This window comes from Streptomyces sp. NPDC037126, assembly GCF_055605965.1.
On the sequence record NZ_JBVJTD010000002.1, the window covers coordinates 56,612 to 170,561 of the forward strand.

Genomic DNA, 113,950 nt, shown 5'->3' on the forward strand with positions numbered 1-113,950 from the left:
GATCGCCGCCCCGCGGGTGGGGCGCAGCACCAAGTGCATCCGGCGCAGGATCTCCGCGGGTCGCAGATGTCGGACACGGTGGAGCTCGTCCACTGCGGTGCTGGACGCCTGAGCGGCCTTGGCTCCGTGGCCGAGGCCGTCGGCGAGCAGCAGGGTCGTCCGTGCGCTGGAGCGTACGCAGCTCCAGATGTCTCCGGAGTGCTCGGCCCTGTCGAGTGGGACGTTGACCCCTCCGGCCCGGCAGGCCGGCGCGCCCCTGTCAGGGGCGGCATCCTGGGCGATGCGGGCCACCGCGACGGTGCCCCGAGGGGTGCTGTACAGATCGAACATGTTGGAGATGCGCCGGCACGTGCCCAGACCGGCACCGAGTGAGGTCTCGCTGGTGGTGTAGCCGTCCCGCATGGCCGTGGTGACATCACCGATGCCGGGACCGTGGTCAAGGGCGACGAGCTGCACCGCCGGACCGCGCGGGTCCGCTCCCGGACCGCCGACGAGGTCGATCACCAGGCGGCCGCCACCGGCGTGCTTGAGCAGGTTGGTGGACAGCTCGGTGGCCACCAGGGCGGCGACCGCGGTGCGGTGCGCGTCCAGGCGGGCATGGGCGCCGGCCTCCTCGGTCGCCACGCGCACGTCCCGCACTCGGGTCGAGTCGTGCACCGGGATGTCCCAGACGCGCGTCATCGCGATCCCGCAGGAACGCCGTGGGCACCGGTGACCCAGGCGGTGACGGTCACGACGGTGCCCCGGCCGGGCCCGGTGTCGATGGCGAACTCGTCCATCAGCCGCCTGGCTCCGCTCAGGCCCAGCCCAAGGCCGCCGGCGGTGGTGTAGCCGTCGGTCATCGCCAGCTCGACATCGCGAATGCCGGGGCCGGTGTCCATGAAGCTCAGCCGCAGCCCGCGCGTCAGGCCGTCGATCAGCGGGGTGAACTTCGCCTCTCCCCCACCGCCGTGGATCAGGGTGTTGCGGGCCAGCTCGCTGGCCGCGGTGACCAGCTTCGTCTGCTGCACGAGCCCGAACCCCAGTTCGGCCGCGAGCTGCCGCACCCGGTGGCGCACCCCTGCGAGATCGGCGTCCGAGCCGATCGGCAGGCTGGTCGTGGTGGCGGGGTCGGAGGTCTGTGTCACGTGCACCCCTCACGTCTGCCAGGGACGGCCGAGGGGCATCGGCGGAGCAGTTCGAGAGCGCGCTCCACATCGAGCGTGGTCACCAGGCCGGGCAGGGTCAGTCCCAGCTCGACCAGGGTGATCGCCACGGCCGGCCGCATCCCGCAGAGGACGGTACGGGCGGCCAGCAGGCGGGCGTTGGCAGCGATCTCGGCGATGACCCTTCCTAGGAACGAGTCGACGATCTCGACGCCTGAGACGTCGATGACCACGCCGGTCGCCCCACTGCGGGCGACGCAGTGGCTTATGTCCTGCTGGAGCTGATCGGCCATGCCGTCGTGCAGCTCCCCTTGGAGGCTGACCAGCAGGATGCCGTCCAGCGCCAGGATCGGCACCGAGACCGAGTTGCCCGGGCGTGGGACGGTCATCGCGGGCTCACATCGGCCACACGGTGCGAGACCTCTATGCCCTGCCGGTCGAGCGCGTAGGCCAAGGCGTCGGAGAGCGAGTTGCGCGTGAGTACCGAACTCAGGTCGATGCCCAGGTGGACGATGGTCTGTGCGATGGCCGGGCGGATGCCGGAGACTATGCACTCGGCGCCCATCAGCCGCGCCGCAGCAACCGTCTTCATCAGATGCTGTGCGACGAGCGAGTCGACCGTGGGGACGCCGGTGATGTCGAGGATCGCGTAGCGGGCGCGCTGGTCCACGATGGCCTGAAGCAGGGACTCCATGACCACCTGGCTGCGGGCGCTGTCCAGCGTGCCTATCAGGGGCACCGCGACGATGCCGTTCCAGAGTTTGATCACGGGGGTGGCCACTTCGAGCAGCTGCTGCCGCTGGCGCGCCATGAGTTCCTCGCCGGCGCTGACCGTCGTCTCCATGATCACAAGGCGCAGGGTTCCCATGAGCACGGTCAGAGCCAGCAGCACGTCCTGTGCCTCAGGATCGGCCGGGCCGGAGCTCTCGCAGCCCAGCACCCCGGCGGCCGCCACTCGCAGGCGCGCGGCCTCGTCCGCGATCTGGGCCGGGCTGAACCCGCCACGAGACCGGGAGGCGGCCATACGCCCCAGCTGCTCGCGCGCCGAGTCGAACCCTGGGGCCGCGACGTCCTCCAGCCGACCGCTCGACGCCACCTCGGAAAGGGCGTCCACCACGGTCTTGCACGCCTCGACGGCCTCGTCGCGGGAGACGGTGAAGACCGTACGGAACAGTGGCGTGTCCGCCCATCGCTGGGCGATCTGTTCGCGACGGCGCTCCAGGAACGCTCCCAGCTCCCGCGCCGCCGACCCGGCCGCTGCCTGCTCCGACACCTGCATCGTCTCCCTTGAGAACAGGCTGCTGCGTCGGGATCGACACAACGCAGCCAATTATTGCCACATGACAATCACTAACTCTGCATGCGCCGAGGAAACGACACAGCATCGACACATTCACGGCGTGCGGCCGACAGCTCAGCGTCCGCGCCAGTCCAGGCAGACCACCAGGGCGTCGTCCTTCGGGACGGACCGGCCACGATGCCCGGTCAGCTCCCGCAGGACGGCACGCGGCACCTCCGCGGCCGGCAGGAGCCGGGTGGAGAGGATGGCCCGGGCAAGGGCGGCGTTCTCGCACGCCTCCCCGTCGGGCGAGGCGACCGCGTACACCCCGTCGCTGACGAAGACGAGCCGATCGCCCGGCTCGACCTGGAAGTCCTGAGCCCTGTAGTCGGTCTCCTCGAACATCCCCAGCGGGAGCTGCGCCTCGAAGGTGACACGCTGGACGACACCGTCGCGCAGCCGAAGCAGCTGCGGGGAACCGGCGTCCACCAGCTTCGCCCTGCCCGTCACGAGGTCGAAGTCCAGCATCAGCACCGAGAGGTAACAGCGACCCTGGTAGTGGGCGTACACCGCCTGGTCGGCCAGAGCGGCCTGGTCGTCGATGGCGATACCGGCCCGCCGGGCGTTGCGCAGAGCGTTGACGGCGAGGTTGGTCAGCAGGGATGCTTCGATACCTTCCCCCATGCCATTGGTGACATAGAGCATCAGACGCTCCGCCGTGGCGGACCAGTCGAAGTTGTCGCCGTAGATCGCGTACGCCGGCTCCAGCTGGGCCCCCAGGTCGTACTCGGGCCGGGAGCAGGAACGGCCGGGCAGGAGCTGCCATTGCATCTCGGCGGCCAGGGTCAGCCGGTCCTTGCGCCTCGCCTGGAGGTAGACGTCCGTGTCGCGCTCGGCCACGACGACCTCGTGCGCCAGCACCTCGGCGATGTCCACGAGCTCGCCGAGAAGGTCACCGACCCCTTCCTCGTCCGGCAGGGTGACCGTCAGCACACCGAGCCGGTCCCCGCGCACCGTGACCGGCAGGTGGACGCGCACGGCATCGTCCTGCGGACTCTCCACGAACGGCTCCTGGGCGCCGAAGGCACGTCCGGCGGGGCTGTTGTGCACCGAAACCGACTCCGAGGTGAGCGGCAGCACCGACACCGGTTGCAGGACGGTGAGGCCGTAGTCGGCCAGGTAGAGCTCGACGGCCTGCGCCGCGTACTCCTCGACGAGCACACGGCGCACAGCGTCGAGCAACTCGTGCGGGGCCGCCGTGCGCAGAGCACGCTCAGCGGTCACAAATCTGGTCACGATGCCGAATACACCAATCCTTCGGGCACAAACGAACCTCGCTCGGACGGCGAGGCAGTCCGGGTCGCGCTACGCCAGTCCAGACGATGTCTCGCCGCTCTCGGCACCCAGTACGCTGGCGGCCGTCCCAGGTGCCTGCGAGAGTGTGACGGTGACTGTCTTCCGCCCCCGCCCCGAGCCGGTCGAGGTCGCGCGCGTGACCTTGACGGCCGTGGAGTTGCTGGAAGTCCTCTGGGGCCGGGCCTCCACTGCGCCGGCCTCTCCGTCCCAGATGCGCGTGCTGCTCGTGCTCGAACACCAGGACGGCATAAACCTGCGCTCCCTTGCCGATTCTCTCGCCTCCACACCTCCGTCCACCAGTCGACTCTGTGACCGACTCGTGGCCGCCGGCTTCGTCGAGCGTGCCGTGAGCCCCACGGACCGCCGCGAGGTGCGACTGCACCTCAGCGACCGCGGCCGCGCCTTCCTGGACGACCTGCGCGCACGCCGGGAGCAGGAGTTGCAGGCCGTACTGAAGCTGATGCCCGCCGCCAAGCGGACCCCGTTCCTTGCCGGGCTGGAGGCGTTCTGCGACGCTGCGGCACTGCAGATACACGACGGTCTCCCGCACACCGGGGGCCAGACGGCCTGAGCCCGGAGCCGGCCCGCCGACCGCCGCGACGCTTCGAGGCTTCGCCTGCCGGCACGCAGAGCTGTCTCCGCCCACCAGGACATCGCGCCTCCTTCCTCACACGGCGCCACGGCCGCTACTTTGTTGCCTCGCGGTAACAATTGTCAAACGACAACAGCTCACGCGTGGACGGAACCGGCGGCTCTCCACGCCGCTGCGGGGCCCTGCCCGACCGGCAGGACCCCGCGCACGCACTCATATGCAATTTCTCTCTGCTCTGCGAGGAGAGCGGGGCTTCCGCCCGGATGCCGGCACCCCGACCATCAGGTGGTGCTGAGCATGCCTTCGCGCAGGCGCGCCAGGAGGCGGGAGATCAGCCGTGAGACGTGCATCTGGGAGACGCCGAGACGTTCACCGATCTGGGCCTGGGTCAGTTCCTCGACGAAGCGCCAGTGGATGATCTTGCGGTCGCGGTCGTCGAGTTCGGCGATCATCGGGGCGAGGGCGTGGAAGTCCTCGATCAGGCCGAGTGCGGCGTCCTCGTCACCGATGAAGTCCGCCAGCGCCGACTCTCCGTCTTCACCGCTGTTGAGCGCTGCGTCGAGGGAAGCCGACTTGTAGCCGTTGGAGGCGAGCTGGGCCTCGACGACCTCGTCCTCCGGAAGGCTCATCAGTTCTGAGAGCTCTTTGGTCGTGGGCGCCCGGCCCAGTCGGCTGCGCAGCTCGTCGTTTGCGCGGGCCAGCTGGACCCGGGCCTCCTGCAGGCGACGCGGCACGTGCACGGCCCAGGTCGTGTCACGGAAGAACCGCTTGATCTCGCCGACGATGTAGGGCACGGCGAAGGAGGTGAACTCGACCTCACGGGACAGCTCGAAGCGGTCGATCGCCTTGATCAGGCCGATCATGCCGACCTGGACGATGTCCTCCATCTCCTCCGCCCCACGGCTGCGGAACCGGCCGGCCGCGAAACGGACCAGGGACATGTTCATCTCGATCAGCGTGTTGCGCGCGTAGCTGTAGGCGGCCGTGCCCTCCTCCAGCACCGCCAGCTGCTCGAAGAACAGCTTCGACAACTCCCGCGCGTCCTTCGGTGCGACTCTCGAGGGGTCGGCGATCTCCGGCACGCCCGCCTGCTCGGCAGTCTGCACGGTCGTTGTCGCCATGATGCGCCCCTCCCAGTCGCTCAGCCTCGTCCCCGCGGGTCCAGGCTCCGGTAAGCATCCGCGTACCCCGGGCGCCGACCAGCACTCCCGTGACTTGGTCGGCGCGGCCCCGAACCGGTAACAGCACGGGCACCGGGCCGACCTGCCCGGACTCGGCCCCAAGCCCGTGGGGCCGCTCGGCCCTCGGTGCTGCCCGGTCAGCCCCTGTGAGGCCCACTCGACCGGCCGGACGCTGAAGCCTCAGCGTCCCGAAGGAGATCTCGCGATGACCAGCATCCAGGAAGCGCCCGTCCACGCCCTGCTGACCGACGGCACGACCGCGCGGATACGGCGGGCCGGCCCGGCCGACCGCGACGAGGTTCTGCGGCTGTACGAGGAGATGTCACCGGAGAACCTTCGGCTTCGCTTCTTCTCCGCCGGCCCGACATCCGCTCGGTGGGCGGCCGACCGGGTCGCCGCAGGAGAACGACCCGGATACTGCGCGCTCGCTGCCGAGGTCGACGGGCATCTGGTGGGCCTGGCCGAGTACGAGGTACTGCCAGGCACGGACACCGCCGACGTCTCGCTGGCCGTAGCCGACGACTGGCACCACCAAGGCGTCGGCACACTGCTGCTGGAGCATGCGGCCGACGCCGCCCGCGGCGCCGGCGTCACGGCGTTCAGAGCCGATGCCCTCGCCGACAACCACGAAGTGCTCAGGGTGTTCCATGACCTGGGGCTGCGCGTGACCCGCGCCTTCGAAGGCCCGGAAGTCAGCTGCACGATCCAACTCACCGAAGACGAGACGTATTTGAGTGCTGTCGAAACTCGGGCGCTCGTCGCCGATGTCGTCAGTCTCCAGTCTCTGCTGCGCCCGCGTGCAATCGTGGTGATCGGTGCGGGCCGCACACCCGGGTCGGTCGGGCGCGCGATTCTGCGCAACATCGAGAACGGAGGCTACGACGGGCGCCTGTTCGCGGTGCATCCGGAGGCCGACGCGATCGCCACGGTACGGGCCCACCGGTCTGTCGCCGACCTCCCCCAGGTGCCGGACTTGGCGGTGATAGCCCTCCCTGCCGCCGCCGTCCCCGGCGTGGCGGAGGAATGCGGGAAGGCGGGCGTGCGGTCACTGCTCGTGGTCTCCGCAGGCTTGGACACCCACCAGTCCTCGGCCCTGATCGACGTGTGCAGACGCCACGGGATGCGGTTGGTCGGCCCCAACTGTCTGGGGCTGGCCAACACCGAGGCCGGCATCCGCCTCGACGCCACCTTCGCCGCGCACCACCCCGGGGCCGGCACCGCCGGGGTGGCCGTGCAGTCCGGCGGAGTGGGCATCGCGCTGCTGGACGGACTGGCCCGGCTCGGCATCGGCGTCTCCACGTTCGTCTCGCTCGGCGACAAGTACGACGTCAGCGGCAACGACATGCTGCAGTGGTGGGAGAGCGACGGGCACACCGATCTGGCGCTGCTGCACCTGGAGTCCTTCGGCAATCCCCGTGCCTTCTCCCGCACCGCGCGTCGTGTCACCCGCAGGATGCCCGTGCTCACCGTGGAGGCGGGCCGCTCGGCGGCCGGCCGGCGAGCCGCCGCCTCGCACAGCGCGGCCGCGGCCACCCCGGCCATGACCCGTCAGGCCCTGTTCACCCAGGCGGGCATCACCGCCACCCGTACGATCGGCGAACTCCTCGACACCGCGGCCCTGCTGCATTCCCAACCGCTGCCCGCCGGCACCAGGGTCGCCGTTGTCAGCAACGCGGGCGGGGTGGCGGTCCTGGCCGCCGACGCCTGCGCCGACGCCGGACTCGTCGTGCCGCCGCTCCCCGCGGACCTGGTGGACGAGCTCCTCGACCTGCTGCCAAGCGGCGCCACCGTCACCAACCCCGTCGACGCCACAGCCACCGTGGGGGAGGAACAGCTGCGCGCGTGCATCGGTCTGCTGGCCGGCCACGGTGCCGTCGACGCCGTCCTCGTGGCTCTGGTCCCGACCGCGGTCGCCACGGCGACGGGCGAGGAGCTGCAGCGCGCCCTGACCGTCGCGCCGCTGCCGTTGACACGGCCCGTGGTTGCGGTGCTCCCCGCGCAGTCGCCCCGGGTCGAGCTACTGCCGACCACCGACGAGGGCAGGGTGCCCGCGTACTCCGACGCCGAGGACGCCGCACGCGCTCTGGCCCATGCCGCAACCCGAGCCCGCTGGCTGGGCAGGCCTTCCAGCGTCGTACCGGAGTTGCCGGACGTGGAGACCGGACGGGCGCGCGAACTGGCGGCAACCTTCCTGGATGCCGCTCCGGAGGGTGGCTGGCTGGATCCGCAGACGACCGCCGCGCTCCTGGGCTGTTATCGCATTCCGCAGATCCCCTGGGTCTGGGCACGGGACGAGAACGAGGCGGTCGCCGCGGCCGACCGGCTCAGGGGACCCGACGGGCGCGTCGTCATGAAGGCGTACTGGCCGGGACTCGTGCACAAGAGCGAGCAGCATGCTGTCCATCTCGATCTGCGGAACGCCGGCCAGGTCAAGGCCGCCCACCGGGATCTCGTCAGCCGGTTCGGCGATCGGATGACCGGTGTGGTGGTCCAGCCACTCGCAGAACGCGGTACCGAGCTGTTCGCCGGTGTCGTTCAGGACGAGGTCTTCGGACCGCTCGTCGTCTTCGGTCTCGGCGGCACCGCGACCGAGCTGCTCGCCGACCACGCCGCCCGGCTCGCCCCGCTGACCGACCTCGACGTACACGACCTGCTCACCTCCCCGCGCTGCTCCCCCCTGTTGTCCGGCTACGCCGGCAGCCCCGCCACCGACCTCGACCGCCTGGGACAGCTCCTGCACCGCCTCTCCCGGATGGCCACGGACCTTCCCCAGCTGGCGGAGGCCGACCTCAACCCCGTCCTGGCCGGGCCGCACGGCGTCACCAGTCTCGACACACGGGTACGGCTCGTCCCACGCCGACCACACGACCCGTATCTCCGCCGCCTGCGCTGATCGAGCAGCCGACGGGCATGCGCCGCGTCCCCCCAGACCGCCGCTCGTCGCCGTATCAGGGACCATCGGCTCTGGTGAACCAACGACACCAGTGGTGTGCTGGTAGTGGCGGGAAGGACCCGTGGGAGACGCGGAGAAGCGGCCGGCAGCCGCGCACCGCGCAATCCGGATCCGCGAGAAGCGGGTGGCCCTTCCCGTCCAGTCGTGCAAGGACCCGGCCGCCGCCCTCACGGGGTCCTCCCACGGTGCCCCCGCCGTGCGGCGGCGGCCGATCCGGCGTATGGGCCGAAGAGCCCACACCCGGGTCCGGGCGGCCCGTGGCGATGCCGCCGGGGAGCGCGCATGCTGGCATGGACGATCCCATGAAGGGAGCGGGTGCCATGACCTCCGTCACCGCCGTGAAAGCCGCCCTCGAGCCCGTCCATCGCGAACGGCTGATGCGCCTGGGCCGTGAGGTCTCCTTCGACGCCGGTACCCGCCTGTTCGAGGAGGGACATCGGGCCGATCGCTTCTGGATCGTGCGTACCGGCACCGTAGCCCTCGACCTGCATGTCCCCGGCCGTCGTGCCGCGCTCATCGAGACGCTGGGAAGCGGTGAACTGGTCGGTTGGTCGTGGCACTTCCCGCCCTACATCTGGCACCTCGGTGCGGAGGCGACGAGCCCGGTGCGGGCCTGGGAGTTCGACGCCGAGGTCGTGCGCACGATGTGCGCGGAAGACGCCGAGTTCGGCCGGGCCGTAGCCACGTGGGTGGGACGGGTGGCCGCTCAGCGGCTGCACGCCTCCCGCGTCCGCCTGCTCGACCTGTACGCCCCGTACGGCGGCGGCACCCTGGCGTGAGCGCGGCAGTGCTCGGCACAGCCCGGGATTTCGAGGAGTGAAGATGCACAGCAGCCCGCACCGGGTGGGTGACGTCATGACGCGCGCCGCAGTGGCGGTCGGCCGCGAGGCCCTGTTCAAGGAGATCGTCGAGCGCATGGTGCAGTGGCAGGTCAGCGCACTTCCGGTGCTGGAGGGCGATGGGCGGGTGATCGGAGTGGTGTCCGAGGCCGACCTGCTGCCCAAGGAGGAGTTCCGTGACAGCGACCCGGACCGGTACACCCAGCTGCGCCGCCTGCCGGACCTCGCCAAGGCCGGAGCGGTCTCGGCCGAGGAGTTGATGAGCACGCCGGCGGTCACCGTGCACACCGACGCCACGCTGGCCGAGGCGGCACGCATCATGGCGCTGCGGCACGTCAAGCGACTGCCCGTGGTGAGCGCCGACGGCGTGCTCGAGCGCGTGGTCAGCCGCGGCGATCTGCTGAAGGTCTTTCTGCGCCCGGACAGCGAACTGGCCGACGAGATCCGCCGGGACATCGTCGACGTCCTCTTCCCGGCCCCGATCGAACCTGTGCACATCATGGTGACCGACGGGGTCGCGACCCTCACCGGTCGCGTCCCGGACGCCGCGCGGATCCCGCTCGCCACCCGTCTGGTGCGGGGGGTCGAGGGCGTCGTGGGTGTGGACTGCCGGCTCGTCGCCGTCGATGGCGAGCGTCACTGAACGCCGACCACGGAGCGGGACGGCGTCGTCAGTGACGGCCGTCAGCTCCGTCCCCCGCCGAGGCTGCCCCACTCCGGGCCGACCTGATTCCACTCCGCGTCCCAATCGGCGAGGCGGCGCCGCACGAGCCTCGCACGGATCAGCCGGCCTCCGGCCCAGACCGCCGCGGCCGCCGGCGGGGCAGCGAGGGCACCCGTCAGGACCATCTGCAACATCGCCTCCGTCCCGCTCAGGGGCGGGGAGGCGAGATGGCCGTGACCGTCCGCCCACACGGTCAGTCTGCTCCCCGCGGGCGCGCCGGGGAGGACGTCGGCAAGACCTGTGTGCACAGAGCCGTCCGCGTCCGTCCAGCGCACGGTCACCCACACGCGGCCGTCGTCATCGCCGCCGCCTACGCCGAGCGGGATTTTCGGTGCCTCGTCCATGAGCACGGCGGACACCGCGTGCACCTGAGCGCGCCGGGCCGCGAACGCCGAGTCGGTCGCCCGTGCCGCGACCGCGCCCCCGGCAACTCCGACGAGGAGGGCAAGGGCCCAGGTGAACAGCACGATCCAGGCCTCGACGACGTCACTGCGCCGCTTGAGCGGATTGCGCCGCCAGCGCCACAGCCACTCCCTGCTCATCTTGGTGGGCGGTATCGCCGTCATCGGTCCGCATCCTCGGGCGTGACGCCGGCCGTCGTCAGGCGGACGCCGACCGCTGGGGGTCCGGCGGAGACGGAACTGGATCCGCGTGACGGGGCAGGCCGGTCAGCGCGCAGTGCACGTCCACCACGCCGGGCACGGTCCGCGCCAGATGGGCGGCGAGCGGAATCAGTGGAGCCTCGTGTACCTGGCCGGAGAGTGTGACCACGCCGTCGCGCACGCCGATCCGAATCGCTTCCCCCTGTGTGCCGAACAACCGCGCGACGACGTCCCGCCGGACGTCCTCGGCGATGTCCGCGTCGCTCCGCAGGAAGACCTTCAGCAGGTCGGACCGACTGACGATGCCCGCCAGACGGCCGTCGGGGTCCACGACAGGCAGTCGCTTGACCCTTCTGCGTGCCATGGTGCGCGCGGCCTGGGCCAGAGGAGAACCGGGCGCCACGGTGACGGCCGGTGCGGTCATCAGCTCTCCCGCCGTCACCGCGTCGGCCTTGCGGACATCGGCGAGGTGACCTGTCCGCCCGTACCGGTCCACGACGCCTTCGCCGTACTCCTCCTTGCACAGCAGGTCCGCCTCGGACACCACACCGACCACACGCCCGCCGTCGTCCAGCACCGGGAGGGCACTCACCTGCCATTCCTGCATCGTCCGCAGGATCTCCTTGAACGCCGCCCCCGTGCGAAGGGCGACGACCGTGCGGGTCATCACGTCGTTCACGACGGTGGGGGTGCCGTTCATGGCGTCCTCCAGCGGACTGTGTGCCGTTCTGCGACACGTCCAGGCTGCGCCGACCGCCCGCCTCCCCGACATGGGCCAAGTGGCCCGTAACAGGGGCCTTTCGCTCGTCCGCAGGTGCCCTGAGTCCCGTGGCCCGAGGCAGCGCGGCTTCACTCATCCGGTGAAGAGAGGAACCCGCCAGCGCAACGCGGCGCCAGCCCCGCCGGACCCGGACACCTCCATGCGCCCGCCCAACTGCTCCGCTCGCTCGGCCATGTTGCGGAGCCCGCTGCGCCGGCCGCCGGACGGGATGCCGACACCGTTGTCCGAGACCGTCAAGAGCACCTCGTGGCCGTCGGTCGTCAGCACGACCTGCGCGCGGTCGGCGTGGGCATGGCGGGCGATGTTGGTGAGTGCTTCGGAGAGGACCGCCACGAGGTGGTCGGCGATCTCGCGTGGCACGTCGGTGTCGAGCAGGCCTTCCATTCGCACGCTCGGGGCGAAGCCCAGCACCGGGGTTTCCTCGCCGACCATTCGCACGACCCTCGCCCGCAACCCGTCGCCCGCGCCGCCGGTCCGAGAACGCAGTCCGAAGATCGCCGATCTGATGATCTTGATGGTCTCGTCGAGGTCGTCGACCGCTCTCAGCACGCGTTCGGCAGCCTCCGGGTGTTCGATGAGGCGGCCCGCGCTCTGCAGGGTCATGCCGGTGGCGAAGAGCCGCTGGATGGCCAGGTCGTGCAGGTCACGGGCGATCCGGTCGCGGTCCTGCAGCACGGCGATCTGTTCGGCGTCCCTGCGGCGCTCGGCCAGTTCCATCGCGATGGCGGCCTGGGCGGCGAAGCCCTGCAGCATCTCGGTCTCCTTGCCCGAGAAGACGGGCCGGTCCATCTCACGGGCCACCAGCACCACGCCTCGTACACCGCCTTGTCCGGTTCCGATGGGAACCGCCACGGCCGGTCCCAGCCCCTCGAACCGCGGCGGCTCCGGTGAGATGCGATCGTCCTCCCCCACATCGTCGCTCGCGACCGGGGCGGCTGCGGAGAAGGCGAGGCCTATCAGCGTTCCCGACAGGGGCAGAACCAGCCCACGGTGGGCCTCCGCGTCCAGGCCCACGGCGATCTCCACGGTGAGGGACTCGCTGCCGGACATCGGCATCGCCACCGCCGCCAAGGCCGCTCCCATCAGTTCACGGGCGCGCTCGGCGATGAGTCTGAGGGTTTCCGTGCGAGCACTGCCGGACATGAGGCTGTGGCTGATCTCGGCGTTCGCCAGGAGCCAGCGCTCACGCAACCGGGACTGCTCGTACAGCCGGGCGTTGTCGACGGCCACCCCCGCGGCGACGGCGAGCGTGCACAGTACCGACTCGTCGTCCTCGTCGAACTGCCTTCCACTGCGCTTCTCGGTCAGGTAGAGATTGCCGAAGACCCGGTCCCGCACCCGGATCGGCACCCCCAGGAAGCTGTTCATCGGCGGATGGTGGCGCGGGAAACCGCAGGAGGCCGGGTGCTGGGAGATCTTCTCCAGACGGAGCGGCTCGGGGTGCCGGATCACTTCACCGAGGATGCCGTGGCCCGCCGGATGGTGACCGATATCCGCGATCTGCTTCTCGCTCACGCCGACGGTGTGGAAAGCGGACAGGGAGCTGCCGTCGGGACCGATGACGCCCAGAGCGGCGTAGTCGGCGTCGACCAGCACGGCAGCCGCCTCCACGATCGAGCGCAAGACCTGTTCGAGATCGAGCTCCCGTCCCAGGGAGAGCACCGCCTTCAGCAGGTTGTGCACACGGTCCTGGGTGCCCCGGGCCGCACTGATCCGTGCCCGCAACTCCTCCAGCAGCTCATCGAGCCCGAGTTGCGGCAATCGAATGGTGGGCTCCTCCGGGTCTGCCACCCTGCGCCTCCAGGCCCCTTGCTTGCGATATCGCACGATCGGGCGCATTTGCCACATTAGTCTTTCGCGACGGCGGGGGCAGCGCGGCGATCAGGACGCCAAGGGGCTCGCCTCGACGCCGGCACGCGCCACACCCTCCGCAGGCAGGGCCGATCGGCCCCCGCGTGTGGGACCGTGGGCACCTCCCCCGGCGTCCCGTCACCGCTCCACGCTGGGAAGCAGACCGCACCGCGAGGGGCCAGGAGTGGCGTCATGAACCGCTATGTGTACGACTTCCGGGACGGCGGCCGTGGCCTGGCCGGACTGCTCGGCGGCAAGGGCGCCAACCTGGCCGAGATGGCCCGGCTGGGGCTACCGGTGCCTCCGGGGTTCATCATCACCACGGAGGCCTGCCGGGGTTTCCTGGCAACCGGAGACGAACCGGAAGGTCTGTCGGCGGAGATCTCCCGGCACCTGTCGGCCCTGGAGACGACCGTCGGGCGGCCGCTCGGGCAACCGGACGACCCACTGCTGGTGTCCGTCCGTTCGGGAGCCCGATTCTCCATGCCGGGCATGATGGAGACCGTCCTGGACATCGGCCTGAACGACGACTCGGTCCTCGGTCTGGCCAAGGTGTCCGGCAGCGAGCGCTTCGCCTGGGATTCGTACCGGCGGCTCCTCCAGATGTACGGCACCACGGTCCTGGGCGTGGACCAGGCCCTGTTCGACGAGGTCATGACCCTGTTGAAGGGCGCCCGCGAGGCTTCCGACGACCTGCACCTGGACGCGGGCGATCTGGCCTGGCTCGTGGAGACGTACAAGCAGCTGATCCGCAACGAGACGGGCCACGACTTCCCGCAGTCCCCCACCGAACAACTGCACCAGGCGGTGCTCGCCGTGTTCCGGTCCTGGAACGCCGAGCGCGCCCGCCTGTACCGGCGCCGCGAGCACATCCCCGACGACCTGGGTACCGCAGTCACCGTGCAGCACATGGTCTTCGGCAACCTCGGCCCGGACTCCGGCAGCGGGGTGGCCTTCACCCGCGACCCGGCCACCGGACGCCCCGGACTCTACGGCGACTACCTGCCGAACGCGCAGGGTGAGGACGTCGTGTCGGGCGTGCGGAACGCCGTATCGCTGGCCGAGCTGCAACGGCTCGATCCGGTCTCGTACCGAGGGCTGCGCGACCACGCTCAGACGTTGGAGCGGCATTACCGCGATCTGTGCGACATCGAGTTCACCATCGAGCGCGGGACGCTGTGGATACTCCAGACCCGCGTGGGGAAACGCACGGCCGAGGCCTCCTTCGCCATCGCCGCCGAGCTGGTGGAGGAGGGACTCATCAGCGCCGACGAAGGCCTGGCGCGGGTGAGCGGCGACGGACTCGCTCGACTGATGTTCCCCCGCTTCGACACCACCGCCACCGGTGAGCCGCTCGCGCACGGCGTACCGGCCTCACCGGGCGCTGCGGTGGGTGCCGCCGTGTTCGACTCGGTGGAGGCGCTGCGCCGTGCCGGTGCCGGCGAGAAGGTGGTCCTCGTCCGTGCGGAGACGACCCCGGACGACCTGCCCGGCATGGTTGCCGCGCAGGCGGTGCTGACCGGCCGTGGCGGCAAGACCAGCCACGCGGCTGTCGTCGCACGAGGGATGGGCAAGGTGTGCGTGTGCGGCGCGCAGGACGTCGCCGTCAACACCGACGCACGGCTCTTCACCGCCCGGGACGGCACGGTCGTGGAGGAGGGCACCGTCATCTCGGTCGACGGTTCCACGGGATACGTGTATCTCGGGGCCGTGCCCTTGGCCGCCTCGACGACCATGCGGTACCTGGAGTGCGGTGAGCAGGCCGACGCTGTCGTCTCCGCGGTGGTCCGAGCTCTGGAACACGCCGACTGCGTGCGGAGACTCGAGGTGCGGGCCAACGCCGACACTCCCGAGGACGCGGCGCGCGCCCGGCGGTTCGGGGCCCAGGGCATCGGGCTGTGCCGCACTGAGCACATGTTCCTCGGTGAACGGCGCAAGCTGGTCGAGGACATGATCCTGGCCCGTACGGAGGCGGATCGCGCCCGCGCGTTGGCGGCTCTTCTGCCGCTGCAACGCCAGGACTTCACGGGTCTTCTCCAGGCGATGGACGGCCTGCCGGTGACCATTCGGCTGCTCGACCCGCCGCTGCACGAGTTCCTGCCCGACCGCACCGATCTGGCCGTGCGGATCGCGGCCGTGAAGGCCCGGGGAGAGCAACCGGGCTCCCACGAGGTGGAGTTGCTCGACGCGGTGAACCGGATGCACGAGGAGAACCCGATGCTCGGCCTGCGAGGCGTGCGGCTCGGGCTGGTGGTTCCCGGCCTGGTGGCGATGCAGGTACGTGCGATCGGCGAGGCAGTCGTCGAACGCACCCGCGCGGGCGGCTCACCGTGCGCGGAGATCATGGTTCCGCTGGTCGGCTCGGTCGAGGAGCTCCGGCTGGCCCGCGAGGAGGTCGCACGGGTGCTCGCGGAGGTCGGTGAGGGGACCGGCGTGCCCGTCAGCTGCCCGGTCGGCACGATGATCGAGCTGCCCCGGGCCGCGCTGACTGCAGGCCGGATAGCCGAGGAGGCGGAGTTCTTCTCCTTCGGCACCAACGACCTCACCCAGACCACCTGGGGCTTCTCCCGCGACGACGTGGAAGCGGCGTTCTTCTCCGCCTACCTCGACAAGGGCGTCTTCGCCGCGTCACCGTTCGAGACACTCGACCGGGAAGGCGTGGGCCGGTTGGTCCGGATCGCCGTCGAGGAGGGGCGTGCGGTGCGTCCGGATCTGCAGGCCGGCGTCTGCGGCGAGCACGGCGGCGATCCGGAATCGATCCACTTCTTCCACGCCACCGGCCTGGACTACGTCTCGTGCTCGCCGTTCCGGGTGCCGGTGGCCCGCCTGGAGGCCGGCCGGGCGGCGCTGACCGGCGCGGAAGCCGGTGACAGCAGGTGAGAGGGAGCATGACCCGCACCCACGATCCGGCGCGCCGGCGGATCGATCTCGACCATGCCGAGGCGATGCGCATGCTGGGCAGCGTGTCGATGGGACGGATCGTGTTCACCCGGCAGGCTCTGCCCACCGTCCGCCCGGTCAACCACGTCCTGGACCGTGGTGACATCGTGATCCGCACCCCCGAAGGCTCGGCCCTGACGTCCCACGCGGGACAGACCGCCGACTCGGGCGTCGTCGTCGCCTACGAAGCCGACGCCATCGACCCCGATACCCGCCTCGGCTGGAGCGTGGTCGTCACCGGTTACGCCCATGTGGTGCACGACCCGACCGAACTGGCCCGCATCCAGACCCTGTTGGAGCCCTGGGCGCCCGTGGAGGGTACGGATCAGGCGGTGCGCATTCGTCCCGAACTGGTCACCGGGATCCTCCTCGTCGACTCACGTGACCAGCAGGCCGCGCAATCGCCCCGCTCCCCATAGCCCGCTGTGCGCCTTCTCGGCGTACCAGGGCTGCCCCGGGAGGCACCATCCGTCACGATGCCGCGCACGGCACATCGCCGGGTGGGCCCTCTGGTCCGTCCCGCGCTCGGATGGGGGACCGGGTGGCCTGTCGGCAGAGGCATGTCGGCCCCTGTGGGCGCGGCCGTCTCGGAGTCACCGTCTACGGAGACGACCTCGCGAGGAGGTGTTCCGTCATGGGCACCACGAAGCGGCTGTGGCGGTGGCGGAGCAATCCGCTGCGGCGGCACGAGGATGTCGTCGAGGCCTGGATCCTCCTGGCCGCATGCTTGGTCGTGGTGGCTGCCGGCGCCCTCGCCGCACTGGCCACGGTCCGCAGCGCCGAGCACGAGTTCGCACAGCAGCGCGCCCAACGGCATCAGGTGCCCGCCGCCCTGCTCGCCGACACACCGCGCAGCGTCACCGGGGACTGGTCGGCGAAGGGCCCGGTCCAAGGCCCGGTGCGCTGGACGGCTCCCGACGGCGGCTCTCGTACCGGGCACACCCTGGTGGGCCAAGGCCTGAAGGCCGGAGCCAGGGTGACGGTGTGGATGGACGACCAGGGCCGCCTCGTGCTCTCGCAGCCGACGGGCCGGACCGAGGGTGATGTCGAGGCCGCCCTCTTCGGAGTGGCTGCCGCCCTCGCCGGCGCGGCTCCGGCGGTCGGTGCCGCCGCCGTGGCACGAGCGCGGCTCGACCGGCGTCGCATGGCCCGCTGGGAGAAAGAGTGGGATCTGGTGGGGCCGCGGTGAGGCCCTCGGACGAGCTGAAGCGGGGACCTCCCGTGTGCCGGGGGCCGCTGAGCCCGCTCGGCGTGCGCTGTGGGGTAGAAGCCCCCTGTACCCGGCTCAGGCAGATTCCGGTACGACGGCCACGGGGCAGGCCGCGTGGTGAAGTACGCCGTGGGCGACTCGGCCGAGTTGCAGCCCGAAGTGGCCCTGCCGCCGACGAGCCCCTACGACGAGCAGGTCGGCCTCCCGCGACCTGGCCAGGAGAGCATCGCGTGCGAAACCCTCGACCGTGTGCCGCTGGGTCTGCAAGTCGGTCGGAGCGTTTCGCAACGCCTCCTCGACCAGTTCTGTCGCCTGCCGCTCGTGCAGGTGAGCCGGCTCTCCGACGATCAGCGGATGGCGGGGACTTTCGTGCAGGGGGCGGCGCCAGGCCCGTACGGCCTCCAACGGCACTCCGCGCAGCAGGGCCTCCTCGACCGCGAACCGTACGGCGGCCGACGTCGCGGGCCTCTCACCCACGCCCAGGACGATCCGGCCGCTTGCGCCTGCACGGGCCTGGTTGTCATGGCTGCCGCGCAGCACGATCACCGGGCAGTGCGCGTGGCCGGCCACCTCGATGCTGACGGAGCCCAGGAGCGCCTCGGTCATGTCGCTGCGGCCGCGGCAGCCCACGACCAGTGCGAGAGCGCTGCGACTCTCCCGTATCAGGCTGTACTCCGCTTCCTCGGGCAGTACGTCGGTGGTGACCTTGACGCCCGGCTGCCGAAGACGGGCGCGCCGCTCGGCGGTTTCGATGATGTCCTCGGCCATCATCTCCTCGGACGGCTCAGCGAGGTCGGGGGCCACGGACGCGCCCTCATAGCGTTCCCAGAGCGAGGCGTGCACCAGCCGCAGGGACGCGCTACGCACGGCCGCCTCGTCGGCGGCCCAGTCGACGGCCCTGAGGCTCGGCTCGCGGCCGTCGACACCGACGACGATCGGAAGGTCCAGGGGCGCACTGCGGACATGGGCGTCCGGTGCCGTCATGGTTTTCTCCTCGGTGGGTGGGTCAACTGTGTGCGACGACGGCGACGGGGGCCGAGACGTGGTGCAGGGCGGCGTGGGTGACGTGGCCGATATGGGCCCCGAAGAAGCCGGTGCGGATGCGCCGGCCGACGACCACCAGGGAGGCGTCGCGGGAATCGTTGACGAGGACCTGCGCGGCACTGCCGCACCGGCTCGCCTCGATCACCTCGACGTCCGGGAACTTCTGCTGCCAGGGACGAAGCGCCTTGTTCAGGAGGGTGGCCTGTCCGCGCTCCAGCGAGCCGTAGAGTTCGGCGTCGCCGGCGAAGCGGTAGAAGGAGGTCGGCGGCTCGGGCCACGCGTGAACGGCTCGCAGTGCGGTCTCGCGGCGCGCGGCGGCATCGAAGGCGAACTCCAGCAGCGTGTCGTTCGGCTGCTCGATGTCGAGACCGAGCACCACGGGCCGGAAGGGCGTGGCGGCGGAAGGCACTCCCGCCGGATCCATCCTGTGCTCGTCGGCGGCCTGCTCGCCCGCCCGGACCAGCACCACCGGCCGCTCGGCACGGGCCACGGCGGCCAGACTGACCGAGCCGATCATGAACCCCTCGAGTCCGCCGAGGCCTCGGGAGCCCAGCACCAGCATCTCCGCATAGCCGGCGGCCTCGCACAGCATGTCGGTCGGGGTCCCTGCCAGCTGCTCGGTGACCACCTCGAGACCCGGGTGACGCAGTCGGACGCCTTCGGCCGTGTCGCGTGTCAACTGCTCGGCCCAGTGCCGGTAGGTCTCGGGATCCCACAGTGGGCTCCGGCCCGCGAATCTGGGATGCGACTGCCAGACGTAAACGATCTTGAGGGGCAGGCTGCGCATCAGCGCCTCACGCGCCGCCCACTCGACCGCGGCAACGGTCTCGGGCGAGTCCTCAAGGCCTACGGTGACGGTTCGTGACATGGTCTCCGCCTTCCGAGTGAGGGGTCGCGGTATCAGGGTGGCGCCGCCCCTCCCGCGGGATCAGGGGCCACACGGCCCCTTCAGGGGCCGACCGACCCTCTGCGTCATGGAAGCCCGACGGGCCCGTACAAGGGCCCGTCGGCCCCTGGCCCGATCCCTGTTCCTCCGCCCACGCTGGGAGATGCCGGACATCCCGTCGAGGTCCTTGTGGAGACACCATGTACGGCACCCCGCACATCGTCAGCGACGTCATGACCCGGACGGTCGCCGCGGTCGGCCGCCGGGCACCCTTCAAGGAGGTCGTTGATCTGATGCAGGACTGGCAGGTCAGCGCCCTGCCAGTGATCGAGGGCGAGGGCAGGGTGGTCGGCGTGGTCTCCGAGGCCGACCTCCTCCCCAAGGAGGAACTCCGGGACGACGCGGACGCGGGGTATCTCCAGCTGAGGCAGCCTGTCGACGTCGCGAAGGCGGGCGCGCTCACGGCGGGAGACCTCATGACCGCTCCCGCCGTCACGGTCCGGGCCGACGCGACCCTCGCCGAGGCCGCGCGCATCATGGCGCACGAGGGAGTCAAGAGGCTCCCCGTGGTGGACGGCACCGGTCTGCTGGCGGGCGTCGTCAGCCGTGCCGACCTCCTCAAGGTCTTCCTGCGCGACGACGAGGACATCGCCGAGCAGGTACGGCGCGAAGTCACCTCGTACCTCTTCCCGTCGCCGGCGTCGGCCGTGCGGGTGGTCGTGAACGACGGTGTCGTGACGCTCACCGGCCGGATCCGTGACACCGCTCTCGTCCCGGTGGCGGCGCGCCTCGTCAGGGCCGTCGAAGGCGTGGTGGACGTGGAGTTCGACCTCGCTCACGACACCGTCCCGCGGTAGGCCTGTCAACGTCCACAGCACATGGGGTCGCCATGACCGAGACACGCACCTTCAGTGAGCGGGAGCCGATCCGTGTGTTCCTGCTCGACGACCACGAGGTCGTACGTCGCGGGCTGGCAGACCTCCTCGACGCGGAACCGGACATCTCCGTGGTGGGCGAGGCGGGCACCGCCGAGCATGCACTGATCCGGGCCCCCGCGCTGCGCCCGCATGTCGCCGTTCTCGACGTACGTCTGCCCGACGGGGACGGCATCTCGGTCTGCCGGGAACTGCGGGACCGGATGCCGGAAACGGCATGCCTGATGCTGACTTCGTTCGACGACGAGGACGCGCTGCTGGACGCCATCATGGCCGGTGCCTCCGGATACGTCCTCAAACAGATCAAGGGGTCGGACCTGGTGACGGCGGTCCGCACCGTGGCCTCGGGGCAGTCCCTGCTGGACCCCGCGACGACGGCCCGGCTCATGCGATCCCTGCGCACCGACCCCGCCCCGGCCCCGCCCCTGCCGCCAGAGATCGCCGGCCTGTCCCCCCGCGAGCGGGACATCCTGACGCTGATCGGAGACGGCCTCACCAATCGCGAGATCGGCAGGAAGCTGTATCTGTCGGAGAAGACCGTCAAGAACCACATCTCACGTCTGCTGGCCAAGCTGGGGGTGCAGCGCCGGGTCCAGGCCGCGGTCCTGGCGACCCACCTGGACCAGCACGAATCCGACTCGCATGCGCACGAGGCACATCAGTGAAGGGGCGGGCGCTCAGGCGGCGGTCAGCAGGTTCTTCACCTCGACGACGTCGTCGATCCCCTCGACCTCGGCCACCAGCCTAGCCATGGTCGCCGAGGGGATCCGCCCGCTCAGCTCCACCGTGCCGTCGTGCACGGTCACCTCCACACCCTCCCGGTCGGCCGGTGGACAGTAGGCGCCGATCATGGCCCGCACCTGCGCATGGATGGCCGCATCGTCCCTGATCAGCGCCTGAAGCAGGGCATCACGGCGCACGACGCCCACCAGCCGCCCCCGGCGATCGGTGACCGGCATGCGCTTCAGCCGGGACAGCGCGGCGAGCCAGGCTGCCTCGGCGACCGTCGTGTCTGGCAGTACAGTGATCGCGGGGCTCGTCATCAGGTCCGCGGCCGTCTCACCACGGCTCTTCCCATGCATCCGACGCTCGCGCAGCATGCCTATGCGTCCGGGACGGTGACCGGAGGCCTCGAAGGCGACCTTCGCCAGCAGATCGGACTCCGAGACGACGCCGACCACGTGGTCGTCGGCGTCCACCACCGGCAGCGCGCCCACCTGCTCACGTGCCAGGGAACGGGCGATCTCGCGATACGGCAGGTCTTCGTGAACGTGGACGGAAGGCACGTCCATCACGTCCCGGATCAGCAGCGGCCCGGGCTCGGTGGGAGATGAAGGACTCGGCGGTACCGCCGGCGGCCGCCCCTCGGCATCCGCCAGCTTCGCCGCGGCCTCCGACTGCTTGGCCGCGGCCGTGGCCAGGGCTCCCAGGTAGCGCAGCATCATGTCCTGTCGTGCGGCCTCATCGGGCCTCCAGGAGCGGGAGGGCACGTTCCGTCGGGCCTCGGCCTCTGCCCGGGAGTTCTCGTGCGCGTTCACGGCGGCCTCCTGACTCCGTCCCATCGGCTACCGTCCCAGTCTTGCGTCCTCCCTGGCCATGCCAAGAGCCGAACGGCCCTGCTGAAACGGCGTGACGGCCCTATGCGGTGCGGGGTGGACGAGGAACGGTGAGACTGGAGGAGCAGTCGACCGGCAGGAGGCCGCCGATGAGTCTGCGGGACTTCCTGGAACGGTTCCGTCCGGCGGGTACGCCGGGCGCGTCCGCCACCGGCGTGCCCGTCGACCGTACGGCAGAGCGCGAGGCGGAACTCGCCCCGGCACTGGCGCAGTTGACAGGTGCTCAGCAGCGAACGGCGGACGTGAGGGTTGCTGCGGAGAACGCGGCGCAGACGCTTCGGCAGAAGGCCGCTGGAGAAGCGGAGCGCCTTGTGGCGGCCGCGCGAGAGCAGGCTCCCGAGGTCCGCCGGCAAGCCGCGGAACCCATCGTCCAGCAGGCCCGGCGGGAGGCCGAGGCCTTGCGCACCGAAGGGAACCGCACGGCATCGGCGCTCCGTGAGCGGGCCATGGAACGCATGCCCCACCTGGTGGACATCGCGGTGGCGGATGCCCTGCGGCTGGCGGACGGGGCGCGAGGAGAGCCATGACCGCCGGGTGGGTTGCCGGAACCGTGCGGGCCAAGGCCCTGGCCGGCCGGCACCCGGGGGCCGCCGGTGCGCGGGAGATCGCGCGCGGCCCCACCCTGGACGACGCGCTGCAGCGCCTGGCCACGACGCCGTACGCACGACACGCGCGGACGGCCGTGGGGCTGCCCGAGGTGCAGCGGGCGGTGGCCGACACCCTGCTGTGGCATCTTCGGGTACTGGCCGGATGGCTGCCGCGAGGCGGGGCCCGCATGCTCGTTCCGCTCGCCGCCGGCTTCGAGATCTCCAACGTCATCTCCCGCCTGCCCGCACCGGACGGCCACCCGGCTGCTGTGACACCGGCGCCCTACCGCCTGGGCGCGTTGGAGACCGCTTGGCGCAGCCTGGAACGTGCGGGCACACCCGCGGAACTACGGGTGGCCCTCACCGCCTCGCCATGGGGCGATCCGGGCGCGGACACTCCGTGGGCCCTGGTCACGAGCATGCGGATGGCAGCCGCGCGGCGGACCGCCGCCGCCGTTCCGCCCGCTCGCCGGTGGGCGCGGGGACGCGCGGTACTGCTGGCGGCGCGCGAACTCTTCGTACACCGGCGCTCTCTTCCGGAGCCCGCGCGACGGGACGCGGCCCGGCTGCTGGGCGCGGGAGCTCCGGTCGCCGCCTCGTACCAGGAGTTCCGCGAGGGTCTGCCCTCGGCGGCCCGCTGGGTCCTGGCGGATGCCGACGAGCCGGCCGCGCTGTGGCGGGCCGAGGTCCGCTGGTGGCGGACGGTGCAAGCCGACGGCGCGGCGATGCTGCGGGAGGGCGGGTGCGGGCCCCGAGTGGTGGTCGGCGCGGTCGCGGTGCTGTCCGTGGACGCCTGGCGGGTTCGGGCGGCCCTGGAGTCGGCGGCGCGCGGAGGACGCCCTGGGGAGGTGTTCGATGCCCTGGTCTGAGGCGATGACACCGGTGCGGATGTGCCGTGTGGCGGTGGTCGTGCCGGAGGCGGCCCTGCGAGGCGCGTTGGTGCGGATCGCCGAGGAGGGCTGCGTCGAGCTGGACCGTGCCGAGGAGGCCGCGCCGGGTGCGGCGGCAGTGCGTCTGCAGCGCCTGCGTGGGACGACGGCGGCCGCGCCCCAGAACGCCTCGTCGGTCGCCCTGGCCGCCGGCGCCCCCGACCTCGACCGGCTCGAACGACGCGGCGATCTCGCCCTGCTGGCCGGGGAGGCTCAGCTGGAGGAGCGGGCGGAGAGCGCCGTTCGGCGTGGGGAGGTGGCCGCGCTGGCCGGGTGGTGCCCGGCCGCCGAGGTGCCCCGCGTCGCCGGCCGGCTGTCCGCGGCGGGCGGGGCGCTGCTGCCGCTGCCGTCCCCGCGGGGAACCGATCCTCCGACCTTCCTGCGGTCTGGCCGCGCCGCGTCCTTCACCCCTCTGGTGACGACGTACGGCACACCCGCCTACGCCGATCTCGACCCCTCGTGGCCGGCGGGCCTCACCTATGTCGCGATGTTCGGGATCATGTTCGGTGACGTCGGCCACGGGGCGCTGCTCGTGATGGGTGCGATCGCCTTGCGGTTCGGACAGCCGCGGCGATGGGCTCGACTCCGCCCGTTGTGGCCGTTCCTCGCGGGCGCCGGCGTCGCGTCCATGCTCGCGGGCGCCGCGTACGGCGAGTTCTTCGGGCCGACCGGACTGCTCCCCGTGCTGTGGCTGGACCCACTCGAAGACCCCGCGCGTCTGCTGGCCGCGGCCGTCGTCCTCGGAGCCGGTCTGCTGGCCCTCGCGCACGCCGCCGGCGCGCTGAACCGGGTGCGCGAGGGGGGCTGGGGCGCGGGGTTGTACGGGGCGTCCGGCTGCGCTGGGCTGCTGTTCTACCTGGGCCTGGCACTGACCGTTGCCGGCCTGCTCCTCCACATGCGGTCGGCGGCGCTCGTGGGAGCCGTGATGGGCCTGGCCGGGCTGGCGCTGGTAGCGCTCGGGCTGTTCCGTGCCACGGCGGGCGGGGGCGCGGGAGTCGCCGAGACGCTGGTGCGGCTGTTCGACGTCGTCGTGCGTACGGGCACCAACACCCTGTCTTTCGCCCGGCTGGCGGCGTTCGGTCTCACCCATGCCGCGCTCGCCGATCTGGTGTGGCGCGGCACCACGGCTCTGGCAGGACGTGGCATCGCTGGAGTCGCGGGCGCGGCCCTGCTGTTCGGCGTGGGCACGACCGTCTCCTTCGCCCTGGAGGCTCTGGTGGCCGGCGTGCAGGCCCTGCGGCTGGAGTTCTACGAACTCTTCTCCCGGCTCTTCGAAACGGAGGGCCGCCCGTTCCGTCCCTGGCACGTTCCCCCGGCGGAGCCTGCCGATCCCGCTGCGAAGGTGATCCCATGCTCGCCTGGCTGATCGTCCTGCCGGTCCTGGCCGCGGTACTCGGCGCCGTCCGGCTGCTGCGGCGTCGCCGGACCAGGCACGCCTTCCGCTGGCTCCTGGGCACGAATCTCGCCCTGCTGGTGGGGGCCGTGGTCGTCCTCGCCACGGCCCTGACGGGCTCCGCCCAGGCCTCGGCCCAGGCCGCTGCCCCCGGCGGCGTCAACGGATCCGCCTTGATCGGGGCGGCCATCGCGGTGGCCGGCGCGTCGATAGGCGCCGCGATAGCCGTCGCCTACACCGGCGCCGCCGCGCTGGCCGCGTTGAGTGAACGACCGGAGATGTTCGGCCGGGCCATGGTGATCGTCGGACTGGCGGAGGGCATCGCCGTGTACGGGCTGGTGGTCGCGATCCTGCTGATCGGAAAGGCTTGACGATGGGCACCGTCGCCGCCATCGGCGCCCGGATCGACGTGTGCGGGCTGGCACTCGCCGGCGTCGAGGTCCTCGTGGCGGAGGAGCCGGAGGCTGTACGCGCGGCCTGGCGGGCCTTGCCGGACACGGTCGGCCTGGTGATCCTCACGGCCGAGGCCGCCGAGGTGCTGGACAGCGCGGCGACGGCGCCGGACCCCACCTGGCCCCTGACGGTGGTGATGCCTCCATGACCGCACCCGTCGGGGCACTGGAACCCGTACGCGCCGAGTTGCTGCGCGCGGCGCAGGCCGCGGCCGACACCGTACTGGACCGTGCGCGTGCCGGGGCCGAGGAAACCCTGCGCACGGCGCGCGCCACGGCGGAGGCAGTGCTCGACCGGGCCAGGGAGCTCGGCGAGGCCGACGGTGCCGCCGAGGCCGACCGGGAGCGGGTGCGGGCGGCACAGGACGCGTGGACGACGGAACTCACGGCTCGCGCCGAGGTCTACGCAGCGCTCAGGGCCGCGATCCATGAGGGTGTGCGGCGCGCACTGGCGAAGGGCGCGGTTCCACCCTCGCGCCTCGCGGAGGCGGCACGGACCGAGTTGGGTCCGGATGCGCGGGTCACGGCCGCGCCCGGAGGCGGGGTGACGGCCGAGGTGCCCGGCCGCCGGCTCGACCTGTCGGCGGACGCCCTCGCCGACGGCGCACTGGAACGGCTGGGTGTCCGGGTCGAGTCGCTCTGGGGACCGCCGTGACCGCCGTCGATGGTCAGGCGTCGGATGCGCCCGAAGCACGGCCGGTCCCGCACGTCACCACCGGCGCCCCGGCACCCGGCCGGGCGGACAGGCCGCACGTTCTCCGCGTCGCCGGGCCCCTCGTGGAGATCACCTGCCCTCCCACGACGGCCATGCACGACCTGGTCGCGCTCGGCGCGGACCGGCTGCCGGGTGAGGTCGTCGCCATCCACGGCGACACGGCCACCGTCCAGGCCTACGAGTACACCGGGGGGCTCGCCCCCGGCCATCCCGCGGAGCCCCAGGGGCGACCGTTGTCGGTGCGGCTGGCCCCGGATCTCCTCGGCGGTGTGTACGACGGTCTGCTGCGGCCCCTGGCCGGCACCGGTGACCTCCTCACGACCAGCGGGTCGCCGAGCGTCGAACGGGATCTCGCCGAGCGGCCGTTCTCGCCGTCGGTGTCGAAAGGTGCGTCGGTCGAGCCCGGCGACGTCCTCGGAGAGATCGGCGCGAGTCTTCCGCTGCGGCTTCTGGTGCCGCCGGACCGGTCCGGCACGGTGACACGGATCGCGAGGGCGGGCGAGTACTCCGCGGCGGACGTGCTCGCCGTGGTGGGCGGACACGAGGTGCGCATGAGGCAGTCGTGGCCGGTGCGCAAGCCACGACCGGTGACAGGCCGGCTGCCGACGGACGTGCCCTTGAACACCGGACAGCGCGCCGTGGACCTGCTCTTCCCTGTGGCGCGCGGCAGCACGGTGGCAGTCCCTGGTGGTTTCGGCACCGGCAAGACCATGCTGCTCCAGCAGATCGCCAAGTGGTGTGACGCGGATGTGATCGTCTACGTCGGCTGCGGCGAGCGCGGCAACGAGATGGCGGACGTCATCGAGGAGTTGGAGGAACTGGTCGACCCGCGGACCGGGGGCCGGCTGGCGGAGCGGACGGTGACGATCGCGAACACCTCCAACATGCCGATGATGGCCCGCGAGGCCAGTGTGCACACGGGCGCGACGGTCGCGGAGTACTTCCGGGACATGGGTCTTGCCGTGGTACTCATCGCCGACTCGACGTCCCGCTGGGCGGAGGCACTGCGCGAGTTCGCCTCCCGTATGGGCGAACTACCCGCCGAGGAGGGCTATCCGGCGGGGCTTGCCTCCCAACTGGCCGCGTTCTACGAGCGGGCGGCTCCCGTGCGCACGCTCGGCGGCGCGTCCGGATCCGTCACCGTGATCGGCGCGGTGTCCCCGCCGGGCGGCGACCGCACCGAGCCCGTCACCGCGCACACCGAGCGGTTCGTGCGGTGCCTGTGGAGCCTGGACCGCGAACTCGCCTACGCTCGCCACTATCCGGCGGTTTCGTGGTCGGAGTCCTTCTCACGGGACGCCGCCGCACTGGCCGCCGCGCATGCGCGGTCCGGTGACCCCGAGTGGGCCGAGCGGCGCGGCCGCGTGGCGGCCCAGCTGGCGGAGGCCGACCGGCTGGCGGACCTCGTCGAGCTGGTCGGCATCACCGCTCTGCCACCCCGCGAGCGGATCAGCGTGCTCGCCGGCCGGCTGCTGCGTGAGGCCGTGATCCAGCAGAACGCGCTCTCCCCCGCGGACGCCTTCAGCACGCCCGAGAAGACGGCCTCACTGGTGGACGCCGTGCTGGCCGTCATCGACCGGTGTCTGGAGCTGGTGGATTCCGGTACCCAGGCGGACGCGGTCGAAGCGGTCGACTTCACCCCTCTCCTGCGGGCGCGGGAGGTGGCGGGTCCCGCGGAGACCCCTCCGGTGACGGCGGCGCGCGACCTCGTGCTGGCCCGGCTCGAGGAGGCGGCGTGAGCGGCACCGCCGGCATCGAGTACACGGGCGTGCGGGAACTGCGCGGCCCGCTGGTGGTCGTCGAAGGGGTCGGCGGGGTGGGCTGGGACGAGTTCGCCACGATCGTCCTGGACTCCGGTGAACGACGCCACGGCCTGGTTCTCGAGGTGGACCACGACGTCGCGGTGGTACAGGTGCTGGAGGACACGGCCGGCATGAACCGTTCCGGCACCCGTGTCGCCTTCTCGGGTGCGCCGTTGCGGATCCCGGTGGGTGGCGGGTGGCTGGGGCGGGTGTGCAACGGCCGGGGAGAGCCCGCGGACGGCGGACCGCCGGTGCTCGGTGGGACGTACGCGGCGGTCGGCGGCGCGCCGATCAACCCGGTACGCCGGGAACCACCCGATGAGCCGGTGCTCACCGGCGTGGGCGCCGTGGACGTGCTGACCACGCTGGTGCGGGGCCAGAAGCTGCCGGTGTTCTCGACGGCCGGACTGCCGCACCTGGAACTGGCCGTGCAGATCGCGGCCCAGGCGACCTGCGGAGGTGAGCCGTTCGCCGTCGTCTTCGCCGGGATGGGGCTCACCCACGCCGACACTGCGTTCGTCCGTGACGGGCTCGCCGCGCGTTCCGCCGCACGGGAACTGGTCCTGTTCCTCAACACCGCCGACGATCCGGTGATCGAACGGCTGCTCACCCCACGTCTGGCGCTGACCGTCGCCGAACAGCTGGCCTTCGCAGAGGGACGACACGTGCTGGTGGTGATGACGGACATGACCGCCTACGCCGAAGCGCTGCGCGAAGTGTCCGCGGCACGCGGAGAGATACCGGCCCGGCGCGCCTACCCCGGCTACCTCTACAGCGACCTCGCCTCCCTCTACGAACGCTGCGGCCGGATCCGGGGCCGACCGGGATCGGTCACCATCGTTCCGGTGCTCACCATGCCCGCGGGCGACATCACCCACCCCGTCCCCGACCTCACCGGGTACATCACGGAAGGCCAGATCGTGCTGTCGGCCGACGTCCAGGCCACCGGCGTCTATCCGCCCGTGGATCCGCTCTCCTCGCTCTCGCGTCTCATGCGCAAGGGAACAGGACCCGGACGGACCCGGCCCGACCATCCGGCCGTCGCCGCGCAGCTGATCGCCGCCCTGGCCCGGTCCCGGCAGGTGGCGGAACTCGCCGACCTCATAGGCCGTTCCGCGCTCAGCCCCACCGATCTGCGCCACCTGGAACTGGAGGACGCCTTCCGGCTCCGGTTCCTCGCGCAACGCCACGACGAGAACAGGCCGTTGAGGGAGTCTCTGGACCGTGCCTGGGAGGTGCTGCTCACCTTGCCACGCAGCCAGCTCGGTATGCTCCCGGCCGACCTGCTCGACGTCCATGCTCCGCCCCGGGGTGAGGAACCGCGATGAGCCCCCGGCGGCGCCGGACTCCGGCTGGAAGAGCCGGGCGCCTGCGGCTGCGCCGCAATCTCGCCACAGCGGTGCGCGGGGCCGACCTGCTGGAACGCAAACTCCGGCTCCTGCTCGACCGCGAGCAGACGGCACGGCGGGCGGCCGAGGACGCGGACCGGGTGTGGCGGGGAAGACTGGCCGAAGCGGACACCTGGCTGCTCCGAGGGGTGCTGCTGGGCGGCGGACACGCGCTGGTCGAAGCCGCGCCGGCGAACCGGGCGCGCGTCGACGTCCAGTGGGCCGCGCTCATGGGCGTACGCCATCCCGCAGCAGTGGAGTGGAAGGCCCCCGTACGCTCCCCCACGGAGCTCACACCACCCAACACGGCGCTCGCGCACGCCGAGACGGCATACCGTGCCGCGGTCGGGGCCGCGGCGGACCTCGCCGCCCACAGAACGGCCGCCGACCTGCTGGCCGCCGAAGCCGGACGGACGCGACAGCGGGTTCGCGCCCTGCGACGGCACTGGATCCCTCGCTTGGAGGACGAACTCGCGGCGCTTGAGCTGGCGTTGGAAGAGGTGGAACACGAAGAAGCAGTACGCCGCCGCTGGGCCGCCGACCGCGCCGACCAGTGACACGCTACGAACCGGACGCGGTACGGCGGGCCCGAGCGAGGCCCGCCGTACCGCGCCGGCCCCTTTCAGCTGCCACGCTGGATCTCCACGTGCTTCGCCTCCGCCTTCTCGGTGCCCAGGCCCACGCTGATGGTGAGAATGCCGTCGGTGTAGTCGGCCTTGACGTCGTCGTCATCGGCGCCGGGCGGCAGTGACACGCTGCGGCTCATCGCGCCGTACCGGATCTCACTGTGGTTCTTGGCGATCTCCTTCTCGGTGCGTTCGGCCTGGACCGTCAGCACACCGTCGGTGATGAAGACGTCGATGTCCTCGGGCGCCATACCTGGAAGCTCCGCCCGCATCACATAGCGGCCGTCCTGCGTGTAGTCCTCGATCCGGACCGTGTACAGGTCACCCATCGTGGGCATCGCGAACCGGGCCGGAAGGTTCTCGAACCAGTCCGGCATCTCCGGGAACGCGAACCTCTGCTTGCGTATCGGTGTGGTCATCGCCGTATCTCCTCGGCTGTCCGGGCCTCCTCGGCTGTCCGGACGCCTCCAGTCCAGCGCGCGGAAACACGGGCCGCTGAGGCCGAACAGCCCACACACCCGAGCCCTGTGGTCCATTTCGTGCCGTGCGGTCGCGGTCAGACTGAGTCCAGGGGACGCACGAGACTCGGCGGCGATCACCATGTCCGACGTCAGCACCACAGACCTCTACGAAGTGACCATGGCCATGTCCTACCTCCAGGAGGACATGTGGTCCCCGGCGACCTTCAGTCTCTTCGTCCGCGATCTTCCGCCCGGCCGGGGCTTCCTGGTCGCCGCGGGCCTGGAGTCCGCCCTGGACTTCCTGGCCGGGTTCCGCGTGGAGCGCGAAGACGTCGAAGTGTTCGCGGAGGCCCTGCACCGCCCTGCCGGAGATCTCGAACCACTCCTCGGGCTCGCCTTCGAGGGCGAGGTGCGCGCGGTTCCGGAGGGGCACGTGGTGTTCGCCGGTGAGCCGCTGCTGGAGGTCACCGCGCCGTTGCCGCAGGCACAGCTCGTGGAGACGTACCTGCTGAACCAGCTCTGTCATCAGACGGTGGTGGCGTCCAAGGCGGCGCGCTGTGTCCTGGCCGCCGCGGGCAGGCCGGTCGTCGACTTCTCGCTGCGCCGCACGCACGGCCCCTGGGCGGGGCTGCAGGCCGCCCGGCTGGGCGCAATGGTGGGCTACGCAGGCACCAGCAACGTCGCCGCGGCCACCTCCCTCGGTATTCCTGCCTCGGGCACCATGGCCCACTCCTACGTCGAGGCGTTCCCCGGTGAGGAGGAGGCGTTCCGCGCCTTCGCGCGCTGTCACCCCGGTCCCGTCACCTTCCTCGTCGACACCTACGACACCGAGGAGGGTGTGCGCATCGCCTCCCGCGTCCTGGACGACCTCCGTCGCGGTCCTGGTTGTGCGATCCGCCTGGACAGCGGCGACCTCGACGCACTCTCGCGGAGGGCACGCGCCCTACTGGACACCACGGGGTTGAGCGACGTGCAGATCGTGGCGAGCGGAGGACTCGACGAGTACGCCGTCGACCGGCTGGTGCGCGCCGATGCCCCGATCGACGTGTACGCCGTGGGCACGAAGGTGGGCGTCGCCGCGGACGCCCCGTACCTGGACGCCGCGTACAAACTCGTCGAGTACGACGACCGCCCCGTCATGAAGCTGTCCTCGGCGAAGGTCACGGCCCCGGGCCGCAAGCAGGTCTTCCGTCGCCCCGGACAGCCCGACCTCATCGCCCTGGCGGCCGAGACACCGCCGGACTCCGCGGAACCGTTGCTGCGCGGGGTCATGCGTGGTGGGCGCCGGACGTGGTCGCCGGACCACTGGCAGGACGCCCGTCGGCGATTCCGCGAGGACATCGCCGGTCTGCCCGGATCAGCACGCAGGATCGGGAACCCCGAGCCGGTCCGGCCCGAACGGTCCGAACGTCTCGAACGGCTGACGGCCTCGGTGCGGGCCGACATCGAAGCCCGCCTGTGCCCGAGCCGTCGAACGGAGAGGGCGGTCCCCCGCGCCGCGCCGCTCTCGGCCTCCCCACACCGACCAGCAGCCGTTGCGGCGGAGGGTCGGCAGGCCCCGCGCGGGGACCAATGGCCCCTGGCAGGCCCACGCCACCGGAGCCTTCCATGAAGTAGGCGACGGCACCCCTTCCGCGCCACCGCAGGGAGGAGGCGAGGGCCATGTCCACCCCCGCTCCAGCGAAGAAGGACGACCGGGCCGTGAGCATCGGCCCCGAGGCGACCGGCGCCTCCATGCGAGCACGCGTGGGCGACGAGATCGTCGTACGCGGGACCACGGCCGGCGTGGTCGCACGGGACGGCGAGATCGTCGGCCTCCATCATCCCGACGGCAGTCCGCCCTACGACGTGCGCTGGGCCGAGGACGGACGGTTGACCCTGTACTTCCCGGGTCCCGATGCCTACGTCCGGCACCTGGTGACAGGAGACGGCCATGCCCGGTGACCGCCGACCGGTCGTGGTGGGCGTGGATCCTGATCCGGCCCATCGAATGGCCCTGGCCTGGGCGGCGGACGAAGCCGCCCGCCGTCGGCTGCCGTTGCGTGCCGTGCACGTCGAGGGTGTACCCACCCGGGGCTACCGGGGGCAGCTCCCGCCGTCGTGGGAGGAATGGAACGAAACGCTGCACAAGGCCGGGCGGCAGGTGCTGGACGAGGCCACGGACTTCGTGGCGGCCCGGCACCCGCAGCTCGACATCGAGGCGCTGCTCGCGGAGGGCGACACGGTGTGGGTTCTGCGGGAGGAGAGTCGAGACGCAACCGCCGTCGTGCTGGGTTCGCGGCATCTGAGCCGGAAGCAGGAGGTTTTCGGCTCCGCGTCCGTCGCCCTGCCCCTCATGGCCCATACGCACTGTCCCCTGGTGGTCGTCCCCGAGCCGGAGCACGTCACCCAGGAACCCGCTTATTTCGTCGTCGGCGTCGACGGCAGCGAACACTCCGCAGCCGCGGTCGACGTGGCGTTCGAGGCGGCGGCCCTGCGCGGCGCCGAGCTGCGGGCCCTGCTCGTCTGGGAGCCCGGGCGGCTGCGCATCTTCGACGAGTCGGAGCCGCAGCAGGAGTCCCGGCGCCTGCTCTCCGAGACCGTGGCGGGCCGCCACGCCCGCTACCCCGAGGTCGACCTGCGACACGAAGTGCTCCTGGGACATCCCGTCCAAGTGCTCGCCGACGCCTCCGCGCACGCGCTGGGCCTGGTGGTGGGCACCCGCGGCCGTGGAGGCTTCGCCGGCATGCTGCTCGGCTCGGTCAGCCAAGGCGTGCTGCACCACGCGAGTTGCCCTGTCATCGCGGTCCCTGTACGAGGGTGAGCCACTGTGACTGCAGAACCTCCTGATGTGAACGCCGTCTCCGCGCTCGTGACGGAGGCCGCTGCGGCGCCGTCGCTGCACAACGCCCAGCCCTGGGCGTTCCGCTACCTGCGCGACGTCGGCGTGCTGCGTCTGTACGCCGACCCCGAGCGCGCCCTGCCGCACATCGACCCGGAGCGCCGGGGCCTGCACATCGGCTGCGGCGCCGCGCTGCTGAACCTGCGCGTGGCCGCGGCGGCGGCGGGGCTGGCACCGGTGGTCCGGCTGCTGCCGGACCCCGCCTACCCCGAACTCCTCGCCGAGGTGCATCTGTGCGGCAGCGGCACTCCCGACAAGGCGCTCGCCCGGCTGGGCCCGGTAGTCCGCCGTCGTCACTCCAGCCGCCTGCCCTTCCGCGACGAGGGAATCCCGGACGCCGTGCGGGAGAGGCTGTCCGACGCGGCCCACGACGAGGGGGCCCAGCTCTCCTTCCCCGGCGCATGGCACGTGCAGTCGATCCTGGAGCTGGTGCGGGACGCCGAGGACAGGGAGGCGCTGGCCCCGGACGTGCGTGAGGAAGCGGCACGCTGGACGCACACGGAGCTGCCCCATGCCACTGGGGCGGCCGACGGCATCTCCGGCGAGGCGTTCGGCCCGCGGCAGCGCGGTACCTCGGCCCCGGTGCGGGACTTCGCCGCCGGCCGCCCGATGCCCGGACGCGCCTGGGCGTCCTTCGAGAAGAACCCGAACATCGCCTTGCTCGGTACGGCCCACGACAGACCGCTTGACTGGCTCCTGACCGGTCAGGCGCTGGAGCGGGTCCTGCTCCGGGCCACCGCGGACGGGCTGGTCGCCTCCCTCACCTCCCAGCCCCTGGAGTGGCCCGAGACCCGGTGGGCCGTCCGCGATCCCGTGTCGGCCATGGCGCACGTACAGATGGTGATCCGGCTCGGCTACGGCCCCGAGGGTCCCGCCAGCCCACGACGGCCCGTGGCCGATGTGCTCGACGTCCTCTGACACGGACCGGTACCGGTCGCCAGGCGTGAGGAGAGCACCATGAAGGTCTGCGAGGTGATGACCGTTCCACCGGTGTGCGTACCGCCCCGCACCTCCATCGCCGACGTGGCCCGCCGGATGTCCGAGCGCGCGGTCGGGTCTGTCGTCGTGACCGAAGACGGAGCACTGCACGGCATAGTCACGGACCGCGACCTGGTCGTTCGCGGCATGTGCGGCGGTGTGAGCACGGAGGCTCCGGTGGAGTCGGTCATGTCCGCCCGAGTCACCACCGTGGAAGCGACCGACGATCTCCAGGTCGCCTACCGGACGTTTCGGCGCACAGGTGTCCGTCGGCTTCCGGTGCTGGATGCGGGACGGGTGGTCGGAGTCCTGACGATTGACGACCTGTTCCTCGACGTCTTCCGGCGCCTGGCCGACATGCTGGGCCCGGTCGCCTGGAGCGTCCTACAGGAGCCACCCGGCCCTCGCCCCGAGGCTGGAGCCCTGCATGAGCCCTGACCCGGCCGCGCGGGGAACCGCTCTGCGCGAGGACAGCCGGTCCGCGGGCGGCACTGCGACCGTGCCGGGGCCGCCCCCGGAAAGGCCGGGCGCCACCTCGTCCTCCATCCCCTCCCTTGCGGTCTCCGACGTCTTCGCCGCCATGGGCAGCTCGCCCCGGGGCCTCACCTCGGCCGAGACGACCGCGCGGCAGGGCCGTCACGGTCCCAACGAGCTGCCCAGCGTGGGCCACGGCCGTATGTGGCGTCGTCTTGTCGCCCAGTTCACCGACCTGTTCGCGGTCGTGCTGCTCGTCTCGTCGGCCATCACGTTCCTCGCCTATCTGCTGGGGCAGCCCCGGGATCCGGCCACCCTCCAGCTGGCCCTGGCGATCCTCGGGGTGGTGCTGCTCAACGCCGGGATCGGGTTCGCGCAGGAGTACTCCGCGGAGCGTACGGCCGAGTCTCTGCAGGCGATGGTGCCGCGCACCTGCCGTGTGCTGCGTGACGGGGAGCGGCGGGAGCTTCCCGCGCGGGATCTCGTACCGGGGGACGTGGTGGTCCTGGACGCCGGGGACGCGGTACCGGCCGACTGCCGGCTGGTCGAGGCGCAGGAGGCCACCGTCAACAACGCGGCGCTCACCGGCGAGAGCGACCCCGTGGCCCGGGTCGCGGAACCCGTGCCGCCGATGCCGCCGCTTCAGGCCCGCAACTGCGTCTTCATGGGCACCGACCTGGTCGCGGGCACGGGCAAAGGCGTCGTGATCGCGACGGGTGCGGCCACCGAGTTCGGACGGATCTTCCGGCTCACGGCCGCCGCACCGCGGCAGCAGACCCCGTTGCAGCGTCAGGTCGCGGTCATGGCCCGCCGGGTGGCGGGCGTGGCCCTGGCGACCGGAGCCGTGCTGTTCGCGGTGCGTGTGCCCAGCGGGCAGCCGTTCGTGGACACGTTTGTCTTCTCGCTGGGTGTGATGGTCGCCCTGGTGCCGGAGGGACTTCCCGCCACTCTCTCCGTGTCCTTGGCGATCGGCGTGCGGCGCATGGCTCGCCGGCACGCACTCGTCAAGCAGCTGCTCGCGGTGGAGGCGCTGGGCTCGACCAGCGTGATCTGCACCGACAAGACCGGCACCCTCACCCAGGCCGAGATGACCGTCGTACAGCTGTGGGCGGACGACGCCTCGCACGCCGTGTCCGGAGTGGGGTACGCACCGGTCGGCGAGATCACCGACGCGGGGGGCTTGCGGGAACTGCTGCGGGCAGCGGCCCTGTGCGGCAACGCCAGGCTGGTGCCGCCGACCGGACGGGACACATGGCGGGTACTGGGGGACACCACGGAGGGCGCCCTGCTGGTGGCCGCCGCGAAAGCGGGCCTGGACCCGGCGCGGGAGGAAGCCGTGACGCCTCGGGTCTCGGAGCACCCCTTCGACTCCGCACGCAAGCTGATGAGCACCGTGCACCGCGTCGGTGACGGCACATACCTCGCCTATGTCAAGGGCGCGCCGCTCGAACTCCTGCGCCGCTGTGACACCGTCGACCGGGGCGGAGCTCGAACACCGCTGACGGACGCCGTCCGCGCCCGGGTGGCCGCGGCCGCGGACGGCATGGCCGGACAGGGTCTGCGCGTACTGGCCGTCGCGGAGCGGCGGGTCTCAGGCCCACACCCCTCGGTCGGTGACGTCGAGTCCGAGCTGACGTTGCTGGGTCTGACAGGGATGTACGACCCGCCCCGGCCGGAGGTCCGGGATGCGGTGGACTCCTGCCGACGGGCCGGTATCCGCATCGTCATGGTCACCGGCGACCACCCTCTCACCGCGGAGGCCGTCGCCCGCCGCGTCGGTATCGTGCGCGAGTCGGCCCCGGCGGTGACCACGGGCGCCGAACTGGACGCGATGGACGCGAACGGTCTGGACGCCCTGCTGGCGGGCTCCACCGAGCTGCTGCTGTGCCGGGTCAGTCCGGAGCACAAGATGCGGGTGGTCACAGCGCTGCAGCGGCGTGGCGAGGTGGTCGCCGTCACCGGCGACGGAGCCAACGACGCCCCCGCCCTCAAGCACGCCGACATCGGCGTCGCCATGGGCGCCTCCGGCACCGACGTCGCCCGTGAGGCCGCCGTGATGGTGCTGCTCGACGACTCCTTCGCCTCCATCACCACCGCGGTGGGGCTGGGCCGCTCGGTCTACCGGAACATACGCAAGTTCCTGATCTATCTCTTCAGCCACAACATCGCCGAACTCGTTCCGATCCTGGCCGCGACCTTCACCGGGTTCCCGCTGGTGCCGATCACGGCCGTACAGATCCTCGCCATCGATCTCGGCTCCGACGTGCTGCCCGCCCTCGCCCTCGGCGCGGAGCCGATGGAGCCCGACGTCATGAACAACCCCCCGCGGCCCCGCCAGGAGCGGCTGTTCTCGACCGCCGTCATGGGCCGCATCCTCTTCCTCGGCGGCATCCAGTCACTCGGCGTGTGCGCGGTCTTCTTCTGGCACATCCATGGCTCCGGCATCCCCTACGCGGACTTCACCAAGACGAATCCCGTCTACCGGGAAGCCATCACCATGGTCCAGGCCGGCATCGTCGTCAGCCAGTTCTTCAACGCCCTCGCCGTGCGCACCGACCGGCAGAGCGTCTTCCGTGCCGGTCTGCTCAGCAATCCGTGGCTGCTGGCCGCCGGCTGCTTCGGCATCGGGCTCATGGCCGCCATCAGCTACGCCCCACCGCTTCAGGCGATCTTCCACACCGCTCCCCTGTCCCCCGCCGACTGGGCGGTACTTGCGGCGTTCGGAGTGCTGCTGCTGGTCGCCGAGGAACTACGGAAGTGGGCACTGCGACACCGGAGTTCGGCATCCCCGACGGGAGGAACGGCATGAGAGTGATCATCGCGGGCTGCGGGCGGGTCGGGGCCGCTCTGGCCACGCAACTCGTCACCGAAGGCCACGACGTACGACTCGTCGACCTGCAGCCCAAGGCGCGGAAAAAGTTGTCGCCGGGCTTCCCCGGCGCCTTCCACGTGGGCAACGGCTTCAGCCGCGCCGCGCTGGAAACGGCCGGCATCGCTCAGGCGGACGCCTTCGTCGCGGTCACCTCCGGGGACAACAGCAACATCGTCAGCGCACGCACCGCCAAGGACACGTACCGGGTCCCGATCGTCCTCGCCCGCATCCACGATCCACGCCGCGCCGACATCTACCGGGAACTGGGAATCCCGACCATCTCGAGCGTCCGCTGGGCCGTGGGCCGTATCCATCAGATGCTGCTGCACCGCCACCTCAGCCCAGAAGTCTCCTTCGGCAACGGCGAGACACTCCTCGTCCGCTCCCAGCTGCCGCCGTATCTCGTCGGGCGTCAGCTCACCGACTTCGACGTCGACGGCGAGATCCGGGTCGTGGAGATCACCCGCGGGGGCCGCTCACTGCTGCCGGCACACGGTGTCCTGGCGGAGTCCGGCGACCTCGTCACCTTCGGCGTCGCCGCGACCGCGCTGGGCCGGTTGAGCGGCTTTCTCGACAAGGAGCTGGGAACGTGAAGGTCCTGATCGCGGGCGCGGGCCGGCTGGGCACCCAGATCGCCCAGGTCCTGTCCGCCGCGCGCAACGACGTCACCCTCGTCGAGTACGACGACGACCGGGTGGCCGAGCTCGAAGACCTGCCGCACGTGAGGCTCGTGGCCGGGGACGCCTGCGAGCCTGGTCTGCTGGAGCACGCGGGAGCCCTCGCCTGCGACCTCGTCATCGCGGCCACCGGCCGCGACGAGGACAACCTCGTCATCAGCCTGCTGGCCAAGCGGCAGTTCGGAGTGGCGCGGGTGGCCGCGCGCGTCAACGAGGCCGAGAACGCATGGCTCTTCGACCAGCGATGGGGCGTGGACGTGGCCGTACCCACGGCCACCCCGCTGATCTCCCTGATCGAGGAGGCCACCGGCGCCACGGACACGGTGGCGCTGCTGCGGCTGAGCAAGGCGGGAGTCGAGGTCATCGAGACCGCCATCACCGAGCACTCCTGGGCCGCGGGGCGCACGCTGGGCGAGATCGCCCTGCCCACGGGAACCGTGGTCGCCACCGTCGTACGCAACGGCCGGCCCACGGTTCCCGGAGCCGAGATGCGGTTGCTCCCCGGCGACGAACTCCTGCTCGTGTCGCACGAGGCGACCGAACAGGAGATCCATGCGGCCTTCCAGTGATCGAGGGGCCTGCAGGTCCGGGACCCCGGATCACCGCTTCCCCGGCCGCACGATCACGACCGCCTTCCACCCGTCACGCAGCCACCAGCCCCCGGCAGGCCGGAGCGCCCGACCGACCAGGTACAGCCGCGCAGCGGCGGGCAGACGACGCACCGCACCAGGGGTACGGCCCGCGACTGCGTCACACGCACCCCCAACTGCCTTGTCGGCAAGGGATATCGGAAACATGACCGCCCCTTTGCCTGACGCCGACGCTCACTGCCGCTGTGGGACGACCGCGACAGGGCACTGGGCGCGGTGCAGGAGCGCATGGCTGACGCGGCCGAGCTGCAATCCGAAGACGCTCGTCCGGCGCCGTGCCCCGACGACCACCAGGTCCGCGGCCGCCGACCGGTCCACGAGGATCCTGGCGGCCGGCCCTTCCTGCGTCGCCGGACGCGTTCGGACATGCGGGTACTCGGCGATCGCGGCCTTGAGCCGAGCGTCGACGACGGCGGAGGCACGCTCCTCGTACGTGTCCGACGGACTTCCTGCCTGCACCCGGTCGCCGTGCCTGTCGAAGGCGGGCCTGCGCCAGGCGTGCACCACGTCCAGGACGCAGCCGCGCACCTCGGCCTCCCGGAAGGCGAACCGCACGGCCTCGGCGCTCGTGTCGTCGGCGTCGCCGATGCCGAGCAGGATCCGCTCGTGTGAGCCCGCGAGCCCCGCGGGATCGCCTCGGACGACGATCACCGGGCACTGGGCCCGGGCCGACACGGCCAGTCCCACCGACCCGAGGAGCAGCCCCTTGACCTCGCCCCGGCCACGTGAACCCGTCACCAGAGTGAAAGCCTCCTCGCCCTCGCGGACGAGGGCGTCCACCGGGTCCTCGGGGATGATGTCGGTGGTGACCTTCACATCCGGGTTGCGTCGCTCGGCGCGCTCGGCCGCCGAGGCCACGATGTGCTCGGCCAGCACCTGCTCACAAGGGCGTCCGGGGTCCACGGAGGGAAGGCGCGCCTCATAGTGTTCCCATAGCGAGGCGTACACGAGCCTGAGCGGGAGACCGTGGCGATCGGCCTCGTCCACGGCCCAGTCGACCGCCGCCAGACACGAGTCCGATCCGTCGACGCCTGCCACCAGAGGAAGTGTCATCATCCCCACCACCTTTCAGGGGGCCGCCCGTCGCGCAGCACATGGGGGGTGACTTTCACGGTCGCACCTCTGTGGGCTGTGCCGCGAGGGCGTTTCGGCCCGTACCGGAGGACCTTCGGTCCGCTACGGTTCGTGGTCGCGTTCGTGCGCCTGTCGTACGGAGGCGACGACCCGCCCGAGCAGTTCGGGCAGAGCCCTCCGCGCCGCTTCGCTCAGACACGCGCCGAGTTCGACGTCGGTCACCTCCATGGCGTGCACCACGAGTCTGGACGGCAGCCGGCCGAGGGCTTCCGCCAGGGCGAGGCACTCCCCGAGGCCGAGCGCGTGCGTACTCGCCATAGCCGCCGTGCGGGCGGCCGCGTCCGCCGCAGTGAGGGCATGCAACTCCCCCGGCCGACCCGGCCGTATCCGGAGAGCTTCCACCACGATCACCGTGTCCGCGCCGCGCCACAGGTCGAGCATGCGCGCGGGTTCACCGTCGGTGACCTTCAGAACGGTTCCGTCAGGCACCCGGCCCCTCAGGGCTTCCACCGCCGCCGGGCCGACCCCGTCGTCACCGCGCAGTGGATTGCCCACACCGATCACCACGACCCGGCCGCTCATCCGCGTTCCACGGTCATGTCGAGGAAGTGGGCGGCACAGGAGATGCAGGGATCGTGGTTGCGGATGGCCCGTTCGCACAGCCGGGTGAGCTCCTCGTCGTCGGCGGCGGGCCCGCCCTTGCCCAGGCGTGACTGCACCGCCCTGCGCACGTCCTCCTCGATGGCCGTCTGGTTCTGCGCCGTGGGCGGCACGATGCGGGCCTCGGTCACCGTGCCGTCCCCGGTGAGGGCGTAGCGGTGGTACAGCAGGCCCCGCGGCGCCTCGGTGGCCCCGACACCGACACTCCGGCGCGGCGGAACCTCGACGGCCGGCCGGGGAGGGCGTTCGTATCCGGCGATGATCCGGAGGGCCTCCTCGACGGCCTGCACCACCTCGACCGCCCGTACGACGATGCTGCGGAAAGGGTTGTCACAGAGGGCACCGTTCGCCGGATCACCCAGGCCGGCTTCCCGCGCCGCCTCGGCGGCGACGGGGTGCAGCCATCGGCCGTTGAGCGCATAGCGGGCCAGCGGGCCGGTGAGGTAACGACGGCCGTCGAGCTCGGCCGTCAGGGCGGTGGAGTGGGGTACCTGCCCCTCCTGGACGTGCTGTTCGAAGTCGGACAGAGGGAACTCACGCAGCCCCGGACCGTTGTCGTTGCCGTGTCCAGCCATGACCGCAGGTGTTCCGCCGTCGATGGCGTAGCGGCCCGGGTCGCGCAGGGCGAGCAGGTCGTGGTCGCACACAGCATCCGGGAAGTCGAACGTGGCGACCCAGCGGACCGTCTCCAGGGCGTCGTCACGGGCTTGCCGCAACCGTTCCGCCAGTGGGCGGAGCTCGTCCGGCGTCGGGGTCCGGTAGAAACCGCCGATCCGGACGTTGACGGGGTGGATGGGGCGGCCGCCGAGCTGTTCGAGGATCGCGTTGCCGGTCTGTTTGGTTCTCAGGCCACGCTCGACGGCGGCACGCTGGTCACGGGCGAGTTCCACGACGTCGGCACGCCCGAGGAAGTCCGGGGCGTGCAGCAGATGGATGTGCAGAGTGTGGCTCTCGATCCACTCGCCGCAGTACAGCAGGCGCCGCAGCTCCGCGAGAGGGCCGTCCACCACGACGCCGCAGGCGTTCTCGATCGCCTGGCAGGCGCTCATCTGGTAGGCGACCGGGCAGATGCCGCAGATGCGAGCGGTGATGTCGGGCGGCTCGGTGTGGCCCCGGCCGGTCAGGAGGGCCTCGAAGAAGCGCGGCGGTTCGTAGATGCGCAGCCGTGTCTCGGCGACCGTGTCCCCGTCGACGCGTAGGTGGAGGGCTGCTTCACCCTCCACTCTGGCCAGCGCGTCCAGTCGCAGGACGCGGGTTCCGCGGTGGTCCATCGCGAGCCTTTCCGGGCGAGGTCGGTCAGGCCGGAGGGCTCTGCTGCTCCTCGGGCGCGAGGTCGGGTACGGGGGCATACTCCGGCGATGCGGCGTTGAAGGTGCGGAAGACACGCTGGATGTCCCGCTCGCTCATCCCGTCGCGGCGCAGCTGCGCGACCATGGAGCGCAGGTTGGGCTTGCTCGACGGGCCGAAGCAGCCGTAGCAGCCGCGTCCGTAGGCAGGACAGAGGGCACCGCACCCGGCATGCGTCACCGGGCCCAGACAGGGGGTGCCGTGGGCGACGGTGATGCAGGTGGTGCCGCGCCTCTTGCACTCGAAGCAGACGCTGTGGTTCGAGATCTGGGGTTTGCGACCGGCCAGGTAGGCGGTGACGACTTCAAGGAGCTGACGGCGGTCGATGGGGCAGCCGCGCAGCTCGAAGTCGACCGGCACGTGCGCCGAGATCGGTGTCGAGGTCTCCAGCGTGGCGACGTACTCCGGCCGGGCGTAGACCGCGGCGAGGAACTCGTCGACGTCGGCGAAGTTGCGCAGTGCCTGGATGCCGCCCGCGGTGGCGCAGGCCCCGATGGTCACCAGGTACCGGGAGATGCGGCGGACGTGCTGGATCCGCTCGGCGTCCTCGGCGGTGGTGATCGACCCTTCGACCAGGGAGAGGTCGTACGGCCCCCGGCCCTCCAGCCGCGCGCGCTCCCTGTCGGCGCCCTCGGCCGGGGTCATCTCCAGGAAGTGGTCGATCCGTATGCGCTCGGTCAGACCGAGGAGTTCGTCCTCGCAGTCGAGGAGGGTCAGCTGGCATCCGTCGCAGGATGCGAACTTCCACACGGCGAGCGTCGGCCGGGGGGCGACGGCCGGTCCGGGTTCGGTGACCATGTCACAACTCCCTTACGAGGAGCAGGTGTGCCACGCGGTCGTAGCCGACGACCGGTCCGTCGCGGCACAGCAGGAGCGGTCCGAGCTGGCAGTGGCCGCAGTGGCCGGTGGCGCAGTGCATGGTGCGTTCCAGGGACACCTGGACGCGGTGCGGGACCAGGCCCCGGATCACGAGTTCGCGTGCGGTGTGACGCATCATGACCTCGGGTCCGCACACCAGCGCGCACGTGTGCGCGGGGCGTGGATCGAGACGGTCCAGGAGCGAGGTGACCACGCCCACCGGGCCCTGCCAGCCCGGCCCCGGCCGGTCGACGGTCGCCTCCACCCGGGCATGACGGCCCCAGCTCTCGATGTCGTGCCGGTAGATCAGATCGGCGGGGCTTCGGGCGCCCACCAGGACCGCGAGACGCCCGTACGCGGCGGGCCGGCCCAGCACCTCGTGTACGACAGGCCGTAGCGGAGCCAGACCGATGCCTCCGGCGACCACCAGCACGTCGTGGCCGGTTGCCGCTTCGAGGTCCCAGCCGGTGCCGTACGGCCCGCTGAGTCCGACGGTGTCGCCCGGGTGCAGCCGGTACAGCGCGGTCGAGACCGCACCCACCGCGCGCACGGTGTGCACGAGTCCCCCGTGCCGGCCGTGCAGCGCGCTGGCTGAGACGGGCACTTCGCCGACTCCGAACACGTAGATCATCGCGAACTGGCCCGGTGAGAAGGGCGGTAGTGCCTTCCCGGCAGGGACCAGCTCGATCGACCGGGTGTCGGCGGTCTCGCCCCAGGCATCGGCGACGCGGTACGGCAGCGGGGGCGCCACGGTGTTCATGGCGGCTCGGAGGCGGATGCCGGCCCGGTGGACCGTGTCCAGTCGTGCAGAGCGGCCGCTTCCTCGGTGATGTCGATGCCGACGGGACACCATACGATGCAGCGCCCGCAGCCCACGCAGCCGGACGAGCCGAACTGGTCGTACCAGGTGCCGAGTTTGTGAGTCATCCACTGCCGGTAGCGGCTGCGGGAGGAGGCCCGCACCGGGCCACCGTGCAGGTAGGAGAAGTCCAGGTCGAAGCACGAGTCCCACAGGCGCCACCGTTCCGCGTGGTCACCGGTGAGATCCGTGACGTCCTCGGTGGTCGTACAGAAGCAGGTGGGACACACCATGGTGCAGTTGCCGCAGGTCAGGCACCGCCCGGCCACGTCGTCCCAGCGAGGCGCGTCGAGCGTGCCGGCCATCAGCTCGCGCAGGTCGGCTTCCGGCATGATCCTTCCCATACGGTCCGCGGCGGCCGTGACGCCCGCGCGAGCCGTCTCCCGGGTTTCCGGGTCGGCCGGACGAGCGGGCAGTTCGGCGAGGATCTCAGCGCCCTCCGGGCTGCCGCTGCGGACCCAGAAGCGATGTCCGTCCCCGTCGACCACTTCGGTCATCACCAGGTCGTACCCGGGGCCGGCGGCCGGTCCGGTGCCCATCGAGACGCAGAAGCAGGTGGCGCCGGGCTCCGTGCACTCGACCACGATCAGCAAGGCCCCGGAGCGACGGTCCTCGTAGCCGTGATCGCGGTGCGCCCCACCGGTCAGTACCCGGTCCTGGACGGAGACGGCCCGGAGATCACAGGGGCGCACACCCAGGAAGGCATATCGAGGGGGCACAGCCTGTTCGGCCGTGAAAACAAGCTCGCCCTCCACCCGGTCGGCGCTCCACTGCCGCACCCGTGCAGGGTGCAGGAAGGACTTCCACGACTGGGGGCCCGCCGCGTTCGCGAAGGCCGCGCCGTCCGACCGCTCTCGCAGCCGGTACCGCCCTGCTTCCAGCTCCACACCCCATCCGTAGGGCAACTCGTCGGCCGACCGCAGCTCCGCGAGCACGATGGCGCCGTCCCGCGCGGTGGGTCCGACCACGGTGAAGCCGCGCCGGATCAGCACGTCCACGAGCGCCGCCATGCCGTCCTTGCCCATGACGAGTCCGTCGGGCGCGGTCGGCCGGGAGGCGTTCACGTCGGCGTCGGTACTCATGAAGGCCTCCTTCAGCGCGGCGGGCGGCGCGAGGAGCCCTGTCGTCCCCTCAGGCCCACGAGCGCAGCATCTCCGGTACGGCATCGCGCCGACAGAGCCGGGTGGGCACGTACACAGGTCCATTGGCCCCTCTTGACCGCCGGCAAGCCGGCATCAGGCGTTTCGCCACTGAGAGCCGGGCCCGGCCGTCGTCTCGGACGCGTGACAACCGTGGACCGGTGCCGTCCGGCCACGGCCGGGGCCCTTCGACCCAGTGCGGGCGGGTCTGTCCGGGTGGATGGTCGAAGCAGGCCCGGAGGAAGGAGGGGCCGGCATGCCTTGGGAGACCATCCGGAAGGAAACCCCACCGCGTACCACCCCCAATCTGCGTGACTACGACAAGGAGTGCGCCGGTTTCACGTGGCAGGCGGCACGCGGCAGGCTGCAGGGGCTGCCCGGGGGGCGGGGACTGAACATCGCGCACGAGGCCGTCGACCGGCACGCGGCATCGGATCGCGCGACTGCTGTCGCTTTGCGCTGTGTCGGGCGGGACGACTCCGTCACCTCGGTGACCTACGGGGATCTGGCCCGCTCGACGTCACGTTTCGCCAACGTGCTCCGCGGCCTCGGCATCGGACATGGTGACCGGGTGGTGACGCTGCTGGGGCGCTGCCCCGAGCTGTACACCGTGGTCCTCGGCACGCTGAAGAACACCAGCGTCCTGTGCCCGCTGTTCTCCGCCTTCGGACCGGACCCGGTGTTCCAGCGGGTGACGCTCAGCGACGCGCAGGTGCTGGTCACCACGGCGGACCTGTACCGGAAGAAGGTCGCCGGGCGACGGCACAGCCTCGCCGCCCTGCGTCACGTGCTGATCGTCGGCGACGGGGCCGACGAGCTGCCCGGTACCCGGCCCCTCGCCGCGTTGATGGCCGACGCGGCCGACACGTTCACGATTCCGCCGACCTCGCCGCACGACATGGCCCTGCTGCACTTCACGAGCGGCACGACGGGCATCCCCAAGGGCGCGGTGCATGTGCACGAGGCGGCAGTGGCCCACTACGCGACCGCGCTGTACGCCCTCGACCTCCATGGGGACGACGTGTTCTGGTGCACCGCGGACCCGGGATGGGTGACCGGCATGTCGTACGGGATCGTGGCACCGCTCATGCACGGCGTGACGGTCGTCGTGGACGAGGGCGAGTACGACGCCCGGCGCTGGTACCGGATCCTCGCCGAGCAGCGGGTGAGCGTCTGGTACACGGCCCCGACGGCCCTGCGCATGCTGATGCGCACGACGCCGAGGACGGGCCCGTACGATCTGCCGCGCTCCTTCGACCTGAGCGCGCTGAGGTTCATCGCGTCGGTCGGCGAGCCCCTCAACCCGGAGGCCGTGGTGTGGGGGCGGGACGTGCTCGGGCTGCCCGTGCACGACAACTGGTGGCAGACCGAGACCGGCGCCATCATGATCGCCAACTTCGCCGCGTGCGACATCCGCCCCGGCTCGATGGGGCGCCCGCTGCCCGGTGTGCAGGCGGCGGTGCTGCGGCGGGGCGAGGACGGCCGGGCAGCGGTCGCGGACGGGCACGTCACCGTGCTGGAGGAGCCCGGCGTGGAGGGCGAGCTCGCACTCCGTCCCTGCTGGCCGTCCATGTTCCGCGGCTATCTGCACGACGAGCCGCGCTCCGCCGCGGCCTTCGCGGACGGCTGGTACCTCACCGGCGACCTGGTACGACGCGACGCCGACGGCTGGTACTGGTTCGTGGGACGCGCCGACGACGTGATCAAATCGGCGGGACACCTCATCGGGCCGTTCGAGGTCGAGAGCATCCTGATGGAGCATCCGGCGGTTGCCGAATCCGGGGTCATCGGCCGGCCCGATCCCGTGGCCGGGAACATCGTCAAGGCGTTCGTCACCCTGCGGCCCGGCTTCGATCCCACCACCACGATGCGTCAGGAACTGCTGGCCTTCGCCCGGCGGAGACTGGGCCCGGCCGTGGCGCCCCGGGAGATCGCCTTCGACCAGCACCTGCCGCACACCCGCAGCGGCAAGGTCATGCGCCGCCTGCTGCGGGCCCGTGAGCTGGGCCTGCCCGAGGGCGACATCTCCACCCTGGAGGACTCAGCCCAGGAGGCCTGGTCCACGGCGAGGACGGAGCAGCCGGCATGACCACCACCCGTACCCCGCACACGCCCCGGCCCGCGACCCGCACGGACCGTCAGGCCGCACACCGTCTGGCCCTGCTGGAGTCGATGCTGCGCGTCCGCCGGTTCGAGGAACGCTGCGTGGAGCTCTACAGCGCCGCACGCATCAGGGGCTTCATGCACCTCTACATCGGCGAGGAAGCCGTGGCCGTCGGCGTCAATGAGGCGCTCACGGACGACGACGCGGTCGTGTCCACCTACCGCGAACACGGGCACGCACTCGCCCGGGGTGTCCCGGCCGAGGCGATCATGGCCGAGATGTTCGGCAAGGTCACCGGCTGCAGCCGCGGCCGTGGTGGCTCGATGCACCTCTTCGACGCCGACCGCCGCTTCTACGGTGGCAACGCCATCGTCGGAGGCGGACTCCCGCTTGCGGCCGGTCTCGCCCTCGCCGACCGGATGACCGGTCGCACCCGGGTCACCTGCTGTTTCTTCGGCGACGGCGCTTTCGCCGAAGGCGAGTTCCACGAGACCGCCAACCTGGCCGCGCTCTGGCGGCTGCCCCTGCTGCTGGTGTGCGAGAACAACCTGTACGCGATGGGCACGGCCTTGGCGCGTCATCAGGCCCAGACCGACCTCGCGCTGCGTGCCGCCGGGTACGGCATGGTCTCCTGGGCCGTCGACGGCATGGACGTCTTCGCCGTCGAGGATGCCGCCCGGCGGGCGGCCGAAGGGGTACGGGCCGGAACGGGGCCGCACTTCCTGGAGATGCGCACGTACCGCTTCCGCGCCCATTCCATGTACGACTCCGACCGCTACCGCGACAAGGCCGAGATCGAGTACTGGAAGGAACGCGACCCGGTCGAGGGACTCGCCGGGCAACTGCGGGAGGCGAAGGAGCTGACCGACAAGGCCCGCACCCATCTGGAGGATCGTCTGGCCGCCGAGATCGACGCGGCCGTGGAGGCGGCCGAGCAGGCCCCGGAGGAGCGCGTCGAGGACCTTCTCACCTATGTCACCAGCCCGGTGGAGGCGGCTCGGCCATGACCACGCCCCACGCACGTACCGCCGGGCCCGCCGCCCCGACGGAACGCAGGACGACCTACCGGGAGGCGATGCGCGACGCGCTGCGCGAGGCCCTGCGCACCGACGACCGGGTGTTCCTGATGGGTGAGGACGTGGGCCGCTACGGCGGCTGCTTCGGCGTCAGCCTCGGCCTGCTGGAGGAGTTCGGCCCCGAGCGGATCCGCGACGCCCCGCTGTCCGAGTCGGCGTTCGTCGGCGCCGGGATCGGTGCGGCCCTTGCCGGCATGCGGCCGATCGTCGAGATCATGACGGTCAACTTCAGCCTGCTGGCGCTGGACCAGATCCTCAACAACGCGGCGACCCTGCTGCACATGTCGGGCGGCCAACTGCCCGTACCGATCGTGATCCGGATGACCACGGGCGCGGGCAGGCAGCTCGCGGCCCAGCACTCGCACAGCCTGGAAGGCTGGTACGCGCACATCCCTGGCCTGCGGGTCCTTGCGCCGGCCACCCTCACCGACGCCCGGTACATGCTGGCTCCCGCACTCGCCGACCCGGACCCGGTGCTGATCTTCGAGCACGGCAGTCTGTACAACGTCCCGGGCGACCTGCCCGCGGATGCCGGCCCGGTCGGCCTGGACCAAGCGGCCGTCCGCCGGCCCGGTACGGACGTGTCGCTGATCACGTACGGCGGCTCCCTGCCCAAGGCACTGGCCGCGGCCGAGGACCTCGCGAGGGGCGGGATCAGCGCGGAGGTCGTCGACCTGCGCACCCTGCGCCCGCTGGACGACGCCACCGTCGGCCGGTCCGTGGCGCACACGCACCGCGCCGTCGTCGTCGACGAGGGCTGGCGCACCGGCAGCCTGGCCGCCGAGATATCCGCGCGTCTCGCCGAACGGCACTTCTACGATCTCGATGCCCCCGTCGAACGGGTGTGCAGCGCCGAGGTGCCCGTACCGTACGCGCGCAGACTGGAGGAGGCCGCGCTGCCCCAGCCCGACGGGATCGTGGCCGCCGCGCGGCGCGCCGTCGGCGAGCCTGCGACGGCCGGAGAGGTCGGGCGGAGATGACGGCGTTCACCATGCCCTCGCTCGGCGCGGACATGGACGAGGGCGTGCTGCAGGAGTGGCTCGTGGGGCCCGGGGACCGGGTGCACAAGGGCGACATCGTGGCGGTCGTGGAGACGGACAAGGCGGCCATCGAGGTCGAGTGCTTCCAGACCGGGACCGTGGGGCAGCTGCTCGTCGAGCCGGGGACCCGGGTCCCGGTGGGGACGCCGCTCGCGGTGATCGAGCCCGCTGGGCGGGCACGGGCTCCCGGGTCTTCAGCCACTGCGGAGGGTGATGCCACCCACCGCGAAGCCGCCGGGCCGGAGCCGGGCTCTCCTCGGCGAGCGGCACCCGTGCACGCGGAGGCCGACCACGAACCGCCCGCACGACACGAGCATCCCAAACGCAGGCGCAAGACTCCCCCGAAGCCGGAAACCGCCCCGGAACCGGTGCACACGGAGGCCCGAGAGCAGGCGAGCGGACACCACGCACCAGCGCCCGAGGAGTGCCATGACGGAGCCACCGGGGTCATCGGTACCGGGCCCCTCGTACGGCACCTGGCCGCGCTGCGCGGTGTCGACCTGGCGGAGCTGCACGGCACCGGCCGGGGCGGACGGATCACACGTGCCGACGTGGATCACGCCCAGCGGTCTCCCGCGTCCAGAGTGCGGGCCACGCCGTACGCACGGCGCCTCGCCCACGAGTGCGGTGTCGACCTGACGGGTGTGCGAGGCACCGGGGACGGCGGAGCCGTGCGCGCGGCGGACGTGCACACGGCCATGCGCTTCCCAGCCGTGGGAGACGAACACGGGCGGTCCGATCGGCGCCCGCAGAACGGCGCGCCGCGCCCCGCCGCCGTACCGACCGGCAGCCGTCCCGAGGACCGTACGGACACCATGCGCCGTGCCGTCGCCGACCTCATGAGCCGCTCCAAGCGGGAGATCCCGCACTACTACCTGTCCACCACCATCGACCTGACGGCGGCCGACGACTGGCTCCGCCGGTTCAACCGCGCCCGTACACCCGCCGGCCGCCTCGTGCCCGCGGCGCTGCTCCTGAAGGCGGCCGCCATAGCGGCGCGCGAGGTGCCCGCGCTCAACGGCTACTGGCGGAACGGCGCGTTCGCCCCCGCCTCCGAGATCAACCTCGGCATCGCGGTCTCGCTCCGGCGGGGCGGACTGCTCGCCCCGGTGATCCACCGCGCCGACACGCTGACGCCGGACGCCCTCATGACGCGTCTGAAGGACCTGGTGGAGCGCGCCCGCCGGGGAAGGCTGCGCGGGAGCGAGATGGCCGGCGCCACCCTGACCGTCACCAGCCTGGGTGACCAGGGCGTGGAGGCGGTGTTCGGGGTCATCCACCCGCCCCAAGTGGCACTGGTCGGCTTCGGAGCGGTCGTCGAACGGCCCTGGGCCGCCGGCGGCATGCTCGGCGTGCGTCCCGTGGTGACCGCGACCCTGGCCGCGGACCATCGGGCCACGGACGGCGCCGTGGGCGCCCGCTACCTCACGGCAGTCGACCGTCTGCTGCAAAAACCCGAGGAGCTGTGATCGCGATGAAGCCCCTGAACAACGCGGAGGCCCTGTCGGTGATCAAGGAGTCGATCATGCAGATCATCCCCGACGCCGACTTCACTCCGCTCGAACCGGAGGACAGGTTCCGTGACGTGCTCGAACTGGATTCGCTTGATTTCCTCAGCCTCGTCGAGCTGCTGTCCGAGCGCACGGGAGTCCGCATCGACGAGGAGGACTACCCGGAGCTGACCACCCTGTCGGATGCCACGCGTTTCCTGGTCAGCAGATCGAAGTCCCGGACCAGCCCGGCGCGGTGAAGCCGGGCGTCCGTGCTCTCTCCCGGCGGTCCTCACTCGCGGTGGAGCACGACTTTGAGGACCCCCGTGCCGGTGCGGCGTGCGAACACCTCCACGGTCGCCTCCACCCTGCCCGTGGGCAACACGGCCATCGGTGGATGTCAGTCCGGCTCCATGTAGGGGCGGCGGAAGACCGGGGCCTGGCCGGCACCCCACGGGCGTACGACCGCCAGCACCTGAGCGACGGCGGATTCCAGCGCGCCACCGGTATCGACCGGAACGGCTTCAGGCCACGGCGGTTCCCTGGCGGCCATGGCACTGGCGATCTCGGGGCCGGCGTCGGATGCGCCGGGGGCGCGCATGCGCAGGCGGGACGCCGACACATCGCCCGGCACACGGCAGTGCAGGGCGAACAGGTCGGCATCGGCGCGTTCGGCTGCGCGGGCAGCGGCCTGCCGCTGTGCGGCATCGGACCAGGTCGCGTCGAGGACGACCGATTCACCGGAGGAGAGCAGCACGACCGCGCGGTCGAGCAGGGCGGCGTACGTCCTCGCGGTCCACTCGGTCGTGTACAGCCCTTCGCCGTACGCGGTTGCGGCGGACTGCTCCGCAGGGATGCCCGCAAGTTCCTTGCGCATGCGGTCGCTGCTCAGCAAGGTGACTCCCAGCCGGTCGGCCAGCGCTCCGGAGAGCGTGGACTTGCCGCTGCCCGGCAGGCCACCGACGAGGGTGAGACCCACGGCTGAGGTCCGCAGGTGGCGCAGCGCGATGGAGGCGTGCCGCCGCGACGCCGCTTCCGCGCCGGGCGCGCCCTGGTGGGCCTGGATCGCCGAGACCTTGGCGCGGACGAAGGCCCGGTAGGCGACGTAGTGGTGCCAGAGGGAAGGGGGCGCGGAATCACCGGAGTAGTCGCCGTACCGAGCGAGGAAGTACGCGGCCGACTCCGCGGCTCCGAGCTGTTCGAGGTCCATGGCGAGGAAGGCGGCGTCGTCGAGGCCGTCGACGTAGCGGAGACGGTCGTCGAACTCCAGGCAGTCCAGGACGCGGGGGCCGTCGTCAAGGCAGAAGATGTCTTCGGCCAGCAGGTCGCCGTGGCCGTCGACCATCCGTCCCTGCTCGATACGGGTGTCGAAGAGCTGCTTGCGACCGGCGAGATAGCGGCGCACCAAGTGCTCGATCTCCGTCAGGTGGTCGAGCACGACTCCGTCCTCGGCGAGCGCGTGCATCTGCGAGAAGCTCGCTTCCCAACGTGCGGACAGGGCATCCCGCGTGCCCTCGGCGTCCACATGAGGGCCGCGGGGTGCGGCCGCGTGCCACGCAGTCAGGTGCCTGGCGACGGTCCGCAGGACGTCGTCCACGGCGGCCCCGGTCCGGGCCAGGTGGGAGAGGCGGCGGTCCTCCGGCATGCGGCGCATCACCACTAGTGGTTCGGGGACGTCCACACCGGGACTGCGGAATTCACCCAGGCCTATGTAGACGTCGGGGCTGAACCGGCGGTTGAGGGCTATTTCACGCTCGCACACGGCCCGGCGCGCGGCGACCGTCGTGTAGTCCAGGAATCCCAGGTCGACGGGCTTCTTCACCTTGTAGGCCCGGTCGCCGAGGAAGAACAGCGTCGCCGTGTGGGTCTCGCACACGCCGGCGCGCGAGGGAGGCCCGGTGTCGTGCCGGGCGGCCGGCCTGAGAGCCGCCCCGCCTGCCTGCGACTCGCGGAGGCCGGACTCAGTCATGAGGGACGACTGCGACCGGGCAGCGGCCGTGGTGGATCGCGGCCTGCACCACCGGCCCGAGGTGGGGCGGCGCCAGGGGGGCACGATGCCTGCGACGACCCACGACCAGCAGGGCGGCGCCCTCGCCGGCCTGTACGACAGCTCGTGCGGGGCTCTCCAGCCGGACGCCGTCGGTTGCGTCCACCTGCGGGTACTTCGCCTGCCACGGATACAAGGCCGCGCGCAGCTGTTCGTGCGCCTGTCGCGTCAGCTCCTCGCTGATTCCGTGGTCCACCCCCCAGGGCACTCGTGCGTGGAGCGGCACGCTGCGACCGTGGACGGCGAGGAGCGGGACCCCCCTCGCCGCAGCGGTGTGAAAGGCGAAATCGAGCAGCTCGTCCGAGGATCCGTGCAGCTTCAGGGCCACGACGACACGGGTCGCGGGCGCCACCGGCTGCGCGTGGTCCCGTGGTTCGGCGCGTACCAGGACCACGGGACGCTCCGCACGTGCCACGACGGGCATGCTGATGTCCCCCAGGAAGTAGCTCTCGACGGGCTCCAGTCCCCGGGAACCGAGGACCGTCATCTCCGACTCCGAGGCTGCCTGAAGCAGGGCGTGCTGGGCGTCGTCGGCCACCAGGTCCGCGACGACGGAAAGTCCCGGATGCCGTGCCTGCAACTCCGTCTGCGCGGTACGCACAAGACGCTTCGCCCAGTAGTTCTGATCGGCTTCCGCGGGGACGCTGGTCGGTTCCTGAGCGAGCGTCGGCCAGGCGTGCAGCAGCCGCAGGGGGAGCTTGCGCCGCTCGGCCTCGTGGGCGGCCCAACGTGCGGCGGCCAGACTCTCGGGTGAGCCGTCGAGGCCCACGGTGACGACTGGTTGCATGGCGGCGGCCTCCGTCTCGTAAGAAGCTGGAGGGGACGGGGACGACCCGGCGGTGCGGTTGCCCGGGACGTCGCCTGCCCGCCGGGCGCGATGAGTTCTCCATTCGAGGATCCCCCGGACCTCGCCACGGCGCATGCTGACGCCTCACGAGGACCGGAACCGTGGCATGGGTCAGGAGAGGAGACGGGCACGGTGACGATTCCCCTGGTGGTGGGTGTCGACGGGTCCGAGCCAAGCCTGGAGGCGGTCGACTGGGCCGTCGCCGAGGCGGACCGGCACGGGGTCCCGCTCCATCTGCTGCACGCGGCGGCCGGTGAGCAGGAGGCGTCCGACGTGATCAGCGCCGCCTCGGCGCGTGTCAGGCGGGGTGGCCCGGCGGTGCAGCTGTCCAGCGAGGTGTCGCACGAGGACGCGGCCTCCGCGCTGGTGGACCACGGCCGCAATGCCTTCGCGCTGGTCCTGGGGGACAGGGGGCTCGGAGACCTGCCCGGCCTGCTCCTCGGTTCGGTCAGCCTCGCCGTGGCGGCACGCGCCGACTGCCCGGTGGTGGTGGTCCGGGGCTCCCCGGAGCATCGTTCTGGACGCTTCGGAAGCGTCGTCGTGGGTGTCGAGGACGGGGAAGGCAGCGGCACGGCCGTGGACTTCGCGTTGCGCGAGGCCCATGCACGCCGTTGCCGGCTGCTGGCGGTGCACGCCTGGACAGCACCGTCCGGTGCCTGTACGACACCGCAAGCCGCGTCGTGGCAGCTGGAGGCCCATCGGCGCCCGCCGGCACAGGTGCTGGACGACGCTCTGCGCCACGCTTCGGAACGGTATGGCGATACCACGGTGAGCCGTCGCTTGATCGAGAAACCGGCACGCCGGGCGCTGCTGGAGGCGGCATCGGCAGCGGATCTGCTGGTGGTGGGCGCCAGGCGGCGCCTGGGGCATCCGGGTCTGCAACTCGGCCTGATCAACCACGCGCTGCTGCACCACGCACCCTGTCCCGTCGCCGTCGTCCCCCAGGTGTGAACGCTTCCAGGGCCGGTCGCCGGCCCTCAGGGACATTCGGCCCCGTGTCCGAGGACCGCTGCGGTTCGATCGTGAAAGTGCCCGGGGCCTGCAGCAGGACGCGGAGGCTAGGAGAGAACGATGTCGCACACAGGACAGTGGAAGGTACGTCTCGACCTCTTCGAGGAGGACGACGGTACGACGAAGGCGCATCTGGTGCTGGACACCGGAACCACGGAGTTCAGCGGCCACGGAGCCGCGCGCTGCAATCCGACGGACACCAACGTGCCGGAGATCGGCGACGAACTGGCGGCGGGCAGGGCCATGATCGACATGGCTCACCAGCTGCTGGAGACCGCCGACCGTGACGTTCAGGGAATGAACACCCCCGGGCCCGGTACCCGTCAGACCACCGGACGACCGCTGTGAGTCATGGGTTGCGGGCGTCGTCCGTCCGGAACTCGATCTGCGTGGTGACCGACACCACGCCGTCGACACCATGGCACAGATGCTCGATGACGGGAATCAGACTCCTTTGCTCCACCGTTCCGGCGAGTGCGACCCGCCCGTCGTGCACCTCCACGGTGACGTCTCGTGGGTCGATGCCCAGGGTGCGCCGCAGGAGGTCACCGGTGATCTCCTCGCGGATGGCCTCGTCACGGCGCAGGAAGATCCGGAGCAGATCCCCACGGCTGACGATGCCCAGGAGCCGATCCGCCTCGTCGACCACGGGCAGCCGCTTGACGTGCTGGGTCTCCATGAGGCGGGCCGCCTCGACCACGGTCCACTCCGGCCGGGCGCAGACCGCGGGCGCGGACATCAGTTCCTGTGCCAGGGACCCCTCGGCCTTGGCACGCTCCCACGCCTCCAGATGCGGCACAGGAGCTCTCCCGGAGGGGTCCGCCTGGTCGGCGCTCTTGCGCAGCAGATCGGCCTCGGACACCACACCCATCGGACGGTCGAGTTCGTCCACCACGGGTACGGCGGTGACGTCGTTCTCCTCCAGCAGTCTGACGAGCTCCTTGAAGGGCGTGTCGGGCCGTGCCCGGACGACGTCCCGGGACATGAGTTCGTGGACTGTTCGATGGTGCATGGTGCCTCCCAGGTGCGGGACACTGCCTCGCGGGGGCAGGAACCGCCGTCCTGTGCGGCGGTGTGGCGCGCGTGGCAGGTTGGATACATCACCATTCTGAGGAGAGGGCGGCGATCATGCGAGCTCACCTCGGCGACCAACTCGTGATCGAGAGTCCGGCGACCGGCGGCGCCAGGCGTGACGGCGAGATCGTCGGACTCCACCACGAGGACGGCACGCCCCCCTACGACGTGCGCTGGTCGGACACGGACGAAGTGACGCTGGTGTTCCCCGGGCCCGACGCCCACGTCCACCATCTGGAGTACGAACAGCCAGGACACACGCACCGGCCTGACACGGCGGAGGAGTTGAATGCGTCCGCCGCCGTCCCGCCGACCGGAGGACCCGGCCCCGGCGACATCGGCCGGCGGGTGGCCACCGAGCGCCGCAGACAAGGACTCACCAGGGAGGAGACGGCCGGCCGCGCCCGGATGTCGCCCGGCTATCTCGCGTATCTGGAGGAGGGGCCCGCCGCCCCGTCCTTGGCGACGCTCATCAGGCTGGCCGACGCGCTGGGCACCACGACCGCCGCTCTGCGTGGCGGAGGCATCGATCTCCCGCCCGGTCAGGGCCACGCACTACTGCACCCCCGGCTGCGGGACCTCAGCCTCGAGGAGTGCCGCACCCTGCTCTCCACACACGGCGTGGGGCACCTCGCGGTGACGACGTCCGAGGGCCGCCCGGCGGTCGTCCCGGTCAACTACGCGGTGGTCGATGACACCGTCGTCTTCCGGACCGCGCCCGACTCCGTGGCGGCCGCGGCGGCGGAGACAGAGGTCGCCTTCGAGGTCGACCACGTGGACGAGGCGCTGAGCCAGGGGTGGAGCGTGCTCGCCGTCGGCCCCGCAAAGGTGGTGACGGACCCCGAAGCCGTGCGCAGGCTCACCCGGCGAGCACACACGATGCCGTGGGCGGGCGGCGAGCGCGAGATGTGGGTGGCGATCCGGCCCACGAGCCTGACGGGTCGGCGGATCACCCCGGCCGACCGGTAGACCTCGCGGCTCATTCGCACCGAGGGACCGGCCCACCGCGTACTCCTCGAGGCGTCGTCCGAGGCCGATCTGGTCGTCGTCGGGGCTCAACGCCGCCACGGCACCTTCGGTCTGCAGCTCGGCAGGGTTGCTCACACCCTGCTGCACCACTCGGAGTGCCCGGTCGCCGTCGTCCCCCAGCCGGTTTGAGGCCGACGCGACTTGTGGGCTCACCGGGACAGGGACAGGTGGCGGATGTCGGAGTGGACATGGGAGTGGACGAGCCACGATCCCGCCGCCGAGCGGCTGCGTGAATCCCTTTGCACGCTCGGCAACGGATACTTCGCCACGCGGGGCGCGGTGCCGGAGTGCCGGCTCGGCCTGGTGCACTGTCCGGCGACCTACGTGGCCGGTTGTTACAACCGCCTGGAGTCGACCGTGGCGGGGCGGCAGGTGGTGAACGAGGACCTGGTCAACGTCCCCAACTGGCTGCCTCTTCGGTTCCGTATGCGCAACGCGGAAGGAGGGTGGGGCCCTTGGTTCTCCCCCGGCACCCACACCCTCCTCGCCCACCGGCACACCTTGGATCTGCGACGCGGCACGCTCAGCCGGTCCGTCCGTCACAGGAACGACGACATGGGGGTCATCGGCGTCGAGCAGACCCGCCTGGTGCACATGGCCGATCCACATCTGGCCGCGCTGCGAACGGTCTTCACGGCCGAGGAGCGATGGGGAGAAATCGAGGTCCACAGCGGTCTGGACGGCGCGGTGATCAACGGGAACGTGCACCGCTACCGCGGTCTGAACCATCACCATGTGACCCACGTGCGCACCGGAGCACGAGAGCCTCGGACGGTGTGGCTCACCTGCCGGACCAGGATGTCGGACGTCGTTGTCGCTCTCGCCGCCCGAACGACGGTCGTCCCGGCAGAGGTTGTGGCCGCTTCGGAGCTTCGCCCGTCCCGCCATGGTGCCGTTCACCGCCTGGTCGTCCCGATCGGTCCCGGTCAGCCGGTCACCGTGGACAAGGTCGTGGCGCTGCACACCTCACGGGACACGGCGATCAGCGACCCGCTGGGCGAAGCGGTCGACCGCGTGTCGGCTGCGGCGGATTTCCTCGGTCTGCTGGATTCGCACGTCGCCGCGTGGGAGCGCCTGTGGCGACGCGCGGACATCCAGGTGCCCGGCGAGGCCGGCCGCATCCTGCGCTTCCATCTGTTCCATGTGCTGCAGACGCTCTCACCGCACACCGCCGACCTGGACGTCGGCGTTCCCGCCCGAGGACTGCACGGTGAGGCCTACCGGGGTCATGTGTTCTGGGACGAACTCTTCGTCCTGCCCTATCTCAACCTGCACTTCCCGGAAGTCTCCCGGGCACTCCTGAACTACCGCTACCGGCGGCTCCCCCGAGCCTGCGGATCGGCGGCCTCGGTCGGCCGGTCCGGGGCGATGTATCCATGGCAGAGCGGAAGCAACGGGCGTGAGGAGTCACAGGAATGGCATCTCAACCCCGTCTCGGGCCGCTGGCTGCCGGACAACTCCCGGCTCCAGCACCACGTGGGCTCGGCGATCGCCTACAACATCTTGCACTACTGCGAGGCTTCCGGTGACACCGAGTACCTGTGCACAAGGGGCGCGGAGATGCTGCTGCAGATCGCCCGCTTCTGGGTGGACCTGGCCGTCCTCGACCCCGGCATGAACCGCTACCGAATCCGTGGCGTGGTCGGCCCCGACGAGTACCACGACGGCTATCCGGGTGCCGACCGGCCCGGCTTGGACGACAACGCGTACACCAACGTCACCGCCGCCTGGGTCATCACCCGCACTCTGGAACTCCTGCGACGACTCCCCGCATGGCGCCGTGAGGAACTGTTCCACCGGGTCCGGCTGAACACCGACGAGCTGCCCGAGTGGGAGGAGGTCTCCCGTCGCCTGCGGGTGCCGTTCCACCGCGGCGTCATCAGCCAGTTCGACGGCTACGACGCCCTCGCCGAACTCGACTGGGAGGCCTACCGCACCCGCTACGGCGCCATCCGGCGACTGGACCGCATCCTGGAGGCCGAGGGCGACACGGTCAACCGCTACAAGGCGTCCAAGCAGGCCGATGTCCTCATGCTCGGTTACCTCTTCTCACCCGCCGAGCTGAGGGCCCTGTTCAGGCGCCTCGGTTACGATCTGGACGATGACGTCTGGCGCGGCACCGTTGACTATTACCTGCAACGCACCAGCCACGGCTCCACGCTCAGCGAACTCGTCCACGGACTCGTCCTCGCCAAAGCCAGACGGGCGGACGCGTGGCGGTACGTCCATGAGGCCCTGGAAGCGGACATCGCAGACGTGCAGGGCGGAACCACCGGCGAGGGCATCCACCTGGGGGCCATGGCCGGGACCCTGGACATGGTCCAGCGTGGCCTGACAGGGCTGGAGACCCGCGAAGACGCCCTGTGGCTGAACCCGGTGCCCCTCCCGGCGCTCTCCGAGTACGGCTTCACGGTGCACTACCGCGGTCATTGGGGCGTCGGCATACGACGGAGGAGCGGACAACTGGAGATCAGCGTCCCGGAGTCCGAGGAGGCACCCATTCGCGTGATGCTGGCCGACCGCGCGGTGACCGTCACCCCCGGGGAGACATGCACCCTTGTCCTGCCCGAAAGCTGATCGGTGGGGCAGGAAACGGGACGGCATCGTCCGGATCGGCAGCGAACACCGGAAACCCGGGACGCGGACCGGAGGCGGCTCTGTCACCCGTACGACCCAGCAGGCGGCTGGCGTAAGGCGGCGCCCGCCGGGCATCCGCTTGTTCGGGCTCGCTGGGCAGCCTGCGGTGTTCTGCTTCGTGTCTCGAGTGGGGGGCATGATCCTCGACGGTGTACCAGCGCCTCCTGCCGGGAGCGCCGGACCGGACCTGGCCGCCCGCAAGCAGCGGCTGCGCCGGCGCCCTCGCCGACCGCGCCCGGGCGGGCGTGCGGGTGCGCGTGCTGCTCGACGGCTTCGGCGCCAAGGAGATCGAACAGCGGCTGCTGGACCTGATGGACGCGGCCGGTGTCGAGGTGGCCTGGTTCCGCAGACCCGCGCGGCTGTCTCCGTTCAAACAGAACCACCGCTGCCACCGAAAGGCCCTCATCGTCGACGAGCAGACCACCTTCACGGGGGGTGTCGGCATCGCGGCGGCGTTCGCACAGAACTGGGCGGAGTGCCACGAGGAACTCTTCGACGACCGCGACCGCTTCGTCGAGCACCCGCAGCCGGGCCGGTCGGTGGTCCAGGTCGTCCGCGGCTCCGCGAGCATCGGCTGGCAGGACATGCAGACCCTGATCAGGGTCATGCTCACCTCCGAAACTTGAGTGCGTCGACAGCTCACTTGATCGCCGTGGTCTTCCTCCTGCGGTTTGGGCCCGGTGTTCCCAGTGACTGAGAACGGCTGTCGCGGTGATCGCAACGGTCCCACACCTGCGGGGCACTCAACCGGGCACGGCATGGGAGTTGTTGCCGTTCTTCACCGCCGGAGCATTCTGCCTCTGCTTCGACGTGCGACGACTGTTCCGATCGACTGGACAGGCATGTGATGATTCGTCGGTCCGGGGTCGGCAGAAGCGCCCGCCGACCGGATGCATGCCGACCGCAGCGCGTCCTGTTCCCGTGGTTCAGGCACTGGATGCGCCCGATCGAGGGTACTTGGCGAGTATCTCCTGGAGCCGACCCACGAACCGGAGCGATTCGTCGTGCTCACGCTGCCAGACGTTACGGCCGAAGATCAGCCCGGTCGCGCCGGCCTCCATCGATTGTCGTGCCTTCTCCAGCATGGCCTCGTCGCCCGCTTTCTCCCCGCCGGAAACCAGCACCAGGGTGCGGTTCGCCGACCGCACCACCGCGTCGATGGCCTGCTGGGGGGAGAATTCGCGCTGATAAGCGTCCTTGACTCCGGTCACCTTCTCCGGATGGGGGAAGTTCACCTTGACCATGTCAGCACCGAGTTCACTGGCGGTTCGCGCGGCATAGTCGACGGCGTAGAAGGAATCCCTGCCGCCCTTCTCCTCGATCGCCGCGCCGCGTGGGTATGCCCACACGATCAGCGGCATGCCGAATCGCTGAGCGTCCTCCCGGACCTGGCGAAGCTGCCGGAAGTCCGTCTCCTGTGCGGGGCTGCCGACGTACAGCGTGTATCCCACGGCATCCGCTCCGAGGCGGACCGCATCGGCGACGGAGGCGTGCAGCGGGGACAGGGCCTCGACGTCGGCGGGGATGTCGGTCTTCCCGTTCAACTTGAGGATCAGGGGAACCTCGCCGGCGTAGTCCCAGTAGAACTTCTCAGCCAGCCCGATCTGGACGGCGATCCCGTTGAACCCTCCCTCCAGCGCCAGCCGAATGATGTACGCCGGGTCACTCACGACGGGATTGTCGAAGAAGTCCCGCGGACCGTGTTCCAGTCCATGGTCGTACGGCAGGAAGATCGCAGTACCGTTGCGCAGGCCGTGCTGGTGAAGGATCCGGTTGAGGCGGGTCTTCTTCCCCGTGCCAAGCCCGGCGCCATTGATGCCTTTACCTGGTTGCCTCTTCATGCCACAAGATTGGCATTCTGGGTGAATCAACCGGCAGGGCCGTTCGGTCCCGTGCACGGGACCGAACGGCGCGCCCGGATCCCGTCATAGACCGGAGGAACCGCTCGAGCTCACGAGGACCGACCTTGCCGTGGGGCCCGGCTGCCGTACAGCTGAGGGTTCTCATCCTGGGCCGGCACTCGACCTGGTGCGGGGCGGCTCAGCGACCGTCAGGTACCGAAGAACACGTCGAACTCCGTGTAGAGCTCCTGGGGGACCCGCTTGGTCGCCTTTGTGGCCTCGGCGAGCGGGATACGCGTGATGTCCGTGCCGCGCAAAGCCGTCATCATGCCGAAGTCGCCGTCCTTGACCGCGTCCACGGCGTGCAGACCGAAGCGGGTGGCGAGCCACCGGTCGTACGCGCTCGGCGTGCCGCCCCGCTGGACGTGCCCGAGAACCGTCGTGCGGGCCTCCTTCCCGGTGCGGTGCTCCACCTGCCGGGCCAGCCAGTCGCCGATCCCGGACAGGCGTACGTGCCCGAACTCGTCGCGGGACTCGTCCTTGACCACCATCTGTCCGGCCTTGGGAACGGCTCCCTCCGCGACGACGACGATCGGCGCGTAGTTGATCTCGAAGCGTTTCTCCACCCAGGCACACACCTGGTCGAGATCGAACTCCACTTCCGGTATGAGGATCGCGCTCGCACCCCCGGCTACGCCGGCGTGCAGAGCGATCCACCCGGAGTGGCGTCCCATCACTTCGACGACAAGCGTGCGCCTGTGGGACTCCGCGGTGGTGTGCAAGCGGTCGATGGCCTCGGTCGCGATGCCGACGGCGGTGTCGAAACCGAAGGTGTAGTCGGTGCCGCCCACGTCGTTGTCGATGGTCTTGGGCACGCCCACCAGGTTGACCCCGGCATCGGACAGTGCGGTCGCGACACTGAGCGTGTCCTCGCCGCCGATGACCACGAGAGCATCGATCGTGTGTGCGGCGAGAGTGCTGTTGATGCGGTCGATGCCGTCCTCGAGCCGGAGGGGGTTGGTGCGAGAGGAGCCGAGAATCGTGCCGCCCAGCGGAAGGATTCCGCGCACGGCCGGGACGTCCAGAGGCATGGTCACGTCCTTGACGGCACCGGCCCACCCGTCGACCATCCCGACGAACTGCCAGGCGTACTCCTGCGCGCCTTTGCGTACGACGCTGCGGATCACCGCATTGAGACCGGGGCAGTCGCCGCCACCGGTCAATACTCCCACCCGCATGACTGCCCTCCTTGCCTTCACCCGTCGTGATCACGCAAGCCGCAGAACGGCGGCGTGATCACGTTCGCCGACCTCGGGCGCCACCGGCCCGGTCCTGAGTGAGCCGGTGCCTGTATGGAGATCTGTCTCCAGCTTGACCCCACCCGGGACGGAGCGCACTGTGTGCTCCCCTCTCGTCGGCTCCCGAAAACGCGGAGCCCTGTCGGCAGCGCTCAATGGAAGTTGGGGCGATGGCGCTCGAGTGCCACATGACGCTTTGGGGGAGAATGGTCGGGTGAGCGCACTGCACCGTCGGGCGGCCATGATGAGCGAGCACAGTCAACAACCCACGCCGCTGTCCGCGCCCAGACTGCGCTTGGGTACCGAGCTGGAGCGGATCGCCGAGCAGCTCAGGGCGCTGGCCCGAGCCCAGGACGAGTTGCACGACCTATATGAGGCGGTCCTGAGCCGAGAGGTGGAACTGCCCGTTGTCCTGGAATTGATCGTCTCCACCGCGATGGAACTGGTCGGTGCCCGCTACGGTGCGCTCGGCGTGCTGGACGAGAAAGGCGAGAGCCTCACGCTCTTTCTGCCGGTGGGCCTGTCGGAGCGCGAGCGGGCCGGCCTGGCCGGGGTGGAGCTCCCCAGGGGGCGCGGTCTGCTCGGGCATCTGATCACCCATCCCGTACCGCTGCGTGTCGACGGCATATCCACTCACCCCGGCTCGGCAGGCTTTCCGCCCGGTCATCCGCCCATGCGCACCCTGCTGGGCGCTCCGATCACCATCCGCGGGAAGATCTACGGGGATCTGTATCTGTCCGAGCGGCGCGACGGACGCCCCTTCGACGGCCGGGACGAGGGCCTGATCGTCGCACTTGCCGGCGCTGCGGCCCTGGCCATCGACGACGCCCGCCTGTACGAGCAGGCGCGGCGCGACGCCGAACGGTTCCAGCGCCTCCTCCTGCCGCGCCTGCCCGACCACCTGTCGCCCTTCGACGCCGCTGCCGCCTACCGTGCCGCCACCACTCCGGACCACGTGGGCGGGGACTGGTACGACGCCCTGCTGGTACCCGACCGGGCCTGCGCCGCGGTCATCGGCGATGTGGTCGGACACGACCTGCAGGCAGCCGCCGCCATGGCTCAGACCCGCAACATGCTGCGGGCACTGCTGTACGACCGCCGCGCCTCGCCCAGCGCCATCCTCACTCACCTCGACCGCGCTCTCCAGGCGATCACCGAGAGTCCCGTGACCACCGCATGCCTGGCCCGGATCGAACGGACGCGGTCGGCCGGCTGGACGCTGTGCTGGAGCACGGCGGGCCACCCTCCGCCTCTGGTGATCACCTCCGATCGCCAGGCGTGCTACCTGTCCGCCGATCCCGACCTGCCCCTCGGGATCGACAGCGCCCAACCACGGCACAACCACACGCACCCCCTGCCCCCGGGCGCCACGGTGGTCCTCTTCACTGACGGGCTCGTCGAACATCGGGAGCAATCGCTCGATGTGGGCCTGCGGCGCCTCACCGTCATCGCCGCCGCCCACGCCGACCTGTCCCTTGCCGATCTCGTCCGTAGGCTGATCGACGAACATCCCAGCGACGGTCATGACGACATGGCGATACTCGCCCTTCGCGCCCCGCACGTCTGACCATCGCCGCACAGCCTGGAGGAGAGGTCTTCGGGCCATCCGCCCTCTTGCGGGCGGAGAACGCCGTGCCGGGGCAGGCCGGTTGGTCCGGGATCCCCCGCTCCAGTGCCGGGCCGTCGAGCCGAGCCGGCGGGGAGCCGACAACCCGACCGATCACGACACCGAGCGTCCGCGACGAGAGACTGTTCGTGGCGCTTCCCAGGGGACAGGCAGTCGGCAGCCTGTGCTCCGCAGCAGCGGGTTTGCGATCGTCGTGAGGCCGGACGAACATTCTTTTAGGGCCCAACGGCCGACACCAAGCCTTGAAACCGCGCCCCCGGATGCTGGGTGTGACGCTCACAGCCATTACGTGTCCCGCGGAGGTGGCGAGGTGCAGGAGGCTTGAGAACCGCTCCATAGCCGCAGGCAGTTCTCCAGGGTCGGCGGGGCGGAAGGCAGAGCGGAAGGAGTCCGCCCATGCGCATCCTCGTGGACCTGAATCGATGTCAGGGGTACGCACAGTGCGTGTATCTGGCGCACGAGGTCTTCAGGCTGAGTGGTCAGGAGGCGCTCACCTATGAGCCGAACCCCGATGACGAGCGGCGTCTGCAGGTCGAACGAGCCGCTGCGGCATGCCCCGTGCAGGCGATCATGATCGACCGCTTGGACGGCGCGGAGGGAAGCACGACGTCATGACCTTGCCACCAACGGTCGCCGCGCTGGTGCGCGAGTTCAGAGCCAGTGGCCGGATCGTCATCGTGGGTGCATCGATGGCCGGGTTGCGAGCCGCGGAAGCACTGCGCGAGGAGGGCTTTACCGGTTCTCTGACCATCATCGGGGACGAGCCGTACGAGCCCTACGACCGCCCCCCCGCTGTCCAAGCAGGTACTCAAGGGCTGGGTGCCGGCCGACCACACGAAGCTGCCCCGCATGCGGGAAGTGGATGCGGACTGGCGGCTCGGGGTGGCCGCCACCGGGCTGGACCGGTCCACCAAGCAGGTGCGCCTGGCCGACGGTGAGCAGGTTCCGTACGACCGGCTGCTGATCGCCACGGGCACCCGCGCGCGACAGTGGCCGAACCCGGCCGAGGCCGCCCTGCACGGGGTCCACACCATCCGCTCGCGTGATGATGCCGCACGGCTGCAAAAGGCGCTGGCCGAGCCGCCGTCGCGGGTCCTGGTCATCGGCGCCGGGTTCATCGGCTCGGAAGTGGCCTCTGTCTGCCGCGAACTCGACATCCCCGTGACCGTCGTCGAGCGGGGTTCGGCGCCGCTGGTCGGCGCCCTCGGCGGGGTGATCGGGGAGATCGCCGCGCAGATGCAACGCGATCACGGCGTGGACCTGCGCTGCGGGCTGGGCGTCTCGTCACTGGAGGGCGACCTGGGCGGACACGTGCGGCGGGCTCAGCTCTCGGACGGCACCACCGTCGACGCCGACGTGGTGGTGGCCTCGCTGGGGTCGATCCGCAACGTGGAATGGCTGGAGGGCTCCGGGCTGGCGACCGGTTTCTGGGGTGTGGGGTGCGACGCCGGCGGTCGTGCCTTCGACATCAACGGCGTGGTCACCGACAGCATCTACGTGGCAGGGGACGTGGCGCGTGCACCGCATGTGCTGTACGAGTACCAGTTCCTCGCGATGGAGCACTGGGACAACGCTGTTTTCGGCGCCGAGGTCGCGGCGCACAATATGGTGAACCTCGAACCCCACTATCGCCCGCATCTGCTGCTTCCCGGCTTCTGGTCCGGTCAGTTCGGCGTCAATATCAAGTCAGTCGGCGTGCCGCCTTTCGGTGACGAGATCGTCTTCACGCAAGGATCTATCGCGGAGCGCCGCTTCGCGGCCGCCTACGGCCGCCGGGGCCGCATCGTCGCCGCCGTCACCTTCGATCACGGCAAGTGGCTGGAGTACTACGGAAAGCTGATCGAGCGATCCGGCCCGTTCCCGCCTCCGCCACCGGGCTGGGACCAGCCGCCCGACATGAAGCCGACGCCGGCCGACTTCCCGGAACGCGGCGCCCCTGGGGCGGCACCCGACGTCGTCCTGACCGGCCACGACCCGGGCGAGCGGACGGCCGAATTCCGGGCTCGGCGTCACTGACGAGCCATCCCGGTCAAGCCGTGTAGGCGGACAGCAACGACAGTAAGAAGGAGGGGAGCCTCGTGGTCGAGGAAACCCCCTGGCAGCAGGCCCTCCGCTACGCCAACCGTGCCAATCCGTACCCGTTCTACGAGGAACTGCGCAAGACACCGGTGGCGCGGCAGCCGGACGGCACCTATGTCGTCAGCACCTACCAGGAGATCGTCGCGCTGCTCCACGACCCCCGGGTCAGTTCCGATCCAAGAAAATGCCCCGTCCCGGTCGCGGCCCAGTCAAGGGGCTCGGCGGAGCCAGTGGCCGAGCCGATCAGGGAGGCACTGACCGAGCCGAACACCATCACCTGCGATCCGCCCGAGCACGATCGGGATCGCCGGATGATGATGCCCCATTTCGTCGGATCGCCTCCTTCACCTCACCTGATCGCCGACCTGGAGCCCGAGATTCGGCGAATCGTGGACGGCCTCCTGGACAACATGAGAGGCAAGAACCGCATGATGTCGTCGATGAGTTCGCCTATCCCCTGCCGGTGACGGTGATCTGCAAAGTTCTAGGCGTGCCACTGGAGGACGAGCCACGCTTCCACCAGTGGATAGAAACGGCCCTGGACTCGTTGGACTTCGGCCCCGAGGCCGCCCTTGCGCTGACGGCCGTCCTACGACGAGTGACGCCGCCATACGGGCCAGCATCCGGCGGCTCTCCTGCTCGGCGATGGCGATGCGTTCCTCGGGAAGGGCGCGTCGCCCCCGGAGCTCGGGGCTGGACGCCGGGTCCGTCAACCGGGCTGCGGCCGCCCGGGAGGCGTTCACCGCCGCCAGGGCGGTCTCGATGCGGTCCGCCGCTCGGCGGTGCGCGACTGGACCGAGGCCGGCGTCTGGCCGCAGTTGCACGAGGTGCTCCTGGCAGAACTGCGGGCCGCGGGCTTGCTCGACATGGACGATGTTGCGATCGACGGCTCGCACGTCCGGGCCTTGAAGGGGGGGGCTGACACCGGCCCTTCGCCGGTCGACCGGGCCCGGCCCGGCAGCAACCACCATGTGATCGTCGATCGGCACGGCACTCCCTTGGCCGCTTCGCTGACCAGCGGAAATCGTCACGATGTCACTCAGCTCATGTCTCTGCTGGACGCGATACCCCGCATCGCGGGGTCCGTGGACGGCCACGTCACCGGCCCCGTCGACTGTTCGCCGACCGCGGCTACGACGACGACTCGTACCGTCGACTGCTCCGAGCCCGCGGCATCACGCCGGCGATCGCCCGCCGCGGCACCCCGCACGGATCCGGACTGGGCAAGACACGGTGGGTCGTCGAGCGGACCTTCGCCTGGCTCCACCGATTTAAACGGCTCCGCATCCGCTACGAGGTACGCGCCGACCTCCACCTCGTACTGCTCCAACTCGCCTGCAGCATCATCTGCTTGAGGCGCCTACGATCCTCATTCTGAAACCATCAGTAAGCCGCTGGCCCGTAAGGCAACGGCATTGGCTTTAGGTCGTGTATCGAAAGCATGGACGGGCCGTGCGATGTGATGTCCAGGTCCGGCCCGTCCGTCCGACGCTAAAGGTCGAGTTGGTACTGGTGTGTCGTGTGCGTGGGCATGTAGCCGAGCCTGTCGTTTATTTGTCTCATAGGCGCGTTGCTGTCGGCGACGTCCGTCAGGAGATCACCGAGGTCTGGATAGCACCCATGGGCGTGTCGAATCGACTCGGCCTTCATCCATCGGCCGAGGCCGTGTCCACGGTGCTCGGGCAACACGGCGGTACCGTAGTGCTGGCCGTCGCCTCTGCCGTTGCCGGGGACGACCAACTCGGTGAACCCGGCGATCGAGCCGTCGTAGGCGTCGACGGCAACGACGGTGTGCAGGTGGTCGCCACGCTGTTCGACAGCCTTCGCCGCGGCCCGGACACGGTCCACGTCCCAGGTCACCGTGCCGTAGTCGGTGTCGTCCATGGGCATGTCGTCCATGGCGCGACGCGAGGCGGCGAACGTCTCGGCGAGGCCGTCGGGCACGGTTCCGCACCATGACATCAGCCGGTAGCCGGGATGCGGACGCTCGATGATCTCGGCGAGGGCCGTGGTGTCCACATCGGTCAGTGGCAAGCGGGAGAACCGCAGGGCGAGGACCTTCCTGAAACCGTGCGCCGGCAGGAAGTGGTCGCCGGGCGATCCGGCCTCGGCCTGCGCGATGACGCAGCGTCGGGCATCGGCCCGGGCAGCGGCCACGGCGGCGTTGAGGAGCTGCGAGCCGACGTGCCGGCGTCGTTCCGAGGGATGGACACCGAGGGTCAGTTCGGCCAGGTGCTCCTGTCCGGGACTGTTGAACAGGCGTAGAAAGGCGGTTCCGATGGGAATGGAATCAGCGTCGGAGGCCAGCCATGCTAGACGCCGGCTGTTCGGGCCGTGAACGGGGTCGGTCAGTGGGGTGATGCGAGACGACAAGACGTCTCCCTCGTGAGGAAGTGGCAGAGGTCAGTACGCGGACTCAACTGCTGGGCACTCTTGCGCATGTGCTCCACACCTCCTCGTCGACAGGGCCGGTCCCGAACAACATCGGACGGCTGGGAGAACTTAGCTGTCCCATCGGCTCCTCGGCAAAGGGTTAACGAAAGAGACCGGGTGCGAACGTGCGGTCACAGCCACTCGTTGATGACCGCGACCAGCATGGTTGCCTCGTAGAGGACCGTCGGCTTGTCGTACCTGGTGAGCACGGCCCGGTGGCGCTTGAGGCGATTGATGCCGCACTCGACAGCGTGCCGACCCGATAGTCCATCTTGTCGAACTTCGGCGGACGGCCGCCGAGCGAGCCGCGCTGCTTCCGGTGGAGGGCCTAGTCGGCCTTGTCCGGGGTGGTGCAGCGGATGCCGCGTTTGCGCAGGTGCCCCGCGGCCGTCGGTAGCTTTGGTGATGACGACGATCTCGGTGTGGGACACGCCACCGGGATTCGCGAATCCTGGTCACTGGAGCCCAGGCTGCCGGTGTCGACGATGTGCGGCGACCCCGCGCCGATCAGCTGGGGCCAGTGGGCGCCCGATGAGCCCGGCGACAGCGGGTAAGCGATACGCGATAACGACAGTCTGCGATGAGACGACAAGGAACGACCCACAGGAAGAGGTTCATGGTCACTCCGCTGAAGGATCGGACATCGGATGGACAGGAGCCTGCGGCGTGGCGGTACACCACTGCCTGGGATACGGCAGATGTGTCGATCGCTGGGGCCCGAGCGGCCGTACGCTCGCTACTGGCCCAGGCCGGTCACGAACCTCACCACCGGTCAAGCCAAGACGCTCAGCTCATAGTCAGTGAGCTGGTCACCAATGCGTCGCGACACGCTCCCGGCCCGGGCGGCCTCGTGCTGGAAGTGACTCCGGACGCCGCCCTACTGCGCATCAGCGTGAGGGACAGCTCCCCTCACTTTCCTGGACGGCCCGCACACGACGTCCGCCGCGTCGGCGGACACGGACTGCACCTGGTCGATCAGCTCTGCGACGACCTGCACACCATCGCTCTGGACACTGGCAAACAGATCGTCGCTCACCTCCACCTGCACCATCCCGCCGGCTAGAAGCCGCCTGTCTCGACAGCGCATCCCACAGCACCCCTGAGAGCCACCGGGGGTACTGCGAGCGGCTGTTCACCGCTTTGAGGACGCCCTGTCAGTGACTGGTGAGCATGCCTTCCCGCAGCCGGGCCAGGCAGCGCGACAAGAGCCGGGAGACGTGCATCTGGGAGACGCCCAGGCGCTCGCCGATCTGGGCCTGGGTGAGTTCCTCGACGAACCGCGTGTGGATGATCTGCCGGTCCCGGTCGTCGAGTTCGGTGATCAACTGCGCCAGGGCGTGGAAGTCCTCCACGAGTTCCAGGGCGGTGTCCTGCGTTCCGATGAAATCCTGTAGCGCGGCCTCGCCGTCCTCGCTGCCTCCGATCGTGGCGTCCAGGGAGGAGGAGTTGTAGCCGTTGGAGGCGAGCTGGGCCTCACGGACCTCGCCCTCGGGCAGGCTCATCAGCTCCGACAGCTCCTTGACCGTCGGGGTGCGGCCGAGGCGGCTGCGGAGTTCCTCGGTCGCCTTGGCGAGCTGCACGCGGGCCTCCTGCAGACGGCGCGGCACGTGCACGGCCCAGGTCGTGTCACGGAAGAACCGCTTGATCTCGCCGACGACGTAGGGCACGGCGAAGGAGGTGAACTCGACCTCGCGGGACAGCTCGAAGCGGTCGATCGCCTTGATCAGGCCGATCATGCCGACCTGGACGATGTCCTCCATCTCCTCCGGCCCCCGGCTGCGGAAACGGCCGGCCGCGAAACGGACCAGAGACATGTTCATCTCGATCAGCGTGTTCCGCGCGCGTAGCTGTAGGCGGGCGTGCCCTCCTCCAGGGCCGTCAGCCGGTCGAAGAAGACCTTGGACAGCTCACGGGCATCCTTCGGCGCCACCTGGGAGGGATCGGCAACCTCTGGCAGGTCAGGCGTCTGCGGGTCCGTTGCTGTCGCACTCATGAGCGCCATGACGTGTCCCTCCAATGGCCGAGTCAGCCCTCGTCGCCGGCCGGGAGGGGCCGACGCCGACGCGCGGATACCCCTTCATCCTGCGTCTCTCTACCTTCATCCATACGAACTGGGGGCACCGGCGCCGAGCCGATGGCACGAAGAGCCAAGCCGACGACCGGACCACCGAGAAGCCGGTGGTGGAGGGCTGTGACCAACCAGATGGACGGCCGCGCTGAGAGCACGGCGAAGTGCGCACCTGTCGGTCGGCACCCGGTGGCCTGCCGCAAGCCTGGGCAGCCCTTGACCGGACGGCCCCCATCAGGGCCGTTCGACCCCTGCCGCCCAAGAACGATCGGGTTGAGTCTGATGGACGGGGTTCATGGCGACACTGGAAGGCGTGGGATCGGTGATCACACGAGTGCGAATGCCGCACCGGCACCTGACGCCGCCCGCCAAGCCCGGGCCACCGCGCGAACCGCCCACTCCTCCGTCCCGGCAACCACGGCCGTTCGGCGGGCGGTGGATCTTCTGGTGGATCCTGACGACGCTCGCCATCGTCATCCTGCTCTCCCGCGCCCCGACCGGTCCGCACACGAGTTCACTCCCCTACAGCGACTTCGTCAGCAAGGTGGGCGCCAGCCAGGTGCAGATGGTCGACATCAACGACAAAGGCGGGGTCAGCGGCACCCTGAATGACGGCACGAAGTTCACCACCCAGATCCCTACCGCACTGGGCTCCGGGGTCCAGCTCCAGCATCAGCTGACTTCTCACCACGTACAGATCAAAGCCAGCCAGAGCGGCGGCGGCGGTTCGCCCGGTCTGTCCATACTGTTCTCGTTCCTGCCGTTCCTGGTGCTGATCGGCTTCCTGCTGTGGATGGGACGCCGGGCCGCAGGGTCGGTGACGGGCGGCCTGGGTTCCATCGGACGCTCACGCGCGAAGATCATCGAGGCGGAGCGGCCGACCACCGGCTTCGGCGACATCGCCGGCTATGACGGGGTCAAACAGGAGATCAGCGAGGTCGTGGACTTCCTTCGCCATCCCGCCAGGTACACCGCCGCGGGAGCCAAGGGGCCCCGGGGCGTGATCATGGTCGGGCCGCCCGGTACCGGCAAGACGCTCTTCGCGCGGGCCGTCGCCGGCGAGGCGGATGTGCCGTTCCTGTCGGTGACAGGCTCCGCATTCGTGGAGATGTTCGTCGGCGTCGGCGCCTCCCGGGTGCGCGACCTGTTCGACCAGGCCCGCAGGCGCTCCCCGTCGATCGTGTTCATCGACGAGATCGACGCGCTCGGGTCGCGCCGCGACGGCGGGGCGCGGCTGGGGGGCAACGACGAGCGCGAGCAGACCCTGAATCAGCTCCTGTCCGAGATGGACGGCTTCGACCAGTCCAGCGGCATCGTCGTCCTCGCCGCCACCAACCGGCCTGATGCCCTCGACCCGGCCCTTCTGCGCCCCGGGCGCTTCGACCGGCAGGTCACCGTGCCGCTTCCCAACCAGGCCGAGCGGGCCGCGATCCTCGCCGTCCACGCCCGTGACAAGACGCTGGCTCCGGGCGTGGACCTGGATGCCGTTGCGCGCGCCACACCCGGCTTCTCGGGCGCGGATCTCGCCAACCTGGTCAACGAGGGCGCCATCAACGCCGTACGCGACGATCGCACCCGGATCGAGCGGCACGACCTGGACGCCGCCCGCGATCGCGTGTTGCTGGGACGTCGGGAATCTTCCAACGCGCTACTGCCCGAGGAGCGCCGGTCGGTCGCCGTCCACGAATCGGGCCACGCCCTGGTCGCGGCACTGTGCGCGCACGCCGACCCGGTGGCGAAGGTCACCATCCTGCCTGCCGGCGTCACCCTCGGCGTCACCGAGCAACTCCCTGAGGCGGAAAGGCACTTGTACAGCGAGAGTTACCTGACCGACCTCCTTGCGGTGCGTCTGGGCGGGCGGGCGGCCGAGCTCGTGGTCTTCGGCGAGGGATCGACGGGAGCCGCCAACGACCTGGCCGGAGCGACCCAGATCGCCACGCGCATGGTCCGCGAGTTCGGCCTCTCGTCCGAACTCGGCCCGATCGGCTACGCCCCGACCCGCCCGCACTTCCTCGGTGAGAGCACCGACGAGCCCGGTCTGCCGGCGTACTCGCAGCAGACCCAGCGCATCGTCGATGAGGAGGTTGTCCGCCTGCTGCGCCAAGCGGAACAACGCGCGATCGCATTGTTGCGCGGCCACCGGGCCGCCCTGGAGCACCTGGCCGGAAAACTGGTCACGCAGGAGACCGTCGACGGCTCCGTCGTCCTCGACGTCCTCCGCCAAGAATCCGGCGGTTGGGGCGATGATCACGGAGTGAACACGTCATCGCCCCCTCGGCGGACGGAGCGAGGGATTCGTACGTCGCCGCGGTGATCGTCAGCAGCATGGCGGTCACCGAGGCACAGGGGGCAAAGAGCCGGATGGGCACCAGAGTCCGGACTCGTGCGAGGCCGTGTGGTGACCTGCGACGCCGGGGGCCCAGTCGCACTGCGGACAACGCAACGACAGGCGCGGTCCCGGTCGCGATCGACGCGGATCCGCGCCTACCGGGCGCAGCGTGCACGGCGCATGCGAGGGTGGGCAGAAGGAAGGTGTGCTGGACGAGACGGAGCACCTGATGGGTTGGCGTGAGTTCTCGCAGCAGATGGCGTCATGGCGCGGACGCTACTGGCGCAGTCGTCGGTCGAGGACACCCTGCAGAGCATCACGCCGTCAGCGTCCGAGCTGGTGGAAGGCTGCGACGCGGCTGGCATCCCGATCCTTCACGGACGCGAGGTGCAGACCTTGGCCCCGATCGACCAGCTGGTCATCGACAGCGACCAGCTGCAACAACAGCTGGGTGAGGGCCCTTGCTTCGACGCTGCCCAGAGCCGGCAGGGCGAGCGGGTGTTCCGGATCGCTGACCTCACGCAGGAAGAGCCCCGCCGGCCCACCTACGCTCCCCGAGCCCGCGACCTGGGGATGGGCAGCATGATGGGTTTCCTGCTGTTCACCGGGGACGAAGAACTCGGCGCGCTGAACTTCCACTCCCGCCGCGCAGGCGCGTTCTCCGACGTCAGCGAGATGGCCGGATGACTGCTGGCCTCGCATGCCGCGGTCGCCTTCTCCGGTGCTCGCACCCATGCGCGTATGGAGCGGGCCGTCGCCACCCGCCACACGCTCGGCCAGGCCATGGGCATCCTCATGGGCGGACACCGCCTCACCGCAGAGCAGGCCTTCGACGTGCTGCGCCGCTACTCGCGGGAGAACAACATCAAGTTGCAGCAGACCCGGCTGGTGTGCTGGCGCATGGCGGCCCGGGAGGCCGTCTCCGCGAACTGGTCGGCATTGCGAACGCTGCGGTTGCGTAGCCAGGTTGCTAGCCGCTTGGTGCCGAGTCGACGCAGGGCGGCTGGGGTCTGGTAGCCGGTCAGCAGGGTGAGCGGGCCGGTGTTCGGGATCAGTAAGGGGCCCCTACTGGGGGCACCGGCTGAGCGGGGCCCGCGCCACCTCTCGGAACGCGGCAAGCGTCCCCGTCCCCTGGTACGTCTCATCCGCGCGGGGTGTCCGCGGGGCCACGGATGACGACGACTGGGCAGGCAGCGTGCTGGACGAGGTGCTGCCCGACCGAGCCCAGGAGCGCCTCGGTGAATCCACCGTGTCCCCGGCTCCCCACAACCAGTAGCTCTGCTCCCCGGGCCGCATTCAGCAGCACGGCGGCCGGATGCCCGCACACGGTCGACGAACGGACCTCGACCGTCCGGTCAGGACCGAGGGTCTCGTCGATCGCCTGAGTGAGGACAGCGCCGGCGTTGAAACCGAAGTCGAACCCTGTGGGGCCCCAGCCGTAGAACGACGGGTACTCCCAGGCGATCACCGCTTCGACCACCCCACCCACCAACCCGGCCTGCCGCGCCGCCCACCGCAAAGCGGCCTTCGACGGCCCGGACCCATCGACGCCGACCACGATACGCGGCGTCGATGACGTCTGATCGCTCATCGCTCCACCCTGCCCGTTGACAGTACGCATCGGGTCACGCCATACGTCCGGTCTACGACCGGAGTGCTGTGCCCGCACCTTGAAACGCTCCGGTCAGCGCTGCTCCGCAGACCCGCACCGGTCACATCGTCACCGTTCGCGGTTGATCCGGAGGCCGAGGACAGTGGTGGTGACGTCCTTGATGACATCGTCGATACGGCCGACCACGTCGAACACCGGCTGCTGCAGGTCGGAGTCGAGGCATCCGGCTATGCGGTGCAGGTCGAGACCGATGGCGTAGAGATCGCGGATGGTGCGGTCGCGCAGGTCGGCGCCGATGCGGTCCCGGTCCAAGAGGAGTCTGAGCTGCTCGTCGTCCGAGCGGTGCACAGCCAGGCGGCGGGCGAGTGCGGCCTGGGCGGCGAAGGGGGCCAGGATTTCCACTTCCGCGTCGCCGAAGTGCCTGCGCCTCGTGGCGCGGGGCGACAGACAGCGTGCCGATGCGTGTGTCGCGATCGGTGAGCGGGACGGCCACAGCCGGCCCAAGAGCCGTTGCTCCGGGCGGACGGACGGCCAGCGTGTGAAGATCGCTGTGGGCGTCCTCGGTGATCTGGGGTCGGCCGGTCGTGAAGGCGCTAGTGGTCAGGGACGCGGCGGCCACGGGCAGTGTCCGGCCGAGCAGTCCCCTGGCGTTGATGCCGGCGGCGGCACGGACCACCAGGCAATCGGGCGACCGGTCGGGAAGTGCGATGACGGCGGTGTCGGCGTCGGCGATCCGCAGGGCCTGCTCGGCGATGACCTGCGGCGCGTGGCTGCTGTCGGAGTCGCTGAGGATGGCGGTAGTGACCTGTGTGTGGGCGCGCTGCCACGCCGCGCGCAGCCGGGTCTGCTCCAGCAGTACCGCGTGGTCCACGGCGGTTCCAGCAGCCGACGCCAGTACCTGCGCCAACTCCTCGTCCTCGGGACTGAACGGTCCCGGGGAGTGGCCGGGGTGATGCCGAGGTGTTCCAGCAGCTGGCCGTGTCCGCGCGCGACCTGACCGGGGCGGCCTGGGCTGTCGTGGTCCCGAGTGATGAGCTCGGCCAGTCGGACAGGGTCATACAGGCCAAGTCGCTCTCGTCCGTGACCAGCATGACCGCGCGCAGCAGCGCGCGAATCCTCCCCTGCGTGCGCTGCACCTTGCGGGCCGTGGACAGCAGGTTCTCCACCGCCTGCTCCAGCTCCAGGCGGGCAGGATCGGGGAAGTACAGGTGCCCCGGTACCGGTGCGTCGGCGGACCGGGCCGGTGGGTTCGGTCCGCCGGGCTGTCTCACGTGAGCAGGCAGGCAGACCGGGCCGGTGGGTTCGGTCCGCCGGGCTGTCTCACGTGAGCAGGCATGACTCGCGCTCCACGGACTTCGCAAGCGGCCCTCACCATCGCCCCGACGCGGAGCGGATTCCAGCGGCGCAAGGTCAACCGGCGGCAGGCAGGTAGCGGCGGCCGTCCACGATCGTGAGTCCGATCCGCATGACCTTTTCGTCGGCACTCGGGCGCCAGTGCCCGTCGACGGCAGTTCGGGCGGGACGGTCGACCTCATGAGCGTCGTGGATGCGATGGGTGTAGCCCGTGACCGTGACGCTCTCGATGACGTCGCCCCTCGCGTCCCCCCTGTCCGCCTGGAAGACGACGACACCGCCTTCTCGCGGGTGGTCCGGACGCTCGTCAGTGCCTGCCCGATGACAACGCCGTCCTGGTCGAGCTGGTGGGCGACGACCGGCAGTGCCCGATCGGTGAAGACCACACGTCCGTAGTGACACACGGCAAGCAGCGCCAGACATTGCGCCAGGTCGAGTTCGGTCGTGCCGTCCACGGTCACAGAACCAAGACTGGTCTTCGGCGGCCGGAAGCGCTTGGACCGTTCGGGGCCCCTATGTCCTGCCTTCGACACGGCGCCGGCAAAACGGCCTGCCGTCTGCGGTGGCGTCACCCCCACCGGGAACCTACGCGTCCTGCGGAGGCATGATCACGCGCCAACCATCCCCACTGCCGGCGTGCGAGCCTGGCCCGGTGGGACGTGGTCATGGACCTGGACCATCTTGAACGTCCTCGTGGCCTCCTCGGCATCCTCGCCGACCGCGGCGAGGACGTCTCGCATACCCGGCCGGCCTGCTACAGCGGCGCCGGCTTCGCCCCCACCCTGCGTGCCGCCGAAGCCCGAGGGCAAGTGGTGCTCGTGGACCTCGATCGGCTGTACGGAGGGGGGTAGCCCGCCGCGTGCACGCCTCGCTGCACGCGCGTCTTCGACGGCCGGGTTCGCGACGAGTCCCTGCGCCGGCTCGTCTCGCCGTCTGCAGGATACGACGTGTCCCACCAGCTCCTGCCGGAGGCCAAGGTTCTCTCGTGGTCCAGGTCCAACAGCCCTTGCGCGTCCAGGACTTCGACGCACCGGCCGAGACCGCCGACAGCTGGCTCGAAGCGCACGACGCACTTTCCGATGTCGTAGTGCACGCCCGCCTCCGCAAGCGCCGGCATTCCTCGTTGCTCCGGGTTCTCTGGACCGTGAGGACGGGCTCGGTTGCCGGTTGCTGGGTGGGGTGATCTACTCGAATTGGTGGGCCTGGTCGTATGGAGCACCCTGCCCGGCAGCCGACGAGGCACGGCGTACGACGCAGGCCGTCGGCCCCGCAAGGAGAAGCCGGGATCGCTTGCCGACGGTCCTCTGCCGTGCGGCCCGAGCACGTGGGGCTCCGCGCTGGAAAGGAACGCGGTGATGACCTCTGCAGCCACGAACAACCGTCCCGGACAGCGACTGCGCCATCAAGTCACGGAGGCGGCGTCGACGATCGGCAAAGCCGCTGTGGCGACAGGCAGGGCCACGGCGGACGCCGTGCGCCACCCGGGAGAAACGGCCGGCCGCGCACGCAGGACATCGCACGCGTTGCCCTTGATGTGGCAGTCGATCAAGCCGGTGCTGACCGGCAACGTGACCGACTGGCGCCGGGAATACGCGTACACGCTCGGGGAGCAGGCCTTCGTCTACGGGTTCCCTTACATCTACAACGCCGGTCTTCGCCACCGGTGGGTAACCCGGGTGCCCGACACCGACGCGACGCCGTACGCCCCCGTCAACCACTTCTGGCACGCCCGGAAGCTCTTCGACGCCTCCGACCGGCAGGGCCTGTGCCCCAATAACGACACCCTGTACTCGTTTGCCTGGGTGGACCTGAGCGAGGAACCCGTCATCCTCTCGCACCCGGGCATGACGAATCGGTACTTCACCTTCGAACTGGTCGGCATCACCTCCGACAACTACGACTACGTGGGCGGGCGCGCCACCGGCCCCGACGCGGGTGACTTCGCCCTCATCGGACCGGGGTGGAGCGGAGACCTCCCCGACGGGGTGCGTCGCACGGCGGCCGCCCCCAGCCCCTGGATCCTCATCGTCGGCCGGACCCTCGTCGAGGGCGAGCACGACCTCTCCAACGTCCACGCCCTTCAGGACCAGTACCGATTGGTCCCGCTCCACATGTTCGGAACCACAGGAGCGCAGGCCCCGGCCCGGCACGACGTGCTGGAACCGATCGACGCGGCGCAAGACCGTCTCGGGCCCTGGAAGACGTTGAACGCGATGCTGGCCGAGAATCCGCCACCGCCGCACCACGAGATCCTGCTCAAGCAGTTCGCGGAGATCGGCATCGGCCCCGGTCTCGACGTCGAGGCCCAGCCCGAGCCCGTCAAGCAGAGTCTGATCCGGGCGGCGGCCACCGGTGTACCCATGCTCGAACAGCAGCTGCTCAGCGGCGAATGGGCCCACGTCGTCAATGGCTGGCGCTACCCACCACCGCAGATGGGGCGGTTCGGGGACGACTTCCTGCGGCGGGCCGCCGAGCAGTCCCTGGTCGGTGTCGCCGCCAACGATCCCGAAGAAGCGGTCTACCTGGCCGCCTTCCACGACGCTGACGGCACCAAGCTGTCCACCGGTCGCTACGAACTGCGCTTCGAGCCGGCAAGTCTCCCTCCGGTCGACGCTTTCTGGTCCCTCACCGTCTACGGCGAGGACCGGAACCTGGTCGCCAACCCGATCGACCGATACTCCATCGGTGACCGCACCCCGGGGCTGGTCACGGATCCGGAGGGACGCCTGACCATCCACTTGCAGCCTGACTCCCCGGGGTCTGCCCAGGAGCCCAACTGGCTGCCCACACCGGCACAGGGGATCTGGTTCGCCGCACTGCGCATGTACCTGCCACGACCGGAGGTCATCGACACACGATGGGAGTGCCCGCCGATCAAACGCATCGCCTGACGGCTTTCGCCGTGGCCTGCGTGAGCCCTACGCCCGGGGCTCCTTGTTGCGAGGCATGAGCACAAGGGCCGCCGCCGCCACGACGAGCGGCAGGACGCTGACCGCGAGCATGGTGAGCCGCAGTCCCCCGGCGAAATCCAGCCCGAGTTTCAGGCCTGCCGCCTGTCGGAGCAGGTTCGGGTCATACCCACTGCCACCCGGGTTCTGCACCATTCCGCTCCGGACGGCATCCACGGCCTGTTCGGCCCTCCTCACCGACAGACCTCGTACCTTCGCGTCCGCCAGCCACCGCCGCTTGAAGAAGAAGTCGAAAAGCAGAATGTAGACGGTGGGCCCAAACGCGGAGCCCGTCATCGCGAAGGCCATCTGCACGGAGGCCACTGTGCCGGAATGCCCGGACGGCGCCTGAGAGAGAACCGTCTCGGACACCGACGTGGAGGTGACCAGCGAACCGAGGTTGCACAGCCATGTGGCAAGCACGAGCAGCCACAGTGCCATCGTGGGGCCCGCGGTACCCGCCATCAGCAACCCGCTCGCCGCCATCACCAGTAGGCCGCTGACCATCACCGGCCGCGGGGTGTGCTTCCCCACCAGGCGCCCGGCCAGGATGACGGCACCGGCGATCAGCAGTGTGCCGGGCAGGTACAGCAGGCCGATGGTCTCGGGGGACAACGACAGGACGATGCTTCCGAACTGCCCAAGAACGATGCCGAGTCCGGCAGCCAAGAAGTTCAGCGTAAGGGTCGCCCCCAGGGCCACGCCGAACGGTGTGCTGCGGAACAGCGCCAGTTCGAGGGCCGGTTCCGGAATGCGACGTTCGTGGAGCACGAAAAGCACGATCGCGATCGCGCTGATCAGCAGCCATACCCAGGTCTCGGGCCGGGAGACGCCGTTCTGGGCCGCCGCGAGCCCGACGACGAGGGTCACCAGACCAGTCCCGACCATGGTCACGCCGGCCAAGTCGAGGCGACGCCCGTGCTGGACAGGTGACTCAGGAACGTACCGGGCCGTCAGCCAGAGTGAGACCAGACACAGCAGTGGTCCCACCAGGAACAGGGACCTCCAGCCGACGGCCGCCACCATCCAGCCCGTGAACGCGGGAACCACACCGCAAAGGATCATCGTTACGGCCATCAGGATTCCGATGCCCGCGGGGCGTCTCTCCGCCGGTACCGCCACGTTCATCAGGGCCAACGGCACTCCCAGCAGTGCTGTCATGCCCAACCCGACCAGGAGGCGCATCGCCAGCAGGAAGCCGTAGCCGGGGGACAGCATGGAGAGCAGGTCGACGAGCGTGACGACGACAAGCCCCAGCATCAGCAGCCGCTTGAGGCCGAAGATGTCCCCGAGGCTGCCCGCGGCGAGGACGGCGGCGGCCATGACCAGCGTCGCCGCTCCGCTCAGCAGCCCTAGCACCTGCGGCGGCACATGGAGGGCCCGGCTCACCTGCGGCAGATTCAGGCTGAGCACCAGGGGGTCGACCACCGTGACCGTGAAGGCAAGGGCGAGGCCGAGGATGATCGGCAGGGTCGTCACGTTCGTGCGTGGGCCGGCCGTCGGCACCGCGATACCTCCCGCCCTCCCACATCGCCTACCGGTCGACGCTAACCCGGCCCGCCACGTGCCCTCGGGCTCCCCCGGAACAACATGCGCGGAAGTCCGGCATTCGGGTCAGCCGACCCCTGTCGAACACCGTCCAGGCTCACCGCCTGCTTCATCACGGACACAACGGCTGCGCGCCCGCCGACGAACGGACTGCTCGAGAGCCCAGTGCGGTGGCCTCGCCGCATCGGCGGCCTGAGCCTCGATATCACTCCCCCAAGGACTTTCGACGCCCGTGCAGTTCATGAACGCCAAGCAGACCGCCGAGTACTTGAACACGTCACTCACGTGGGTATACCGGGACGCGCCGAAGCCCGGTCTCGCGCCGTACAAGTTCGGCCGTGGCCGCGCATCCAGGAGGATCTCGCGCAGCTTGTCGAAGGCGTTGGCCTGCGTGGCCAGTCCCGCTGCAGGACGCATCCTGGCGTCCTGATACTGCGCACCACCCGCGACTCCATCGGGGGCAGCGTCCGCACCCGGCCTGGGGGCCAGGCCCACCTCGCACGCCCGGATGCGCCACACAGCCCGGCATGATCCAGCCACAGACCACGCATGGAGCCGCAGGACGTGGCCACCTTGTTCCGGCACTTGGTCAACCTCGATGAGGTGTCGCATGTGCCCCGGCCCGGCGGGAACCGGCACCGCCAACCCGCAGTGGAGACAGGCGCCGTCACCGAGCACCGTCACGCCCTGTTCGATCCAGTCCTGCCTTTGCATACTTCCATCCCTCCCCGTGGGACGATGGCGGCGCCGAGGCCATCTCCAAGCCCCGGGGAGGGACGACACCTTCTGGACGGCCGCGGTGAACACCCGGGTCGCCGGCAACTGGGACTGCCAGACGCCGTCCAGAGAGGCTTCGCAGCTGAGAGTGACCGTCACTCCATGTCTGCCCCGCGGGATGGTGACTCCGGTAGGCCGTCGAACCGGTCCGCCAGGATCATCGCCACGTCGTCCGCCAAGCCGCCTCCGGTGTGACGGGTCAGTGCCTGGTGCAGTTGCTCCAGGAATTCACGTGGGGTGGGGTCGGTGCCCATCTCTTCCATGGCCCGTGGAAGAGCGAAGAATTCGCTGTCCCGGTTGCGGGCCTCGATCACACCGTCGGTGTACAGCAGCAGGCGATCACCGGGTGTGAACGGATAGGTCTCCGGCTTTTCGGGGAGGTCGGTGATGAGATCTTCGAGGCCGAGAGGCGGCGACGGTACGCTCGGCAGCAGTGGCGTCGTCTTGCCCCGGTGCAGAAGCAGCGGTGGGGGATGTCCACGGTTGACCAGCTGCACCACGGGCTCGTCCGGCACCTGCGCGATGAGCGCCGTGGTGAAGCCTTCCAGGAGAACCTCCTGACCATATGCGCCCGGCACGGCGACTTCCCGCCGCAGCGCGGCCGCGCAGCGGTTCATGACCTCCACCAGGTCGTCCTCGTAGTGCACGGCTTCCCGGAACGCGCCCAGTGCCACCGCGACGGCCCGTACCGCGGTCAGCCCCTTGCCCCGGACGTCCCCGACGATCATCCGGACGCCGTACCGCGTCCGCACCGCCTCATACAGATCCCCACCCACCCGCGCCCCGGTCCCGGCCGCAAGGCACAGGCTGCCGGCCCGCAGTGGGCCGAGGCGCTCGGGCACGGGCCGCAGTACGACCTCCTGGGCCGCCACAGCGATGCGGCGGACCTGGTCGAGTTCCCGCTGCCTGCGCTCCTGCATGGCACGGCTGGTGATGAAACCGGCCACGGAGACCAGGGCCAGAGCCAGGAAGTTGCTGTAGACCTGCAGGGTGCTCCATGCCCCGTTGTAGGTCGCGGTGGTCACACTGATCGCCAGCGCCAGGACGGCCGCAGCGGTGGTGCCCCTGGGCCCCAGCGTCACTGCCGCCAGCGCCGGGACCGCGGTGAGAAAGGGGCCGGTATAGATGAAGTGCGCAGGCGTGAGCTCGATGACCAGAACGGCCAGCGCGATCAGAAAGGGCAGGCACTGCATGAGGGTGAAGAGGACCCGGCTGTGACCGCCTGCTCCTGGTACCGGGAGTGAGCGCAACACCGACTTCATGCACCAAGCGTGCCTCGTCGGCACCCGCGGCTCCAGCGGCGGGCTGTGAAGGCACTGCCGTGATGCCCTGATCTCGCCTCTACGCGCCGTTGGCCTCATCCCGCACGAGCGGGGAGAGCAAGCCGGGCGAACCGCGTGGCGACACGGCAGCAAGGAGGCCGTGTGGCCCGGACGCCCGCGGAGTCACGGCCAAAGGTGTGGAGGATTGGTAGCAGCGGCAGGTGGTGCGCCAGGTTCGCCTGGTCAGAGCGAGCCGCGATCTTCGGGGCCGCCAGCCGTGGGCTGCCCGGATTCGTGTCGGTCCAGGATCGCCAGCAGTTGTGCAACTGTGGCTGGGGCATCCGCGGGATGGCGCAGGACGGTGTCGGGGGCGACGTGGTAGACGTTCGAACGGCCTTCCCGGACATGGGTGAGATATCCGCCCTCTTCCAGGTCGGCGATGATCTTCTGAACGGCCCGCTCGGTCAGCCGGCAGCGGACGGCGATGTCGCGGATGCGAGTGGTGCTGTCTTCGGCGACGGCGGCCAGCACCCGGGAGTGATTGGTCAGGAAGGTCCAGCCCGCGTGTGGCTCCGGCGCTCGCTCCATACATCCCACGATACGGCTACTGATTCACGCATTCAAAAGGACGCATTTCTTTTCATGTATTAGTCGACAGGAAAATGGGTGGGGGGTGACGCCGCTACGTCGGCGACCAAACGCCAGTACGAGAGTGTCTGGATCGGCCCGGCGTGCCGACCTGGGGCGCAGAACGCGCCGAGAAGGAAGCAGACGGCGAGTTGCCCCACTGTGTTGTGCTCCGCCCGCGCCAGTTCCCGAAGCCTGAGCCGATCGAGGGGCACGCTGCGGTTGCACGATGAGGCCGTGGCCGAGTGATGTGCCGTATTACCGGTCGGGGGCCGTTCCTGACACTGTCCGGACTGTTGCGGGTCATGACGCGTCGGTGCGGGTGAAGACGTACTCGTCGAGGATGATGCCGATCGCGACTGCGATGGGGATGGCGACCAGGGCGCCGATGATGCCCAGTAGTGCGCCGCCGACCAGGACACCGACGATGGTGACGATGGGGTGGACGTCGACCGCGTATTTCATGGCCTTCGGTGTGATCAGGTAGTCCTCGGCGAGGCGGAAGGCCGTGTAGAAGGCGGCGGTGAGGCCGGCGATGAGCAGGGACACGGACAGGGCGACCAGGCTGACGATGACGCCGGCGATGGTGGATCCCACGATGGGGATGAGGTCCATCAGGGCGACGAAGACGCCCAAGGCCGAGGGGTAGGGCACGCCGAGGCCCCAGCACCAGGCGAAGGTGGCGAGTCCGGCGATGACCGAGGTGGCGAGGTTGCCCAGGAGGAACCGGCCGGTCCGGCTGAGGATCTCATCGGTGATCTCCTGAGCGTGGCCGCGCTTGCCGGCCGCGACGAAGCGGAGGCAGAAGCGCTTGATCGCGGGAAGTTCCGCCATCAGGTAGAGCGTCACGATGACGACGATGACCAGGGAGGTCAGCGCGCTCAGGACGGTCTTTCCGGCGCCGAGCAGTCCGCCGGCGATGCCGGATGCGCCTTGGGAGTTGAGCGCCTGCGTGACTCTGGAGACGATGTGGTAGCGGTCTTCAAGCCTTCCCAGCGCGGAGTGGCGGTCGTGAAGCTGCTGCAGCCAGGTCGGGGCCGCCTTGATCAGCGCGGTCACCTCCTTGGCGACGGGCGGCTCGACGACGGCCGCGAACCCGGCGAGAAAGAGCAGCAGCGCGGCGACCACCACCGCCACCGCCCAGCCGCGCCGCAGGTGGTGCCGGATCAGCCAGGCCACCACCGGTTCCAGACCGATCGCGACGAACAGCGCCAGAAGGATCAGCGTCAGAAGCTGGCTGATCTGGAGCACGGTGTGCAGGGCCAGCCAGGCCGTCGTGGCGCCCAGGCCGAGCCAGAAGCCGATGCGGAACCATCGACTGTCCCGGCCTGCCCTGCCTTTGCCGGTGTGCGAGCCGCCCGCCCCGGAGGAAGGTCCTTGCGTACCGCCCGCGCGGCCGTCGCCGCGAGCCGGCTGCTGTGAACTCATTCGCGCACCTCCAGCCCGCGTCGTCGGCATGGTCGGTGGCCAACGGCCCGAAGGGGCTTTGATCCCTGGTGTCGGCACCCAGCACCAGGGCATCCTTCTGGCCTGTCCAGCGGGTCGTAGATCACGATGGGTTCTCCCGACGAAGGCGGCAGTCGCAGACTCATCAACCCACGTCCGGCCCGTTCTTCGTCGCCATATGCGCAGTCGACACAGCATGAACTCGTCGGGGACACGGGTACCGGGCCAGGCGCCGCCCTGTGCGTGGCCACGTCAGAACACGGTGGCCTAGCCTTGCAGGCGGCGGTAGCAGGAGTCGGTGACGGCTGCGGTGCCGAGGGCGATACGCCGCAGCCGGCCGGTGGCGGAGGATCGGCGGCCGTGGTCGGGGAGGGCCTGGTGAGCCTGTTGGGCGGGGTCGGCCCCGGCGCGGGCGTTGACCGCGAGGCTGCGGGGGCGCTCCCCATCGGCCCAACACGTTGCCGAGGGACGCACGGCGGTGGCGGGCATGGCCCATCTCCTGGAGGGCGGCATGGACCATCTGGACACCGCCCGCGGCCTAGGATTGCGCGGGTGAAAGCAAGTAGTGGTGACATGGAGAAGGCGGCCGGTGTGCTCCGCGCCGGCGGCCTGGTGGCCCTTCCGACCGAAACGGTCTACGGTCTGGGCGCCAATGCCGAGGACCCCGCTGCCGTTGCACGTATCTTCGAGGCCAAAGGCCGCCCGCCCTCTCACCCTCTGATCGTCCACATCGGCAGTGCGGAGCAGCTGGGCGACTGGGTCGAGGACGTGCCCGCGGCGGCGCGCCTGCTGGCCGAACGCTTCTGGCCGGGACCACTCACGCTGGTCCTGCGGCGCGGTCGCCGGGTGCCACTCGAAGCGACGGGTGGCCTGGAGACGGTGGCCGTGCGAGTGCCCGACCATCCCGTCGCCCTCGCGCTGCTGTCGGCCTTCGGCGGCGGGATCGCGGCCCCGTCCGCCAACCGCTTCGGCTCTGTCAGTCCCACAACGGCCGACCACGTCCGCGCGGAGTTTGGTGATGCCGTCGACTTTGTGCTGGACGGCGGCGCCTGCCAGGTCGGCGTCGAGTCGACCATCGTCGACGTCACGGGCGATGCCCCGAGCGTCCTTCGGCCGGGCGGGGTGACGCGCGAGGACCTCGAAGCGGTGCTCGGATGCCCGGTTGCGGTCCCCTCGACGAGCCGTGTGCGGGTGCCCGGACAGCATCCGTCCCACTACGCGCCCAAGGCGCGGGTCGTCCTCGTCGAGCCGGAGAAGGTCGTTGCCGAAGCAGAGATCGCGCAGGAGCAAGGGCACCGGGTGGGCGTCTTCCTTCCCCCCGCCTTCTCCGGCGCCCCGCTGAAGGCGCACGCAGTGGTGGGGGTCCCCGTTTCCATGGGCGACTACGCGCGCGGGTTGTACGGGTACCTGCGCGAACTCGATCAGCGGGGTTGCGACCTCATCATCGCGTCCTTGCCGGTGCAAGAGGGCCTGGGGCTGGCGATCGCCAACCGGCTGCGCCGCGCCGCGGGGCCCCGGCCCTCCGCGTGACCGAAACCTCCTCCACCGCGGATCTCACCGGCGACGTGCCCGGCCTTCGATGAGCGGGCGCGAACACCTGCGCGTGGTGGTCCCCGACCGGCAAGCTGCCCCCTGGCCTGCCGTGACAGGCAGACTCGCGTCCTACCAGGCACGCGGCCGGGCTGGATCATCCGTTCGGCGGACATCCCTCCCACCGGCGTGCGTCGTTGGGGACTACATGGTCGGGCAGGGTGAACAACACGGTGCGGGCAGCGCACGGCCGCATCGCGCGCGCGTCGCCGCCACCGGACGGTCGTACGGCAGCGACGAGGCGGCCCGCGCGCTGCGGGCCCGGCTGGAAGGGGCCGCCGGGCAGTTACTGGGGCTGCCCGACACCCTCCCACCGAGCCGGCTTGCGCCGGACCCCTGCGAAGCGATGAGCTCGATCTGGAAGTAGCCCCTGTTGGGCTGCGGCGTCGGCGGTGGCGACGTCGCCTTTGCCGTCCGGGTGCCGCGTCACGGCTACGTGCTCTGCTGGTTGCTGTGCCAGCCTGAGGTCACCCATACGGTGCACGCAACAGCACCTGGCTCGAATCCGGTGTCCGGATGGCGACCCACGACGTGGTACGAGGTGCCGGCACCCGACGCCGAACGGCCCATCCCCAGCCTCTGCTTGGTCTCCGTCGGCATGGCAGTGCGCACCGCTGTCCGATGAGCAGTCAGTTCCGTTCCGCCCGCCGCACGGCGTCGCGAGTGATGCGGGTGGCCGCGAACTCGGTTCCGGCGACGAAGCGCATCATCGGCCCGAACATGGGGGCGGCCAACGAGCCGGTGAAGTAGAGACCTGGGACGGAGGATTCGAACTGGTCTGTCAGCCGGGGCGCTTTGGAGCCGGAAACACATACGACGTCCCGGCGTATCTCGGGCGCCAGGAAGGAGATGGCGCCTATGTCGAGGCGGTAGCCGGTGGCGGCCAGCACGTGATCGACGGTCAGTGTCTCCAGCACGCTGCCCTGTCCGGCAAGTTCCAGGCGGGCCCCGGCCTCGACTGCCTCGGCACGGGTGACTCGGCACGAGGTGCGCACGGGTACGATGCCCTCGACGCGGTCGCGCAGCCACCAGCCGCCAGAGGGCCCCAGCGCCCGGCGGAACAGCAGCAGGCGAGCCGCGGCCGGCAACCGCCGTACGCCGCCCGGCGCCCGGCAGACCGCCGCGAGTGCCCAGCCGGTGCCCAGCGGCGAGGCGGGCTGCGTCAGCCGCCGCAGCAGGGACCTGTTCAGGGCCGGGTGCCTCCCCCACAGCACCCGCTGCTCCCTCACCAGGACCTGCACCTCGGCTCCGGACTCGTGGAGCAGCGCCGCGCTCTCCAGAGCGGACTGACCGCCCCCGACCACCGCGATCCGCTGCCCGGCGTACCGGGACAGGTTGCTGTGCTGGCTGGTGTGCGACACCAGGAAACCGGCGCCTGGGCCCTCGGGAGCCAGGCGCAGCAGTTCGGCCGGCACGTGGGCCAGCCCGTTCAAGCCGGTGGCCACCACGACGGCTCCCGCGGCGATCTCCTGCCCGTCGTCCAGCCGAAGGACGAAAGGGCCACCGTCCGCCGCCCGGTCGACGCGGAGCACGCGGGCCGGGTCGACCTCGCCGACGTAGCGCTTCTGGAACCACTGGCCGTAGCGCACGAACACGTCGCAAGGGATCGGTGTGAGCTCGGTCAGCTCCGGCTCGCCGTGCAGGCGCCGGAAGTCCGCCAGTCGCCCGCCAGGCTCGGGGGCCGACAGATCCGTCGCATCGGGAGTGGACTTGAGGAACATGCCGGTGGCCATGGCGTGCCGCCAACTGCCCATCACCTCACCGTAGATCCGCACCGGTAGCCCGGCGGCCCGCAGATGCGCGGCGACCGACAGCCCGTACGGACCCGCGCCGACCACCGCCACCGGAAGCCCACCACGGGCGGTCACTCGCTCGCGGGCAGGCCGCTGCCCAGGAAGCGACTGCGTCATGTTTCCCCCACCGATCGGCCGCCCGCCCTCCCCAGGGCAGGACGACACCTCGGGACGCCACGGCTGGCCGACAGCCGACCGCACGTTCCCCCTCCGCGCCTGAGTCTGCCCCAATGAACGAAGGAGACTCGTGGATTTGACACACCTTGACCAGAATCTGGTCGAACCACCCGGCTGTCCCGAAAGCAGCTCCGCCGTCCGCTCACGTACCTGCCAGGGCGGAGGAGTGACAGTCTCGGCGGACCACTCGGGCGAAATTCATCGGTGACTGCCACGGCGACCGGCACCGCGGTCGACTCCCTCCACGGCTTCAGCGCTCCGTTCGACACCGCGATCGGCCCGGCCGCGCCGTCGCAGGCCCGGCACACGGTCGAGTGCGGCACCAATCGCTTCAAGAGACATCGAGCCGTGGCCACCAGATACGACAAACCCGCGGTCCGCGACGAGGCCGCCGTCCTCGTTGCCGCCATCAATCAGTGGTCGTGACGTACTGGTCCGACGACAACGCGAACACCCGGATTCGCCGACCGCACGAGGGATTGACGGTCTCACGGACCGGACGCATCCCCAGTTTGGTCATGATCCGTTCGGAGGCGTCGTTGCCCACTTGAGCGATGCTGACGATCCGCTCCAGCCCTCGCTCTTCGAACCCGAACCGAACAGCGGCCGCAGCGGCCTCGGTGGCCAAGCCCTGCCCCCAGTGGGAACGTTCCAGGCGCCAGCATGTCTTCCTCGCGCCAGCGACGCAGGATCAAACGGGGAGTCTCAAGCGTGACCATCCCGTCATTCTGGATCACAGAATGCGATCATGAGTTCATGAAGCTGAGCTGGCTGTGCTGCGTACGGAGATTGAGCAGCTGAAGCAGACCCACGCCTCGCGCGTCGCCCACGCGGGAGGGGTGGCTGACCTCGGGAAGCGCCTGAGGCCCCGCTGGGATCTGCGGTTGCGCGCGGAGCGCTGCCAGAAGTGAACAACGTCATGGACATGGCCATGTAGGCCTTAGGCTTTCGATCCATGTTTGCCGGTGTCGACACTCATTCCGATGCGTACCAGGCGGGTCGGGTCCTTGCCCCGTTCATCCTGGCTGCCATCGCCCTCGTCATCCTCTGGACGACGACCCGCAAGTGGCGTCAGCCCCGACCGATCCCCGGGGAGCCGGAGGCCACGGCCCAGCTCGCGCGGAAGCGAACCCGTCGAGTCGTCATCGGCACCGTGGCCATCGTCGCGACAGCTCTGGCGGTGGCAGTGCCCCGGATCCGCCAGTCCGGCGACTACGGCAGCGCCGCATCCAAGGGACCTACGAATCTGACCATCACCGCGCCGACCAGCCTTGGCAGTTACCAGCTGATGACCGGCACGCAAGCAGACCGACTCAGCGCCCGAACGGCCGCGAAGACGCCTAGATACCACAACGTCGTCTTCTACACCCCCGCGGGCGAGCCCACTCGGCCCGTGATAGTGGTCCTCAGTTCCTCCAGCACCACCGATCCTCAGCTCGCGAAGGAACTCGTCCAGCACTCCGCCGACTACGAGAGCGTCAATTTCATGGCTGGGGCGCGCATGACCGACGCCAAGAATTTCAATCCTGGCTCGGCCGGCGGGAAGATGAGATGCGGAAGCAACAGCGCCCAACTGGTGTGCGGGTGGGCCGACTCCGCGACCGTCGGCGGCCTCGTAGCCAACGTGACCAGTGGCCTCGACGTCCAGCAGACGGCCACCCTGACCCGGGAATTCCGGGCCGCCGCCGAACACTGAGTCGGAGGCACGCGTGGAAGGTCGAGGTCATCAAGTCGGGCCTCCAGCAAGTCCTTGCCCATCGCACAGGTTTGGTACCGCAGGGACGGCCGGCTCGGCGCCCCTGCACCCGCTCGGACCTGGACGACCTCAGCGGTGGCCCCTTCCGTACCTCGCCATGATCCACGCGGCGCCACGTTCCGCAAGGGCTCGCCGTCTTCCCCTGCGCGTGCGCTGACTGGCGCGGCGCGGTGGCGGATCCGTCCGCACGGCCGCCACAGCGGCGAGATGGCCGGCGGCCCGCGCCAGCTCCGCCCGCAACTCCGAGCGCCGCTCGGGGGAGCCGGCTCTCAATAACGCCGCATAAAGCCCTTCGAGTTCGGCTAAGGCGGCACCCAGCCGCAGGTTCGCCTCACGTACTCGCCGAATGTCACCGCGTGGCATGGACGCCTTCCTCCCCTGGTCACGGGGTCTTACCCTCGCCGACAGCGATTGATTGCGCAACCGCGCAATCAATCGCTGTCCCAACCAACCCTTGGAGGAACCTGCCGCTCTCCCCTTCCGAGGCAGCATGGAGGTTTCATCCTGCGTCGACGGCCTTGCTCGCCTTCGCCCAGTTCGCATGCAGCTGGTCCAGGTACGACCGGGCTTGGCTGCCCGGCGTCGTGCCGCGGGCGAAGGCGAGCATGTTGCCCGCACCGGTGTTGTATCCGAGCGCCAAGAGGTCGTTCTTCGTGTACGAAGCCGGCCAACGGGGCGGCAGTTGGGTTGCCAGATCGCGCAGGTACCAGGCTTCCGCCTCGATCGCCAGATCGCGATCGTCGGGCAGGTCCTCCCAGCGGTGGTCGGCGAAGTCCCGACCACGCTTGACCTCGTCGAAGGTGGCCCGGTGCATGTTGGCGATGCCGAAGGCGGCGTCGGGCTTGTACTTCTGCCAGGCACGCTCGAAGGCCGGATCGTGCGGTTTGTACGACTCGTTGTAGAGGATCGCCATCACCAGCTGTGCGCTGACGCCCGCCTGACGGGCTCGGGCGCGAACCTGGGAAGCGTAGTCGGCGGGGTCGTACGCAGTGTCGGTCGACGTCGACGGGGAGGGAACGGACGAGCTGCCCCCCGAGGTTGGCCTCGTGGGCGACGCTTTGACTGGAGGGGGCGTGGCGTCGCCGCGCGGCAGGCCGACGGCACGGGCGATGGCGTAGAGCGCCAAAGCCAGGACCACCAAAGGCAGCCACCGCCTGCGCCTCGGTGCTCCCGAACCGGACATGGCTGCCCTCCTGCATCCTTCGTCGGCCAGCGCCCTTGTTACAGCAGGAGATCTAAGACTGACGTGAGACGACGCCGACGCAGCCGGACGGCCCGCGCACGAGCAGCACCACCGCACCGAGCGAATGAACCGATTCAGTTGGACTGCCGTCTCCCTCGCGGCGCGGAGCCCCCTGACCTGACAAGGAGTTGAGGGGGCGACGACAGCGGGCGGGCCGGGCGTTCCTTGATCGCTCGGCGCGCTGGACGGACTTGTCGACGCCGTGCTGCCTGGCCGAGCTTACGCGCCGGATCGGCCGGTCCCGGTGCGCCGGTGGCCGTCAGGGGCGGTCGGCCGCGAACGGGCCCTCGTCGACGAAGCGGCGCAGCTGGCGTGCGAAGGCCTGGACGTCCTCCTGGGGCCAGGTGGCGAGCGAGGACTCGATGCCGGCCGCCAGTCGCTGCCTGGTGACCGACACGACGTCGTCACCCTGCTCGGTGAGCGCGAGGAGGGTGGCGCGGCCGTCGGCCGGGTCGGGCTGGCGCCGGAGCAGGCCGGCCCGCTCCAGTCGGTCGGCCCGACGGGTCACGGTGGTGCGGTCCAGCCCGATCTCACGGCCCAGGTCGGCGGCGCTGCACGCCCCGGTCCGGGCCAGGCCGCTGAGGACCGGGTACGTGAGGTCGTCGACCGCTTCCCCCAGCCCCTCGGTCAGCCGGGCGTAGAGGCCGGCGCGAGTGCTCCGCCGCAGGAGCAGGCCCAGTGCATCGGCGATGTCGTGTCCCGTCGAGTTCTTCACCCCTCCAGATTAGCGTGCGCGGCGCACGCTTTTCCTGTACGGTGATAAGCGTGCTTCAGGCACGCATCTCCGACCGACGCGCCGCGGGCCACTCCCGCACCCGACCGAAGGAATCCGCATGCACCGCACCGACGTCCACGCCGCCCTGACCGACCTGCTCCTCACCCCGGGCCTCGACCTCGACGAGGCCGCCGACCGGCACTTCGCCCCCGACTACCGCCAGCGCACCGACGGAAGCTGGGCGGACCGCACCGAGTTCCTCGCCCACATCGCCCACCTGCGCACGGTCGTCGCCGACGGCTCGATCAAGGTGCACGACGAACTCTCGTCCGGCGACCGCTACGCCGACCGCCACACGATGGAGGTCATCAAGACCGACGGCTCCACCGTCCGCATGGAGGTCTACCTCTTCGCCGAGTTCGCCCCCGACGGCCGCTTCCGCCGCATCGAGGAGACCACGCTCATGCTCGAAGGCGCCGACGCCGACCGGAACCTCGGCAGCGCCCGCTGAGCCACATCGCCCACCTGACGTGCCAGGGCCGCCCCCGTACCGGCACATCGGCGCGCCGCCGTCATGGCGCGTCATCCGAAAAGCGAGAGGAAGTGGTTGTCGTGCTCGACGTGCTCATCGCCGGGGCCGGCCCCGTCGGGCTCTGGCTCGCCGCGGAGTTGCGCCTGCACGGGGTGGACGTGACCGTCGTGGAACGCCGGGCGGCACCGGACGGACGGTCGCGCGCGGTCGGCATGCAGGCCGGCACGCTGGACACCTTCGCCAGCCGCGGCCTCGCGGAGCGGTTCATCGAACGCGGCACCCCGGTGCCGACCGGCCACTTCGGCGCGGCGACCACCCGGCTGGACTTCTCCGCGGTCGGGGCGGTGCACCCCTTCATGCTGGCGCTCGGTCAGTCCGTCACCGAACAGCTCCTGGAGGAGCACGCCGTCGCCGTGGGCGCCCGCGTGCTGCGCGGGCAGGAGGTCGTCTCGCTCACCCAGGACCCGGACGCCGTCGAGGTGGTGCTCCGGGCCGACGGCACCCATCGGATCGTGCGGGCCCGCTGGGTGGTGGGCTGCGACGGCACCCGCAGCGCGGTGCGCCGGGCGGCCGGCATCGACTTCCCCGGTCAGGACACCACCCTGACCGGGTGGCTCGCCGACGTCGAACTCGACGATCCGCCCGCCGCGCCCCTCGCCGCCACCTCGCGCGCCGGCTCGTTCCTGGCGGTCCCGATCGGCGACGGCGTCCACCGACTGGCGGGCCTCTCCACGGCCACCATGCATCACGGCACCGGCGAACCACTGACCCTGGAGGAGGTGCGCGAGCAGACCCGCACGCTGCTGGGACGGCACCTGGGCATCCGCAACCCCCGATGGCTCTCGCGCTACGGCAACGCCACCCGCCAGGCCGCGCGGTACCGGGCCGGGCGGGTGCTGGTGGCCGGCGACGCGGCGCACATGTTCTTCCCGGCCGGCGGGCAGGGCATGAACCTGGGCATCCAGGACGCCACCAATCTGGGCTGGAAGCTGGCCGCCACCCTCCAGGGGCGGGCGCCCGACGGACTGCTCGACAGCTACGCCACGGAGCGCCGGCCGGCCGCCCGCGCCGTCATCGACAACACCCGCGCGCAACTCGCCCTGTTCGCGGCGGCGAGCCCGGAGCAGATCGCGCTGCGCGAGGTCTGGTCCGCCGCGCTCGCCGAACCGCGGACCAACCGCCGGTGGGCCCGCCGGATCGCCGGATTCGACGACCCGTTCCCCGCCGACACCTACCCCGGCGCGCACCCGCTGAACGGCACCCGACTGGCCGGCCTCGCCCTGGACACAGCCGGCGTACCCACCGCCCATCCGTTGATGCACCACGGCCGGCCACTACTGCTGGACCTCGGCGGTACGCGGACACCGTGCCCCGCGGACGGCCTGGAGCAGCGCGCAGCAGCCGTCGACGCCGAGGCCGCGCACCCGATCTGGCGGGACGTCACCGCCGTCCTCATCCGGCCGGACGCCCGGATCGCCTGGGCCGGCACCGACACCGACGCGCAGCGCCGGGCCGCGGACTGCCTCACCGCCCTGCGCACCCTGTGCCGCTGAACGCCGCCCGGTGGGCCCACCCGCTGGCCTCTCTCAGCAGCCCTGGCTCACGCATCAGGCCGGATCAACGCGCGGCGGAGATCAGGCCGCCGCGGCGAGTGTCCGTGCGGGCTGCGTCTGCTCGTAGGCGTGGCCGACCCGCAGGAGCGCCGGCTCACCGAGGGGCCGGCCGAGCAGCTGCATGCCGATCGGCATGCCCGCCGAGTCGTGGCCGACGGGAACGGTCAGAGCGGGCACTCCGGTGATGTTGGCGGGGGCGGAGAGGCGCACGTAGGCATCGGAGACGCCCTCGACCGTGCCGCCGGGCCAGGTGACCGTCTCCTCGTCGGCCCCGACCGCGGGCATCGGGACGCTCGGGGCGGCGATCACGTCGACCTCCTCCAGCATCCGGGCCCACTCGGCGCGCATGAGCGTGCGGGAGCGTTGGGCTCGTACGTAGTCACCGGCGCTCATCAACTCGCTTGCCTCCAGGAGGATGCGGACGTCCTCCTGGTACAGCTCGGGGGCCGTTCGCAGGCTGGCCTCGTGGTAGGCGCCGGCCTCCGGCACCATCAAGCCCCACTGGGTGGCCTGGATGTACCGGGTCATCGGGATGTCGACCTCGACGAGCCGTGCGCCCAGTGCTTCCAGCTGCCCGATGGCGTGCCGGACGGCGGTCTCCACCTGCGGGTGGACGTCGTCGAAGTAGTAGGTGCGCGGCAGGCCGACGCGCAGCCCCGTCAGGTCCGTGCCGGCACCGGGCTGGTAGTCCACGACGGGAACGGACAGCGAGGCGGGGTCGCGCGGATCGTGTCCGGCCAGCGCGGTCAGGACCAGGGCCGCGTCCTCGACGGTGCGGGTGACCGGACCGACGTGGTCCAGCGACCAGGACAGGGAGGTGACGCCGTGACGGGGGACGAGACCGTAGGTCGGCTTGAGGCCGACGACCCCGTTGAGCGCGGCGGGCACCCGGATCGACCCGCCGGTGTCGGTACCCAGGGCGAAGGTCGCGGTGCCCGAGGCGACGGCGACCGCGGAGCCGCCGCTGGAGCCACCGGCGACCCGGCTGCGGTCCCAGGCGTTGCGGGTCTGCGGGGTGGTCAGGCCGAACGCGAACTCATGGGTGTGGGTCTTGCCGAGCAGGATCGCGCCGGCCGCGCTCAGACGCGCGGCGACCGTGCTGTCCGCTGTCGCGCGATGGTCGGCGCGGACCCGGGAGCTGGCCGTGGTGGCCATCCCGCTGACATCGATCAAATCCTTGAGCCCCGTCGGGATGCCGTGCAGCGGTCCCCGGTAACGGCCTTGGGCCACTTCGTGTTCGGCTTCGCCCGCCGCCCGGCGCGCGTGCTCCGCGGTGACCGTGACGTAGGCCCCGAGGTGCGGTTCCGTCTCCTCGATGCGATCGAGGACGGAGTCGACCAGTTCGACGGGGGACAGTCGCCGGGCACGTATCGCGTCCGCGGCGGCGGCGAGCGACAGCTCATACGGCTGCATCGTGCTTCTCCTCTCCGGCGCGATAGGCGGCGGCCGGCGGGACGTCCGCGAAGTCCAGCTCGCGCAGGACCGCGACGACGCTGTGGATGTGGTTGGCGACCGCGGCGACCGCGGCGTGGCGCTCGGCGGGCAGCACGAGTCCGGCGCGGGCGGCCCAGCGGGCGGCCTCCGGCGGTGTGAGTTCGACGGCGGACATGGATGTTCTCGCTCTCGGTGGAGGCTGGAGCGACGGAGTGACCGACGCCCCAAAGGCCAAGGATTCGCTTTGGGCACAGCCGCAGACGCTGCGGCGGCTCGGTGGTCTGTGCGGGAGCGGCCGAGCCGGGCCGATCGCGCGGTCAGGCCGCGGTGGCCGGGACCTGGACGCCGTGCTCGGTGAGCAGCCGGTAGCGGCCGTTCTCCCGGCGGACGGTGCCCGCCGTGGGTCGCGGGAAGTGCGTGCCCAGGAGCAGCGCGTCGGTGTCGGCCAAGGCGTCGAGCAGCCGGGCGCGGGTGCGGATCGCCTGGGCGGGGTCGATGTCGACGCAGCTGTGCACGTGGGGGTGGGACAGCTGCACGGGGTGGTGGATGCTGTCGCCGCTGATCAGGGCGCGGCGGTCGCTGCCGCGCAGTTCCACGGCGACCTGCCCCGGGGTGTGGCCCGGCGCGGGGGTCAGGAAGACGCCCGGCGCCACCTCGTACCCTTGCGCGGGCACGTCCACGAGATCGTACTGCCCGCCGTCCCGGACGGGGGTGACGGAGTCGCGGAACATCTGGCGGCGGGCCTCGTCCAGGTCCGCGGCGGCCCAGTGGTCCCATTCGGTGCGGCTGGTGAGGTAGCGGGCGTTGGGGAAGGTGGGAGCCCAGTCCTCACCGGCGAGGCGGGTGTTCCAGCCGACGTGGTCGGTGTGCAGGTGCGTGTTGATCACCAGGTCCACGGATTCGGGCGGGAAGCCGGCCGCCGCCAGGCGCTGCGGGAAGTCGGTGTCGAGGCCGTTCCAGGCCGGGTTGGCGCGCGGCTTGGCGTTGCCGATGCCGGTGTCCACAACGATCCGCAGCCCGCCCGCCTCTACCGCGAAGCTGTGGCTCGCCAGGCGGGGGACGTCGGCGTCGGCGAAGTCCGGGCGCAGCCACGATGCCTCGTCCAGCACCTGCCTGGTGGCGTCCGGCAGGAGCCAGGGCCCGGTCTGGCGCGGCAGTTCGATCTCGTCGACTCGGCGTACGGCGATGTCGCCGAGGCTCCATTCCGCGCTTGTGAGTGAAGTGGCCGGACGGGGCGTGGCGGTGCTCATGGGTGGGTCCTTTCGGATGGCGCGAGGCGGTGCGGTGCAGTGCGGTGCGGTGCGATGCGGGAAGGCAGGGCTCGGTCAGCCGGTGCTCGGCTCCCGCACGGCGCGGGTGAGGTCGGCCAGGGTCAGTAGGGCCCTCGGGATCGGGACCGCGGTGCCGGATGGGCTCACGGTGCGGGCGGGCAGTGGCCGCGCGGCGTGGACGGCGAGGCCGGCTGCGGCCGTCAGGGTGAAGAAGGCCATGCCGCCGGTGGCGCGGGACGTGCGCGGGGCGATGAGCCGGGCGCCTGGGCTCTGGGCGCCTCCCTTGGCGACGACGCCGGGGGCGAGAAGCCTCATGGCCGGGCGGGAGGCGGGGGCGATGCCGGGACGCAGGGAGCGCCACATACCGGAGTGGAGACGTGCGGTCTCGGTGGTGGGAAGCACCGCGGCCGCCCGCGCGGTGAACCGCGGGAGCAGCAGAAGGCACGTGCGGGTGGGAGCGGCGGCGTGCCGCATGAGGGCGGTGGAGGTCGGCGCACCGGGCGCCATGTCGGGGCCCTGGGTGGTGGCTAAGAGGGCCATCGGAGCGGCCTCCGCGAGCAGCGCACCGGCGCCACGACGCTGAGCATGGAGCACCTCTCCTCACCTAAAGGCAAACGATTTGCGTTAGGCAGCCAGAGTAAGGCCGGCGTCCCGCAAAACGCAAACGCTTAGCTTTTAGGCGTGCAGGGGGCGCAGCTCCGGCCGAGAGCCGTCGCCACGAGACCGTCGGTATAGGCGGCCGACAGCTCCGAGGGACGGAACAGGATGCGGTACATCAGGGGCGCGACGAGGACGTCCAGCAGGGTCTCCACATCGGGCACGGCCTCCCCGCGCCCGGCCGCGCGCACACCGATGGCCTTCAGCTGCTCGGCGGCGTATTCGGAGCACCGAACCGCGTTGCCCTGCTCGGGGTCGCCCAGCAGGGCGTCGCGGATGTACGTGCGGCCCGGCGTCGAAGACATCTCCTCCGCGAACTGCACCACCCAGGCCCCCAGGTCCGCCCGCAGGCTGCCGTGGTCGGCCGGCGCACTGTCGGGGCGCAACCGTTCGACCGCCACGTCGGACAGCAGTTCCCGCAGGTCCCCCCAGCGCCGGTACACGGTGGACGGCGTCACTCCCGCGCGGGCGGCGATCAGCGGCACGGTGAGCGCATCCCGCCCCACCTCCGCCTCCAGATCACGGACCGCCTGATGCACGGACTGCTGGACGCGGGCGCTGCGCCCGCCGGGGCGTGTGGTCGCTCGGGCACTCATGCAGACAGCTTAATGCGAAGAAGTTGCGTCTGCCGCTCGTCCACCCCAGTGCCCTGATGTACTCCGAGATCTTCCTCAGGCTCGAACCGCTCGGCCTGTACTACCTGGCGAACATCCCGGAGGCCATCGACCTCGCGCGATCAAACAGGCGGTGCCCGGCTGCTGCACGTGGGTGACCGGCGCCGCCTCTACGTGCACAGCAAGCCGCCGTCCCACTCCGGCGCCTCCCACCGCACCCCCGGGGAAGCCGGTACGGGCGTCGTACCACCGACGAATGACCGGGCCGCAGCGGACAACTCCGATGCTCAGATACCTGATCTGCTTCACGCTGGAGTGGGCCCGCAGCGAAGGCCCAGCGGGTCGCCGGCACGCCGAGCCTCATTCGCCGCAGGTGCCTCGGGCACCGGCGTTTCGGACAGTTCGCGGTGTCCGGCGGCGGCCTGATTCCGGCGCCCACGCGTTCGAGCCCTTGGGGTGGCCGGGGCCCGACGCGTCCGGAATCGAGCGCGTTCGATTGGCCTCCGGCGTCGTTGAACCGTGCACTGCCGAACCATCCAGGTGCGGCACCCGCCCGAGGGAGGGATGCACATGACGATGACTCACCCTTTGACCGCGCATCCGGAGATGCCGTCCCCTTCGTCCTCTCCACCTCCTCCGCCTCCTCCGTCTCCCGCGCCTCCCGCGGAAGGAGGCGCCCGGTGAAGCGGTTCTTCGGACGTGTGCGGATGGTCGAGCCCCAGGTCTCTGACGCCGAACACGAGTTGTTCGGCGGCCCTCTGCGGTACGACATGGGCTGGTCCGAACACGAGCACGCGCGACTCGACCTGACCATGCTGTCCGCCCTGCGCTCCATGCCGAAGCTGGTCGGCACGACCCTGCGGATGGCGTGGCACGCGGACCGGCGTGCCCTGCTCGCCGTCACCTGCAGCGAGATCGGACAAGGTGTCGCGGCGGCCGTCGCGTTGCTCGCGGTGAACGCGGTCATGCACGCGCTCCTCGGTTCGGGCACGGCGGTGCAGCGGTTGCACGCGGTGCTGCCCGGGCTGCTCGCCGCGGCAGGGACCGCGGTGGTCAACTCGGCCCTCGCCGGATGGTCCACCTCGCGGGCGGGACGACTGGAACCCCTCGTGGAGCGGATCGCCACGACCCAGTACCTGGCGGCCGCCGCCTCGGTCGAGCTGGAAGCCATCGAGGACCCGGACTTCCGCAGGCTGATCGACGTCGCCCAGTACGGCGCGGCTTCCGCGCGCCGCATGATCAGTGCCTGTGTGGCCGCCCTCAACGGCACCATCTCGCTGATCGCGACGGCCGGTGTGCTCACCGTCCTGCACCCCGCCCTGCTGCCCATGCTGATCCTGATCGCCGCCCCGCGCGGCTGGGGCGCGATGCGTGTGGCGCAGGAGCGCTACGTGTCCGTGATGAGCTGGGTCGAGCACGTGCGGGCGGGCCGCCTGATCGGCAACCTGCTCACCGAGCGCAGCGCGGCGCAGGAGGTGCGCATCCACGCGGTCGGCTCGTTCCTGCTCAGCCGGTACAAACGCATGGCCGAGAGCGCCGAGGCCGAGCAGGAGCGGCTGGCCTCCAGCAAGGCCGCCACCGAGTGGGTGGCCGCCGCGATGTCCGGTCTGGCCATGGCGGCGACGTACGGGACGATGTTCCTGCTCATCATGAGCGGGCACATGAGCCTGGCCGTGGCCGGGACCGCGGTGATCGCCGTCCGCTCCGGCTCGGCGAGCCTGGGCGCACTGGTGATGAACGTGAACCAGCTGCACGAGGAGTCGCTCTACGTCCGCGACCACTCCCGCTTCCTGGACGAGGCCGCGCAGCGGGCCATCCCCCGGGGCGGCGATCCCGTTCCCACGCGGGTGCGGCAGGTCGTCCTCGACAAGGTCACCTACCGCTACCCGGACCGCGAGGCCCCCGCGCTGGACGGCGTGTCGCTCACGCTGCCCATGGGCTCGGTCACCGCCGTGGTCGGCGAGAACGGCTCCGGCAAGAGCACCCTGATGAAGGTGCTGTCGGGTCTGCTGCTGCCCCAGAGCGGGACCGTGCTGTGGGGCGACGCGGACATGGTCCGCCTGGACCGCTCGCACCTCTTCGACCGGGTCGCGCTGCTCACCCAGGACTTCCAACGCTGGCCCGTCACAGCGGCGTTGAACATCCGGATCGGCCGGCCCGCGGAGCCGGGCGGTCCCGCGGAACTGCAGCCGTCCGTCGACTACGCCAGGGCCCAGGGCGTCGTCGACAGGCTCCCCGACGGCCTGCAGAGCCTGCTGGCCCGCGTGTTCCGGGGAGCCAGCGAACTGTCCGGCGGTGAGTGGCAGAAGATCGGCCTGGCCCGTACCCACTGGCGTGACCGCACCTCGGCGGCCGACGGCGTCCTCGTCGTCGACGAGCCCACCTCCGCCCTCGACCCGGAAGCGGAGATCGCCGCCTTCGAGCGCATCCGCCGCCTCGCCGCCCCGAACCGGGCCGTCGTCCTGGTCACCCACCGTATGTCCGGCGTCCGGCACGCCGACCGCATCCACGTCCTGCACCGGGGCCGGCTGGCCGAACAGGGCAGTCATGAGGAACTGATGGCCGCCAAGGGACGCTACGCCGCGATGTTCGACGCCCAGGCCGCCCAGTTCGCGCCCGCACCCACCGTCCCGCGTCCGTCCTCTCCCCCGGTCGCCGACCCCGCCTGAACACCGTCCCGCCGCGGGCTCCGTGACCGACCCGGCCGGCGTCGTCAGGCACCGTTCGCCCAGGCTGCGGACGGGCCGTCCGGCCCGCGACGTGCATCCGGGCGCCGGCCGGACGGCGCTCAGGTGCACGTCGTGGGCGATCCTTCTCCAGCCGGCCGCCCGGAGGGACCGGTTCAGCTGAAGACCACGGTCCGGTTGCCGTGGATCAGAACCCGGCCCTGGCAGTGCCAGTTGACGGCGCGGGAGAGCGCCAGACACTCGGCGTCGCGGCCGACGGTGACGAGCCGTGCGGGGCCGGCCCGGTGATCGACGCGGATGATCTCCTGCTCGATGATCGGTCCTTCGTCCAGATCCGCGGTGACGTAGTGCGCGGTCGCACCGACGAGCTTCACCCCGCGCCGGTGCGCCTGGTGGTACGGCTTGGCCCCGGCGAAGCTCGGCAGGAAGGAGTGGTGGATGTTGATGGCCCGGCCTTCCAGCCGCTTGCACAGGTCGTCCGAGAGCACCTGCATGTAGCGGGCGAGGACGACGAGATCGATGCGGTGTTCCTCCACCAGGGCCAGCAGTCTGGCCTCCGCCCGCGACTTGGTGGCGGCCGAGACCGGCACGTGCTCGAACGGCACGCCGTCGGCCGCTGCCAGCGGCCGCAGGTCCGGGTGGTTGGACACCACCAGCACGATCTCGGCGTCCAGGGCGCCGCTGCGCCAGCGGTAGAGCAGGTCGGCCAGGCAGTGGTCGAACCGCGACACCATCACCAGGACGCGCGGCCTGAGTTCGGCGTCCCTGAGCTGCCACTCCATGCCGAACCCGGCCGCCACGGGCACGAAGGTCTCCCGCAGCCGGCCCAGGGTGATCGCGGCGTCCGGAGTGGTGAAGCCGGTGCGCAGGAACACGATGCCGTGGTCGGCGTCGTCGAACTGCTGGTGCTCGGTGATGTCGCACCCGTGCCGACGCAGGAACGAGGTCACGGCGTGGAGGACGCCCGGACGTTCGGGGCAGCTGAGGGTGAGGACGAACTCGCGCTGCGCGGGCGGCTCCTGGTCTGCCCCGGACATGTCGAAGCGGCTCATCCGGTGCCTCCCCGGTACTCGGTGCAGGCGTCGAGCAGCCAGGTGGCCAGGTAGGACGCGAACGACGAGCGGACCAGCAGCCACACCGCGGACGCCCCCTCCTCCCTCACCACGAGGGTGACGGGGGCCTGCGCCAGCAAGGTGGTGGGGCAGGATCCGGCGGGTGTCACCCGCGGATCCAGATCGATGGCACAGCCCTGGGCCAGTACCGTGCGCACGAGGTCCCCGGACAGGGCCAGTGTGGTGCGCTGCGCCGAGACGTCGGTGACCGTGGCGAACTCGTCCCCGACGGCCGATCGCAGCTGCGCGAGAAGGTCGTGCCGCCGGTCGTCGGGGGCCACCAGCAGCCATTCGTCGGGTCCCATCCACAGCACCTTGACGTCGCCCGACATCTCGGCGCGCACGGGCCCCGGCAGGGTGAGGCCCAGGCAGGCCTCGACGGCCCCGGCCGCGGGGGTGCCGGGCGCCACCCGCAGGGTGAGCTGGGCCAGGAAGGGCAGTTCCCGCACCCGCAGGCCGGTGGGCAGCTGTGCGAAGGCGTCCTGCCACTCGGACAGGGGGCTGAGGCGGGCGGGTGTCTCAACCGTCACGGCGGGCTCCCTCCTTGTCGAAGAGCACGGGGTCGGTCACGGTCACGGGAACGGTCCGGCCGTCCAGCGGGACGTACAGGGTTTCGCCGATGCGTTCGGTTCCCGAGCGCACCAGGGCGAGGGCGAACGTCCGGTGCAGGGCGTCGCTGCGGTAGCTGGAGGTGACGTGGCCCAGCATGGGTACCGGCGGCTCGGGCACGCTGCTGGTGGCGATGATCTGGGCGCCCTCGGGCAGCAGGAGCCGCTCGTCGGCCGGCAGCAGGCCCACCAGCTGCTTGCGGTCGCCGCGCTGGTTCTCGGCGCGGGTGAAGGACCGTTTGCCGACGAAGTCCGGCTTCTTCCTGGACACGACCCAGGACATGCCCAGGTCCTGCGGGGTGACCGTGCCGTCGGTGTCCTGCCCGATGATGGGGTAGGCCTTCTCGGCGCGCAGCACGTGCATCGTCTCGGTACCGTACGGGGTGATGCCGAAGGCGTGGCCCGCCGCGAGGAGGGCCTTCCACACCGTGGTGCCGTACCAGGCGGGCACGTTGATCTCGTAGGCGAGTTCACCGGAGAAGCTGATGCGGCACACGCGTGCCTCGACCCCGGCGACCGTGGTGTCCTTCCAGGACATGAAGGGGAAGGCGTCGTTGCCGACGTCCAGGCCCGGGGCCACCAGGGCCAGCACGTCGCGGGAGCGGGGGCCGACCAGGGGGATCGTCGCCCAGTGCTCGGTGACGGAGGTGAGGTGCACGCGCAGGCCGGGCCACTCCGTCTGGAGCCACTCCTCCATCCATTCGAGGATCTTGGCCGCGTTGCCGGTGGTCGTGGTGAGCAGGAACTCCCGCTCGGCCACGCGGATGACGGTGCCGTCGTCGATGGCCATGCCGTCGGCGCCGCACATCACGCCGTAGCGGATCCGGCCCACCTTGAGGGTGCTCATCATGTTCGTGTAGAGCCGGTCCAGCAGCACGCCGGCGTCCGGGCCCCGCACATTGATCTTGCCGAGCGTGGAGCCGTCCATCAGGGCGACGCCGGTGCGGGCCGCCCGGCACTCACGCAGCACGGCCTCCTCCATGGTCTCGCCCGCCCGGGGGTAGTACCAGGGGCGCTTCCACTGACCGACGTTCTCGAACAGGGCGCCGTGCCCGACGTGCCAGGGGTGCAGTGCGGTCACCCGGACCGGGTCGAACAGCGCTCCGCGGTTGCGGCCCGCGAGGGCGGCGAAGGACACGGGCACGGCGGGCGGGCGGTGGCTGGTGGTGCCGAGGTCGGCGATGTCCACCCCGAGCGACTCGGCGACGATGCCCGAGGTCATCACGCCGGAGGTGCGGCCCTGATCGTGGGCGGTGCCGATCGTGGTGTAGCGCTTGACGTGCTCGACCGAGCGCAGGCCCGCCCGGGTCGCCCTGAGCACGTCGGAGACGACGGCGTCGCGCTGGAGGTCGACGAACTGGCACGAGCCGTCCTGGCCGTCCCGCGGGCTCGGGACCCGCCAGAGCACCCGGGTGGGCGCTCCGTCCGGGGGCGGCGCGGCGGCCGGCAGCGCGATGGACCGGCCGGTCCCGCCGATGGCCGAGAGGGCCTGGCGTGCGGCGTCCACACCGTCGGCCAGGCAGCCGGACAGGGTGAACGTGCCGCCGGCCGATCCGGCCGTACGGACGTCGCGCGGGGCGCGGGCGGGTACGAAGGCGCCGATCGCGGCGTCGTAGCGCAGGGTGCCGCGGGCCTGGCTGAACAGGGCCACGGCGGGGTTCCAGCCGCCGGAGACCAGCAGCAGGTCGCAGTCGATGCCCCGCCTCTCGCCGAGGCTTCCCTGGCCGAAGGCGGCGACGTGGGCACGGGAGACGCGCCGGGTGCCGCTGGTGCCGGTGACGACGTGGCCCGCGCGTACGTCGATGCCGCGTTCGGCGCAGGCGGCGCGCCAGTGCGCCGGCACCTCCTCGCGGGCGTCGATCACCGCGGCGATCCGCACGCCCGCGTCGGCCAGTTCGAGTGCTGCCGGATAGGCGCTGTCGTTCGTGGTGAAGACGACGGCACGCCGCCCGGGGAGCACGCCGAAGCGGTTGAGGTAGGTGCGGGCCGATCCGGCCAGCATGATGCCGGGGCGGTCGTTGTCGTCGAAGGCGACCGGGCGTTCGTAGGCACCGGTGGCGTACACGACCTGCCTGGCGCGGATGCGCCAGATCCGCTGCCGCGAGACGTGGGCGGGGGCGGCGGCACCGAGGTGGTCCGTGCGCTTCTCCAGGGCCAGGACGAGTCCGTCGTCGTAGTGGCCGAAGGCGGTGGTGCGGCGCAGTACCCGCACGTCGGCGTGGGCGTCGAGTTCGGCGGCGGCCTCGCCGGCCCATGCGCTCGCCGGTGCGCCGTCGAGCTGTTCCTGCGTGCCGAGCAGTGAACCGCCGGGCTCCGGGAGTTCGTCGACGAGGACGGTGCGGGCGCCGCAGCGGGCCGCTGCCAGTGCCGTGGCCAGTCCCGCCGGTCCCGCGCCCACGACCAGGAGGTCGCAGTGGGCGTGCATGGTGTCGTAGCGGGCCGGGTCCGGCTCGCTGCTCAGCCGGCCCCGGCCGGACAGGCCCCGCGCCACGAGTCCTTCGTACAGTTCGACGGTGGTGGCGGTGAGCATGGGCTCGGGGAACGGGGCCTCGATCTGCACGAGCGCGTTGGGCTCTTCGCATCCGGCGGCCAGGACACCGCGCGGCCGGCCGTACTTGATGCTGTCGGCCACGTGGTGCACGCCGTTCGCGAGCAGGGCCGAGGCGAGGGTGTCGCCGGGGTGGCCGGTGTAGGTGGTGCCGTCGAAGGTGAAGGTGAGTGTGGTGTCGCGGTCGACGCGGCCGTGGCCGTCGGCGCGGAAGGGGTTGTTCATCGTCCGGCCTCCTGGCCCGTGTGCCGCTCGGCACCGGTCTCGGAGCCCGGGGTGAGGGGGTGCTGCCGGGCACGGATGGCGGGCACGTCGAGGAACTCGTGCGTGGCCGTGTCGCGCAGGGCGTTGAACCAGCGCCGGCAGCCTGCCGCGTGCACCCACCGTTCGGCGAAGGGGCCCTTGGGGTTGTCGCGGAAGAAGACGTACTGGGCCCACTGCTCGTCGTCGAGCGCGTAGGGGTCGTCGGGGTAGGCGACGTGCGCCTGGCCGCCGTAGTGGAACTCGATCTCCTCGCGCTCACCGCACCAGGGGCAGGCTATGAGCTGCATGTGGATCTCCTCGGCTGGAGCGGGTGTCAGTGGGCGACGGCGGCGGCGCCGTGCTCGTCGACCAGTGCGCCGGTGGTGAAGCGGGCGAGGGTGAAGGGCGCGTTGTAGGGGTGCGGTTCGCCGGTGGCGACGGTGTGCGCGTAGCACCAGCCGACGCCCGGTGTGGCCTTGAAACCGCCGGTGCCCCAGCCGCAGTTGAGGTAGAGGTTGTCGACGGGGGTGAGACCGACGATGGGCGAGGCGTCGGGGGTGACGTCGACGATGCCGGCCCAGGTGCGCAGCATGTGGGCGCGGGCGAAGACCGGGAACAGCTCCAGCGCGGCGGCCATCTGGCGTTCCAGGATGTGGAAGGAGCCGCGCTGTCCGTAGCCGTTGTAGCTGTCGATGCCCGCGCCCATGACGAGTTCGCCCTTGTGTGCCTGGGAGACGTACACGTGCACGGCGTTCGACATCACCACGGTGGGGTGCACCGGTTCGAGCAGTTCCGAGACCAGGGCCTGCAGCGGGTGGCTCTGCAGCGGCAGCCGCAGCCCTGCCATGGCGGCGAGCACGGAGGAGTGGCCCGCGGACGCGAGGGCGACCTTTCCGGCGGCGATGGGGCCTCGTGTGGTGCGCACCCCGTGCACGCGGCCGTCCCGGATGTCGAGGCCGGTGACCTCGCAGTCCTGGATCAGGTCGATGCCGAGGTCGTTCGCCCTGCGGGCGAAGCCCCAGGCCACGTAGTCGTGCTTGGCGATGCCGGCGCGCGGCTGGTAGGTGGCGCCGAGTACGGGATGGCGCACGTCCGGCGAGGTGTTGACGATGGGGCAGACCTTGGCGACCTCGTCCGGCTCCAGCCACTCGGCGTCGATGCCGTTGAGCTGGTTGGCGTGGACCCGGCGCTTGCTGTCGCGGATGTCCTGGAGGCTGTGGGCGAGGTTGAGGACGCCCCGCTGGCTGAACAGGATGGGGTAGCCGAGGTCCTCTTCCAGGGTCTCCCACAGCTTGAGCGAGTGCTCGTAGATGCCGGAGCTCTCGTCCCACAGGTAGTTGGACCGGATGATGGTGGTGTTGCGGGCCATGTTTCCGCCCGCGAGCCAGCCCTTCTCCAGTACGGCGACGTTGGTGATGCCGTGGTTCTTCGCCAGGTAGTAGGCGGTGGCCAGGCCGTGCCCGCCGCCGCCGACGATGACGACGTCGTACGACGGCCTGGGGTCGGGGTTGCGCCACAGGAAGTCGGGGTGGTCCGGCAGGACGTCCCCGGGCGCCCGGGGAGTGTCGCCGCGCGGGTGCGTCACCGGGCAGCCTCCTGGGTTCGTGCCGCTCGCCGGTCGAAGGTGTGGGCAGTCATGGGAACTCCCTGCGGAGCTGCTGAGAGACGGCTCAGTCTGAGAGACGACTGATATATCAACCTGTTGTTGCGCTACGCTAAGAGGACGGATCGGGTCGCGTCAAGGGAGGGATTCGGGTGACTGCGTCGGCCGTCGCCGGTCAGGGCGGTGGAACGCTGGCCGATCAGGCCTACCGGTCCATCTCGGACCGTCTGGTGACCCTCCAGATCCGCCCCGGGGAGCCCGTCAACGACGAGCGGATCGCCGCCGAACTCGGCTTCGGACGGACCCCCGTCCGCGAGGCCCTCAAGCGGCTGGAGCACGAGCGCCTGATCGTCTCCTACCCCCGGCGCGGCACCTTCGCCACCGAGGTGCAGATCGCCGATCTCGGACATATCTCGGAGGTCCGCGAGCAGCTGGAGCCCCTCGCCGCGAGCATGGCGGCCCAGCGCGCCGGCGACGACGACCGGGCGGCCCTCGACCGGCTGCTCGCGGGGCTGGCCCACGCGCCCGACGGCACCACGGACCTGATCCGGCTCGACATGGCCGTGCACCGGGCCATCTACGCCGCGACCCGCAACCCCTACCTCGAGGACACCCTGATCAGGTACGACAACCTGGCCACGCGGATCTGGTGCCTGTTCCTCGACCGGCTGCCGGGCCTGGCGGGCCATGTGCACGAGCACGGGCCCCTGCTGCGCGCCGTCATCGACGGCGACGACGAGAAGGCGGCTGACCTCGCCGCGGATCACGTGGAGGGGTTCGAGGCGGCGATCCGCGGCGTCATCTGACCCGCGCCGCGACCGGGACGGACGCCTCCCGATCGCGCCGCACCCCCGGCAGGTGGCCGCCGGCTCCCCGAGCGGGCGCGTGGACCGTGCCCGTCGGCCGCTCAGCGCGTCGCGCCTCCGCCGGGGGATGAGCGGACGGCGCCCTCGCGCAGAAGCACCGTGGAGCGGATCCCGCGCTCACCCCCGTCACCTGGGCCCGGCGCCGTCCTCGACCGGGTACGGCACGAACGTGGTGCTGTTCTGGTCGACGAGCAGCGGGCGGCCGAGCGGGGGCGCGGCCCGCTGGGAGCAGTCGAGGCGTTCGCAGACGCGGCAGCCCATGCCGATGGGGGTGGCGGCGGAGGCGTTGCCGAGGTCGAGCCCGTCGGAGTAGACGAGCCGTGCGGCGTGGCGGATCTCGCAGCCGAGGCCGATGGCGAAGGTCTTGCCGGGTTCGCCCCAGCCGCCGCGGTGCCGGGTGACGGCCCGTGCCGTCCACAAGTAGCGCTGCCCGTCGGGCATTTCGGCGATCTGGACGTGGATGCGGCCGGGGGCCGTGAACGCCTCGTAGATGTTCCACAGCGGGCAGGTGCCGCCGGCGCGTGAGAAGTGGAACCCGGTCGCGGACTGGCGCTTGGACATGTTGCCGGCCCGGTCCACCCGCACGAAGGAGAACGGCACCCCGCGCAGCCGCGGCCGCTGGAGGGTGCTGAGCCGGTGGCAGACGGTCTCGTAGCCGAGGCCGTAGCGGTCGGTGAGGCGTTCGATGTCGTACCGCACCTCCTCGGCGGCCGCGTGGAAGGCGCCGTACGGCAGGATCAGGGCCGCGGCGAAGTAGTTGGCGATGCCGATCCGCGCCAGGGCGTGGACCGGCGAGCCGGGCGGGAAGTCCTCGGCGGCCAGGCGGTCGAGTTCCCCGCCGTGCTCCTGGAGGGCCAGCTGGGTCGCCATGCGGAAGGCCCGCTGGCCGGGGCGCAGGCGCGAGGACAGATGGAGGGTGCGGCTCCTCCCGTCGTAGTGGTGCAACCGGTCGCCGGGCTCGGCTGCCAGGTGGATGCCGTGCGTCGCGGCGAGCCGCGCGGTGAGGGCCCCGATGACCTCGCCCGGCCGGATGCCGATCTCCTCGGCGAGCCGCTCGGCCGCGAGGTCGGCGTCGTGCAGGTAGTTCTGGCGGCGGTAGAAGAAGTCCCGGATCTCCTCGTGCGGTGAGGACACGGTCCCCCGTCCGCCGCCCCGGCCAGCCGCTCGGACAGCTGCTGGTTGCGGCGGCCGAGGTCGAGCAGCACCTGGGCGACCCCGGGCAGGCGGGACGCGAGGTCGGCCAGATCGGCAGCGGAGACGCGGGCCTCGGCGATCTCACCGGCCAGCGCCTCGCGCAGGTCCGCCACCAGCCGGGTCGCGTCCCGCTCGGAGAAGAACCCCGGGTCGACGCCGAACGCCTCGGTCAGCCGCAGCAGTACGGGAACGGTGAGCGGACGGGAGTCGTGCTCCATCTGGTTCAGATAGCTCGGTGAGATGCCCAGTACCCGGGCGAGGTCGGCCTGGCTCAGCCGGCGCTCCTCCCGCAGCCGCCGAAGCCGTGCCCCCGCATACGTCTTGCCCACCGACCACTCCCCCACACCGGGTAACCGACCCGGTCAGCGTACGGGAAGCACCCCTCGTCCGCGCCTTCGCAAGATTGGCAGAAACCGCTCCGAAGATTCGCAGAAGTTGGCAAGCAGCCAGCCTTGATGGCACTCAGTGCCAGTGCCAGAGTCTTAGTGCGGCCCGCCGGAACCGGCAGTCACAACCCGCACCGGGGGCACGATTCATGCCCTGACGTCGGAGATCCCGGAACGGGCGGTGACCGCGCCGGCAGCATTGCTCAGCTTCACCCCTCCAGGGTGACGGCGGGCCGCATCCCAGCAATAGACACGCAGTGCCATCCGACGTCGGAGCGGCTCGGAATTGGCAGACGCAACAGACCGAGGAGACGTGACAGTCATGGCAGAGGCGAGGACGCAGGCGGCCGGGGAACTCGCACGGCGCTGGGCCACCGACCCCCGGTGGCAGGGCATCGAGCGCACCTACGGCGCCGACGACGTGGTCCGTCTGTCCGGCAGCGTCCGCGAGGAGCACACCCTCGCCCGGCGCGGCGCCGACCGGCTGTGGCGGCAGCTGCACGAGCAGGACTACATCCACGCGCTCGGCGCCCTGACCGGCGGTCAGGCCGTCCAGCAGGTCAAGGCCGGACTCCAGGCCATCTACCTGTCCGGCTGGCAGGTCGCCGCCGACGCCAACCAGGCCGGCCACACCTACCCGGACCAGAGCCTGTACCCGGCCAACTCCGTTCCCCAGGTGGTGCGCCGGATCAACAACGCGCTGCTGCGCGCGGACCAGATCGCCACCGCCGAGGGCGCGGGCGACACCACGGACTGGCTGACGCCGATCGTCGCCGACGCCGAGGCCGGCTTCGGCGGTCCGCTGAACGCCTTCGAGCTGACGAAGGCGATGATCGCGGCCGGCGCGGCCGGCATCCACTACGAGGACCAGCTCGCCTCGGAGAAGAAGTGCGGCCACCTCGGCGGCAAGGTCCTGGTGCCGACCTCGCAGCACATCCGCACCCTGAACGCGGCCCGTCTCGCGGCCGACATCGCCGACGTGCCCACGGTGATCATCGCCCGCACCGACGCACTCGCCGCCAACCTGCTGACCACCGACGTGGACGAGCGCGACGCCGAGTTCGTCACCGGCGAGCGCACCGCCGAGGGGTTCTACCGGGTGCGCAACGGCATGGCGCCGGTCATCGCGCGCGGCCTGGCCTACGCCCCGTACGCCGACCTGATCTGGGTGGAGACCGGCACCCCGGACCTGGCGCAGGCCCGCGAGTTCGCCGAGGCGATCCACGCGCGGTACCCGGACCAGATGCTGGCCTACAACTGCTCACCGTCCTTCAACTGGAAGGCGGCCCTGGACGACGACCAGATCGCCAAGTTCCAGCGGGAGCTGGGCGCTATGGGCTACCGCTTCCAGTTCATCACCCTGGCCGGCTTCCACTCCCTCAACCACGGCATGTTCGATCTGGCGCGCGGCTACGCCGAGCACGGCATGACCGCCTATGTCGACCTGCAGGAGAAGGAGTTCGCCGCGCAGGGCCAGGGCTTCACCGCCGTCAGGCACCAGCGCGAGGTCGGCACCGGCTACTTCGACCTGGTGTCCACCGCCGTCAACCCCGCCTCCTCCACCACCGCCCTGGCCGACTCCACGGAAGAGGAGCAGTTCCACTAGGCCGCCGGGCCGGGCGCCCGCCCCGGCCGCCCCCTTGGCCGAGCGGAGGGCGGACGACCGTCCCCGTCCCCCTCCGCTCCCCTTTCCCCCTGGAGATGCCGATGTCCACCATCGCCCCGCCCCACCAGGTCCGTGTCCTTGCCGCCGGAGGTCACCGGCACGACGAGATCCTCACGCCCGCCGCCCTGGACTTCGTCGGCCGCCTCGCCGCGGCCTTCGGGGACCGCCGCCGGGAACTGCTCAAGGAGCGCCGCAGGCAGGCGTTGCGGTTGGCGTCGGGCTCCCCGCTCGACTTCCCGATGGTCACCTCAGCCGTCCGGGCCGACCCGGCCTGGCGTGTGGCGCCGCCCGCACCGGGCCTGACCGACCGGCGCGTCGAGATCACCGGGCCGCCCGAGCGCCGTATGACCGTCAACGCGCTGAACTCCGGCGCAAGGGTGTGGATGGCCGACTTCGAGGACGCCACCGCCCCGCTCTGGGACAACGTCGTCGGCGGACAGCTCAACCTGCTCGACGCCATCGAGCGGCGCATCGACTTCACCACCGGCGAGGGCAGGGAGTACCGGCTCGGCGAGCGGCTCGCCACCATCGTCGTACGGCCGCGCGGCTGGCACCTCGACGAGGAGCACCTGGAGCACGACGGGCGCCCGGTGCCCGCCGCCCTGGTGGACTTCGGCCTGTACTTCTTCCACTGCGCCCAGCGCCAGATCGACGCCGGGTACGGCCCGTACTTCTACCTCCCGAAGCTGGAGAACCGCTACGAGGCCCGGCTCTGGAACGACGTCTTCCTCCTCGCCCAGGAGCTGCTCGGCATCCCGCGGGGCACCGTCCGCGCGACGGTCCTCATCGAGACGATCACCGCCGCGTTCGAGATGGAGGAGATCCTCCACGAGCTGCGCGAGCACAGCTCCGGTCTCAACGCGGGCCGCTGGGACTACCTGTTCAGCCTGATCAAGACGTTCGGGCACCGCACCGACTTCCTGCTGCCGGACCGCGCGAAGGTCACGATGACGGCCCCGTTCATGCGGGCCTACACGGAGCTGCTCGTGCGCACCTGCCACCGGCGCGGTGCCCACGCGATCGGCGGTATGGCCGCACAGGTGCCGGGCGGGGACCCGGCCGCGAACGAGGCCGCGCTCGCCAAGGTGCGGCTGGACAAGGAACGGGAGGCCGAGGACGGCTTCGACGGCTCCTGGGTGGCCCACCCCGGGCTCGTGCCCGTCTGTCGTGAGGTGTTCGACGGCGTCCTCGGCGAGCGGCCGCACCAGCTCGACCGCACCCGGGACGACGTGGAGGTCACCGCCGCCGACCTGCTGTCGGTGCGCCGGATCAGCGGGCCGCCCACGGAGGACGGCGTCCGCACCAACATCGCCGTGGCGCTGCGCTACTTCGCGGCCTGGCTGTGCGGGCAGGGCGCCGTCGCCCTCCACGGGCTCATGGAGGACGCGGCCACTGCCGAGATCGCCCGTGTGCAGGTCTGGCAGTGGCTGCGGCACCGGGTGATCGAGCGGGAGACGGTCCGGGAGGCACTGGACGACGAGATCGCCGCGCTGGGCGCCGAGTACCCGTGGGCACCGGTCGACGACGTCCGTGCGCTCTTCGAACGGACCGTGCTCTCGGGCGAGTTGCCGCTGTTCTTCACCCCGGACGCGTACACGCGGCACCTCGTGCGGCGGGCGGAGGCCGGAGCGTGAGCGGGGACGTCCGACGGGTCGGTGTGGTCGGCGGCGGCCAGATGGGCGCCGGCATCGCCGAGGTCTGCGCACGGGCCGGCCTCGACACCATGGTGTGCGAGGTGGACGCGGTCGCGGCCCGCGCCGCACGGAAGCGCGTGGCCGCATCGCTCGAACGCGCCGTGCGGCGCGGCAAACTGGAGGAGACCGCCGCCGCGGACGCGCTCGCCCGCATGGTCTTCACCGGCAGCCTCGACGACCTCGCCGACCGGCAGCTCGTCGTCGAGGCGGTCGTGGAGAACGCGGAGGCCAAGACCGGGATCTTCGCCGCCCTCGACAAGATCGTCGAGGACCCGGCGGCCGTTCTCGCGACCAACACCTCCTCCCTGCCGATCATGCGTCTGGGCATGGCGACCGGCCGCGCCGACCGGGTCGTGGGCCTGCACTTCTTCAACCCCGTGCCGGTGCTGCCCCTGGTCGAGGTGGTGACCTCCCTGCACACGTCACCGGAGACGGTCGCCGCGGCGGTGGACTTCGCGGCCGGCGCGCTCGGCAAGACGGTGGTCCACTCGCGGGACCGGTCGGGCTTCGTCATCAACGCGCTGCTCATCCCGTACCTCCTGGCGGCGGTCCGGATGGCCGAGTCCGGCTTCGCGACGGCGGCGGACATCGACACGGGCATGGAACTGGGCTGCGCGCACCCCATGGGCCCGCTGAGGCTCGCGGACCTGATCGGCCTGGACACCGTCGCGTCGATCGCCGAGTCGCTCTACGCCGAGTTCCGCGAACCCCTCTACGCCCCTCCACCACTGCTCCAGCGCATGGTGGAGGCGGGGCTCCTCGGCCGGAAGTCGGGCCGCGGGTTCCACATCCACGACCAGGACTGAGGGCCTGGTACGACGCGGGCCGAGGGGGCCCGCAACGCCGGGGTGAGGGTCCCGGCGGGGGCATCACAGGGGCAGGGCGGGAAGCGCGTGCGGCGCTTCCCGCCCTGTGGCATGCCCGTCCCGCCGCACCGTCCGGATGGTGGACGTCCGCCTCCCCCCGGGCACGGCGAACCCGTAGGGTGGCCGGAGCAGCTGGTTCGCCCCGTCAGCCAGGCGGGATGCGTCGCAAGAGGGAACCCGGTGGGAATCCGGGACTGCCCCGCAGCGGTGAGCGGGAACGACCGCCGTCATACGCACTGAGCCCGACGAAAAGGGCCTGGGAAGCGACGGCCAGTAGGTGTCTCGTACGACAGAGACGTGCCCGCGAGTCCGAAGACCTGCCAACTGCCCGCGTACGGACCGTTCCGTGCGCGGACATCCCGGTGACCTCGAGGGCGGGTCGGCGAACACACCAGGCGGACGACCGCGCAGACCGCGCGCGCGGGGTCGGGTTCCGCCCGGTTCGTCATCCCTTCGCGCTCTCGTCCCGTCCCCGGGACCTCAGGGATTCATCTCGCGAAGGAGATCTCCGTGACCAGCGAGTCCGCAGCCGCGGCAGCACGCGCCACCGTGTACGGCTACCCCCGCCAGGGCCAGGGCCGGGAACTGAAGAAGGCGATCGAGGGCTACTGGAAGGGCCGCGTCACCGCCGGCGCCCTCCGCGCCACCGCCGCCGAACTCCGCCGCGGGAACTGGCGGCAGCTGGCCGAGGCCGGCATCGACGAGGTGCCGACCGGCGACTTC

Annotated in this window: 99 protein-coding genes, 9 pseudogenes and 1 riboswitch (2 of these 109 cut by a window edge); of the genes and pseudogenes, 58 read left to right on the forward strand and 50 right to left on the reverse strand. The window is 70.8% G+C overall.

Going from position 1 to position 113,950, the window contains the following annotated elements:
• From ACZ7FF_RS05260 to ACZ7FF_RS05280, 5 genes are all read right to left on the reverse strand, one after another.
• Positions 1–681, reverse strand: partial view of a SpoIIE family protein phosphatase gene (locus ACZ7FF_RS05260; RefSeq protein ID WP_470809670.1) — the 5' portion only. It extends 366 nt beyond the left edge of the window; 681 of the gene's 1,047 nt are visible here — the first part of the coding sequence; it begins with the start codon at positions 679–681; its stop codon lies off the left edge, out of view.
• Positions 678–1,127, reverse strand: coding sequence for an ATP-binding protein (locus tag ACZ7FF_RS05265; protein WP_470809672.1), 450 nt, complete (start codon positions 1,125–1,127; stop codon positions 678–680). The genes ACZ7FF_RS05260 and ACZ7FF_RS05265 overlap by 4 nt, the downstream gene beginning before the upstream one ends.
• On the reverse strand, positions 1,124–1,534 hold the full coding sequence (locus ACZ7FF_RS05270) for an STAS domain-containing protein (RefSeq protein ID WP_470809673.1): 411 nt from the start codon (positions 1,532–1,534) through the stop codon (positions 1,124–1,126). Before ACZ7FF_RS05270 ends, ACZ7FF_RS05265 begins: the two co-directional genes overlap by 4 nt.
• A complete protein-coding gene (locus ACZ7FF_RS05275; RefSeq protein WP_470809675.1) occupies positions 1,531–2,424 on the reverse strand; it encodes an STAS domain-containing protein in 894 nt (297 codons plus the stop codon). The genes ACZ7FF_RS05270 and ACZ7FF_RS05275 overlap by 4 nt, the downstream gene beginning before the upstream one ends.
• A gap of 135 nt (positions 2,425–2,559) precedes the next feature.
• Complete coding sequence (locus tag ACZ7FF_RS05280) at positions 2,560–3,720, reverse strand: PP2C family protein-serine/threonine phosphatase (protein WP_470809677.1); 1,161 nt, start codon at positions 3,718–3,720, stop codon at positions 2,560–2,562.
• 145 nt (positions 3,721–3,865) lie between these two features.
• Here ACZ7FF_RS05280 and ACZ7FF_RS05285 point away from each other — a divergent pair, with 145 nt between their 5' ends.
• Positions 3,866–4,351 (forward strand): MarR family winged helix-turn-helix transcriptional regulator, encoded by a 486-nt coding sequence (locus tag ACZ7FF_RS05285; RefSeq protein ID WP_470809678.1) that lies wholly within the window; start codon positions 3,866–3,868, stop codon positions 4,349–4,351.
• Positions 4,352–4,653: 302 nt separating this feature from the next.
• Here ACZ7FF_RS05285 and ACZ7FF_RS05290 read toward each other — a convergent pair whose 3' ends face one another.
• Positions 4,654–5,493 carry an RNA polymerase sigma factor SigF gene (locus ACZ7FF_RS05290; RefSeq protein WP_470809679.1) on the reverse strand — a complete coding sequence of 280 codons (840 nt, stop codon included), beginning with the start codon at positions 5,491–5,493 and terminating at the stop codon, positions 4,654–4,656.
• A gap of 265 nt (positions 5,494–5,758) precedes the next feature.
• On the opposite strand from ACZ7FF_RS05290, the gene ACZ7FF_RS05295 reads away from it, so the two are divergent.
• The 3 genes from ACZ7FF_RS05295 to ACZ7FF_RS05305 all read left to right on the forward strand — a co-directional run bounded on the left by ACZ7FF_RS05295 (position 5,759) and on the right by ACZ7FF_RS05305 (position 9,988).
• Entirely contained in the window at positions 5,759–8,446 is a 2,688-nt protein-coding gene (locus ACZ7FF_RS05295) for a bifunctional acetate--CoA ligase family protein/GNAT family N-acetyltransferase (protein ID WP_470809681.1), read from the forward strand.
• 380 nt (positions 8,447–8,826) lie between these two features.
• Entirely contained in the window at positions 8,827–9,285 is a 459-nt protein-coding gene (locus ACZ7FF_RS05300) for a Crp/Fnr family transcriptional regulator (RefSeq protein ID WP_470809682.1), read from the forward strand.
• Positions 9,286–9,328: 43 nt separating this feature from the next.
• Positions 9,329–9,988 (forward strand): CBS domain-containing protein, encoded by a 660-nt coding sequence (locus tag ACZ7FF_RS05305; RefSeq protein ID WP_470809684.1) that lies wholly within the window; start codon positions 9,329–9,331, stop codon positions 9,986–9,988.
• 41 nt (positions 9,989–10,029) lie between these two features.
• Here ACZ7FF_RS05305 and ACZ7FF_RS05310 read toward each other — a convergent pair whose 3' ends face one another.
• The 3 genes from ACZ7FF_RS05310 to ACZ7FF_RS05320 form a co-directional block, all read right to left on the reverse strand.
• Positions 10,030–10,635, reverse strand: coding sequence for an Rv1733c family protein (locus ACZ7FF_RS05310; RefSeq protein ID WP_470809686.1), 606 nt, complete (start codon positions 10,633–10,635; stop codon positions 10,030–10,032).
• Positions 10,636–10,669: 34 nt separating this feature from the next.
• Entirely contained in the window at positions 10,670–11,371 is a 702-nt protein-coding gene (locus ACZ7FF_RS05315) for a CBS domain-containing protein (RefSeq protein ID WP_470809688.1), read from the reverse strand.
• 153 nt (positions 11,372–11,524) lie between these two features.
• Positions 11,525–13,243 (reverse strand): GAF domain-containing sensor histidine kinase, encoded by a 1,719-nt coding sequence (locus ACZ7FF_RS05320; RefSeq protein WP_470809691.1) that lies wholly within the window; start codon positions 13,241–13,243, stop codon positions 11,525–11,527.
• A gap of 252 nt (positions 13,244–13,495) precedes the next feature.
• Here ACZ7FF_RS05320 and ppdK point away from each other — a divergent pair, with 252 nt between their 5' ends.
• The 3 genes from ppdK (at position 13,496) to ACZ7FF_RS05335 (ending at position 17,432) form a co-directional block, all read left to right on the forward strand.
• Complete coding sequence (gene ppdK, locus ACZ7FF_RS05325) at positions 13,496–16,183, forward strand: pyruvate, phosphate dikinase (RefSeq protein ID WP_470809692.1); 2,688 nt, start codon at positions 13,496–13,498, stop codon at positions 16,181–16,183.
• Positions 16,184–16,191: 8 nt separating this feature from the next.
• Complete coding sequence (locus ACZ7FF_RS05330; protein WP_470809694.1) at positions 16,192–16,662, forward strand: pyridoxamine 5'-phosphate oxidase family protein; 471 nt, start codon at positions 16,192–16,194, stop codon at positions 16,660–16,662.
• A 215-nt stretch (positions 16,663–16,877) separates the two neighbouring features.
• Positions 16,878–17,432, forward strand: a complete 555-nt coding sequence (locus ACZ7FF_RS05335; RefSeq protein WP_470809696.1) for an Rv1733c family protein — start codon at positions 16,878–16,880, stop codon at positions 17,430–17,432.
• 96 nt (positions 17,433–17,528) lie between these two features.
• Here ACZ7FF_RS05335 and ACZ7FF_RS05340 read toward each other — a convergent pair whose 3' ends face one another.
• Both ACZ7FF_RS05340 and ACZ7FF_RS05345 read right to left on the reverse strand, forming a co-directional pair.
• The gene (locus ACZ7FF_RS05340) at positions 17,529–18,437 is read right to left on the reverse strand and encodes a universal stress protein (RefSeq protein WP_470809698.1); all 909 of its coding nucleotides are present in this window, start codon (positions 18,435–18,437) and stop codon (positions 17,529–17,531) included.
• Between the two features lie 22 nt (positions 18,438–18,459).
• Positions 18,460–19,365, reverse strand: a complete 906-nt coding sequence (locus ACZ7FF_RS05345; RefSeq protein WP_470809700.1) for a universal stress protein — start codon at positions 19,363–19,365, stop codon at positions 18,460–18,462.
• Positions 19,366–19,583: 218 nt separating this feature from the next.
• On the opposite strand from ACZ7FF_RS05345, the gene ACZ7FF_RS05350 reads away from it, so the two are divergent.
• Together ACZ7FF_RS05350 and ACZ7FF_RS05355 are read left to right on the forward strand one after the other, a co-directional pair.
• Positions 19,584–20,240: a CBS domain-containing protein gene (locus tag ACZ7FF_RS05350; protein ID WP_470809701.1), complete on the forward strand. Its 657-nt coding sequence runs from the start codon at positions 19,584–19,586 to the stop codon at positions 20,238–20,240.
• A gap of 32 nt (positions 20,241–20,272) precedes the next feature.
• Positions 20,273–20,983, forward strand: a complete 711-nt coding sequence (locus tag ACZ7FF_RS05355; RefSeq protein WP_470809702.1) for a response regulator — start codon at positions 20,273–20,275, stop codon at positions 20,981–20,983.
• Between the two features lie 12 nt (positions 20,984–20,995).
• Here the strand turns inward: ACZ7FF_RS05355 and ACZ7FF_RS05360 are convergent, their stop codons facing one another.
• Positions 20,996–21,856: a CBS domain-containing protein gene (locus tag ACZ7FF_RS05360; protein WP_470809704.1), complete on the reverse strand. Its 861-nt coding sequence runs from the start codon at positions 21,854–21,856 to the stop codon at positions 20,996–20,998.
• Between the two features lie 167 nt (positions 21,857–22,023).
• Between ACZ7FF_RS05360 and ACZ7FF_RS05365 the strand changes: the two genes are divergently transcribed.
• Genes ACZ7FF_RS05365 through ACZ7FF_RS05405 form a run of 9 tightly spaced genes read left to right on the forward strand, consistent with a single transcriptional unit; the run spans position 22,024 to position 29,757 of the window.
• Positions 22,024–22,461, forward strand: coding sequence for a hypothetical protein (locus ACZ7FF_RS05365; protein WP_470809705.1), 438 nt, complete (start codon positions 22,024–22,026; stop codon positions 22,459–22,461).
• Entirely contained in the window at positions 22,458–23,390 is a 933-nt protein-coding gene (locus tag ACZ7FF_RS05370; RefSeq protein ID WP_470809707.1) for a hypothetical protein, read from the forward strand. Before ACZ7FF_RS05365 ends, ACZ7FF_RS05370 begins: the two co-directional genes overlap by 4 nt.
• Complete coding sequence (locus ACZ7FF_RS05375; RefSeq protein ID WP_470809709.1) at positions 23,377–24,816, forward strand: V-type ATPase 116kDa subunit family protein; 1,440 nt, start codon at positions 23,377–23,379, stop codon at positions 24,814–24,816. The genes ACZ7FF_RS05370 and ACZ7FF_RS05375 overlap by 14 nt, the downstream gene beginning before the upstream one ends.
• A complete protein-coding gene (locus ACZ7FF_RS05380; protein WP_470809711.1) occupies positions 24,801–25,214 on the forward strand; it encodes an ATP synthase subunit C in 414 nt (137 codons plus the stop codon). The genes ACZ7FF_RS05375 and ACZ7FF_RS05380 overlap by 16 nt, the downstream gene beginning before the upstream one ends.
• A gap of 2 nt (positions 25,215–25,216) precedes the next feature.
• Positions 25,217–25,444 (forward strand): hypothetical protein, encoded by a 228-nt coding sequence (locus ACZ7FF_RS05385; protein ID WP_470809712.1) that lies wholly within the window; start codon positions 25,217–25,219, stop codon positions 25,442–25,444.
• Positions 25,441–25,950: a hypothetical protein gene (locus tag ACZ7FF_RS05390; protein ID WP_470809714.1), complete on the forward strand. Its 510-nt coding sequence runs from the start codon at positions 25,441–25,443 to the stop codon at positions 25,948–25,950. Before ACZ7FF_RS05385 ends, ACZ7FF_RS05390 begins: the two co-directional genes overlap by 4 nt.
• Positions 25,947–27,749, forward strand: a complete 1,803-nt coding sequence (locus ACZ7FF_RS05395; protein WP_470809715.1) for a V-type ATP synthase subunit A — start codon at positions 25,947–25,949, stop codon at positions 27,747–27,749. The genes ACZ7FF_RS05390 and ACZ7FF_RS05395 overlap by 4 nt, the downstream gene beginning before the upstream one ends.
• The gene (locus ACZ7FF_RS05400; RefSeq protein WP_470809717.1) at positions 27,746–29,140 is read left to right on the forward strand and encodes a V-type ATP synthase subunit B; all 1,395 of its coding nucleotides are present in this window, start codon (positions 27,746–27,748) and stop codon (positions 29,138–29,140) included. Before ACZ7FF_RS05395 ends, ACZ7FF_RS05400 begins: the two co-directional genes overlap by 4 nt.
• Complete coding sequence (locus ACZ7FF_RS05405; RefSeq protein ID WP_470809718.1) at positions 29,137–29,757, forward strand: V-type ATP synthase subunit D; 621 nt, start codon at positions 29,137–29,139, stop codon at positions 29,755–29,757. Before ACZ7FF_RS05400 ends, ACZ7FF_RS05405 begins: the two co-directional genes overlap by 4 nt.
• 65 nt (positions 29,758–29,822) lie before the next feature.
• Here ACZ7FF_RS05405 and ACZ7FF_RS05410 read toward each other — a convergent pair whose 3' ends face one another.
• The gene (locus ACZ7FF_RS05410) at positions 29,823–30,245 is read right to left on the reverse strand and encodes an Hsp20/alpha crystallin family protein (protein ID WP_470809720.1); all 423 of its coding nucleotides are present in this window, start codon (positions 30,243–30,245) and stop codon (positions 29,823–29,825) included.
• 181 nt (positions 30,246–30,426) lie between these two features.
• Between ACZ7FF_RS05410 and ACZ7FF_RS05415 the strand changes: the two genes are divergently transcribed.
• The 8 genes from ACZ7FF_RS05415 to ACZ7FF_RS05450 are packed head-to-tail and all read left to right on the forward strand — an operon-like array spanning position 30,427 to position 38,738.
• Entirely contained in the window at positions 30,427–31,899 is a 1,473-nt protein-coding gene (locus ACZ7FF_RS05415) for a nicotinate phosphoribosyltransferase (protein WP_470809721.1), read from the forward strand.
• A gap of 50 nt (positions 31,900–31,949) precedes the next feature.
• A complete protein-coding gene (locus ACZ7FF_RS05420) occupies positions 31,950–32,231 on the forward strand; it encodes a DUF1918 domain-containing protein (protein WP_470809723.1) in 282 nt (93 codons plus the stop codon).
• On the forward strand, positions 32,221–33,090 hold the full coding sequence (locus ACZ7FF_RS05425; protein WP_470809724.1) for a universal stress protein: 870 nt from the start codon (positions 32,221–32,223) through the stop codon (positions 33,088–33,090). The genes ACZ7FF_RS05420 and ACZ7FF_RS05425 overlap by 11 nt, the downstream gene beginning before the upstream one ends.
• A gap of 6 nt (positions 33,091–33,096) precedes the next feature.
• Entirely contained in the window at positions 33,097–34,086 is a 990-nt protein-coding gene (locus tag ACZ7FF_RS05430; protein ID WP_470809726.1) for an Acg family FMN-binding oxidoreductase, read from the forward strand.
• Positions 34,087–34,125: 39 nt separating this feature from the next.
• Positions 34,126–34,584, forward strand: coding sequence for a CBS domain-containing protein (locus tag ACZ7FF_RS05435; RefSeq protein ID WP_470809728.1), 459 nt, complete (start codon positions 34,126–34,128; stop codon positions 34,582–34,584).
• Positions 34,574–37,429, forward strand: coding sequence for a cation-translocating P-type ATPase (locus ACZ7FF_RS05440; protein ID WP_470809730.1), 2,856 nt, complete (start codon positions 34,574–34,576; stop codon positions 37,427–37,429). Before ACZ7FF_RS05435 ends, ACZ7FF_RS05440 begins: the two co-directional genes overlap by 11 nt.
• Positions 37,426–38,085, forward strand: coding sequence for a potassium channel family protein (locus tag ACZ7FF_RS05445; RefSeq protein WP_470809731.1), 660 nt, complete (start codon positions 37,426–37,428; stop codon positions 38,083–38,085). The genes ACZ7FF_RS05440 and ACZ7FF_RS05445 overlap by 4 nt, the downstream gene beginning before the upstream one ends.
• Positions 38,082–38,738, forward strand: coding sequence for a potassium channel family protein (locus ACZ7FF_RS05450; protein WP_470809733.1), 657 nt, complete (start codon positions 38,082–38,084; stop codon positions 38,736–38,738). The genes ACZ7FF_RS05445 and ACZ7FF_RS05450 overlap by 4 nt, the downstream gene beginning before the upstream one ends.
• Before the next feature lie 255 nt (positions 38,739–38,993).
• On the opposite strand, the gene ACZ7FF_RS05455 is transcribed toward ACZ7FF_RS05450, so the two are convergent.
• From ACZ7FF_RS05455 to ACZ7FF_RS05480, 6 genes are all read right to left on the reverse strand, one after another.
• Positions 38,994–39,872: a universal stress protein gene (locus tag ACZ7FF_RS05455; protein WP_470810570.1), complete on the reverse strand. Its 879-nt coding sequence runs from the start codon at positions 39,870–39,872 to the stop codon at positions 38,994–38,996.
• A gap of 123 nt (positions 39,873–39,995) precedes the next feature.
• Entirely contained in the window at positions 39,996–40,475 is a 480-nt protein-coding gene (locus ACZ7FF_RS05460) for a hydrogenase maturation protease (protein ID WP_470809735.1), read from the reverse strand.
• Positions 40,472–41,824, reverse strand: a complete 1,353-nt coding sequence (locus ACZ7FF_RS05465; protein ID WP_470809736.1) for a Ni/Fe hydrogenase subunit alpha — start codon at positions 41,822–41,824, stop codon at positions 40,472–40,474. The genes ACZ7FF_RS05460 and ACZ7FF_RS05465 overlap by 4 nt, the downstream gene beginning before the upstream one ends.
• 25 nt (positions 41,825–41,849) lie before the next feature.
• Complete coding sequence (locus ACZ7FF_RS05470) at positions 41,850–42,698, reverse strand: NADH-quinone oxidoreductase subunit B family protein (RefSeq protein ID WP_470809737.1); 849 nt, start codon at positions 42,696–42,698, stop codon at positions 41,850–41,852.
• 1 nt (position 42,699) lies between these two features.
• Positions 42,700–43,518 (reverse strand): FAD/NAD(P)-binding protein, encoded by an 819-nt coding sequence (locus ACZ7FF_RS05475; RefSeq protein ID WP_470809739.1) that lies wholly within the window; start codon positions 43,516–43,518, stop codon positions 42,700–42,702.
• Positions 43,515–44,699, reverse strand: a complete 1,185-nt coding sequence (locus ACZ7FF_RS05480; RefSeq protein WP_470809741.1) for a 4Fe-4S dicluster domain-containing protein — start codon at positions 44,697–44,699, stop codon at positions 43,515–43,517. Before ACZ7FF_RS05480 ends, ACZ7FF_RS05475 begins: the two co-directional genes overlap by 4 nt.
• Before the next feature lie 313 nt (positions 44,700–45,012).
• Between ACZ7FF_RS05480 and acsA the strand changes: the two genes are divergently transcribed.
• Genes acsA through ACZ7FF_RS05505 form a run of 5 tightly spaced genes read left to right on the forward strand, consistent with a single transcriptional unit; the run spans position 45,013 to position 50,726 of the window.
• Positions 45,013–46,845 (forward strand): acetate--CoA ligase, encoded by a 1,833-nt coding sequence (gene acsA / locus ACZ7FF_RS05485; RefSeq protein ID WP_470809743.1) that lies wholly within the window; start codon positions 45,013–45,015, stop codon positions 46,843–46,845.
• Complete coding sequence (pdhA, locus tag ACZ7FF_RS05490; RefSeq protein WP_470809745.1) at positions 46,842–47,867, forward strand: pyruvate dehydrogenase (acetyl-transferring) E1 component subunit alpha; 1,026 nt, start codon at positions 46,842–46,844, stop codon at positions 47,865–47,867. The genes acsA and pdhA overlap by 4 nt, the downstream gene beginning before the upstream one ends.
• A complete protein-coding gene (locus ACZ7FF_RS05495; RefSeq protein WP_470809746.1) occupies positions 47,864–48,916 on the forward strand; it encodes an alpha-ketoacid dehydrogenase subunit beta in 1,053 nt (350 codons plus the stop codon). The genes pdhA and ACZ7FF_RS05495 overlap by 4 nt, the downstream gene beginning before the upstream one ends.
• On the forward strand, positions 48,913–50,445 hold the full coding sequence (locus ACZ7FF_RS05500; protein WP_470809748.1) for a 2-oxo acid dehydrogenase subunit E2: 1,533 nt from the start codon (positions 48,913–48,915) through the stop codon (positions 50,443–50,445). The genes ACZ7FF_RS05495 and ACZ7FF_RS05500 overlap by 4 nt, the downstream gene beginning before the upstream one ends.
• A 5-nt stretch (positions 50,446–50,450) precedes the next feature.
• Complete coding sequence (locus ACZ7FF_RS05505; protein ID WP_470809749.1) at positions 50,451–50,726, forward strand: acyl carrier protein; 276 nt, start codon at positions 50,451–50,453, stop codon at positions 50,724–50,726.
• Between the two features lie 140 nt (positions 50,727–50,866).
• On the opposite strand, the gene ACZ7FF_RS05510 is transcribed toward ACZ7FF_RS05505, so the two are convergent.
• Entirely contained in the window at positions 50,867–52,342 is a 1,476-nt protein-coding gene (locus ACZ7FF_RS05510) for a bifunctional aminoglycoside phosphotransferase/ATP-binding protein (protein WP_470810572.1), read from the reverse strand.
• A gap of 85 nt (positions 52,343–52,427) precedes the next feature.
• Positions 52,428–53,300: a universal stress protein gene (locus tag ACZ7FF_RS05515; RefSeq protein WP_470809751.1), complete on the reverse strand. Its 873-nt coding sequence runs from the start codon at positions 53,298–53,300 to the stop codon at positions 52,428–52,430.
• A gap of 192 nt (positions 53,301–53,492) precedes the next feature.
• Here ACZ7FF_RS05515 and ACZ7FF_RS05520 point away from each other — a divergent pair, with 192 nt between their 5' ends.
• Complete coding sequence (locus ACZ7FF_RS05520) at positions 53,493–54,311, forward strand: universal stress protein (protein WP_470809753.1); 819 nt, start codon at positions 53,493–53,495, stop codon at positions 54,309–54,311.
• Between the two features lie 120 nt (positions 54,312–54,431).
• Entirely contained in the window at positions 54,432–54,719 is a 288-nt protein-coding gene (locus tag ACZ7FF_RS05525; RefSeq protein ID WP_470809755.1) for a DUF1876 domain-containing protein, read from the forward strand.
• Between the two features lies 1 nt (position 54,720).
• Here ACZ7FF_RS05525 and ACZ7FF_RS05530 read toward each other — a convergent pair whose 3' ends face one another.
• Entirely contained in the window at positions 54,721–55,383 is a 663-nt protein-coding gene (locus ACZ7FF_RS05530) for a CBS domain-containing protein (protein ID WP_470809756.1), read from the reverse strand.
• A gap of 116 nt (positions 55,384–55,499) precedes the next feature.
• Here ACZ7FF_RS05530 and ACZ7FF_RS05535 point away from each other — a divergent pair, with 116 nt between their 5' ends.
• The 4 genes and pseudogenes from ACZ7FF_RS05535 to ACZ7FF_RS05550 form a co-directional block, all read left to right on the forward strand.
• Positions 55,500–56,414, forward strand: coding sequence for a pyridoxamine 5'-phosphate oxidase family protein (locus ACZ7FF_RS05535; protein ID WP_470809758.1), 915 nt, complete (start codon positions 55,500–55,502; stop codon positions 56,412–56,414).
• 21 nt (positions 56,415–56,435) lie between these two features.
• Positions 56,436–56,603: pseudogene (locus tag ACZ7FF_RS05540) on the forward strand (universal stress protein); the annotation flags it as partial.
• A gap of 45 nt (positions 56,604–56,648) precedes the next feature.
• On the forward strand, positions 56,649–59,051 hold the full coding sequence (locus ACZ7FF_RS05545) for a glycoside hydrolase family 65 protein (RefSeq protein WP_470809760.1): 2,403 nt from the start codon (positions 56,649–56,651) through the stop codon (positions 59,049–59,051).
• Positions 59,052–59,323: 272 nt separating this feature from the next.
• Positions 59,324–59,728, forward strand: a pseudogene (locus ACZ7FF_RS05550) (phospholipase D-like domain-containing protein); the annotation flags it as partial.
• 309 nt (positions 59,729–60,037) lie between these two features.
• Here ACZ7FF_RS05550 and ACZ7FF_RS05555 read toward each other — a convergent pair.
• Both ACZ7FF_RS05555 and ACZ7FF_RS05560 read right to left on the reverse strand, forming a co-directional pair.
• Positions 60,038–60,952: a class I fructose-bisphosphate aldolase gene (locus ACZ7FF_RS05555; RefSeq protein WP_470809762.1), complete on the reverse strand. Its 915-nt coding sequence runs from the start codon at positions 60,950–60,952 to the stop codon at positions 60,038–60,040.
• 209 nt (positions 60,953–61,161) lie between these two features.
• Complete coding sequence (locus ACZ7FF_RS05560; protein WP_470809764.1) at positions 61,162–62,190, reverse strand: 6-phosphofructokinase; 1,029 nt, start codon at positions 62,188–62,190, stop codon at positions 61,162–61,164.
• A 304-nt stretch (positions 62,191–62,494) separates the two neighbouring features.
• On the opposite strand from ACZ7FF_RS05560, the gene ACZ7FF_RS05565 reads away from it, so the two are divergent.
• From ACZ7FF_RS05565 to ACZ7FF_RS05585, 5 genes and pseudogenes are all read left to right on the forward strand, one after another.
• On the forward strand, positions 62,495–63,817 hold the full coding sequence (locus tag ACZ7FF_RS05565) for a PP2C family protein-serine/threonine phosphatase (protein ID WP_470810573.1): 1,323 nt from the start codon (positions 62,495–62,497) through the stop codon (positions 63,815–63,817).
• Between the two features lie 456 nt (positions 63,818–64,273).
• Complete coding sequence (locus ACZ7FF_RS05570; RefSeq protein WP_470809765.1) at positions 64,274–64,492, forward strand: ferredoxin; 219 nt, start codon at positions 64,274–64,276, stop codon at positions 64,490–64,492.
• Positions 64,489–65,893: pseudogene (locus ACZ7FF_RS05575) on the forward strand (NAD(P)/FAD-dependent oxidoreductase). The gene ACZ7FF_RS05570 and the pseudogene ACZ7FF_RS05575 overlap by 4 nt, the downstream one beginning before the upstream one ends.
• Positions 65,894–65,955: 62 nt before the next feature.
• On the forward strand, positions 65,956–66,423 hold the full coding sequence (locus ACZ7FF_RS05580) for a hypothetical protein (RefSeq protein ID WP_470809767.1): 468 nt from the start codon (positions 65,956–65,958) through the stop codon (positions 66,421–66,423).
• A gap of 315 nt (positions 66,424–66,738) precedes the next feature.
• Positions 66,739–67,334, forward strand: a pseudogene (locus ACZ7FF_RS05585) (IS5 family transposase); the annotation flags it as partial.
• Positions 67,335–67,447: 113 nt separating this feature from the next.
• On the opposite strand, the gene ACZ7FF_RS05590 reads toward ACZ7FF_RS05585, so the two are convergent.
• Positions 67,448–68,329 carry a GNAT family N-acetyltransferase gene (locus ACZ7FF_RS05590; RefSeq protein WP_470809768.1) on the reverse strand — a complete coding sequence of 294 codons (882 nt, stop codon included), beginning with the start codon at positions 68,327–68,329 and terminating at the stop codon, positions 67,448–67,450.
• 676 nt (positions 68,330–69,005) lie between these two features.
• Between ACZ7FF_RS05590 and ACZ7FF_RS05595 the strand changes: the two genes are divergently transcribed.
• Positions 69,006–69,452 carry an ATP-binding protein gene (locus tag ACZ7FF_RS05595; RefSeq protein WP_470809769.1) on the forward strand — a complete coding sequence of 149 codons (447 nt, stop codon included), beginning with the start codon at positions 69,006–69,008 and terminating at the stop codon, positions 69,450–69,452.
• Positions 69,453–69,543: 91 nt separating this feature from the next.
• Here the strand turns inward: ACZ7FF_RS05595 and ACZ7FF_RS05600 are convergent.
• Positions 69,544–70,391: pseudogene (locus ACZ7FF_RS05600) on the reverse strand (RNA polymerase sigma factor SigF).
• Positions 70,392–70,752: 361 nt separating this feature from the next.
• On the opposite strand from ACZ7FF_RS05600, the gene ftsH reads away from it, so the two are divergent.
• Positions 70,753–72,771: an ATP-dependent zinc metalloprotease FtsH gene (gene ftsH, locus ACZ7FF_RS05605; RefSeq protein ID WP_470809770.1), complete on the forward strand. Its 2,019-nt coding sequence runs from the start codon at positions 70,753–70,755 to the stop codon at positions 72,769–72,771.
• Between the two features lie 244 nt (positions 72,772–73,015).
• A pseudogene (locus ACZ7FF_RS05610) lies at positions 73,016–73,686 on the forward strand (GAF and ANTAR domain-containing protein); the annotation flags it as partial.
• On the opposite strand, the pseudogene ACZ7FF_RS05615 reads toward ACZ7FF_RS05610, so the two are convergent.
• From ACZ7FF_RS05615 to ACZ7FF_RS05630, 4 genes and pseudogenes are all read right to left on the reverse strand, one after another.
• A pseudogene (locus ACZ7FF_RS05615) lies at positions 73,671–73,838 on the reverse strand (IS110 family transposase); the annotation flags it as partial. The pseudogenes ACZ7FF_RS05610 and ACZ7FF_RS05615 overlap by 16 nt on opposite strands.
• A gap of 89 nt (positions 73,839–73,927) precedes the next feature.
• The gene (locus ACZ7FF_RS05620; protein ID WP_470809772.1) at positions 73,928–74,377 is read right to left on the reverse strand and encodes a universal stress protein; all 450 of its coding nucleotides are present in this window, start codon (positions 74,375–74,377) and stop codon (positions 73,928–73,930) included.
• Positions 74,378–74,506: 129 nt separating this feature from the next.
• Entirely contained in the window at positions 74,507–74,800 is a 294-nt protein-coding gene (locus tag ACZ7FF_RS05625; RefSeq protein WP_470810615.1) for a hypothetical protein, read from the reverse strand.
• 40 nt (positions 74,801–74,840) lie between these two features.
• A pseudogene (locus ACZ7FF_RS05630) lies at positions 74,841–75,269 on the reverse strand (GAF domain-containing protein); the annotation flags it as partial.
• A gap of 1,147 nt (positions 75,270–76,416) precedes the next feature.
• On the opposite strand from ACZ7FF_RS05630, the gene ACZ7FF_RS05635 reads away from it, so the two are divergent.
• Positions 76,417–76,602, forward strand: a complete 186-nt coding sequence (locus tag ACZ7FF_RS05635) for a hypothetical protein (protein ID WP_470809773.1) — start codon at positions 76,417–76,419, stop codon at positions 76,600–76,602.
• 504 nt (positions 76,603–77,106) lie between these two features.
• Positions 77,107–78,642, forward strand: a complete 1,536-nt coding sequence (locus tag ACZ7FF_RS05640; RefSeq protein ID WP_470809774.1) for a DUF1254 domain-containing protein — start codon at positions 77,107–77,109, stop codon at positions 78,640–78,642.
• Positions 78,643–78,669: 27 nt separating this feature from the next.
• On the opposite strand, the gene ACZ7FF_RS05645 is transcribed toward ACZ7FF_RS05640, so the two are convergent.
• From ACZ7FF_RS05645 to ACZ7FF_RS05665, 5 genes are all read right to left on the reverse strand, one after another.
• The gene (locus ACZ7FF_RS05645) at positions 78,670–80,178 is read right to left on the reverse strand and encodes an MFS transporter (RefSeq protein WP_470809775.1); all 1,509 of its coding nucleotides are present in this window, start codon (positions 80,176–80,178) and stop codon (positions 78,670–78,672) included.
• Positions 80,179–81,119: 941 nt separating this feature from the next.
• The gene (locus ACZ7FF_RS05650) at positions 81,120–82,217 is read right to left on the reverse strand and encodes a PP2C family protein-serine/threonine phosphatase (RefSeq protein WP_470809776.1); all 1,098 of its coding nucleotides are present in this window, start codon (positions 82,215–82,217) and stop codon (positions 81,120–81,122) included.
• Positions 82,218–82,529: 312 nt separating this feature from the next.
• Entirely contained in the window at positions 82,530–82,874 is a 345-nt protein-coding gene (locus ACZ7FF_RS05655; RefSeq protein ID WP_470809777.1) for a helix-turn-helix transcriptional regulator, read from the reverse strand.
• 342 nt (positions 82,875–83,216) lie between these two features.
• Positions 83,217–84,341, reverse strand: a complete 1,125-nt coding sequence (locus tag ACZ7FF_RS05660; protein ID WP_470809778.1) for an AI-2E family transporter — start codon at positions 84,339–84,341, stop codon at positions 83,217–83,219.
• Between the two features lie 285 nt (positions 84,342–84,626).
• Positions 84,627–84,848 (reverse strand): hypothetical protein, encoded by a 222-nt coding sequence (locus ACZ7FF_RS05665; RefSeq protein ID WP_470810616.1) that lies wholly within the window; start codon positions 84,846–84,848, stop codon positions 84,627–84,629.
• 54 nt (positions 84,849–84,902) lie between these two features.
• On the opposite strand from ACZ7FF_RS05665, the gene ACZ7FF_RS05670 reads away from it, so the two are divergent.
• Positions 84,903–85,889, forward strand: a complete 987-nt coding sequence (locus tag ACZ7FF_RS05670) for an L-threonylcarbamoyladenylate synthase (RefSeq protein WP_470810575.1) — start codon at positions 84,903–84,905, stop codon at positions 85,887–85,889.
• A gap of 689 nt (positions 85,890–86,578) precedes the next feature.
• Here the strand turns inward: ACZ7FF_RS05670 and ACZ7FF_RS05675 are convergent.
• Complete coding sequence (locus ACZ7FF_RS05675) at positions 86,579–87,793, reverse strand: FAD-dependent oxidoreductase (RefSeq protein WP_470809779.1); 1,215 nt, start codon at positions 87,791–87,793, stop codon at positions 86,579–86,581.
• Positions 87,794–88,123: 330 nt separating this feature from the next.
• On the opposite strand from ACZ7FF_RS05675, the gene ACZ7FF_RS05680 reads away from it, so the two are divergent.
• The gene (locus tag ACZ7FF_RS05680) at positions 88,124–88,345 is read left to right on the forward strand and encodes a hypothetical protein (protein ID WP_470809780.1); all 222 of its coding nucleotides are present in this window, start codon (positions 88,124–88,126) and stop codon (positions 88,343–88,345) included.
• Here the strand turns inward: ACZ7FF_RS05680 and ACZ7FF_RS05685 are convergent.
• Positions 88,329–88,574 carry a GNAT family N-acetyltransferase gene (locus ACZ7FF_RS05685; RefSeq protein ID WP_470810577.1) on the reverse strand — a complete coding sequence of 82 codons (246 nt, stop codon included), beginning with the start codon at positions 88,572–88,574 and terminating at the stop codon, positions 88,329–88,331. The two genes, ACZ7FF_RS05680 and ACZ7FF_RS05685, sit on opposite strands and share 17 nt — an antisense overlap.
• A 300-nt stretch (positions 88,575–88,874) precedes the next feature.
• On the opposite strand from ACZ7FF_RS05685, the gene ACZ7FF_RS05690 reads away from it, so the two are divergent.
• On the forward strand, positions 88,875–89,615 hold the full coding sequence (locus ACZ7FF_RS05690) for a hypothetical protein (RefSeq protein ID WP_470809781.1): 741 nt from the start codon (positions 88,875–88,877) through the stop codon (positions 89,613–89,615).
• 559 nt (positions 89,616–90,174) lie between these two features.
• Here the strand turns inward: ACZ7FF_RS05690 and ACZ7FF_RS05695 are convergent.
• Positions 90,175–90,858: a lysozyme family protein gene (locus tag ACZ7FF_RS05695; protein ID WP_470809782.1), complete on the reverse strand. Its 684-nt coding sequence runs from the start codon at positions 90,856–90,858 to the stop codon at positions 90,175–90,177.
• 319 nt (positions 90,859–91,177) lie between these two features.
• Positions 91,178–91,633, reverse strand: coding sequence for a MarR family winged helix-turn-helix transcriptional regulator (locus ACZ7FF_RS05700; RefSeq protein ID WP_470809783.1), 456 nt, complete (start codon positions 91,631–91,633; stop codon positions 91,178–91,180).
• Positions 91,634–91,751: 118 nt separating this feature from the next.
• On the opposite strand from ACZ7FF_RS05700, the gene ACZ7FF_RS05705 reads away from it, so the two are divergent.
• The gene (locus tag ACZ7FF_RS05705) at positions 91,752–92,144 is read left to right on the forward strand and encodes a nuclear transport factor 2 family protein (protein ID WP_470809784.1); all 393 of its coding nucleotides are present in this window, start codon (positions 91,752–91,754) and stop codon (positions 92,142–92,144) included.
• Between the two features lie 101 nt (positions 92,145–92,245).
• The gene (locus ACZ7FF_RS05710) at positions 92,246–93,718 is read left to right on the forward strand and encodes an FAD-dependent monooxygenase (protein WP_470809785.1); all 1,473 of its coding nucleotides are present in this window, start codon (positions 92,246–92,248) and stop codon (positions 93,716–93,718) included.
• Positions 93,719–93,799: 81 nt separating this feature from the next.
• Here the strand turns inward: ACZ7FF_RS05710 and ACZ7FF_RS05715 are convergent, their stop codons facing one another.
• The 5 genes from ACZ7FF_RS05715 to ACZ7FF_RS05735 form a co-directional block, all read right to left on the reverse strand.
• On the reverse strand, positions 93,800–95,191 hold the full coding sequence (locus tag ACZ7FF_RS05715; RefSeq protein ID WP_470809786.1) for an amidase: 1,392 nt from the start codon (positions 95,189–95,191) through the stop codon (positions 93,800–93,802).
• The gene (locus ACZ7FF_RS05720; RefSeq protein WP_053923779.1) at positions 95,178–95,387 is read right to left on the reverse strand and encodes a hypothetical protein; all 210 of its coding nucleotides are present in this window, start codon (positions 95,385–95,387) and stop codon (positions 95,178–95,180) included. Before ACZ7FF_RS05720 ends, ACZ7FF_RS05715 begins: the two co-directional genes overlap by 14 nt.
• 142 nt (positions 95,388–95,529) lie before the next feature.
• Positions 95,530–96,462, reverse strand: a complete 933-nt coding sequence (locus ACZ7FF_RS05725; protein ID WP_470809787.1) for an MBL fold metallo-hydrolase — start codon at positions 96,460–96,462, stop codon at positions 95,530–95,532.
• A gap of 75 nt (positions 96,463–96,537) precedes the next feature.
• Positions 96,538–97,023 carry a hypothetical protein gene (locus tag ACZ7FF_RS05730; RefSeq protein WP_470809789.1) on the reverse strand — a complete coding sequence of 162 codons (486 nt, stop codon included), beginning with the start codon at positions 97,021–97,023 and terminating at the stop codon, positions 96,538–96,540.
• Positions 97,024–97,151: 128 nt separating this feature from the next.
• Positions 97,152–97,736 carry a TetR/AcrR family transcriptional regulator gene (locus ACZ7FF_RS05735; protein ID WP_470809790.1) on the reverse strand — a complete coding sequence of 195 codons (585 nt, stop codon included), beginning with the start codon at positions 97,734–97,736 and terminating at the stop codon, positions 97,152–97,154.
• A gap of 698 nt (positions 97,737–98,434) precedes the next feature.
• On the opposite strand from ACZ7FF_RS05735, the gene ACZ7FF_RS05740 reads away from it, so the two are divergent.
• Positions 98,435–100,423, forward strand: coding sequence for an ABC transporter ATP-binding protein (locus tag ACZ7FF_RS05740; protein ID WP_470809791.1), 1,989 nt, complete (start codon positions 98,435–98,437; stop codon positions 100,421–100,423).
• Positions 100,424–100,596: 173 nt separating this feature from the next.
• On the opposite strand, the gene purU is transcribed toward ACZ7FF_RS05740, so the two are convergent.
• Genes purU through ACZ7FF_RS05765 form a run of 5 tightly spaced genes read right to left on the reverse strand, consistent with a single transcriptional unit; the run spans position 100,597 to position 106,537 of the window.
• Complete coding sequence (gene purU / locus ACZ7FF_RS05745) at positions 100,597–101,493, reverse strand: formyltetrahydrofolate deformylase (RefSeq protein ID WP_470809792.1); 897 nt, start codon at positions 101,491–101,493, stop codon at positions 100,597–100,599.
• Positions 101,490–102,083 (reverse strand): sarcosine oxidase subunit gamma, encoded by a 594-nt coding sequence (locus tag ACZ7FF_RS05750; protein WP_470809793.1) that lies wholly within the window; start codon positions 102,081–102,083, stop codon positions 101,490–101,492. Before ACZ7FF_RS05750 ends, purU begins: the two co-directional genes overlap by 4 nt.
• Positions 102,073–104,934, reverse strand: a complete 2,862-nt coding sequence (locus tag ACZ7FF_RS05755; protein WP_470809794.1) for a 2Fe-2S iron-sulfur cluster-binding protein — start codon at positions 104,932–104,934, stop codon at positions 102,073–102,075. Before ACZ7FF_RS05755 ends, ACZ7FF_RS05750 begins: the two co-directional genes overlap by 11 nt.
• Positions 104,931–105,260, reverse strand: coding sequence for a sarcosine oxidase subunit delta (locus tag ACZ7FF_RS05760; RefSeq protein WP_470809796.1), 330 nt, complete (start codon positions 105,258–105,260; stop codon positions 104,931–104,933). The genes ACZ7FF_RS05755 and ACZ7FF_RS05760 overlap by 4 nt, the downstream gene beginning before the upstream one ends.
• Positions 105,261–105,286: 26 nt before the next feature.
• The gene (locus tag ACZ7FF_RS05765) at positions 105,287–106,537 is read right to left on the reverse strand and encodes a sarcosine oxidase subunit beta family protein (protein ID WP_470809797.1); all 1,251 of its coding nucleotides are present in this window, start codon (positions 106,535–106,537) and stop codon (positions 105,287–105,289) included.
• A 170-nt stretch (positions 106,538–106,707) separates the two neighbouring features.
• On the opposite strand from ACZ7FF_RS05765, the gene ACZ7FF_RS05770 reads away from it, so the two are divergent.
• Complete coding sequence (locus tag ACZ7FF_RS05770; protein WP_470809799.1) at positions 106,708–107,361, forward strand: GntR family transcriptional regulator; 654 nt, start codon at positions 106,708–106,710, stop codon at positions 107,359–107,361.
• A gap of 186 nt (positions 107,362–107,547) precedes the next feature.
• Here ACZ7FF_RS05770 and ACZ7FF_RS05775 read toward each other — a convergent pair.
• A pseudogene (locus ACZ7FF_RS05775) lies at positions 107,548–108,944 on the reverse strand (short-chain fatty acyl-CoA regulator family protein).
• 379 nt (positions 108,945–109,323) lie between these two features.
• On the opposite strand from ACZ7FF_RS05775, the gene aceA reads away from it, so the two are divergent.
• From aceA to metE, 4 genes are all read left to right on the forward strand, one after another.
• Positions 109,324–110,607, forward strand: a complete 1,284-nt coding sequence (gene aceA / locus ACZ7FF_RS05780; protein ID WP_470809800.1) for an isocitrate lyase — start codon at positions 109,324–109,326, stop codon at positions 110,605–110,607.
• Between the two features lie 101 nt (positions 110,608–110,708).
• A complete protein-coding gene (gene aceB / locus ACZ7FF_RS05785; RefSeq protein WP_470809801.1) occupies positions 110,709–112,301 on the forward strand; it encodes a malate synthase A in 1,593 nt (530 codons plus the stop codon).
• Entirely contained in the window at positions 112,298–113,167 is an 870-nt protein-coding gene (locus tag ACZ7FF_RS05790) for a 3-hydroxybutyryl-CoA dehydrogenase (protein ID WP_470809802.1), read from the forward strand. The genes aceB and ACZ7FF_RS05790 overlap by 4 nt, the downstream gene beginning before the upstream one ends.
• Positions 113,168–113,343: 176 nt before the next feature.
• A riboswitch (cobalamin riboswitch) is annotated at positions 113,344–113,566 on the forward strand.
• Positions 113,567–113,737: 171 nt separating this feature from the next.
• A protein-coding gene (metE, locus tag ACZ7FF_RS05795; RefSeq protein WP_470809803.1) for a 5-methyltetrahydropteroyltriglutamate--homocysteine S-methyltransferase crosses the window boundary here: on the forward strand, positions 113,738–113,950 show its start. The gene runs 2,106 nt beyond the window's last position; 213 of the gene's 2,319 nt are visible here — the first part of the coding sequence; it begins with the start codon at positions 113,738–113,740; the stop codon falls past the right edge of the window.

Coding starts and splice junctions, on each gene's coding strand:
- ACZ7FF_RS05270 (WP_470809673.1), bottom strand. CDS start 1,534: ATGACCGTCCCACGCCCGGGCAACTCGGTCTCGGTGCCGATCCTGGCG.
- ACZ7FF_RS05275 (WP_470809675.1), bottom strand. CDS start 2,424: ATGCAGGTGTCGGAGCAGGCAGCGGCCGGGTCGGCGGCGCGGGAGCTG.
- ACZ7FF_RS05290 (WP_470809679.1), bottom strand. CDS start 5,493: ATGGCGACAACGACCGTGCAGACTGCCGAGCAGGCGGGCGTGCCGGAG.
- ACZ7FF_RS05295 (WP_470809681.1), top strand. CDS start 5,759: ATGACCAGCATCCAGGAAGCGCCCGTCCACGCCCTGCTGACCGACGGC.
- ACZ7FF_RS05300 (WP_470809682.1), top strand. CDS start 8,827: ATGACCTCCGTCACCGCCGTGAAAGCCGCCCTCGAGCCCGTCCATCGC.
- ACZ7FF_RS05305 (WP_470809684.1), top strand. CDS start 9,329: ATGCACAGCAGCCCGCACCGGGTGGGTGACGTCATGACGCGCGCCGCA.
- ACZ7FF_RS05310 (WP_470809686.1), bottom strand. CDS start 10,635: ATGACGGCGATACCGCCCACCAAGATGAGCAGGGAGTGGCTGTGGCGC.
- ACZ7FF_RS05315 (WP_470809688.1), bottom strand. CDS start 11,371: ATGAACGGCACCCCCACCGTCGTGAACGACGTGATGACCCGCACGGTC.
- ppdK (WP_470809692.1), top strand. CDS start 13,496: ATGAACCGCTATGTGTACGACTTCCGGGACGGCGGCCGTGGCCTGGCC.
- ACZ7FF_RS05330 (WP_470809694.1), top strand. CDS start 16,192: ATGACCCGCACCCACGATCCGGCGCGCCGGCGGATCGATCTCGACCAT.
- ACZ7FF_RS05335 (WP_470809696.1), top strand. CDS start 16,878: ATGGGCACCACGAAGCGGCTGTGGCGGTGGCGGAGCAATCCGCTGCGG.
- ACZ7FF_RS05340 (WP_470809698.1), bottom strand. CDS start 18,437: ATGACGGCACCGGACGCCCATGTCCGCAGTGCGCCCCTGGACCTTCCG.
- ACZ7FF_RS05345 (WP_470809700.1), bottom strand. CDS start 19,365: ATGTCACGAACCGTCACCGTAGGCCTTGAGGACTCGCCCGAGACCGTT.
- ACZ7FF_RS05350 (WP_470809701.1), top strand. CDS start 19,584: ATGTACGGCACCCCGCACATCGTCAGCGACGTCATGACCCGGACGGTC.
- ACZ7FF_RS05355 (WP_470809702.1), top strand. CDS start 20,273: ATGACCGAGACACGCACCTTCAGTGAGCGGGAGCCGATCCGTGTGTTC.
- ACZ7FF_RS05365 (WP_470809705.1), top strand. CDS start 22,024: ATGAGTCTGCGGGACTTCCTGGAACGGTTCCGTCCGGCGGGTACGCCG.
- ACZ7FF_RS05370 (WP_470809707.1), top strand. CDS start 22,458: ATGACCGCCGGGTGGGTTGCCGGAACCGTGCGGGCCAAGGCCCTGGCC.
- ACZ7FF_RS05375 (WP_470809709.1), top strand. CDS start 23,377: ATGCCCTGGTCTGAGGCGATGACACCGGTGCGGATGTGCCGTGTGGCG.
- ACZ7FF_RS05380 (WP_470809711.1), top strand. CDS start 24,801: ATGCTCGCCTGGCTGATCGTCCTGCCGGTCCTGGCCGCGGTACTCGGC.
- ACZ7FF_RS05385 (WP_470809712.1), top strand. CDS start 25,217: ATGGGCACCGTCGCCGCCATCGGCGCCCGGATCGACGTGTGCGGGCTG.
- ACZ7FF_RS05390 (WP_470809714.1), top strand. CDS start 25,441: ATGACCGCACCCGTCGGGGCACTGGAACCCGTACGCGCCGAGTTGCTG.
- ACZ7FF_RS05405 (WP_470809718.1), top strand. CDS start 29,137: ATGAGCCCCCGGCGGCGCCGGACTCCGGCTGGAAGAGCCGGGCGCCTG.
- ACZ7FF_RS05410 (WP_470809720.1), bottom strand. CDS start 30,245: ATGACCACACCGATACGCAAGCAGAGGTTCGCGTTCCCGGAGATGCCG.
- ACZ7FF_RS05415 (WP_470809721.1), top strand. CDS start 30,427: ATGTCCGACGTCAGCACCACAGACCTCTACGAAGTGACCATGGCCATG.
- ACZ7FF_RS05420 (WP_470809723.1), top strand. CDS start 31,950: ATGTCCACCCCCGCTCCAGCGAAGAAGGACGACCGGGCCGTGAGCATC.
- ACZ7FF_RS05425 (WP_470809724.1), top strand. CDS start 32,221: ATGCCCGGTGACCGCCGACCGGTCGTGGTGGGCGTGGATCCTGATCCG.
- ACZ7FF_RS05435 (WP_470809728.1), top strand. CDS start 34,126: ATGAAGGTCTGCGAGGTGATGACCGTTCCACCGGTGTGCGTACCGCCC.
- ACZ7FF_RS05440 (WP_470809730.1), top strand. CDS start 34,574: ATGAGCCCTGACCCGGCCGCGCGGGGAACCGCTCTGCGCGAGGACAGC.
- ACZ7FF_RS05445 (WP_470809731.1), top strand. CDS start 37,426: ATGAGAGTGATCATCGCGGGCTGCGGGCGGGTCGGGGCCGCTCTGGCC.
- ACZ7FF_RS05455 (WP_470810570.1), bottom strand. CDS start 39,872: ATGACACTTCCTCTGGTGGCAGGCGTCGACGGATCGGACTCGTGTCTG.
- ACZ7FF_RS05460 (WP_470809735.1), bottom strand. CDS start 40,475: ATGAGCGGCCGGGTCGTGGTGATCGGTGTGGGCAATCCACTGCGCGGT.
- ACZ7FF_RS05465 (WP_470809736.1), bottom strand. CDS start 41,824: ATGGACCACCGCGGAACCCGCGTCCTGCGACTGGACGCGCTGGCCAGA.
- ACZ7FF_RS05470 (WP_470809737.1), bottom strand. CDS start 42,698: ATGGTCACCGAACCCGGACCGGCCGTCGCCCCCCGGCCGACGCTCGCC.
- ACZ7FF_RS05475 (WP_470809739.1), bottom strand. CDS start 43,518: ATGAACACCGTGGCGCCCCCGCTGCCGTACCGCGTCGCCGATGCCTGG.
- ACZ7FF_RS05480 (WP_470809741.1), bottom strand. CDS start 44,699: ATGAGTACCGACGCCGACGTGAACGCCTCCCGGCCGACCGCGCCCGAC.
- acsA (WP_470809743.1), top strand. CDS start 45,013: ATGCCTTGGGAGACCATCCGGAAGGAAACCCCACCGCGTACCACCCCC.
- pdhA (WP_470809745.1), top strand. CDS start 46,842: ATGACCACCACCCGTACCCCGCACACGCCCCGGCCCGCGACCCGCACG.
- ACZ7FF_RS05495 (WP_470809746.1), top strand. CDS start 47,864: ATGACCACGCCCCACGCACGTACCGCCGGGCCCGCCGCCCCGACGGAA.
- ACZ7FF_RS05500 (WP_470809748.1), top strand. CDS start 48,913: ATGACGGCGTTCACCATGCCCTCGCTCGGCGCGGACATGGACGAGGGC.
- ACZ7FF_RS05505 (WP_470809749.1), top strand. CDS start 50,451: ATGAAGCCCCTGAACAACGCGGAGGCCCTGTCGGTGATCAAGGAGTCG.
- ACZ7FF_RS05515 (WP_470809751.1), bottom strand. CDS start 53,300: ATGCAACCAGTCGTCACCGTGGGCCTCGACGGCTCACCCGAGAGTCTG.
- ACZ7FF_RS05525 (WP_470809755.1), top strand. CDS start 54,432: ATGTCGCACACAGGACAGTGGAAGGTACGTCTCGACCTCTTCGAGGAG.
- ACZ7FF_RS05530 (WP_470809756.1), bottom strand. CDS start 55,383: ATGCACCATCGAACAGTCCACGAACTCATGTCCCGGGACGTCGTCCGG.
- ACZ7FF_RS05535 (WP_470809758.1), top strand. CDS start 55,500: ATGCGAGCTCACCTCGGCGACCAACTCGTGATCGAGAGTCCGGCGACC.
- ACZ7FF_RS05545 (WP_470809760.1), top strand. CDS start 56,649: ATGTCGGAGTGGACATGGGAGTGGACGAGCCACGATCCCGCCGCCGAG.
- ACZ7FF_RS05555 (WP_470809762.1), bottom strand. CDS start 60,952: ATGAAGAGGCAACCAGGTAAAGGCATCAATGGCGCCGGGCTTGGCACG.
- ACZ7FF_RS05560 (WP_470809764.1), bottom strand. CDS start 62,190: ATGCGGGTGGGAGTATTGACCGGTGGCGGCGACTGCCCCGGTCTCAAT.
- ACZ7FF_RS05565 (WP_470810573.1), top strand. CDS start 62,495: ATGAGCGAGCACAGTCAACAACCCACGCCGCTGTCCGCGCCCAGACTG.
- ACZ7FF_RS05570 (WP_470809765.1), top strand. CDS start 64,274: ATGCGCATCCTCGTGGACCTGAATCGATGTCAGGGGTACGCACAGTGC.
- ACZ7FF_RS05595 (WP_470809769.1), top strand. CDS start 69,006: ATGGTCACTCCGCTGAAGGATCGGACATCGGATGGACAGGAGCCTGCG.
- ftsH (WP_470809770.1), top strand. CDS start 70,753: ATGGCGACACTGGAAGGCGTGGGATCGGTGATCACACGAGTGCGAATG.
- ACZ7FF_RS05620 (WP_470809772.1), bottom strand. CDS start 74,377: ATGAGCGATCAGACGTCATCGACGCCGCGTATCGTGGTCGGCGTCGAT.
- ACZ7FF_RS05635 (WP_470809773.1), top strand. CDS start 76,417: ATGGACCTGGACCATCTTGAACGTCCTCGTGGCCTCCTCGGCATCCTC.
- ACZ7FF_RS05640 (WP_470809774.1), top strand. CDS start 77,107: ATGACCTCTGCAGCCACGAACAACCGTCCCGGACAGCGACTGCGCCAT.
- ACZ7FF_RS05650 (WP_470809776.1), bottom strand. CDS start 82,217: ATGCAGTGCCTGCCCTTTCTGATCGCGCTGGCCGTTCTGGTCATCGAG.
- ACZ7FF_RS05655 (WP_470809777.1), bottom strand. CDS start 82,874: ATGGAGCGAGCGCCGGAGCCACACGCGGGCTGGACCTTCCTGACCAAT.
- ACZ7FF_RS05660 (WP_470809778.1), bottom strand. CDS start 84,341: ATGAGTTCACAGCAGCCGGCTCGCGGCGACGGCCGCGCGGGCGGTACG.
- ACZ7FF_RS05665 (WP_470810616.1), bottom strand. CDS start 84,848: ATGCCCGCCACCGCCGTGCGTCCCTCGGCAACGTGTTGGGCCGATGGG.
- ACZ7FF_RS05690 (WP_470809781.1), top strand. CDS start 88,875: ATGTTTGCCGGTGTCGACACTCATTCCGATGCGTACCAGGCGGGTCGG.
- ACZ7FF_RS05695 (WP_470809782.1), bottom strand. CDS start 90,858: ATGTCCGGTTCGGGAGCACCGAGGCGCAGGCGGTGGCTGCCTTTGGTG.
- ACZ7FF_RS05705 (WP_470809784.1), top strand. CDS start 91,752: ATGCACCGCACCGACGTCCACGCCGCCCTGACCGACCTGCTCCTCACC.
- ACZ7FF_RS05715 (WP_470809786.1), bottom strand. CDS start 95,191: ATGCAGCCGTATGAGCTGTCGCTCGCCGCCGCCGCGGACGCGATACGT.
- ACZ7FF_RS05720 (WP_053923779.1), bottom strand. CDS start 95,387: ATGTCCGCCGTCGAACTCACACCGCCGGAGGCCGCCCGCTGGGCCGCC.
- ACZ7FF_RS05725 (WP_470809787.1), bottom strand. CDS start 96,462: ATGAGCACCGCCACGCCCCGTCCGGCCACTTCACTCACAAGCGCGGAA.
- ACZ7FF_RS05730 (WP_470809789.1), bottom strand. CDS start 97,023: ATGGCCCTCTTAGCCACCACCCAGGGCCCCGACATGGCGCCCGGTGCG.
- ACZ7FF_RS05735 (WP_470809790.1), bottom strand. CDS start 97,736: ATGAGTGCCCGAGCGACCACACGCCCCGGCGGGCGCAGCGCCCGCGTC.
- purU (WP_470809792.1), bottom strand. CDS start 101,493: ATGAGCCGCTTCGACATGTCCGGGGCAGACCAGGAGCCGCCCGCGCAG.
- ACZ7FF_RS05755 (WP_470809794.1), bottom strand. CDS start 104,934: ATGAACAACCCCTTCCGCGCCGACGGCCACGGCCGCGTCGACCGCGAC.
- ACZ7FF_RS05760 (WP_470809796.1), bottom strand. CDS start 105,260: ATGCAGCTCATAGCCTGCCCCTGGTGCGGTGAGCGCGAGGAGATCGAG.
- aceA (WP_470809800.1), top strand. CDS start 109,324: ATGGCAGAGGCGAGGACGCAGGCGGCCGGGGAACTCGCACGGCGCTGG.
- aceB (WP_470809801.1), top strand. CDS start 110,709: ATGTCCACCATCGCCCCGCCCCACCAGGTCCGTGTCCTTGCCGCCGGA.